This window comes from Chenggangzhangella methanolivorans (assembly GCF_042648545.1).
GTDB lineage: Bacteria > Pseudomonadota > Alphaproteobacteria > Rhizobiales > Methylopilaceae > Methylopila > Methylopila methanolivorans.
This window is the reverse complement of record NZ_JBHRXS010000009.1, coordinates 1-113,147: the sequence shown is the minus strand read 5'-3', so window position 1 is coordinate 113,147 and position 113,147 is coordinate 1. Positions and strand designations below refer to the sequence as shown.

The following is a 113,147-nucleotide window of genomic DNA, read 5'->3' as shown; positions in this document are numbered from 1 at the left end:
TCATGCCGAGGAGCCGTCCAGAAGACGGCGTCTCGAAGCACGCAGTTCGACGCGTTCAGCGCAATCAGGGACATGGCTCGGAGATCAGTACTGGCTCATCGGCACAGGCTTCGGCGTGCCGTCGGACTGCCAGAGCACGTCGAAGCCCTGCTTCTCGTTGACCGAGCCGATGAACACGCCGCGCGAGACGTAGTTGTTCTCGCCCGTCATGCCGATCTTGTAGCCCGAGGGGCAGTCGAAGCTCAGCCCGTCGAACGCCTTCCGGACCTCCGGCACGTCGAACGAGCCGGCCTTCTTGGCCGCCATCGCCCAGAGGTGCACGGCGTCGTAGGTCGAGACCATCGGGTCGATGGCGACGTCGGGCTTGAACGGAGCCTTGGTCTTGGCCACGTAGTCCGCCCAGCTTTTGAGGAACTTGACGTTGGCGTCGCCCTTGGCCTGCTGGAGATAGGCCCAGCAGTTGAGGTGGCCGACCATCTTGGCGGTGTCGAGGCCCTCGAGGTCGGCCTCCACCATGTCGAGGCCGAGAACGGGCACGTCCGAGGACGAGATGCCCTGGTTGGCGAATTCGCGCATGAAATCCGGGATCGACGAGCCGACCACGGTCAGCACCACGACGCACTTGCCGCCGGGCGCGTCCGCGAAGGCGCGGACCTGGTTGATCAGCGTCTGGAAGTTCGAGAAGCCGAAGGGGACGTACTCCTCCTTCCAGGCGCTCTCCTCGATGCCCTTGGACTTCCAGTAGCCCTTGAGCTGCTTGTTGATGGTGCGCGGCCAGACGTAGTCCGAGCCGATCATGAAGAAGCGCTTGGCCTCGACCCCGTCCGGGCTCATCAGGTAGTCGACGGCCGGCAGAACGGAGCTCGCGGGCGGCGAGTTCACATAGACGACGTTCTTGGAGTTCTCGTCGCCCTCGAAATGGAGCGGGTAGAACAGCAGTCCGTCGGCCTGCTCGACGACCGGGAGCACGGATTTGCGCGACACGCTCGTCCAGCAGCCGAACAATGCGGCGACCTTGGTCTCCGACAGCATCTGCCGGCCGATCTGGGCGTAGAGCGGCCAGTCGGAGGCAGGGTCCGACGTCACGATCTCGATCGTCGAGCCGTTGACGCCGCCCGCGGCGTTGATCTCGTCCGCCGCCATCTTGGCCACGAAATTCATTCGGCCTTCGAGGTTCGCCATCGTGCCCGAGGAGGAGAACAGGCAGCCGAGCTTCACCGGACCCGCCGCGCGCGCCGAGCGGATGAGCGGCGGGGCGGCGAGCGGAAGTGCCGCGCCGGCCGCAAGGCCAGCCGTCGTCATGAGGAAGCTTCTGCGGTCGAACTTGCTCATCGCCGTCACGCCTTCGCAAAGGATTTTTCGCCCCTGAAGCTGGAGGCCGAACGCCTTGAGCCGCAAGGCCAAATAAGCGCTCGGCGAGCGCCCGAATTGGGCGCCGGGACGCTGACGAGACCCCAGTGTCAAAAATGACAGAGCGGCGCTTCCCGCCGCCGTTTCCGGCGCGACGGTCGGTCCGGCGAAGAGCGTTGAAATCCTTGCTCCTGCGGGCGTCGGCGAGATGGCTGGGTCGCCTGACGAGAGAGTTGCCAGCGCGCGGCGAGAGGATCATTCTGCCTTGAGAATGTGCATGCCCGCTCGCACGGCATGACGTCCGCGAGGTAAACGAGATGGCCGCTTCGCGCCTGACCGACGAGGAGATCGCCGCGCTTCTCCGCGAGGTCTCGAACGGCGCCTCGATGGAGGCGGTCTGCGCCGCCGCGCATGTGTCGACGCGCACTTTCTATCGATGGAAACGGAAGTTCGACGGGCTGACGCCTTCCGGCGTCCGTCAGCTCAAGGCGCTGCGGCGGGAGAACGCCGAACTGCGCAGGCTGTTGGCTGAGCGGAGCGCCCGGCCGGCAGGAGCGCCGTCCATTCCCGACGCGGCCGAGCGCGGCGCGACCGGAACGCGGCTGCGCGAGATGCACGGCGTGAGCCTCGGCCGGTTCGCGACTGTCCGGATTTCCGGCGGCTGATCTCAGCCCTTGAAACGGCGAAGGCCGCGCCTCTCCGAAGAGAAGACGCGGCCCTCTTCCCGGCAGGGATCCCAGATTACTTCAGCTTGTTGAGCGAGGTGTCGAACGACAGGCTGACCAGGTAGCGGTCGCCGCAGGAGCCGCGGCTGCCGATGTGGGTGAAGCACTCGCTCTTCTTGAGGTTGCTGTCGCTGTAGCGGAAGTCGAGCGTCATCGCCTTGTAGGTCAGGCCGACGCCGGCGTCCCAGTAGTTGTAGTCGGGCGCGAAGTTCTTGCTGGTCCACATCCGCGAGAACGAGCCCGAGAGGTACGCGCCGAGCTCCGGCATGGTGTCGAGCGGCGCGAACTTGTACTTGGCGAAGCCGGTGGCGTGAGTGATCTCGGCGCCGAGATTGATGTAGTCGGTGCCGTAGTAGATGTTGCCGCCGAACGAGAAGTTCTCGGTGAGCGCGTAGCTCGCGATGCCGTAGACCTTGCCGTAGGCGAGGGTGCGGCTGCCCTTCACTTCGCTCAGGAAGTCGACCCAGACGTAGCCGGCGTCGAGGGTGAGCTTGTCGAAGGTGTGGCGAACGCCGCCATAGATGTCGACTTCGGCCGACGGATCCTGCGCGCCGCCGAAGTTGACGCTGGACGCCCAGACGCCGGCGTAGACCCAGTCGAAGGCCTGCACTTCGACATAGCCCTGGACCGCGGGGTCGCCCTTGGTCTGCGAGATGCCGCGAACGAGGTAGTCGGACGTGCCCTTGACGCCGAAGGCGACGTCGAGCGGAGCGGTGGTGACGTCGATGACCTCAGGCATGTCGGCCGCAGACGCCGCCGAGACGCCGAGCGACGCCGAGAGGAGGGCGGCCCCGACCGCCAGAGAAAGCTTAGACATATTCCTTAGTTCCCCGATGAAAGAAGTGTGACGACATTCACGCAAAATCTAGATGCATGCGCTAGATGCAAAGGGCGGCTCACTGACGAGTTTTCCGAAGCGTGTCTTCTGCGCCGCAGCATCTCATTGGCGAGAAAGAGAAAATCCGCTCGCGGCGCGTGCGTTCGAGCAATCAGGCGGTATGGGCGGCGCAGCGTTTGAACAAGTAGATGTTCGCCCCGCCGGCGACCGCGCCCGCATCCGGGACGCGCAGTTGTTGGGTGAAGTAGCGATGGACGATGCGCGCAGCCGATGGCGACAGGGTCGGCTTCCAGAGCCAGATGTCGCGATCAAGGTCGATCTTGTGCTCGTCGGTGAGAGCCGACTTCGCGTCGACCGCGCAGCCGATCCGCCACTCCTCGGCGTTCCCGCCGAATTCCTTGAAGTAGCTGAGGAACTCGAATTTCACCTGCTGCGGGCTGAACACCATCGGATCAGCCCGGCATCGGGGTGAGACGCGCGTGGACCGAGACGTCGGCGGTCCGCGATCGCCATTTCGAGACGGCGGCGGCGCCCGCGCGCTTTTCGTCCGAGGACATCTGACCGACGAGGCCTTCCAGCGCGTTCAGCGCGGTGCCGACGCCGTGCTGGGCCGCGAGCGACAGCCAGACATAGGCCTCGACCCGGTCCTTCTCGACGCCTGTTCCGTTGGCGTAGAGGAAGCCAAGGCGCGCCTGCGAGGGATAGTGTCCGGTCTCCGCCGCTCGGCGATACCAGTCGGCGGCGGCGCGCGGATCGGCGTCGGCGCCCTGGCCTTTCGAGAGCAGCGTCGCGAGATTGTACTGGGCGTACTGGTCGCCCTGTTCGGCGGCCCGCGTCAGCCATTTGATCGCCTCGACCTCGTCGCGCGCGACGCCCTGGCCCATGGCGAGCATGGCGCCGACATTGGTCTGGGCGAGCACGTTGCCGGCCTCGGCGCCCGAGAGGTAGAGCGCGAACGCCATCTGCAGCGAGGAGGCGACGCCCTGGCCGTGGGCGTACATCACGCCGAGCCAGGTCTTGGCCTCCGCGTCGCCGCGGTTGGCGAGCGTCTCGAACAGGGCGAAGGCCTCGTCGAAGTCGTCGCGGTTGTAGGCCGCGACGGCGTCAGCGAGCGGCGAGCCGTTCTCGACGGAAGCTTTGGCGGAGAGCATCTCGATCACCCCTTCGGGTTCTGGAACAGCGGCTGGTCGATGGGGCCGAGCGGGGCGCGGGCGACGCGGTCGGCGAGCGTCCTCTGCATCCAGGCGGCGAGGGGAGAAGTCTGGGCCGGCAGCGGTTGGCCAATCGTCTCGGGCCGGTGGCTCGTGCCGAAGCGCGACAGCGCGCGGTGCGCCTCGACGCCGTTCGCCGCGCGCTCCTCGATCTCGGCGCGCCAGCGGTCCATCGAGGCCTCGGGGGCCGCGCCGTAGACCGAGAGGCGGCAGAGCGTCTGGCCGATGGCAGTTTGCTGCAGGACCGCGACCGCGGTCTCGGTCTCGGTCGAGATCAGGACGAGGTTCGGGAACAGCCAGGCGACCGTCGCGCCCTGGCCGTCGGCGAGCGTCGTCGTCGACACCGTCCACCCGCCGCGGCGGTCCTCGCCGATCGGCTCGCCCTCGGCGAGCGCGGTTCCGAGGAGCTTCCAGTTCGCGGGATATTCGAGCCAGAGCTCGCTCGAGCGCTCGGCCTTGTGGTTGCCGAAGGCGCCCATGGTCCGCCCGAGGAGGCGCAGGCTCTGCTCTGGCCAGTCGGGCGCGACGTCGAGATTGACGAAGATCAACGGGCCCCAGCTCTTCGCCTGCGCGCTCAGCAGGCGTTCGGGGCGCAGGCCCAGATACTGGTGCATCTCGGGCGTGCCGTCGCCGAGCTCGGTCGCCGGGATCGCGCGGCGGTCCCGGCTGTAGCCGCAGGAGGTGAAGGAGCACTTGGTCTTCGCGCCGGTCTGGCATTGCAGCGGAATGGCGCGGCAGCCGCCGTGCTGGGCCTTGTTGAAGCGCGCCGCGAGGCCGTCGTCCGTGCGCTGAACATGGACGCCATGGACGCCGACGGTGAAGGGCAGGAGGTCGCCGACGTTCGGGATCGCCTCATGCGAACCGACGCAGATCCAGTCGCGCGTCCAGACCGCCTCGTCCTCGAGGTGGGTGAAGGCGAGCGAGCGGACCGCCGCCGGCGGCAGCATGAGGGCCTTGCCGCCGTCGCCGATCGCGTCGGCGTAGAAGGCGGGTCCGGCGAGGTCATGGCCTTCGTCGAAGAATCCGAGGTCCGGGCGGTGCGACATCGGCCGTGCCTTTCGATCGGGGAGGGGGCCGGCGCCCGCGGGGGCGATCCGCGGGCGCCGGAGTTGGCGCGTCAGGAGGACGTCTGCGCCAAGGCCGGGGACTCGTAGTCCGCGCGGCCGCGATGCTTGATCGCGTCGGCCGGGGGCGGAGGCAGCGGGCCGTCCTGCATGAAGTGGTTCAGCACGTTGCCGACCAGCTTCGAGATGTTGTTGTCGCCGTTGTTCCAGGGCAGCGAGCCGCAGAACGCGATCGACGAGAACGAGAAGGCGCCGCCGCCGCAGGGGGTCTCGTGGAACGCGATGTCGCCGCGGACGCGGGGATGCGTCGTGCCGTCGAGGCCCTGCTGGTTGAAGCCGAAATCCTCCATGACGAGCAGGTAGGCTTCGGTGTGGCGGCCGGCCGAGGTGGCCACAGCGAGCGTGTGCGGGGGCGAGCCCAGCATGGTGTCGACGATGTCGAGCTCGAGGCCGGCGGCGCCGCCGCCCACGAGGCCGAAATTGCCGAGCGGCTCGTCATAGGTGATGCCCTCGAACGCGAAGGCGACGCGGGGGTCGAGCGAGTCCGGGGTTCGGCTGAAGTAGGTCGAGATGTCGAAGCCTTCGTTCGTCATGCCGACGCCGGCGACCGAGTAGAGCTGTCGGCCGCGGAAGCGCCACATGCCGCCGAGTTCGCCCGTGCCCTGGTGGTAGTATTCGCCCGGATCCGCGCGCCAGGTGCGGATGCCGCTCTCGCAGCGCCGCATCTCGGTGACGACGCCGCGGCCCTTGCTCTCGTAGGCCGGATGGTAGGAGTGGACCCAGTACCAGCCGTCGGCGCCCATATACATGATGCGGCCGCCGCGCTGGGTGTAGTTGTGCAGCGCGTCGAGCTGGGTGCCGGAGTTGTGCTCCGGGTGCGAGCCCGTGATGACGACGTTGTAGCCCTCGAGACGGGCGACGCCGTCATAGGTGACGTCCTCGTCCGTGATGACATCGTACTGGTAGCCCATCTGCTCCAGCCAGTAGATCAGGTGGAGGTCGGCCGGGTACTGCCAGGGCGCCTGGGCGAGGAAGTGGTCGTATTTCGGCCGGATCGACAGGATCGGGCGAAGACGCGACGACAGGCAGATGCCGGAACCGTCAGTGTGCGTGTCGTAGATCGAGCCGCCATACTCGCGGTGCTCGGCCAGGAACATGTTCTGGTGCTGCATGATCGGCACGCGATAGACGAAGAGCTCCGCGCCGCCGGCGTTACAGGCCACATGCTCGTTGGCGTAGGCCATGTAGCTGATCGTCGGGATCATCACGGCGATCTTGGACTGCTCTTCGCCGATCTTGGGAACGACCCAGAACGGGATGTAGTCTTCGTCGCCTTCCGACGTGGTGAGCTTCAGCGCGTAGGAGGTCGAGCGGCAGCCTGCCGGGACGGTCCATTCGCAGTCCGAAGTCCAGCGCGCGTCGTCGACGTCGTCGTCGTGGAAGTGGATCGCGCCGTATTCCTTCTTGGCGTGCTTCCAGTCGAAGTTCTGGCCCGCCCAGTTGTAGCCGGTGAGCGCGCGGGTCGGGCAGTTCACCAGTTGCGCGTCGAAGCGATACGGGCCGTTGTCCTTGCCCACGATGGTGTCGATGCCGTCCCAAAAGTCCCAGGCGCCGACGATGACTTCGGAGAGCGCGCCGGTCGGGCCGGAGTTGCGGCGCTCGGTGAGGCCGGGCTGCGCGCCGAGCTTCATCTGCTCGATCTCGAGGCGCGACAGCGCCTTCTTCGACAGGCGCGGGCTGTCGATCTTGCCGTTGTACTTGCCGGTGAACCACACGCCTTCAGGGAGCGAGGACTTGCCGAGCGCGCTGTCGTCGATCTTGTCGACATAAGCCGCGATCGCGAGCGGGGCTGGAGTAGGAAGCGGCTTGGCGGAGATCTTGGCGACGACGGGCTCGATCACCGGATCGAGCGCATAGACGATCTGCGGCTCGTGATAGAGCGTCGCCTCGCCGGTCGCGGCGTCGTAGCTCGCTGCGACGAAATGCCAGGCGTGGTCGCGGATCGGCACGCCGGTCGTGACCTTCTCGCCGTTGATGCGCAGTTCCAGGAAACCCTCTTCATTGATGAAGAGGCCGTAGCCCTTGTCTCCGGACCACTTGGTCACGAGACCCTGCGCGCCGTGCTTCCAGTAGCGCGGATGGGTCTTGGGCGTCGTCGGCCAGATGTAGCACTGGAGCGTGAAGCTCTCGACGTTCAGCTGCGGCTTGTCTTCGACGAAACCGTAGGAGCCGCCGTGGATGATCTGCTTCTTGCCCTTGTAGGTTCCGTTGACCTCGGCATCGACCGCCTTCTCGATGAATCCGGGGCCGCGCGGGTTGGTGTCGCCATGGATCATATGGACGACTTCGGCGGTGAAGTCGGTCGGGCCGTCGCAATTGACGTAGAACTTGATCTTGTCGCCGGGGTGCACGCCGAATTTGTCGGCGTATCCGGTCAGGCGCATCGCGCTCATCGGATGGGTCTCCAGGAGTCCTGAGTGTTCGGGCAAGCGCCGGACGTTCGGGCGCCCAAGGGGCGTCCGCCGATCAGTCCGGCGTCGGGCGGCCGCTAAGGCCGCCCGGTCACTGTCGGGAAGGTTCGGTCAGGTGACCGGCCAGTTGTCGTCCTTGCGCTTCCAGCCTTCGTGGAAGTGCTCGGGCATGCCGGCGGTCTCGGGCAGTTCGTCCAGGCGCATCAGGAAGATGTCGTGCTGGATCTCCTGCTCGCAGGTGTAGACCTTGTCGTTGACGAACTCCGGCGGCACGCCGCGGATGCCCGACAGGCGGCCGATGCGCCATTCGGCGTCGACCTTGGTGCAGATCACGATGAGCTTGCCCTTGGGGCTCTCGCCGCGCATGCGCAGGAGCACGCGCTTGAGGTCCGGGTTCTCATGCACGCCGCCGGTCACCACGGTGGTGTCGCCGGGCGTCTCGCACTTCAGCACCGAGAAGCCCGCGACTCCCTTCATGGAGTCGACGCACTCCTTGTGCTCCTTGATCATCGCCTCGCGCTCGGGCGTGCCTTTCTTCGGAATCGGGATCATGAGCCTGCCTCTCTGAAGCAACGTCGCCTTGTCGAAGGCGCGAAAAAGCCTCGACCGCAAGCAATGCGGCCGTCAAAGTCCAGAAAAGGCAGAGCCTTTTCTTTATTTTGGTGAGTTCAAATCTAGCTCACACCTAGGCGTAACGTCAATGGTGCGAAAGAATTTTTCTAGACGATCAATCTAGACGTTTTTAGATCGTCATGTGGCGTTCGACGAGCTCGTCGGTCATGTCTTCGATCGGTCCTCGCGCGACGACGCGGCCGTTGTCCACCATGATGAAGGAGTCGCCGAGCTTGCGCGCGACCTTGATGTGCTGCTCGGTCAGGATCAGCGAAATGCCGAGCTCCTTGTTGAGCATCTTCAGGATCTCGCCGATCTCGTGCACGATGTTGGGCTGGATGCCCTCCGTCGGCTCGTCGAGCAGCAGGATCTGAGGCCCGACCGCGAGCGCCCGCGCGATGGCGAGCTGCTGCTTCTGGCCGCCCGAGAGAAGGCCCGCGCGACGGTCGAGGTTCTCCTTCAGGTATGGGAAGATCCGCAGGCACAGCTCCGGGATCTCCGGGGCCTTGTCGGCGCGCGCGAATGTGCCCAGCAGAATGTTCTCGCGCACCGTGAAGTCCGAGAGGATGCCGCGCCCTTGTGGCACGTAGCCGAGGCCGTAGGTCGCGCGCTGGTAAGGGGCCTTGCCGGTGAGTTCCGTCCCGTTGATGCGGATCGCGCCCGTGGACTTGTCGGTCAGCCCCATGATGGTGCGCATGAGCGTCGTCTTGCCGACGCCGTTGCGGCCGAGCACGCAGAGGCACTCGCCCTTCTGCATCTCGAAGCTGAAGTCCTTCAGGATGCGCGTCGCGCCGTAATAGGACGTGACGTTGTCGAAGTTGAGCAGCGTGCTCATGCCGCCTCCTTCTCGCCGAGATAGACGTCGCGCACGCGCGCGTCGGCTTCGATCTCCGAGATCGTGCCTGTGGCCAGCAGCGAGCCCATGTGCATCACCGTGACCACGTCCGCGATCTCGCGCACGAAGCCCATGTCGTGCTCGACCACGATCAGCGTCGCGGTCTTGCGCAGGTCCTTGAAGATCCGTGCGGTCTTCTCGATCTCGCCCTCGGTCATGCCGGCGATGGGCTCGTCCATGAGGAGGAGCCGTGGCTCCTGCATCAGCACCATGGAGATCTCGAGCCACTGGGTCTCGCCGTGGCTGAGGATGCCGGCGCGCTCGTTGAGGCGCCCCGAGAGACCGCCAAGCGTGGCGATCTCGTCGAGCTTCTCCTTCAGCCCCGCCTTGCGGAACTTGAACAGGTTCCAGAACGGGTTGGTCTGCCGGCTGTAGGCGACCTCGAGGTTCTGGCGCACCGTCAGGTCACGCAGCACCGCCGGCACCTGGAACTTCCGGCCGATGCCGGCGCGCGCGATGACGTGCTCATGCTTGGCCGTGATGTCCTCGCCGGCGAAGATCACCTTGCCGGAGGTCGGCTTGATGCGTCCGGTGACGAGGTCCATCGTCGTGGTCTTGCCGGCGCCGTTCGGGCCGACGAGGCAGCAGAGCGTCCCTTCGACGACCTCCATCGAGAAGTCGTTGATCACCTTTGTGGCGTCGAAGCTCTTCGAGAGATTGTGGATTTCGAGAAGTCCGGGCATCTCGCGCTTACTCCGCCGGCACTGGTTTGGCGTCGCCGTTCGGCTCGGCTGAGGTCTTCGGCTTGGAAGCCAGCAGTCCGAGCGCGGATTCGAGCAGGCTCGCGAGCCCGTTCGGCAGGAAGCGCACCACGATGATGAAGAAGCCGCCGAGGATCAGCAGCCAGGTGGCGAGGAAGGTGTCGCCGAGATAGCTCTGCGCGCCCATGATCAGGAAGGCGCCGCACATTGAGCCGAGCAGCGACAGCCTGCCGCCGATCGCGGCCCAGATGACCATCGAAAGGCTGAAACTGACGTCCATCTGCGCCGGCGAGACATACTGCACCAGCATCACGAGGCAGCAGCCGGCAAACGCCGCGATCATGCCGGAGACCGTGTAGATCATGGTCTCGTAGCCTGCGACCGAGTAACCGAGGAAGCGCACGCGCTCGGCGTCGTCGCGGATCGCCTGGGTGACGAGGCCGAACGAGCTCTGCGTGATGAGCTTGGCGACCACCGTCGCGACCACGAGAATGCCGAGCACCGTCAGATAGGCGGTCGACGAATAGGGATCGATCTCCACGCCCGCGATCTGGAGGGCCGACGGCGGGGTGATGCCGTTGACGCCGCCCGTATAGGGCTGGCGGTCGAGGATGATGGTGTAGAAGGCCGAAAGCATCGCGAGCGTCATGATCGCGAAGAACGGCCCCGAGACGCGCGCGCGGAACATGATGCCGCCGAAGATTGCGCAGAACAGCGTCGGCACGGCGATCGCGAGGAACAACCCGGCGGCGGTGTTCGAGAACGGCTCCCAGAACCAGGGCAGCGCATCCAGGCTGTTGTTCAGCATGAAGGGCGGGATCGGGTTCGATTCCGACTGGCTCTGCATCTGCATGGTCATGGCCATGCCGTAGGCGCCGAGGCCGAAGGCGATGCCCTGGCCGAGGTTCAGGATGCCTCCGAAGCCCCAGCAGAGGCTGATGGAGAGCGCCAGCATGCCGTAGACGCCATAGGTGGCGAGCTGGTTCAGCAGGAAGGCGTCGTCGACGAAGCTCGGGATCAGCGCGAGGCCGATGAAGAACGCCGCGTAGACGAGCCACTGGGCGGTCTTGTTGTGATAGAGGTTGCCCATTGTGTTCACCGGTTCCTGTTCTTGAGGTCCGGACGCGTCATCGACGCGCCCCCGCCTGGGCGAACAGGCCCTGCGGCCTAAAGCGCAGGAACACCACGATCAGCACGAAGATCAGGAAGCGCGCGAAAGTGTCGTTGCTGAAGAAGGCGAACACCGACTGAAGCTGGCCGGTGACGCCGCTCGCCACCACGGTGCCCGCGAGCGAGCCGCCGCCCGTCACCACCATGAGGAAGGCCTGCACCACGTAGCTCGCGCCCATGGTCGGCAGCACAATGGCCAGCACCCCGAAGAGCGAGCCGGCGACGCCCGCGAGCCCTGCGCCGAGCGCGAAGGTCATCATGTAGATCCGGCTCGAATTGATGCCGAAGGAGGCGGCCATCTCCTTGTTCTGCATCACGGCGCGGACCTGGACGCCGAAACGGGTCTTATAGAACAGCAGCCAGATCCCGAGCACGCAGAGCGCCGTCACCAGAAGGATCACGACGCGGAAGGTCGAGACCGACGCGAAGCCGAGCGAAATGTTGCTCGAGAACAGCGCGGGCGCCGCGAGATATTTGGGGTCGCTGCCGAAGATCAGCCGCACGCCCTGCATCAGCACGAGCGAGACCCCGTAGGTCGCGAGCAATGTGTCGAGTGGTCGATTGTACAGGTACTGGATCAGCCCTCGCTCCAGCACCAGCCCGACCGCCGCGACGATCACGAAGGACGCGGGAATGCAGAGCAGGTAGGGCAGGCCGAAATAGTACTGCAGCATGTAGGACGAGTAGGCGCCCAGCATGATGAACTCGCCATGGGCCATGTTGATCACCCCGGCGGCGCCGTAGATGATCGTGAGTCCGAGCGCCGCGATCAGCCAGATGCTGGCGATGCTGACCCCGAGAATGAGGGCGTTGAGCAGCGAGCCTATGTCCATCGTGCCGATCCGTATTCTGGTAAGCGTGGCGTCGGGCGCTAAGGGCGCGCGTCTTGCCGCAATGCAACAAAGGCGCCCCGCGGAGATGCGCTCTCCGCGGGATCGCCATGCGTCAGGTCAGATGACGTTCGTGCGGAGCTTGCCGTCCGGGCCCTTGAGGCCCGTGGCGGTGCAGGTTCCGGCGTCCGGATAGATCGAGTACGGATCCGGCTTCACGTGCTCGGCCGCGGCCTTGACGATCTTGAACGTGCCGTCGGCCTGGCACTGGCCGATCTTCGGCTTCAGCCAGGTGTTGAAGTTGTTCTCGTCGATCCATACGAGGCCTTCCGGCGAGATGTTGTCTTCAACCCGGATGCCGCCCGAATTGTCGCGGATGGCCCGCGGCGTGACGTTCTCGAAGCCGACGGCGGCGGCGGCCTTCTCGAAGCCCGCCTTGAAGACGTAGGCCGTGAGATACGTCTCCTCCATGTTGTAATGGGTCGTGCCGTTCTTGCCGTATTTCGACTTCAGGAAGTTCTCGACGAACTTCTGGTTGGTCGGGTTGTCGAGCGTCTGGAAGTACGGGGCCGAGAGGAAGTGGCCGGCGCCGAACTCCGCGCCCATGGCGCGTGTCTCGATCTCGCCCGTGGTGAGCGAGGCGATCGGCATCGAGTCGACCTTGAAGCCTTCCTGCTTGAACTGCTTGTGGAAGGCGATGTCGGAGGCGCCGACGACGGTCGAGAAGATGAAGTCCGGCTTGGCGTCGCGGATCTTGCCGAGGACGGGTCCGAACTCCGACGAGCCGAGCGGGATGTACTCCTCGCCGACGAGCTCGCCGCCGGCCTTCTCGAGCCAGATCTTGGCGTTCTTGTTGGACTCCTTCGGCCACACGTAGTTGGAGCCGACGAAGAAGACCTTCTTGCCGAACTTCTCCACCATGAAGGGGATGAGGTCCTGCGAGTGCTGGTTGGCGAGCGGGCCGGTGCAGATGGTGTTCTGCGTGCACTCCGCGCCTTCGTAGCAGGTCGGGTAGTAGAGCAGATGGTTGCGCTGCATGACCGTCGGCAGGATCGCCTTGCGGCTTGCCGAAGTGTAGCAGCCGAAGAGCGCCGTGACCTTTTCGCGGAGGATGAGCTCCTTGGTCTTCTCGGAGTAGACGCCGAAGTCAGACTTCGCGTCGACGATCACCGGCTCGACCGGCACGCCGCCGACGCCGCCGTTCTTGTTGATCTCGTCGAAGGCGTATTGAAGGACGAGGGTCGAGTCCTCTTCCGGCACCGCGAGCGCGCCGGTGAGCGAGAACAGCAGGCCGACCTTGATCGGCTCGCCCTTCTTGAGCGGCGCCGCATAGGCCTTGTCGGACGTCATGATGTTCGGCATGGCGACGGCGGCCGCCGATGCGGCGGCGGCGGTCGTAAGCAATCTGCGGCGCGTGAAGTCCATAGTCCGGGATCTCCTGAAGGCAGCGAAAAAGGGCCCGCCCAGACCCGCGATCTGGCCGAGAATTCATTGGCGCCCTTGCCGTTATGTCTAGATGCTATGACGAGGCCTGAAATCGCGTCAACGGCTTTCCGCACGGTGACGGAAGTTTCTTCATGGGCGCGCGCTGCGGCGCATCAATGATGTGCAGAAGCCGAAGGATTGAGCTGGAATAGCCTGATGGGTGAGCAATCTTGCGCGTCGTTCCAGTGGTTTGCCGGTTCCGCCCGGTCTGGCGGGCGGCGCCTTGCGCATGGCGCCCGCGCGTCGGCGGAGGGGCTGTCAGGACTATCGAATGAGCCCGAATTGTGTTCTAGATGTTTTTATTAGGCGGCTTACTCGCCCCAGGATTGTTCTGGATTGCGAGTGGAGACGCTTTCAACATGTAGGCTTTGGAGGTTATGGCTTGCCTCTAACGGATCGAAGCGTCCGATTCCGGCGCGTCATGCGTTCAAGCAAAGAAGCTGCCTAGGCTCAGATGAAGATTTTGATCGCCGACGACCATTGGGTCGTGCGTGAGTCTCTCAAGCAGGTGATGCGTCGCCTGCAGCAGACGCTAGACGTTTTCGAAGCCGAGACCTTCGCCGAGGCCGAGGGCATCCTCGCGCAGCATCCGGACATCGACCTGATGCTCGTCGACCTGGTGATGCCCGGTTTCGAGGAGTTCGACGGCCTCCGGCGCCTGCGGGCCGCGTTCCCCGACACGCCCGTCGTGGTGATCTCCGTTCATGAAGACGTGGATCACGTGATGCGCTCTCTCGAGCAGGGCGTGATCGGCTACATCCCGAAATCCTCGGGCGGCTCCGAAATCGAACGCGCGCTTGAACGCGTGCTCGAGGGGGAAGTGTCGTTTCCGCGCCGGATCATCGAGCGGTCCAGCGCCGCCGCGGCGACTCGGGTTCCGGCCTCCGTCGCGCCGCGATCCGTCCCGTCGGCCGCCGCGTCCACGCAGCCGGAACGCGACACCGACAATCTCACCGCGCGCGAACGAGACGTGCTGTCGCTTCTCGGGCAGGGGTTCTCGGTCAAGCGGATCGCGTCCGAACTCGATCTCAGCAGCCAGACCGTCCGGGTTCACCTCGGCAACGTCATGAAGAAGCTGAACATGAGGGACCGGTCCGAGGCGGTTCATTACGCGATCAGCAATTACGAGGCGCTCGCCGAACGTGGCTGACCATTCGGGCTCTGGTCCGCAGGTTCTCGACGCGACCGTTCTGGCGGGGCTCGACGCGTTGCCCGCGGGCGTCGCGATCTGGGCGCCCGATCGTACGCTCGCCTACGGCAACGCCGTGCTTCGCCAGAGCCTCGACGCGCCGCCCGCGCTTGGCGAAGCTTTTGAAGACTTCGTGCTGCGCCTCGCGCAGTCCCGCGAACTCGGCCTGATCGATCCCGACGCCTGGGTCGCCGGAGAGATCGCTGATTTCGGCAAGGAGAAGACGTCCGATTACGTGCTCGCCGCCGGCTCCGTGATGAACGTCACGCAGAAGCCGACGCGCGACGGCGGCATGACGGTCTCCTATTCGGACGTGACCTCGATCAAGCGCAACGAACAGGCGCTGCGCGAGGCCAAGGAAGCGGCTGAAGCGACCGACGAGGCGAAGTCGCGGTTTTTGCGCGCCGCCAATCACGACCTCCGCCAGCCTTTGGCGTCGCTGAAAATCCTGATCTACAGCTGCATGCGCGAGGAGGCGTCCGAGACCCGCGCCGAGATGCTGCACGCGATGAGCGTCGCGGCGCTCATCATGGAGGATCTGCTCGGCGCCCTGCTGCAGATCGGCCAGCTCGACGCCGGCCGCATCCAGCCGCGGGTGACGAGCTTCCAGCTCTCCCAGATCTTCGAGCGGCTCGCGATCCAGTTTCGCCACCAGGCGGAGGAGAAGGGCCTGAAGCTGCGCTTCGTCACCCCGCGCGGGACGGTCGCGACCGACCGGGCGCTGCTGGAGCGCATCCTGTCGAACTTCGTCGCCAACGCCATCCGCTTCACCGAAGTCGGGACCGTGCTGGTCGGCTGTCGCAAGGAGGGCCGGATGCTGCGGATCGAGGTGGTGGACACCGGCCGCGGCGTGAAGGACGAGGATCTGGAGCGGGTCTTCGAGGAGTTTTATCGCGCGGCGGAAGAGCGGCGGGGTCAGAAGAGCGGCTTGGGTCTCGGGCTCAACATCGTCAAGCGCCTCGCGGAACTGCTCGAACATCCCGTGCGGCTGCGCTCGCGGCCGGGCTTCGGCTCGATCTTCTCCGTCACGGTCCCGCGCGGAAACGTCTGGCACAGCGAGGGCGGCGAGGTCGAAATCAGCGAGACCGTCGCGGGCGAGTTCGTCGGCACGCCGGTGCTGCTCGTCGAGGACGACGACATCCTGCGGCGGAGCATGACGCAACTCCTGCAGCGCTGGGGCATCACGGTGCACGCCGCGGCCGACGAGGCGGAGGCGTTGCGCCTCGCCGACGAGGGCGTCTCGGTTAAGCTGATCGTCGCCGACTTCAACCTTAAGAGCCGCACCGGCGTCGAGGTTGTCCGGGGGTTGCGCGAGGTTTTCGGCGCGGCGACGCCCGCGATGATCGTGACTGCGGACGCCGAGCCTCGTGTGCTCGATGACATCAGGGGGGCGGGCCTTCCGGTGCTGATCAAGCCCGTGAGCCCGCCGCGGCTGCGCGTCCTCATGCACAACCTGCTGTTCGAGCCCGGCCTCGTGGCCGGCCCGCGTTGAGGGACGTCGACTTGCCCGCCGAGTTTCCGCCCGTCCCGATCGGGAGCATGATCCCGCTCACCGGTCCCTCCGCGGCGGACGGCGCCGAGTTCCGGAAGGGCATGATCCTCGCGGTGGAGGAGCTGAACGCCCGCGGCGGGCTGCTCGGGCGTCGCTTCGAGCCGATCTTCGCCGACACCTGCCGCCAGACTGCCGAGGAAGTGGTGGCGGCGGCCCGCTGGCTGATCGAGAAGCACAAGGTCCACGCCATCGTCAACGGCTACAACATCGGGCCGCAAAACTCCGAATACGAGCCGATCGCCGACGCCGGGATCATCTACGTCCACGCCAACACGCTGCTGCAGCACCACGACACGATCATGAGCGATCCCGAGCGCTATTTCGGGATCTTCATGGCCGACCCCGCCGACTACTGGTACGGGCCGGGCTTCATCAAGTTCATCTCGTGGCTGCGCGACACCGGCCAATGGACGCCGAGCTCCGACCGGCTCGCCATCGTGTCGGGCTCGAAGCCCTACTCGATCGTCATCGCCAACGCGATGGCGGCCTCGGCGGCCGACTATGGCTGGCGGGTCTGCTTCGGGCCGCGGATCGTGCAGACGCCGACGACCCAGTGGCGCGAGGTGCTGGAGGAGGCGCGCGCCGCCAACCCCGCTGTGCTCGCCAACACCCATTTCTATGCAGGCGACCTCGCGCACTTCCAGCGCCAGTTCGTCGAGAAGCCGCTCGACTGCATCGTTTATCTCCAATACGGCGCGACCCACCGCTCGTTCTCCGACATCGCCCAGGAGGCGGCGACGGGCGTCATCGTCTCCTCGGTCGTCGGCCTGCTGCGGGACGAGATGGGGAAGCGTTTCGAGGCGCGCTACAACGCCCGCTTCGGCGAGGGCTCGACCGCGACGATCGGCTGCCAGTCCTACTCCAACATGCATCACTACGCGGTCGCGGCCGCGATGGCGGGCGGCTCCGGCGCGCCGGGCGACTTCGAGCAGAACCGGAAGGTCGCCTACGCGCTGAAGGGCATGATCTACCGCAGCGTCCAGGGCACGATCCGCTACCATCCGGACTGGCAGGCGGTGGTGCCCTATCCGGTCGTGACCCACGACCCGTCGCTCGGCATGCCGCACATTTTCTACCAGATCCACGATCACCGAAAACCGCTCTCGATGATCGCGCCCGAACCCTACAACACAGACCGGTTCATCCTGCCGCCCTGGATGAGCGGCAAGAGCGCGGCGAAGCCCGCGCCCAGCAATCCGCGGGGGCTGACGAACCTCTGACAGTCGCATTTGTCTTGTCCCGGACTTGATCCAAGACCCAGACGCGCCGACGGACCCAGGCTGTTCTCACCGCTTGCCGCGTCGTTCGGAAAGCTCAGCGGTTCTGGGACCCGGATCAAGTCCGGGACAAGGGCGCTTGCTGCCGACGCGAAGACGGGCGTTAATGGCCTCCGCGGCCCGAAGGCCGCCTTTCCCGCCGACAGGACCGTCGCGGGCTCCGGCAAGGACGCCGGCCGAGGGTGAGCCACGCTCGCCCCGCCGCCTCCGTTCATCCCATGCCGGGAGCCCAAAAAGTGTCCGAAAACCTTTCAGCCCAGATCATCCACGACGAGCCGTTCTTCCGCGCGGTCGCGGACGAGATCGAGATCTTCGCCGCGGCTTACGCCGGTCGGCTGCCGGTGATGCTCAAAGGCCCCACGGGATGCGGCAAGACGCGCTTCGTCGAGCACATGGCGTGGCGGCTGAAGCGCCCGCTGGTCACCGTCGCGGCCCATGAGGATCTCGCGGCGGCTGATCTCGCCGGCCGCTTCCTGCTCGCGCCGGAAGGGACCGTCTGGCACGACGGTCCGCTCACCGCCGCGGTGCGCATGGGCGCGATCTGCTATCTCGACGAGATCGTCGAGGCGCGGCAGGACACCACCGTCGTGATCCATCCGCTCACCGACGCGCGCCGCTCGCTGCCGCTCGACAAGAAGGGCGAGCTGGTCGAGGCCCATCCCGACTTCCAGCTGACGATCTCGTACAATCCCGGCTACCAGAGCGCGGTGAAGGACTTGAAGGAGTCTACCAAGCAGCGTTTCGTCGCGATCGAGTTTTCCTACCCCGAGCCCTCCATCGAGGCCGAGATCGTGATGCGCGAGGCGGGCGTCGAGGCGCCCATCGCGAGCGGGCTCGTCGACGTCGCGCTGCGCTCGCGGAACCTGCGCGGGCAGGGGCTCGCCGAGGGCGCCTCCACCCGCATGCTGATCCACGCGGCGAAGCTCTTGCGCGGCGGCGCGCCGCTCTCGGCGGCGCTCCGCTCCGCCATCCTGCTGCCGATCACCGACGAACCGGATCTCCGCGAGGCGCTCGGAGCCGCGATCGCTGCAAGCCTTCCGAACGGCCTCTCGCTGCAATGAGCCTTGCTGTCCTCGAAGCCGCAGCGCCGGCGGGGGAGAGCCGCAAGGCGCTGGCGCGGCTGCTGTCGAGCCGTGCCGATGTCGGCGAGATTTTCGCCGCGACGCTGAAGCGGCTCGATGGGCGCTGGGAGGCGCGCGACGTCGAGCTCTGGGCCGCCGGCGCGCTGGCGCTGGTCCACGCCAATGCGGGGGGGCGCTGCCTTGGCGCGTTCTTCCGCCTGACGCAGGCGCGGCTTCCCGATCAGGACGCTATAGCGCTCGCCGCCGACGCGCGCGGAGCCGCAGAGGTCGCGCGCCATGCGGGTTCGGCCGCCGCTCTCGCGAGCCTCGAGGCGACGCCCGCCGCGATGCTGCGGCTCGCCTCCGCACGAGACCGCGCGCATTGGTGGGCGGGCCTTATAAGGCTCGCGCGAGAAGCGTCGGACTGCGTCTCGCTGCTCGCGGCCAACATCCCAACCGTGCTGGCCGCCTGCGACGGCGAGGCGTTCGAAAGCTTCGTGGCCGCCGGCCTGAAGGCGGCCGGGCCGGACCGGAAGAAGCGCGCCGCCTTCTTCTCGCTGGCCGATCCTGCGGCTCGCCGTCTGCTGGAGCGGGCCGGCGGAAGGCCTGGCTTCGACGATGTCGAGCGGCGACTGAAGCTTTATGGCCGAGCTCTGTGGGGAACGACGCCGCGGCTCGCGGCGCTCGAGGGCGTCGGCCATGCGCCGGCGCCGCAGCGCGTGTCGATCGCCGGCGGGCTGATCCGCCTGCCCCATGTCTTCCGCGGCGTCGCTGCCACCCGAACGGAGCCGCTCTACCGAGCGGCGCTCGCCCATGCTCAGGCGCATCTCGCCTTCGGGACCCGCCAGTCGCCCAAGCGGCTGCGGCCGCTGCAGATCGCCATGATCTGCGTGATCGAGGACGCGCGCGTCGAGGCGCTCGCCACGCGCCGCTTCCCGGGCCTGCGCGCGCTCTGGACGCCCTGGCATGAGGCGGCGCCCGGCGACGCGATGACGGCCGCAGGGCTGATGGCGCGCCTGTCGCGGGCGCTGCTCGACCCCGCTTACGAAGACGACGACGGCTTCGTTGAGAAGGGGCGAAGGCTTTTCGCGGAGGCGGACGGGCGCCTCGACGACCAGACCCTGTCCCGCGCGATCGGCGGGCTGCTCGGCCACGACATGGGCCAGATGCGGCTGCGCTTCGACCCGAAGGCCTATGTGGTCGAGCCGCTCTATCGCGACGACAACCTGCATCTCTGGGACGCCGATGATCCGTCGGACGAAATGTCCGACGAGATCGAGCAGGCGGTCGACGCCGCACGGCCGACGCCGCAGGCCGCCGACGACGGCCGCGAGAGCGACAAGGCGCCGAAGGAGCAGGCCGGCCGCGCCCGCGAAGTCCCGGCCGACGAGCGCGGTTCGGTGATCGCGGCCTATCCCGAATGGGACCGCGCGGCTGGCGCCGAACGTCCCGCCTGGACGACAGTGCGCGACACGCCCGCACCGCTTGGAGACGCGGCGGCGCTGGAAGCCGCGCTCGAGCGGCTCGGCGGCTTTTCCGATCGCGTCGCTCGGTTGGTGCGCGGCGCGCGCGTCGGAAAGGCCGCGCGGCTGAAGCGCCAGCCGGACGGGTTCGACCTCGACCTCGACGCCGCGGTCGACGCCGCGATCGCGCTCCGCATCGGCGACCTGCCGGACGAGCGCATCCATCGCGCGTCTGGAAAACGGGCGCGGGACGTCGCGACCGTGGTGCTGGTCGACGTCTCGGAATCCACGCGCGACCGCGTCGGCGCCTCGTCGGTGCTGGAGATCGAGAAGCTCGCGGTCGCGGCGCTCGGGCGCGCGATGGAGACGACCGGCGACGCTTTCGCCGTGCGCGCCTTCGCCTCCTGCGGCCGCGACGACGTCCGTCTCATCCGCCTCAAGGATTTTGGAGAGCGTTTCGACCGCGAGACCATGGCGCGCCTTGCGGGGCTGACGCCCGGCCTTTCCACCCGCCTCGGCGCGGCGTTGCGTCATGTGGGGGCGGAGCTGGAGGTGGTGCGCTCGCATCGCAAGCTCGTCATCGCGCTGACCGACGGCGAGCCGTCGGACATCGACGTTTCAGACCCGCTCGACCTCGCCGAAGACGCCCGTCGCGCGACGCTGTCGCTGCGCCGACGCGGCGTGGACGTCTTCGGGGTGACGCTCGGGGCGGCGCAATCGAGCGCGGTGTTCGGACGGGCGAACACGATCCCCGCGCGGCGGCTGGAGGAGCTGCCGGCGCGGCTGTCGGAACTCTATTTCCGGCTGGCGCGGCTGTGAGGGAGTGCGTGCTTCGAGACGCCGTCTCCGACGGCTCCTCAGCATGAGGACCGTTGGTGGGGCGTAAAACTAAAACCGACCTCATGCTGAGGAGCGGTCCGGAGGACCGCGTCTCGAAGCACGCAGTTCCTCTCCGCCATCGTCCTCCGGCTTGACCGGAGGACCCACGGTCGTCGTCGGGCTTTACGCTGGAGGTGGATCCTCGGGTCAAGACCGAGGATGACGGCGGAGGTTCACTTCCTCCGCCGCGCTGGACAAAATCCCAGCATCGCCTCGACGCCGAGCGAAAACAGCGCCTCGACGCCGAGCGTGATCCGCCCGCCATTCGCCGCGATCATTCGCACCCCGAGCCCCGCGCTGTTCGGCAGCGGGCTCGCGCCGGCCCGACAACCGACAGCATCAAGCGCGGCATCTATGGCGGCGGGGTCGGGAAGCCTCTCCTTCGGGCCGAGCAGCATCGCGGAGCCATAGGCGCCGGCTCCCGGGCCGAGCAGCGACCGCGCGCCCATGAGCTCGGAGCCCCGCACCGCCGCGCGGTCGCGCACCAGCGTCCGGCCGTTCGGTCCGCGCACCACCGTTTCGGCCGAGAGGCTCGCGAACGGCCGGTCCTCGCCCGCAAAATCGTGCCACGCGACGCCGTCGGCGATGATCGCGAGCGCGCCCTCGGCGAGGCGCACCTCGGTCGTTGTCGAAAGCTCGGCGCCGGGAAACATCACCAGCGGATCGAGCGTCAGCGCCGCGAAGGCGCCTGCGCCGACCTCGACGCGCGTGGTCTGGCGGGCGGGCAGGGCGCCGGTGTCGTGCACGACCGTCGCGGCCTGGCTGGTGACATGCGCGCTCGCGCCGGCTTTGACGGTCAGCGACAGGTCGAGCCGGTCGGCGCGGTAAACGCCGCCAGACGCCGACTGGAGATAGAGCGTCGCGAGCTCCGGCCGTTCCCGGTCCAGAGCGAAGGGTTTCGTCACGTGGAACGGATAGGGCGTCGTCTGCGCGACGAGCGCCGATCGCCCGCCGCCGCGCGCAAAGACGAGCCGCGCGCTGCGATGGCGCCCGGCCGCGGTCTCGCCGATCGCGTAGGTTTCCGGCTTCATTCGCTGAACAGCACGGCGCGCGCGATCATGTCCGCGACCGCCTCGACGCCCTCGCCCGAGCGCGCATTGGTGGCGATGACCGCCTTGCCGTTCCGCACCGCGTTCGCGTCTTCCAGCATTTTCGGCAGGTTCACCCCGACATGCGGCGCAAGGTCGGTCTTGTTGACCACCAGCAGGTCGCTCTTGAGGACGCCAGGGCCCTTCTTGCGCGGAATGTCGTCGCCGCCCGCGACGTCGATGACGAAGATCCACCAGTCGACGAGATCGAGCGAGAAGGTCGAGGCGAGGTTGTCGCCGCCGGACTCGAACACGATCAGCTCGAGCCCCGGAAACGCCGCCTCGAGGTCGTCGCCCGCCGCCATGTTGAGCGTCGGGTCCTCGCGGATCACTGTATGCGGGCAGGCGCCTGCCTCGACCGCTAGCACGCGTTCGGGCTCGATCAGGCCAGAGCGGCGCAGGCGCTCGGCGTCTTCCTTGGTGACGAGGTCGTTGGTGACGACCGCGAGGTTCACGCCCCGTCCTTTCAGCACGGGTATCAGCGCCTCGATCAGCGCCGTTTTACCCGAGCCGACCGGCCCGCCGATGCCGATGCGCGCGGCGGAGGTTTTTGACGCAGTCCCCCTGTCGTTAGAGGCGGCGGGCGCCTGTGTCTTCCCCTCCCCCTTGTGGGGAGGGGTGAGGGGTGGGGGTGACGCCGGATGAGGTTCGAAGATAGCCGCAGCTCTACGTTCGGCGGCGGCGTTTTGTTCTGAACCACCCCCACCCTTACCCTCCCCACAAGGGGGAGGGGGCGAGAGCGTCGAGGCGTGTTCCGCCTTGGTCTCTAGCATTGCGCTCACCTCAGCATGTAGCGCTGCGCGAGCGGCAGCTCGGTCGCCGGCTCGCAGGTGGCGAGCTCGCCGTCGACGAAGACGTCGAAGGTCTGCGGGTCGACGCGGATGTTCGGCAAAGCGTCGTTGTGCAGCATGTCGGACTTTTTCAGCCCCCGCGTGCCGCGCGCCGGCAGCAGCAGCTTGGAGATCCCGAGCTCCTCACGCAGGCCCCGCTCGATCGCGAGCGGATGCACGAAGCAGGCGGAGAGCGCCGGCGCCGCCTTGCCGAAGGCGCCCCATTGCGGGCGCAGCAGCAGCGGCTCGCAAGTCATCAGCGAGGCGGCGCTGTCGCCCATGGTTCCCCAGGCGATGAAGCCGCTTTTGATGACGAGCTCCGGCTTGATGCCGAAGAAGGCCGGCCGCCAGATGATGATGTCGGCCATCTTGCCGTCTTCGAGCGAGCCGATGTGGTCCGCGATGCCGAAGGTCTTTGCCGCGTTGATGGTGTATTTCGCGATGTAGCGCTTGATGCGCTCGTTGTCGCCGAAGCCGGGCTTCTCCTCCGGCAGCAGCCCGCGTTGGTCCTTCATCTTGGAAGCGAGCTGCCAGGTCCGGCAGATCACCTCGTGGATGCGGCCCATGCCTTGGCTGTCGGAGCCAAGCATCGAGATTGCGCCGATGTCGTGGAGGATGTCCTCGGCCGCGATGGTCTGCGCGCGGATGCGGCTCTCCGCGAAGGCCACGTCCTCCGGGATCGCCGGATTGAGGTGGTGGCAGGTCATCGTCATGTCGAGATGTTCGTCGAACGTGTTGACCGTGTAGGGGTTGGTCGGGTTCGTCGAAGAGGGCAGGCAATGCGCGACGCCCGCCACCGTGATGATGTCGGGCGCGTGGCCGCCGCCCGCGCCTTCGGTGTGGTACATATGGATCGTCCGGCCCGCGATCGCGGCCAACGTGTCCTCCATGAAGCCGCTTTCGTTCAGCGTATCGGTGTGCAGCTGCACCTGATAGTCGAGCTCGTCCGCCGAGCGGAGGCACGCGTCGATGGTCGCGGGCATCGCGCCCCAGTCCTCGTGGATCTTTAGGCCGAGACACCCGGTCTCGAGCTGCTCCTTGAGGCAGCCCGGAATGTGGCTGTTGCCGCGGCCCAGGAACCCGAAGTTCATCGGCCAGGCTTCCGAGGCCTGCAGCATCTTGCCTGTGTTGAACGGCCCGCCGGAATCGATGCCGACCGTGATCGGCCCAAGCGAGCCGCCGAGCATGGTGGTGAGGCCGGACGCGAGCGCGTGCTCGACGAGGCCTGCGCTATCAAAGTGCACATGCACGTCGATGCCGCCTGCGGTCGCGATCAGGCCTTCGCAGTCGCGCACAGTGGTGCCGGCGCCGACGATGAGGCGCGGATCGACCTTGTCCATGACGGCGGGATTCCCCGCTTTGCCGACGCCCACGATCTTGCCGTCCTTGATGCCGAGATCGCCTTTGACGATCCCGAGCACCGCGTCGATCACGGTGACGTTGCAGAGCAGGAAGTCGAGCGCGCCCTCGGCGTTGGTGATGCCGGCGGCGAGGCCCAGGCCGTCGCGCAGCGTCTTGCCGCCGCCATGGAGGCATTCGTCTCCATAGGCCGCGTAATCCTTCTCCACCACGGCGACGAGCGATGTGTCGCCGAGCCTCAGGCCGTCCCCGACGGTCGGGCCGTACATGGCGGCGTAGTCCTTGCGGACGATCTTGACCATGGTTTTCGTCCTCAAGCCCCGCGGAAGCCGGCGGTTCGCGCCTTTTCGAGCGCTTCGCGCTTCACGTCCTCGCTCGTGGTGTCGCCGCCGAGCCCGTTCAGGCCGCCCACGAACCGGTTTCCGCCGAAGGTCGTCAGGGTGACCTCCTTGGTCTGACCGGGCTCGAAGCGCACCGCCGTGCCGGCAGGAATGTCGAGCCGCATGCCGAAGGCCGCCGCGCGGTCGAACTCCATGGCGCGGTTCACCTCGAAGAAGTGGAAGTGCGAGCCGATCTGGATCGGGCGGTCGCCGGAATTGGTCGCCGAGAGGGTGACGCGGGGGCGTCCCTCGTTGAGCTCGATCTCGCCGTCGAGCGCGAGCGTCTCGCCGGGCTGGACGGGATCAGCCGCCGAGCCTTCGGCGGGGCGGATCGGCTCGTGGACGGTGACGAGCTTGGTGCCGTCCGGAAACACGCATTCGACCTGAAGGATGTGCAGCATCGCGGGGACGCCCGGCATCACGTCGGCGCTCGTCAGAACGGTCGCGCCGAAGCCGATGAGGTCGGCCACCGTGCGGCCGTCGCGGGCGCCTTCCAGGATCTCGTCGGTGATGATCGCGACGGCCTCGGGGTAGTTCATCTTCAGCCCGCGGGCGCGCCGTTTCCGGGCGAGTTCGGCCGCGGTGAAGATGGTGAGGCGTTCGAGTTCGGTCGGGGTCAGCAGCATCTTTGGGTCTCGACCTTGTCAGTTCGAGAAGAGGCGGAGGTCGCCGCGGGCGTGACGCGCCGCGGCGATGTCGAGAAGGGGCGCGAAGCTTTCTATTTCGTCCGGCGGTTCGCTCCCGGCGAGTTCGGCGATCACCGGCAGCAGGCGGCGCACCGCGGTCTGCGCCGCGACCGCGCCGACGAGTCCGAGCCGGACCGCGGCGGTCGTGAAGCCCGAGACCGCCATGTAGCCCGACGCCCGCACCGCGCCATCGCGATCGAGCCCCGCGCCGCGCCAGACCAGCCCTTGCGTGACCGCGAGATGCCCGGGCGTGTCGCCCTTGCGCACCCGCGCCTGGAACGCCGCCGCGCCCGGCGTCTCGATCCGCACATGGGCGGCGAGCAGGCTCGCGCCGTTGCGGCGGGAGCCTGAGCGGAAAGGTTCGGAGAGCGTCGCGGCCTCGACCTCGTGGTCGATCTCGCAGACGGCGTCGAGGTTTTCGGCGTCGTCGAAGCTTTTCAGCAGCGCCACGCGATCGGCCGTCGCCCAGCGGCGGCGGAGCGCGCCCTCGATCACGGCTTCGAGCCGGCCAGCGTCCATGCCGCCTTCGAGCGCCGCGAGGCCCTCGAGTCCGTTCGAGAAGGCGAACGCCCCGCTCGGGAACGCCGTGTCGGCCTGCCAGATCGCGAGCAGTTCGCCGATCACGCCGCGGCCTGCTCGGTCACCAGCGCGCTGCGGATGCGGCGGCCCCCAAAGATGTTGTCGAGCCGGGCGTAATAGGCGTCGGCCGGGCCTTCGAGCGCGACGAGCAGACACTCACCCTCGAAGCGCACGCGCCAGTGCAGGTTGCCCGCGTGGTAACCGAGCTCGACGGCTTCCGCGATCGAACTCGGCTGAAGGCGCAGCCATCGCTCGACCTCGGCCCGCACCACGATGGCGCGGGTGTCGTCAATGAACAGCACCGCGCCGTCGAACAGTTTTTGGTCGCGCGGCAGCGCGATGGCGAGGTCCTCGCCCTTCGGGGTCGTCACGCGCAGGCGGCGCCGATCCATGTCCGCGCGCGCGATGAACACCTCGTCCACGGCCTGGGCGTGCTCGAGATGGTGCAAGCGATGGTGAAGCTCATGGTCGGCGCGGTCGCCGACGACGCTGTCGATGTGCAGCATTGGCGTATTCCGGAACTGGCGCGGCGGCGGATACTACGCCGCCGCCGCGCGAAAGAAAGTTCAGCGATGGGCGGTCGCGGGGGTCGGCAGGCCCTCGATCGGGCACTCATCCGTGCCGACCGTCGGGCGCGTCATCGCCTCGACCATCTCGCGCGTTCCCTCCGGGTCCGCGATCCAGCGCTTGTAGAAGTCGTAGGGGCACTCGGCCGCGCCCTTGTCGCCGTCGCCGGAGTTGATCATGCCCGTATAGCCGCGGTGGACGAGCTTGAAGAGGTGGTTGTTCGACTGGCTGCTCTTGCGGAAGTCGCGGATGAGCGACACCGAGAGCTGGGCGTAGTTGACCCCGTTCTCCTCCGTGCCGCATTCGCCGAGCGTGCGGCCGTCGAAGCCGACGATCGAGGAATGGCCGAAGTAGCTGTAGACGCCGTCGAAGCCGGTCGCGTTCGCCACCGCCACATAGGTGTTGTTGGCCCAGGCCATGGCTTTCGCCATCACCACCTGCTGCTCCTTGGCCGGATACATGTAGCCCTGGCAGCGCACGATGAGCTCTGCGCCACGCATCGCGCAGTCGCGCCAGATCTCCGGATAGTTGCCGTCGTCGCAGATGATCAGGCTGATCTTGAGGCCCTTCGGCCCTTCCGACACGTAGGTGCAGTCGCCCGGATACCAGCCCTCGATCGGCACCCAGGGCATGATCTTGCGGTACTTCTGAACGATCTCGCCCTTGTCGTTCATGAGAATGAGCGTGTTGTACGGCGCCTTGTTCGGGTGCTCCTCATGGCGCTCGCCGGTGAGCGAGAATACGCCCCAGCACTTCGCCTTGCGGCAGGCGTCGGCGAAGATCTCGGTCTCCTCGCCCGGGATCGCCGAGGCCGTGTCGTACATCTCCTTGGAGTCGTACATGATCCCGTGGGTCGAATATTCGGGGAAGATCACGAGATCCATTCCGGGGAGGCCCGCCTTCATGCCCACCACCATGTCGGCGATCGCCTTGGCGTTCTGCAGCACTTCTGCCTTGGTGTGCAGCCGGGGCATCTTGTAGTTCACGACCGCCACGCCGACGGTGTCCTTGCTCGATCCGATATCGCCGTGAAGCATGTCCGGTGTCTCCTCAGTCGCCGGGCGTGCGGAGCCCCGGCCACGACGCGCCTGCGCCGCGGGCGATCGCCGCCAGCAGATGTGATGTCCAATTGCGCAAAGTCCTCGCACAGACGTCGCGCGATCGACAGGGCGCAGATCAACGTCTCCGCAAGCGATGTGAAGTCGCTCGAGGCCGAAAAACAAAAAAGCCCGTCAGTTCCTCAAGTGAGGATCTGGCGGGCTACATAGCCTGTACCGGGCCGACAGCTCTGTGGACCGGAAAAACCGCCTCACCGCAGCGTCGCGGTCAGTCGATGCGTCCAGCTAAGCACCATTGGATTTGAAGTTCAAGAGCTCGTTGGCGTTGATGATCGCCGAAGCGAGCTCCTCCATCGGCACGCGCTTGGCCATCGCCTGCTTGCGGATCGACTGGAACGCCTCGTCCTCGGTGATGCCCTGGCTCTCCATCAGGATCGTCTTGGCCTTCTGGATCTGCTGGATGCCGGTGAGCTTGCGTTCAAGCTTGCGCAGCCGCTTGCCTTGTTCGCGACGCTCGAACCAGAGCGAGCGCGCGAGCGCGATCTGGGTCAGCAGGCCGAACGGTTTTATGGGCCGCTCAACGACAGCGAGCGCGCCGCTTTCAAGCACGAGCGCGAGCGTCGCCGGGTTCTCGTAGCCGACGATGGCGATAAGCGTGGGTGAGGCGTCGCTGCGGGTTTTCAGCAGGCGCTGAAGCGCGTCGCGGTCCTCCTGCTCGATCGCGAGCAGCACCACGTCGGCGGCGGCCGGGAAGCTGTCAGGGATCGGCCACACGGTCTCGACGAAGCAGCCGATGCGCTTCAGGTGTTCGACGAGCTCGCGCCCCTCCGTGTCGTTCGGATGGATCGCGTGAACCCGAAGACCCCGGATGTCGCGAAGGATCTGGATCGCCATGACCCGGGCCGCCTTCAGCGCCCGCCCGAGGCCGGGGCCTCGACGAAATCGGCCGACCAGTCGTCGATGCGCTGGTCGACGCAATAGGGGTCGGGCTTCACCCGCACGCCCGGGTTCCAGACGATCTGGAACTCGCCGTTCGCGTCGACCCGCGCGACCCGCGGCCAGAGATAGGCGTGGTGGTTGTCGGGATCGATCCGGACGCGTCCCTGCGGCGCGTCGAACTCGACCTCCTTGATCTCCTCAAGCACGCGGCGGGGATCGTCCGTGCCGGCGCGCGCCAGCGCCGCCGCCGCGATGTGGGTCTGGAGGTAAGCGGCCTCCGCGGCCGAGGGGATCGGGGCCGCCTGTCCGTACTTGGCGCGATAGGCGGCCGTGAACCTTCTGGCTGCAGGCGTCTGGAGCGTCGAGAAGAAGGTCGCGGCCGAGATGTGCCCCTCGGCGACGCCGGCGCCCATGTTGGCGACGTCGACCTCGGATGTGGTGAGGCTCGCGATCGGCATGTTCTGGGAAGAGAGGCCGGCCTCCGCATAGGCCTCGTAAAAACTCGCCGTCGAGCGGCCGACGATGGTCGAGAAGATGAAGTCCGGCTCGTGTTTCCGGATGCGCTTGATCAGCCGGCCGATCTCCGGGCTCGAGGCGTCGGCCTCGAGCGGGAGATAGATCTCGTCCACCACCTTGCCGCGCGACTGGACGACGAAGTCGCTCATCACGCGGTTGGTTTCGTAAGGATAGATGTAGTTCGAACCGACGATCAGCACGCGCTGGCCGTGTCGCGCCAGCATGTATTTGGCGAGCTGGAACGCGTTCTGGTTCACGACTGCGCCGGTGTAGATCACCTCACGCGAAAACTCGAAGCCTTCATAGAAGGTCGGATAGAACAACAGGCCTCGCTGGCCGTCGATGACCGGCAGCACGGCCTTGCGGCAGCTCGACATGTAGCAGCCGAGCAGCAGCTTCACGCCGTCCTGCCCGATGAGGCGCTCGGCCTCCTGCCGGAAGCGCTTCGGATCCGAGGCGCCGTCGCGCACGAGTGGCTCGACCGCGCGGCCGAGCACGCCGCCGGCCGCGTTGATCTCCTCGATCGCGAGCAGCGTGGCGTTGAGCTGCGCGGTCTCGATGTCGGCCGTGACCCCGGTCTTCGAAAACAGAACGCCGATACGCCAAGGCCCGCCCGACACGTCTTAAACTCCACGAAAACGTTCAATCGCCCGGCATCATTGGACCGCGCGCGCCCTTGCGAACAAGGACAAATCGTCAGGAGACGAGCTCGACCCGCGCGTCGACCGAGGCGACGCCCGGCGTCTTCAGCACCGCGAAGGCCCCGAGGCAGGGGTAGAGGCCGGGGCCGAACTCCGGCAGCTCGATCCGGTTGAGTTCGACGAGCTTGGTGAGCGCGCCCGGCGCCTGCGGCAGCTCGCCATGGGCCAGCATCGGCACCGAGCAGCGCGGCGTCGCCCCGATGAAGGACAGCACGGCGTTTGGCCCGATCTTCAGCTCAATGCCAGCCCAGCCGTTCTCGGCGAAAGGTTCGAGGCCCGGAATGTCGATGACGATGTTGGCCCGGTAGCGCTCGACCAGGATGCTGTCGTCGCCGATCGCGTCGCGCACATGGTCGAGGCTCGAGCGCAGGATGACGTGGTAGGGCGCGTAATCGAAGAAGCCGCCGTCGGGGGAGGCCTGCGCCAGAACGAGATGCGTCGAGCCGGCCTCGCCGCCTTCGCCGCGCTCCAGCACCTCCTCGGGGATGGCGCGGTCGAGCGAGTCGGTCGGCGCCGCCTGCGTCGACATTCTGACCGCCCGGCCGAGGAAGGCGCTCAGCTTCTCGTCGATCCCGGCCTCGGCGACGCCGATGGTCTCGCCGTCCGGAAACCGGATCGCGATCGTGTCCCCGGAGCCTTCGGCGACCGACAGCTCAAGCATCTTGCGCCAGAGCTGGGGCCGCTTGGCGCTCGCCACCTTGCCGCTCTCGACGTCGATGATCGCGAACGCCCGGTCGAGCTCGATGCCGACCGAGGTCAACGAGGCCGACCGGACCTGCTCGCCGAGGACCGACTTCACCGGATATCGCCACAGGGCGGAGACGGAACCGACGCTCATTGGATGCTCCAGAAGGAAAATGTGGGGCGGTCAGCCCATATGCCTGACCGCGACCGCCGTGGCGCCGGCGCGGTTCTCGACCCCGAGCTTCACGTAGATCTGCTCGAGATGCTTGTTCACGGTCCGCGGGCTCATGCCGAGGATGTCGGCGATGTCGCGGTTTGATTTTCCGCGCGCGATCCAGAGCAGCACCTCGGATTCGCGCGCCGTGACCCCGAGCTTTTCGCGGAAGACCGCGGCATGGTCGGCGCCGCTCTCCTCAGTGACGCGCAGCAGGATCTCGTCGCGGTCCGCGCGGCCGACGAAGGCGATCGACAGCGCGCCGCCGACGGCTTCGAGCTTCAGAGGGGCGAGGTCCGAGCGTCCGTCCTGCCGGGCCGAGAGCCAGCGCGAGAGCGCGGCGGGGAGCTTTTGGTCGCCGTCCTCTGCCGCCTCGGCGAGCGCGAGCAGGCGGTTGGCCTGCGGGGTCGACCAGACGATGCGGCCGGCGCCGTTCACCGCGAAGAGGTAGCGCCCCGTGGTGTCGAGCGCCGCGCGGGCGCTGCGCGACTTGCGCGCGTTGCCGATGTGGACGCGGATGCGGGCGATGAGCTCGTCGAGCACGATCGGTTTCGTCACATAGTCGACGCCGCCGGCCTCCAGCCCCTCGACGATCCGGTCGGTCTCCTTGAGTCCGGTCATGAAGATGATCGGCACGTCGGCGAGTTCGGGCAGGCGTTTCAGGCGCCGGCAGGTCTCGAAGCCGTCGAGGCCGGGCATCACCGCGTCGAGCAGCACGAGGTCGGGCGCGGCGTGGCGCACGGCCGCGATCGCGCTTTCGCCGTCGATCGCGACGAGCACGAGCATGTCGGCGCTTTCGAGCGCCGCGGTCAGCATCGCGAGCGTTTCGGGGCTGTCGTCCACCACCAGGACGACGCTGCGGCCGCCGCCTTCAGACATCGCCGCGCTCCCGCGTCGTCTCAGGCTCGAGCATCTTCATATAGCCGCGCAGATCGAAGGCGCGGATCTTTTCGCGCGCGGCGGTGACGAAGGGGCCGGCGCCGAGATCTGCGGTTTCGAGCTCGATAAGCTTGGCCTCTATGCCCGCGATGTAGCCCATTTCGCCGAGCCGGGTCAGCTCCTCGACATGGCGGGCGGAGGGCCGCGGCGGCGGCGCGTCGAGGACGGGGAGAGGGGCTAAGGAAGGGGCCTCGGTCTCGGTCACGAAGGTCAGTCGCAGCAGGCGCTCCACATGGCCGAGCAGCGCCTGCAGGTCGATCGGCTTCGGCATCGCGGCGTCGTGGTCCGGCGCGCGCCCCTCCTGTCCCGATGATTCGCCAATGTTCGCCGACATCATGATGATGCGGATGTCGGGCGCGGCCTCGCGAAGCTCGCGGGCGATCTCCCAGCCGGATTTTCCCGGCATCGAGACGTCGAGCAGCACGAGGTCCGGCATGCGGTGCGACGTGATGTGCAGCGCCGCCGCGCCGTCGTTCGCGGAGAGCATCGTGAAGCCGATCGGCTCCAGCGTCTCGCGCATGAGATTGCGCTGGTCGCCGTCGTCGTCGACCACGAGCACGAGCCGCCGCCGCCCGAGATAGCCGACGACGCGCTCGGTCGCGACGACCGGCGGGCGGGCGTTCGCGGCGTGCGGCAGCATCAGCTTGACCTTGAAGGCGCTGCCGCGCCCGGCCTCCGTTTCGAGCGAGATTTCGCCGCCCATCACCTCGACCAGCAGCTTGGTGATGGTGAGGCCGAGCCCCATGCCGGGCTGGAGGTTGGCGAGCGCCGCGCCGCCGCGTTCGAAGGGCTCGAAGATGCGGTCGCGGTCCTCCGGCCGGACGCCGTGACCGGTGTCGAGAATCTCGAAAGTCGCCACCTGGCTGCGATAGGTCACGCGCAGCGTCACCTTGCCGGCGTCGGTGAACTTCACGGCGTTCGACAGCAGGTTGATCAACACCTGCCGCAGCCGCTTGCCGTCGCCGCGCACCACCGGCGGCAGCGCGCCGTCGCCCTCGAAGGCGAAATCGACGCCCTTGGCCGTGGCCTGAAGACGGAACATGTCGGCGAGCTGGGCGAGAAATTCGCGAGTCCAGATGTCCTCGCGCGAGAGCTTCAGCCGGCCCGCCTCCACCTTCGCGATGTCCAGCAGCCCGTCGAGCAGGCCCGCAAGGTGCTCGGCGCTGCGGCGGATGACGCGCACGCCCGTCTGGGCTTTCGGAGACAGGCCGGATTCCGCGTCAAGCAGTTGCGCGTAGCCGAGCACGGCGTTGAGCGGCGTGCGGAGCTCGTGGTTGATGCCGACCACATAGCGGCTTTTAGCGAGATTGGCGGCCTCGGCCACTTCCTTGGCGCGCTGGAGCGCGGCGTCGGTCTTCTTGTGCGCCTCGATCTCGCGCATCAGCGCGGAGGTCTGGCGCGAGGATTCCTCCTGCGCGATCTCGCGGCTTTCATGCGCGAGAACGAACAACCAGGCTGCGACGCCCGCGATGATGGCGAGGATCAGGAACACCGCCCAGAGCGTGCCTGCGACGGCCGCGGCCTCCTCGGGTGCCGTCTTGGCCGCGATGAAGTGCACGAGCAGCAGGACGAGGCTCAGGATCCCGAGTAGGGTCGCGAACACGCCCGAGAAATGCGCGGTGCGGGTGTTCAGCCGCGCGATCCAGCGTTGCGGCATCAGCGCTGTGATGACGTCGACGACCTGGGCCTGGTAGCGCGCATGCGGCTTGCAGCCGTCGCGGCAGCGCGCGTCGATCGAGCAGCAGAGCGAGCAGATCGCGCCCGAATAGACCGGGCAGTGCGCCATGTCCTCGGGCTCGAAGGCGTTCTCGCAGACCTTGCAGGTGAGAGACGGGCGCAGTCGCCATTCGGCGCGGGGCTTGCGCGCGAGATAATATTTCCCCCCGGTCGCGATCGCGATCAGCGGCGCCGCGACCATGGCGACGAGCAGCGCCACGAAGGGCGCGAGCGCCTGAGGGTAGGGGCCGAAGGCGCCGGCGTAGGAGACCATGGCGACCGCGGTCGCCACCACCATGGCCCCGACGCCCACGGGGTTGATGTCGTAGAGATGGGCGCGCTTGAACTCGATGCGCTTGGGGCTCAAGCCCAGCGGCTTGTTGATGGTGAGGTCCGCCACCAGCGCGCCGAGCCAGGCGACCGCCACGATCGAATAGAGCCCGAGCGTGTGCTCAAGCGTCTTGTAGATGCCGGCCTCCATGAGAAGGACGGCGATGCCGACGTTGAAGAACAGCCACACGATCCGGCCGGGATGGGCGTGGGTGAGCCGCGAGAAGAAGTTCGACCAGGCGATCGAGCCCGCATAGGCGTTGGTGACGTTGATCTTGAGCTGTGACACCACCACGAAAGCTGCCGTCAACCCGAGCGCGACCGCCGGCCACGAGGTCACGTAGCCGAAGGCGATGAGGTACATCTGGGTCGGCTCGCCGGCGTGGCTTGCGGGCACGCCGTGGCGGAGCGCGAGGATGGCGAGGAACGATCCGATCAGCATCTTGACCGCGCCGGGGATGATCCAGCCTGGCCCCGCCGCGAGCAGCGCCGACCACCAGGCGGCGCGGCCGCTCACCTTGCGCTCGGGCATGAAGCGCAGGATGTCGACCTGCTCGCCGATCTGCGCGACGAGCGCGAACACGACCGCGCCCGCGGCGCCCGCGCCGAGCAGGTTCAGCGTTCCGCCATGCGGGTTCGCTCCTTCGTAGCCGATCCATTGCGCGAAGCTCGCATCGCCCTTGGCGGCGATGAAGATCAGCGGGGTGAGGTGCAGGATGATCCAGAGCGGCTGGGTCCAGACCTGGAACCGGCTGATCCAGGCGATGCCATGGGTGACGATCGGGATCACCACCACGGCCGACACGATGTAGCCGATCGCGAGCGGCAGCCCGAAGCAGAGCTCGAGCGCGAGCGCCATGATGGCGGCCTCGATCGCGAAGAAGATGAAGGTGAAGGAGGCGTAGATCAGCGACGTGATGGTCGAGCCGATATAGCCGAAGCCGGCGCCGCGGGTCAGCAGGTCGATGTCGAGCCCGTCGCGGGCCGCGTAATAGGCGATCGGGAGGCCAGTGAGGAAAATGAGCGCCGAGACCACGACGATCGCCGCAAGCGCGTTCTCGAAGCCGTAGCTCAGCGTGATTGCGCCGCCGATCGCCTCGAGCGCGAGAAACGACACCGCGCCGAGCGCCGTGTTGCCGACCCGGACCGCCGACCAGCGCCGCGCCTTCTTGGCGGTGAAGCGCAGCGCATAGTCCTCGAGCGTCTCGTTCGCGACGAACTGATTGTAGCGACGGCGAACGGGGACGATGCGGAGCCGATCAGTCAAGATCTGCCGCTCCTGAACGCAAAATCGCCACGCCCTGCCTTAACGCAGTGCAAAAAACCGCCTCCCAGACAATCTCGCCTTTGTGGAGCAAGACTCTTGCCGCGCCGGAGGTTGAGCCGCGATCTCCCATTCGCGCCAATGGTTTCGCGCGCGAGACGCGACCCTAAGCAGGGCGTCCGGCGGTCCATATACGTCAACCAACGTATATGCTGCGACGCAAAAATCGCGCGAGCCTGACGATCGATAGCCAGTCGCGGGGACTGGCCGACGGAGGGTTTGATGGCGGAACATGACGAGGCTGGCCATTCGCGGCTGCGCCGACAGATTCTCATGGGCATGGCGGCCGCGCCGCTGGCCGGCCTGCTGCCGAAGACCGCCTTCGCCCAGGCGCCCGCCACCTCGGCGGTGAACACGACCGGGCTCGCGGTCACCGACACCGAGGTGACGGTCGGCATCCTGCATTCGGCGACCGGCACGATGGCGATCTCGGAGACGGGCTCGATCCAGGCCGAGAAGCTCGCGATCGAGCAGATCAACGCCATGGGCGGCGTGCTCGGCCGCAAGATCAAGTTCATCCAGGAAGACGGCGCGTCCGACTGGCCGACCTTCGCCGAGAAGGCCAAGAAGCTGCTCGTGCAGGACAAGGTCGCGGCCATCATGGGCTGCTGGACCTCGGCCTCGCGCAAGGCGGTGCTGCCGGTCATCGAGCAGTACAACGGCATGCTCTACTACCCGACCTTCTACGAAGGCCTCGAGCAGTCGAAGAACGTCATCTACACCGGCCAGGAAGCCACCCAGCAGATCCTCGAGTCGCTGAACTGGGTCGTGAAGGAGAAGGGCGCCAAGACCTTCTACTTCATCGGTTCGGACTACATCTGGCCGCGCACGTCGAACAAGATCGCGCGCAAGCACATCGAAAACTTCATGAAGGGAACGAAGGTCGTCGGCGAGGAGTACTTCCCGCTCGGCCACACCCAGTTCAACTCCGTGATCAACAAGCTGAAGCTGACCAAGCCCGACGTGATCTTCACGGACGTGGTCGGCGGCTCGAACGTGGCGTTCTACAAGCAGCTCAAGGCCGCCGGCATCAATCTCGACAAGCAGATCCTGATGACGATCTCGGTCACCGAGGACGAGATCGACGGCATCGGCGGCGAGAACATCGCGGGCGCCTACTCCTGCATGAAGTACTTCCAGTCGCTCGACAATCCGAACAACAAGGAATTCGTCGCGGCGTTCAAGAAGATGTGGGGCGAGAAGACCGTCATCGGCGACGTGACCCAGGCCGCCTATCTCGGCCCCTGGCTCTGGAAAATGACCGTCGAGAAGGCGGGCTCCTTCGACGTCGACAAGATCGCCGCCGCCTCCGACGGCATCGAGTTCACCAAGGCGCCGGAAGGCTACGTCAAGATTCACGCGAACCATCACCTCTGGTCGAAGACCCGCGTGGGCCTCGCCCAGAAGGACGGCCAGTTCAAGGTGGTCTACGAGAGCCCGGACCTCATCGAGCCGAACCCCTTCCCCAAGGGCTACCAGTGATGTGACCGCCGGGGCCGGACGCCGAGAAGCGTTCCGGCCCCGCGAGCTTTCTGCCGGGATCGTCTTCCGGGCATGGCGCAGCGATCGGCGCCTCGTTTGCAAGACGATCCTGAATCGGCCTTGGCCGTCCGGGACGACGGCGTTTTCGCGGGGACACGCACATGTTCGGAGAATATTCGCTCGGCGATCTCGGATCGATCTTCGCGATGCAGGGCTTCGCGGGATTGATCCTTTTCTCCGTCTATCTGCTGATGGCGCTCGGCCTCGCGATCATCTTCGGCCAGATGGGCGTGATCAACATGGCCCATGGCGAGTTCATGATCCTCGGCGCCTACGTCACCTGGCTGACGTCGGTGTTCTTCACCGAGCACCTGCCCTCGCTGTTTCCCATCTACTTCTTCGTGGCGATGGCCTTGGCGTTCTGCGCGTCAGGAGCCTTGGGGATGCTGGTCGAATGGGCGCTGATCAAGCGCCTCTACAAGCGCCCGCTCGACACGCTGCTCGCGACCTGGGGCCTCAGCCTCATTCTTCAGCAGGTCTACCGCTCGGTCTTCGGCCCGCGCGAAGTGGGCGTCACGCTGCCCGACTGGATGATGGGCTCCCTGCCCGTCACCGACGTGGTCGAGGTCCAGATCAACGGCCTGTTCGTGATGGGTCTGACGCTGCTGATCACCGTCGCGGTGTTCTTCATGATCTTCCGCTCGCGCTTCGGCCAGCAGATCCGGGCCGTGGTGCTCAACCGCCAGATGGCGGGCGCGGTCGGCATCGACACCGAAAAGGTCGATCGCCTCACCTTCGGCCTCGGCTGCGGCATCGCCGGCGTCGCGGGCTCGGCCTTCACGATGATCGGCTCCACCGGCCCGACCGCCGGCCAGCTCTACATCGTCGACACCTTCCTGATCGTCGTCTTCGGCGGCGCCGCGAGCCTCTTCGGCACCATCGCCTCGGCCTTCTCGATCTCGCAGACCCAGTCGACGCTGGAGTTCTTCCTCTCCGGCTCGATGGCCAAGGTCATCACCCTGCTCACCGTCGTCGGCATCCTGATGCTGCGGCCGCAGGGCCTGTTCACCCTCAAGGTCCGTCGCTGAGGAGCCGCGCAGATGAAAACCGCTCCCTCCTACATGGACCGCAAGGATCTTCTGGCGCTCGCCGTCGTCGCGGCCCTGCTGCTGGTCGTCTTCCCGCTGGCGCTTGACGGCTTCCGCCTCAATCTCGTCGGCAAGTATCTCACCTACGCCTTCGTCGCCGTCGGCCTCGTGATGTGCTGGGGCTATGGCGGCATTCTCTCGCTCGGCCAGGGCCTGTTCTTCGGCCTCGGCGGCTACGGCATGGCGATGTACCTCAAGCTCGAGGCGTCGTCGGTCGAGAACACCAAGATCCAGTCGACGCCCGGCATCCCGGACTTCATGGACTGGAACCAGCTCACCTCGCTGCCCTGGTTCTGGGAGCCGTTCCACTACTTCATCCCGACGCTCTTCCTGATCGTCCTCGTGCCGGTCGCCTTCGCGCTGCTGATTGGCTCGGCGATGTTTAAGCGCCGCGTCTCTGGCGTCTATTTCGCGATCATCACCCAGGCGCTCGCGGCCATCGCCACGATTCTGATCATCGGCCAGCAGGGCTACACCGGCGGCGTCAACGGCATCACCGACCTGCGCACGCTGATGGGCTGGGACATCCGCACCGACAGCGCGAAGTTCGTCCTCTACTTCGTCAACGCCGTGCTGCTGATCGGCGTCGTTTGCTGCGCGATGTTCGTGCGGGATTCCAAGCTCGGCCGCATCCTGGTCGCGATGCGCGAAAAGGAGGACCGTGTCCGCTTCTCCGGCTATTCGGTCGCGAACTTCCAGATCTTCGTGTTCTGCCTCGGCGCCGCCTTCGCGGCGATCGGCGGCGCGATGTTCACCTTGCAGGTCGGCTTCATGTCGCCGTCGCTCGTCGGCATCGTGCCCTCGATCGAGATGGTGATCTTTTGCGCGGTCGGCGGTCGGCTCTCCATCTTCGGCGCGATCTACGGGACGCTTCTGGTCAACTACGCCAAGACCAGCTTGTCGGAGAGCTTCCCTGAGCTCTGGCTGCTTGGCCTCGGCGGCCTGTTCATCGCGGTCGTCCTGTTCTTCCCGAACGGCCTCGCGGGCATCTGGCGCGACTACGTCCAGCCCTCGATCGACCGGGTGTTCAAGCTGCGGTCGAAGGACCCGACCGATCCCGGTCATGACGTCGCCAAGGCCGCGGCCGCGGCCGCCGAGTGAGGAGCTGACCCATGACCCCGATCGGCACGCCCGCAAAAGAATTCCTGCTCTCGGTCGAAGGCCTCACCGTCTCGTTCGACGGCTTCAAGGCGGTCAACGACCTTTCGTTCTACGTCGACGAGAACGAGATTCGCGTGATCATCGGCCCGAACGGGGCCGGCAAGACCACGGTGCTCGACCTCATCTGCGGCAAGACCAAGTCGACCGCCGGCTCCATCCGCTTCCGCGAGAAGGAGCTCACCAAGATGAGCGAGAGCCAGATCGTGCTCGCGGGCGTCGGCCGCAAGTTCCAGACGCCCTCAATCTATGACGACCTGACGATCTTCGAGAACCTCGAGATCTCCTACCCGAAGGGCCGCTCTGTCTGGGGGGCGCTCACCTTCAAGCGCGACCAGGCGGTGCGTGACCGGGTCGAGGAGGTGGCCGAGCTCATCTTCCTCAAGGACCGGCTGCACGACAACGCCGCCTTCCTCTCCCACGGCCAGAAGCAGTGGCTCGAGATCGGCATGCTGCTGATCCAGGACCCCGAGCTCCTGATGCTCGACGAGCCGGTCGCCGGCATGAGCGTCTCCGAGCGCATCAAGACGGCGGAACTGCTCAACACCATCATCAAGAACCGCTCGGTGCTCGTCATCGAGCACGACATGAAGTTCGTCGAGGACATCGCCCACAAGGTGACGGTTCTCCATCAGGGCAAGATCCTCTCGGAGGGCTCGATGGAGAAGGTGCAGTCCGACCCGAAGGTCATCGAAGTCTATCTCGGGCACTGAGGAGCGGACGATGCTGGACGTCGAAAACCTGCACGTCGCCTACGGCCAGAGCGAAGTCCTTCACGGGATGAGCTTCGGCGTCGCGACCAACGAGATCGTGGCCATCATGGGCCGCAACGGCATGGGCAAGACCACGCTCATGAAGACCATGATGGGCATCCTGCCCACCACCGCAGGCGCGATCCGTCTCGGCGGAGAGGAGATCAGCGCGCTGAAGAGCCACCAGCGCGTCAAGAAGGGCGTCGCCTACGTGCCGCAGGGCCGCATGGTGTTCTCCACCATGACGGTGAAGGAGAACATCGAGACCGGACTTTCGGCCTCGGGCGACCGCACCGTGCCCTCCGACATCTACGAGCTCTTCCCCGTCCTGCTCGAGATGAAGGGCCGGCGCGCCGGCAACCTCTCGGGCGGCCAGCAGCAGCAGCTCGCGATCGCCCGGGCGCTCGCGACCAAGCCCAAGGTGCTGCTGCTCGACGAGCCGACCGAAGGCATCCAGCCCTCGATCATCCGCGAGATGGCGCGCACGCTGCGCCGCATCCGTGACGAGCGCGGACTTTCCATTATCGTGTCCGAACAGGTGCTCAGCTTCGCGCTCGACGTCGCCGACCGCATCCTCGTCGTCGAGAACGGCGAGATCGTCCATGACGAGCCGCGGGCGGCCGTCGATGAAGCAAAGGTCTCTAGGTACTTGTCCGTCTAAGTCTCTGTCCGTCTGAGCACCTGTCCGTCAAACGGAGGGCTAAGAATGACCGACTACGAAACCTTCGAACTCGGCGACATCGTCCTGTCCGGCGACGCGACGCTTCGCGCAGCCAAGCTCGCCTACAAGACCTACGGGACGCTGAACGCCGCCAAAGACAACGTCATCGTCTATCCCACCTGGTATTCGGCGAACCACGCCGACAACGAGTGGATGATCGGCGAGGGCATGGGGCTCGACCCCACGAAGTACTTCATCATCATCCCCAACATGCTCGGCAACAGCGTCTCGTCCTCGCCGAGCAACACGCCCGAGCCCTACGACCGCGCGCGCTTCCCGCGGATCACCGTCTACGACCAGGTCGTGCTGCAGCACCGGCTGGTGACCGAGAAGTTCGGGATCGAGAAAATCAAGCTCGTCTGCGGCTGGTCGATGGGCGCCGCGCAGTCGTTCCAGTGGGGCGCAAGCTTCCCCGACATGGTCGAGCGCATCCTGCCCTTCATGGGCGCGGCCAAATGCTCGCGGCACAATTTCGTCTTCCTCGAAGGGGTCAAGGCGGCGCTGACCGCGGACGCGGCTTTCAAGGAAGGCTTTTACGACGAGCCGCCCCGCAAGGGTCTTCGCGCCGCGGCCCGCGTCTACGCCGGCTGGGGCTTCTCGCAGACCTTCTACCGCAAGTTCCTAGACCTCCAGATCCCGGAGCGCCCGTTCGGCGGCCGCGCGCCGGACGTGCCGTGGAACTACTCCTCGCTCGAGGATTTCCTCGTCTATTTCTGGGAAGGCTTCTTCCTGCCGAAGGACGCCAACGACCTCCTGTCGCTGATCTGGACCTGGCAGAACGCCGACATCTCGGGCGACCCGAAATACGGCGGCGACTTCAAGAAGGCGCTCGCCGGCATCAAGGCCAAGGCGATCGTCATGCCCGGCTCCACCGACCTCTATTTCCCGCCGGAAGACAGCGAGATCGAGGTCGCGCACATGCCCAATGCGGAGCTGCGCGTCTGCGTCAGCGACTGGGGCCATTTCGCAGGCGATCCGCGCGGCACCAGCCCCGACATCGCCTTCGTGGACGCGGCGATCAAGGACCTGCTCGCCAGCTGATTTCTCAAACGGGAGGACGAAAAACGTGACTGAGACGCTGATCAAGGTCGACCTGTCGCAGTCGGCCTACGACAACGACATGGTGCACAACCGCTGGCACCCCGACATTCCGATCGTGGCCTGGACCAAGCCCGGCGACGACTTCATCATCGAGACCTATGACTGGACCGGCGGGTTCATCAAGAACAACGACGATCCGTCCGACGTCCGCGACATCGACCTCACCATCGTGCACTTCCTGTCGGGCCCGATCGGCGTCGAGGGCGCGGAGCCCGGCGACCTGCTGGTGGTCGACATCCTCGACATCGGCGCCAAGGCCGAGAGCAACTGGGGCTTCAACGGCTTCTTCTCGAAGAACAACGGCGGCGGCTTCCTCACAGAGCACTTCCCCCACGCCCAGAAGTCGATCTGGGACTTCGAGGGCATGTTCACCAAATCCCGCCACATCCCGGGCGTGCGCTTCCCGGGCCTCATCCATCCGGGCCTGATCGGCTGCCTGCCCGATCCCAAGCTGCTCAAGACCTGGAACGACCGCGAGATCCCCTTCGTCGAGAAGCACGCCGACCGCGTGCCGCCGGTGGGCACCGTGCCGTTCGCGCCGACTGCCCATATGGGCCGGCTCAAGGGCGAGGGCCGCGACAAGGCCGCGTCCGAGGCCGCCCGCACCGTCCCGCCGCGCGAGCACGGCGGCAACTGCGACATCAAGGATCTGTCGCGCGGCTCCAAGATCTACTTCCCCGTCTATGTCGACGGCGGGGGTCTCTCGATGGGCGACCTGCACTTCAGCCAAGGCGACGGCGAGATCACCTTCTGCGGCGCGATCGAGATGGCCGGCTGGCTGCATCTCAAGGTCGACGTCATCAAGGACGGCATGTCGAAATACGGGATCAAGAACCCGATCTTCAAGCCGTCGGTCATCACCCCGAAGTATGACGACTACCTGATCTTCGAGGGCATCTCGGTCGACGAGGCCGGCGAGCAGCACTACCTCGACGTCCATGTCGCCTATCGTCAGGCCTGCCTCAACGCGATCGAATACCTGAAGAAGTTCGGCTATTCGGGCGCGCAGGCCTATTCGATCCTCGGCACCGCGCCGGTGCAGGGCCACATCTCGGGCGTCGTCGACATCCCGAACGCCTGCGCGACGCTGTGGCTTCCGACCAAGATCTTCGACTTCGACATCAATCCGAACGCGGCCGGTCCGACCAAGTTTCTGGACGGCTCGATCGACATGCCGATCGCGTACGATCTCTGACACGAGAAGCGTCATCCCGGCCTTGGCGTCAGCCAAGAGCCGGGATCGTCCTCCGAAGAGGGCGCGTTCGACTGAGAATGATCCCGGATCGTCGGCCCCGCCGCCGTCCAGGATGACGGCCTGGCGCCAGCGAGGGTTTGAGCATGCCCGTCTACGATTACGCCTGCGACGACTGTGGAACCTTCACGGCGCTGCGGCCGATGTCGGCCTTCGACCAGCCCTGCGGATGCCCGGACTGCGGAGCGCAAGCGCCGCGCGTGATGCTGGTCGCGCCCGCGCTCGCCACCATGAATTCGGCCCGCCGGATCGCCGCCGCGACCAATGAACGGTCGTCGAACGAGCCGAAAAGCTCGAAGTCGCATGCGCCTGGTTGCGGGTGCTGCTCAAGCCGTGGGCTGAAGCAGCCCTCTTCGGCAGCGAAGAGTTTCCCCAAGGCGCGCCCCTGGATGATCAGCCACTAAAAACCGGGCTCATCCGCCTCATTTCGAGTCTGCAGGCCGCCCGAAAAATGGGCTCGGCGACCATCTTTTGCGCCCATTCAAAAAGCTGTTGCAAAAAGTCCATAGTTCTATTTTGCGTTGCGGTAACAATCTGAGATCTCTTGTAAATTCACGATGAGTCTGGCCAGTTTCAATCGCCTTATCTCATCGGGGAACGCCATCATGAACGCTCTTTTCAAGGCCGCAGGCGCCGCCGTCGTCGCGGCCGCCATCGGCTCCTTCGCGCCGACCGCCGCCTCGGCCGCCGACATGCCGGAAATCATCGACGCCACCACCACGCCGTTCGACATCGCGTTCGGCGTGAAGGGCACCAGCGAGTGGGTGCTGCGCGGCATCTCGCAGACCAAGGGCGAGCCCGCCGTGCAGGGCTACGCCGAGCTTCAGGCCTATGGCCTGCTTTACGCGGGCATCTGGGCCTCGAACGTCAACTTCGGCGGCGCGTCCGATCCCGCGACTGAAATCGATTACTATGGCGGCGTCCGCTACAGCTTCGGCCAGCTCTCGCTCGACGCCGGCTACGTCTGGGTTGACTTCAACGGCGGCGTGAAGGGCGTGCGCCAGCTCGACTACGGCAAGGTCTACGGCATCGCGAAGTTCGCCGTGACCGAGGACTTCGAGATCGGCGGCAACGTCTATTACGGCGGCGACTTCATCAATCTCGGCGCCGAGATCGTCCACGCCACCGCCTTCGCCAAGTACAAGCTTCCCTTCGAGCCGATGCCGGGCGTCGGCAGCTACATCTCGGGCTCGTTCTCGAAGCAGTGGACCAGCAAGAACTTCTCGCCGGACTACCTCTACTGGGACGCCGGTGTGGGCGTGACCTATAAGGCGATGACGCTCGATTTCCGCTATCACGACAGCGACCTGTCGCGTCGTGAGTGCTTCGTCAGCATCGGCCAGTTCAACTCGTGCGGCGACCGCTACGTGGTCAGCCTCTCGTTCGACACCGCGCTCAGCAAGTTGAAGTGACGCCTAGGCCGCCGCGCCCGCTCTGGCGCGGCGGCCGCTTTTCGTCGGCAAGCGAAGTCTCAGGCCTCACGGACGTCGCTCAGACGGCCGCCGCCCTGGCCGGCGGCGCGCAGACGGTGAGCCACCACGTCTCGAGCGCCTCGCGGCTCGGATCGACGTAAGCGGCGAGACCTCCTGAATAGCGCGCCCAAGCTTCTGCGAACTGGGGAGCGACCGCGGTGACGATCGGGACGTCGCGCGCAGCCGCTGCGGCGAAGGCGTCCACGAGGCCGCCGCGCTCAGATTCGAGCTTTCCGAACTTGGCGAGCACAGCCACGTCGCAGCCACGCTCGATGGCGTCGAGCGCGTCCTGGCAGGAGTCCGACACGCCCACGGCGTCGAGCTGGCAGGCGAGCGACCCCGATCCGAGATCCTGTCCGATGATCCGCCGCCGGCCGCTCGTCAGGTCCCGCAGCGCGCGGCCGGAGCAGCCCTGGCCCGGCGCCCCGCTGAACTCCTCGACGCAGCCCGCGACCCGGATCCCTTCGACCGCGCGGGCGCGCGCGAACTCCGCCAGCCTCACCTGAACGACGAAGCCGGCCGCTCCCTGCAGCGCGACGATGCGAACGGCCAAGATCCTGGTTGCCGCGTTGTGTCGGACCGGCGCGCCGGTCGAACGACGATGAGGAACCATAGATCGCATCGGCGGTCGAGATAAGCCGCCCGCGCCCTCAGCCGGGCGGGTGGGGGATCGCGGAGATCAGCTCGCGGGTGTAGTCGGCCTTCGGGGCCTCGAGCACGTCTTGCGACGAGCCCTGCTCGACGATCGCGCCCTGCCGCATGACGATCACCCGGTCGCAGAGCAGGCGCACGACGTGGAGGTCGTGGCTGACGAACAGGTAGCTCATGCCGAGCTTGGCCTTGAGGTCGTCGAGCAGGTTGAGCACCACCGCCTGCACCGAGACGTCGAGCGCGGCCGTCGGCTCGTCGAGGATGACGAGCTCCGGGTCGAGCGCGATGGCGCGGGCGATGCCGACGCGGGCCTTCTGGCCGCCGGACATCTGGTGCGGGAAGCGGTCCAGCAGGTCGAGCGGCAACCCGACCAGGTTCGCCAGCTGCTCGCAGCGCGCGCGGACGGCGCCTGCGCCCTTGAGCGCCCCCATCCGCATCAGCGGATCGGCGATGGCGCGGGACGCGGTGAAGCGCGGGTTGAGGCTGTCGGTCGGATCCTGGAACACCATCTGGATGCGCCTGCGATGGGGCGAGGAGGCGAAGCTCTTCGCCTGGATCGCGCCGATGTCGTCGCCGCCGAGCGTGATGTTTCCCGACGTCGGGTCGAGCAGCCGCATCACCATCATCGAGGTGGTTGACTTGCCGCAGCCGCTTTCGCCGACGAGCCCGAGACTCTCCCCGCGCCGGATCTCGAAAGAGATCCCGTCGACCGCCCGGAACGGCTTTTCGGGTTCTTGCGCGGCTCCCCGGCCAAACATCTGCGCCCCGGACTTCGTCACGCCCTGCCGCGGATACTCCTTCACGAGGTTCTGGACCTTGAGCAGCACCTCGCCCGAAACAGCGGCGGGCGGGTTCGGCGCGGCGGCGACTTCGGCCGGCAGCAGGCCGCGCAGCGTCGAGCCTGGGCGCGGCGTCGCGCACATGAGCTTCTGGGTGTAGTCGTGCTTGGGCGCGGCGAAGACGTCGCGCGCGGCGGCGGTCTCCACCACCTCGCCCTTCTTCATCACCACGACCTTGTCGCAATAGGCGGCCGCCAGGCCGAGGTCGTGGGTAATCAGGATCGTGGACATTCCGCGGGCGCGGGTGAGCTCGGTGACGAGGTCCATCACCGCCTTCTGAGTGGTGACGTCGAGGCCGGTCGTCGGCTCGTCGGCGATCAGCAGCTGCGGCCGGCAGGCGAGCGCGAGCGCGATCACGATGCGCTGGCACATGCCGCCCGAGAGCTCGAACGGATAGGCGTGGTAGCGCTCCTCCGGCCGCGCGATCTTAACCTGTTCCAGCATCTCGATCGCCTTGGCGCGGGCGTCCATGGAGCCCGCCTGCGCATGGCGGCGCAGCACGTCCTCGATCTGTCGGCCGACCTTGCGGATCGGGTTCAAGGCCATCCGCGGGTTCTGGAAGATCATCGAGATCTCCCGGCCGCGGATGTCGGTCATCTGGGCTTCGGTCGCGCCTTTGAGGTCGAGGCCGGAAAAGGCCACCGACCCGCCCGCGATGCGCCCCGCGCGGTCGAGGATGCGCATGACCGCATAGGAGGTCACGGACTTGCCCGAACCGGACTCGCCCACGATGCCGACGGTCTCGCCTTTGGCGACCTCGAGGTCGACGGTCTTCACCGCCTGAACCGTTCCCCGACGGGTCGCGAACTCGACCGTGAGAGCCTTTACATCGAGCAGAGCAGTCATCGTGTGCGCCCTCCGGAAAGTGGCTGGGACAAACGGACTGCGTGCTTCGAGACGGCGCTCCGCGCCTCCTCAGCATGAGGAGGGTGTTTGGCTCCCCAACCTCCACGATCCTCATGCTGAGGAACGGCCCGAAGGGACGCGTCTCGAAGCACGCAGGACATCTCGCGCGACCCTCCCATCATGTCCTCCGCTGGGGGTCGATGATGTCGCGCAGGCCGTCGCCGAGCAGGTTGAAGCAGAACACCGAGATCATCAGAGCAAGGCCCGGAAACAGCGCGATCCACCACTCGCCCGAGATGATGTAGCCGGCGCCCTCCGCCACCATGATTCCCCATTCGGGCGTCGGCGGCTTCACCCCGAGCCCGATGAAGGAGAGGCCCGCGGCGTTGAGGATCGCGTAGCCCATGGTGAGCGACATCTGCACCGCCATGATGGGCATGATGTTGGGCAGGATTTGGCAGAGCAGGATGCGCATCTCGGAATTGCCGGTGAGGCGCGCCGCCTGCACGAAGCCTGCGTCGCGGCGCACGTTCGCCTCGGCGCGGGCGATCCGCTGGTAGAGCGGGAAGTTCACGATCGCGGTCGCGATGACGATGTTGGTCACCGTGTTGCCGAGCGCCGCCACGATGCCCATGGCCAGCACGAACAGCGGGAACGCCATGATGGTGTCGCTCACGCGGCTGATCAGCCGGTCGGTCCAGCCGCCGTAGAAGCCCGCGCAGATCCCCGCGAAGCCGCCGAGCGCGAAGACCAGCGCGACCGAGGAGACCGCGATGACGAGATCGAGCCTAGTCGCTACCAGCACGCGGCTGAAGATGTCGCGGCCGACCTGGTCGGTGCCGAACCAGTGCGCGGCCGAGGGCGGCTGCAGCGCCGCGGCCGTGTCGGAGGCGAGCGGGTCATAGGGCGCGAGCGCCGGACCGAGGATCGCCGCGAGCAGGATCACGGCGAACAGCGCGAAGGCGAAGCCCGTGACCGGGTTTTCGGTCACGACGTAGCGGGCGTGGCCGAGCGTGGCTGAAAGCCCAGTCGCCGGCCGGGCCGGCGCTTCGGAGACCGCGGGAGACGGCGTCGCGGATGCGTCGATGGCGCTCATGCTTCAAGCCTCACGCGTGGGTCGATGACGCCGTAGGCGAGGTCGATCATCAGGTTGAGGGCGACGTAGAGCAGCGCCATGGCGAGCACGAAGCCCTGCACCGGCGCATAGTCGGACTGGATCAGGGCCTCGACCGCGAAGGAGCCGATGCCGGGCCAGGCGAACACCTTCTCGACCAGCACGTTGGCGCCGAGCAAGAAGGAAAAGACCATGCCGAGGGTGGTGACCACCGGCAACATCGCGTTGCGGAAGGCGTAGCGCAGAATGACGGTGCGGGAGTTGAGCCCGCTCGCCCGCGCGGTGCGGATGAATTCCGACGACAGCACCGACAACATCGAGGCGCGCGTCATGCGGGCGATCGGCGCGAGCGCGAACAGCGCCATGGTGGAGGCCGGCAGGATCAGCTGCGCGACGGTGGCGCGGAACGTGTCGAAGTCGCCCGCCAGCAGACTGTCGATCAGGAAAAAGCCTGTGACGTGGGGCGGGGCGACCGAATAGAGGTCGAGCCGGCCGACCGGGGCCGGGGCCCAGCCGAGCCTGTAGTAGAAGATGCAGACGAACAGCACGCCGGTGAAGAACACCGGCAGCGAGACGCCCGCGGTCGTCACCACGCGGCAGAGGTGGTCGATCCACGACCCCTCCTTCACGGCCGCCAGGATGCCGAGCGGAACCGCGATCAGAATCGAGAGCGCGAGCGCCGACAGCGTCAATTCGGCGGAGGCCGGCAGGCGCGAGGCGATCTCCTTCAGCACCGGCTGGCCGGTCGAAAGCGCGTTTCCAAGGTCGCCGCGGGCGAGGTCGCCGAGATAGCGCAGGAACTGCTGCGGCAGCGACTGGTCGAGCCCGAGCGATTTCCGGATCTGCTCGATCGAGGCGGCGTCGGCGGTGGGGCCGGCGAAGTACGCCGCCGGGTCGCCCGGCAGCACGCGGGTCAGCAGGAAGGTCACGACCACGACGCCGATCAGCGTCGGAACGATCGTCACCAGTCGTTTGAGCGTCGCGCGCAGCATGGGCGGCTCCCTCGGCTTCAAGCGCTGCGGATCTTCATGATCCGCGCGGGCATGCGGATGCGTTCGGGCGAGACGGCCCGTGGCTCATCGTCTGTGCGGATGCATTTCGGGCGCCGCGCGTCGAACCCGCCGGCGCCTCAGGCGCGAGGGGTCAGGTCACGACCTTGCCCATCGTCCGGTAGTCGAGCTGGCGATGGAACCAGTAGGCGTAGCCGCCGACCGATTTCTGCATCGCGACGTTGAGATAGGGCTGGAACAGCGGGATCCGCGGAACCTCCTCATAGGCGATCGCGATCATTGTCTTGATCGCCGCCTCATAGGTGGCCGCGTCGCCCGAGGCCGCCGCCGCGCGGGCGGCGTCGACCTCCTTGTCGAGCGCAGGGTTCTTGTACGCCATCGTGTTGAAGACGGCGTTCTGGCCGTGATAGGCCCAGAAGAAGAAGTATTCGGGATAATCGAGCCAGCCCGAGAAGAAGTTGATCATGAAGGGCATCGACTTCTTGGCCATCTGGCCGCGCCAGTTCGCGCCCGGGATCTTCTCGATCGAGGCTTTGATCCCGATCTGGCCGAGGCTCTCCTGCATCAGCACGGCGATCGGCTCGCCGATCGCGCCCTGGCTGACGTCGAAGGAAAGCGCGGTCGAAAACCCGTCCGCGAATCCGGCCTCGGCGAGCAGACCCTTGGCCTTCTCGACGTCGGTCCGGTAGGCGGTCGGGCGCGGCCAGACGAGGTCGTCGGGCGTGTTGGACGCCGCCCCGAACATCGGGTTGGCCTCGCCATACATCACCACGTCCATGATCTTCTGATACGGGACCACCCAGGCGATGGCCTGCCGGACCTTCAGATTGTCGAAGGGCGGCTTGGTCACGTTCATCTCGAGCGACCACATGCCGTTCGAGATCGGGTTCGAGGCGACCTTCACCAGCCCCTCGCGCTTCATCTCGGCGAAGTCCTTGGCGGGCAGGTCGAAAGAGACGTCGCAGTCGCTGCGCTCCACCAGCGCGCGCCGATTGCCGGAAGACGGGATCGTGCGCCAGATCACGCGCTTGAGCTGCGGCAACGGCCCGGACTTCCACGCGTCGAAGCGCTCGTAGACGACCTCGGTTCCCGGCGTCCATCGCGCGACCCGATAGGCGCCACCGCCCGCCGGGTTGTTCTTGGTGTAGGCGAGGCCCCAGGGGTCCTTCTCGGTCGCGTGCTTCTTCACCAGCGCCGAGTTGAACACCGCCGGCACGATCACCGCGAGATCCGGGATGGTCAGGGCGTCGGGCCGCGCGAAGGCGACGCGGAACGTGTGGTCGTCAACCACGGAGAACTGCTCGGGCTTCAGCAGGCTTCCGGCCGCCATCTGGACGGTCGGGAAACCGCCGACGCTGACCGCTCGGTCGAACGACCATTTGACGTCTGCGGCGGTGACGGGCGTCCCGTCATGGAATGTCGCGTCCTTGCGCAGGAAGAAGGTGACGCCCTTGGCGTCGGCCTCCCAGCGCTCGGCGAGCTCCGGCGCGATGACGTCCTTGTCATAGCCGCGCGAACCGTCGGGCAGCGTCTTGATCCCGTAGGTGACGAGCCGGTCGTAGCAGTTCCAGGCCGCCTCATATCCGGCGCGGTTCGTTCCGACGCCGTGGATGTCGAGATTGTTCGGCCCATTTTCCGAGATCAGCGCGAGCGTTTCGTCGCGCGACAGCGCATGAGCGAGGCGCGGCGCGGCCGTCGCGAGAAGGCCGCCGGCGGTCAGGGTCGAGGCGGCGCTGAGGAAATCGCGTCTGTTCATCGACCGGGCGCTCCCCTTCAAGAACAAGCATGACCTGCGCCCAGATATTGCATGCAATTGTCATTTTCTGCATGCACAAATGACGGTCATGCCTGTTCAATAAGCGGCGCCGGTTCGCTGTCTTACTGTGCAGCCGCAGACGGCCGCAGCGCCTACGTCACTGGTCCGGCGCGCGCAGGCGGTATCCCACGCCCGTTTCTGTCAGAATGTAATGCGGTCGCTCGGGATCGGCCTCGATCTTCTGGCGGAGCTGGGCGACATGGACGCGCAGGTTCTGCACCTCGACCGACACGCCCCAGACCTGCCGGATCAGGTGGTCGTGCGTCAGCGCCCGCCCCGCGTTCTGCACGAACACGCGCAGGATCTCGTATTCGCGCGGCGTGAGCTTCACCTCGCGGTCGCCGAGCTTCACGATCCGGCGGACGAGATCGACCGAGAGCTCGCCCAGCGTGAACACCGCGCGCTCTCCCTGGATCTGCAGCCGATGCCGGAGCGCCACCCGGATGCGCGCCATGAGTTCGGCCGCGCCGAACGGCTTCGTCACATAGTCGTCGGCGCCGAGCTCGAGCGCCTCCACGATGCCAGTCTCGTCGGTGCGGCTCGACAGGATGACCACGGGGGTCAGGTCGCCGGCCGCGCGCCAGTCCCTCAGGAGATCCTGGCCGGAGACGTCGGGCAGGCCAAGGTCGAGGATGACGAGGTCGGGCGACGGCTTGCGCGCCATCCTTCGCCGCGCCTCCGCGCCGTTCGGCGCCTCCTCGACGTCGAAGCCCTGCGCGCCGAGACCGGTCCGCAGGAGCTTGCGGATGGGCGGCTCGTCGTCGACGACGAGGATCCGGATCGGGGCCGAGGTCATTGCAGAGCTCCGACCGGGGCCGCGCCCGGCAGCGAGATGGTGAAGGCCGCGCCGCGCCGGTCCTGGCGGTTCCCCGCCGTGATGGTCCCGCCCATGGCCTCGACGAAGCCGCGGCAGATCGCAAGGCCGAGCCCGGTGCCCGCGCGCACCCGGTCGCCCTTGGTCACCCGGTAGAACTTGTCGAACACGCGTTCGAGGTCGTCCTGAGGAATGCCCGGACCTTCGTCCAGCACCTCGACCACCACCCTGTCGCCACGCCCGCGCGTCGCCCGGATCGCGACGGCTGCGCCGTCGGCGTATTTCGCGGCGTTGTCGAGCAGGTTGAACAGCGCATGGTCGAACAGCACGGCGTCGACCTTCGCCATCGGCAGATCCGGTTGGATGTCGACCATGACGCTCCGCTCGCTCAGAAGCTTGCCAGCGCGCTTCAAAGCGGCGCCGACGAGGTCGCTCACGTCGTGCGGCCCGATGTTCGGCTCGAGCGCGCCGGATTCGAGCCGCGTCATGTCGAGCAGGTTCGCGATGAAGCGGTTCAGCCGGTCGGATTCCTGACGGATCGTCTCCAGAAGGTCGTCGGTCGCCGCCTCGTCCAGCAGCGACCGGAAGTCTTTCAGCGTCGAGCTCGCGCCCATGATGGCGGCGAGCGGCGTCCTGAGATCATGCGAGATCGAGGTCAGCAGCGCCTGGCGAAGCCGGTCGGTCTCGGCGGCGCGCTCGGCGACCGCGATGTCGGCCACGAGGGTCACGCGCTCGATCGCGATCGCGGCCTGGTCGGCGAGAGCGTCCATCAGGCGCTTCTGATCGGGGTTTAGCAGCGCGCCCGGCGCGTCGCCGTCGAGCCCCGCCACGCCGACGGCTCCGCGTGCGGTCCTGAGCGGCAGGAACAGGCGCTTTGCCCCCGGCAGCGTGTCGGCGCCGCGGCCCGCCGGCGTGTTGTTCTCAAAGGTCCATTTGGCGGCGGCGAGGTCGGCGGCGTCCAGTATGTCCTCGGGCGGATAGCTCGCGCCGATCTCCAGCCTTTCGCCGGATGCGTCCGGCAGCAGCAGCACGACGCGCAGATTGAGCATCGAGGCGATCTGGTAGGCGGTCGCCCACAGCGCGTCGTCGAGCGTGGTGACGCCCGCAAGCTTGCGGCTGAAGCTGTAGAGGGCCTCGGTCGAGCGCGCGCGGCGGCGCGCGGCCGAGGCCTGCCGGTTCACGAGGGCGGCGAGGTTCGAGACAACGAGCGCCACCAGCGTGAACAGAACGAGCGCCGACACGTTGGTCGGGTTGGCGACCGTGAGGGTGTAGGTCGGCGGCAGGAAGAAGAAGTTGTAGGCGAGAGAACCAGCGACCACCGCCGCAAGCGAGGGCCAGACGCCGAACCGCACGGCGACCACGACGATCGCGGTCAGGAACAGCAGGTCGACCGTCTCGACCCCGACCCAGGGCTCGAGCGCGAGCCCGAGCCCGAGCGCGACCGCCGTGGCGAGCAGCGCTGCGCCGAGCGAGGCGGCGGAGACCGGTTCCGAGCGCGTCGTTCTCAAGCCCTTTGAATCGGTTTTCGGCATCGCGCCCGCGGCGACGACGTGGATGCTGACGCCCTCCGAGCGCTCGATGAGCTCGGCGGCGGTCGAGCCCTGCAGCAGCCGCGTCCAGCGAGGCCGCGGCAACTTTCCGACGATGATCTGCGTGACGTTGCGCTCGCGCGCGAGGCTCAGAATGTCGTCGACGATCTCGCGCCGAAGCGCAGGCAGGATGACGGCCTCGCCCCCCAGCCGCTCGGCGAGCCTCAGCGCCTGGGCGACGCCGTCCTTGCTCTCCTCGGAGACGCGGCCCCCACCGGGCGCCTCGACATGGACGGCGAGCCACGGCGCGGCCAGGCGATCGGCCATGCGCTTGGCGGCGCGCACGAGGTTGGCGGCCTGGGCGCTGTCCTCGACGCAGACCATCACGCGCTCCCCTGCCGCCCAGGGCCCCGCGATCGCGTTCGCCCGCATGTGGGTGACGAGCTGGGCGTCGACACGCTGCGCCGTCCTGCGCAGCGCAAGCTCCCGAAGAGCGGTGAGATTGCCCTGGCTGAAGTAATGCGCGGTCGCCCGTTCCGCGGTTTTGGGAAGGTAGATCTTGCCGTCGTTCAGCCGCGCGATGAGGTCGCCGGGCGTGATGTCGATCAGCTCGATGTCGTCGGCGCGGTCGAGGATCGAATCCGGCACCGTCTCGCGCACCCGAATCCGGGTGATCTGCGCCACGATGTCGTTGAGGCTCTCGACATGCTGGATGTTGAGCGTGGTCCAGACGTCGATCCCTTCGTTCAGGAGCTCCTCGACGTCCGACCAGCGCTTGGCGTGGCGCGAGCCTTCCGCGTTGGTGTGCGCGAGTTCGTCGACGAGCGCGAGCTCCGGCCGGCGCGCGATGAGGGCGTCGAGGTCCATCTCGTCGAATGCGCGCCCGCCCTTGGCTGAAGGTCGGCGGGGCAGGATCTCGAGGCCCTTGAGCAGCGTCTCTGTTTCGGCGCGCCCGTGGGTCTCGACCACGCCGACCACGACGTCGCGTCCGGCCGCCTCGGCGGCGCGGGCCTCGGAAAGCATCTCGAAGGTTTTGCCGACGCCGGGCGCGGCGCCGAGGAAAATCTTGAGGCGGCCCGGCGTCTCGCGACGGGCCGTCTCAAGAAGGGCGTCCGGAGACGGCCGCCGGTCCTCTCCGTGTTCTGACGTCATGCCTTGCTCGGGTCGTCTGCGTGCTTCGAGACGCCGTCCTGTGGACGGCTCCTTAGCATGAAGAACGTCTCGGCTTAGGCCTCTTCTGCGCGTCCGGCATTTTCAACACCCCTCATGCTGAGGAGCCCGCCATCGGCGGGCGCCTCGAAGCACGCAATTCGCCGCTCTCAGATCGTCACTGCGAGCCGACCTTGTCCAGCGCGAGGTTGAGCGCGAGCACATTCACCCGCGGCTCGCCCAGCAGTCCGAACGTCCGCGGCTCGACGCTCCGCTCCACGAGCGCCTTCACCTGATCGGCGGGCACGCCGCGGGCCTTGGCGACGCGCTCGACCTGGAACAGCGCCGCCTCGGGGGAGAGATGCGGGTCGAGTCCGGACGCCGAGGCGGTCACGAGGTCCATCGGCACGGGGCTCGACGGGTTCTGAGCCTTGCGGGCCTCGACGTCCGCCGACACGCGCTCGATCAGCGCCTTCGAGGTCGGCCCGTAGTTCGAGCCGCCGGAATTCGCCGCGTTGTACGGGACCGAGATCGACTTCGACGGATCGGCCGGGTCCGGGCCGACGGTCGCGGAGGGCCGGCTCTGGAAGTAGCGGTCGGTGGTGAAGCTCTGGCCCATGATCGAGGACCCGATCACCTTGCCGTCCTGTTCGACGAGGCTTCCCAGCGCCTGCCTCGGGAACGCGACCTGCGCGATCCCGGTCATTGCGAACGGATAGGCGACGCCGGTGAGGAGGGTGAAGGCGCCGAGCAGGACGAGCGCGGGGCGAAGATGGTTCAGCATGGTCAGCGCTCCTTCACGCAAGGCCGATGGTCGTGATGACGACGTCGATGAGTTTGATGCCGACGAAGGGCGCGACGAGGCCGCCGAGTCCGTAGACCAGCAGGTTCCGTCGCAGCAGCGGGCCGGCCCCGATGGCGCGGTACTTCACGCCCTTCAGCGCGAGCGGGATCAGCGCCACGATGATGAGCGCGTTGAACACGATCGCCGACAGGATCGCGCTCTGGGGCGTTTCGAGCCCCATGACGTTGAGCGCGCCGAGCTGCGGATAGACCGTGACGAACAGCGCCGGGATGATGGCGAAATACTTCGCGACGTCGTTGGCGATCGAGAAGGTGGTGAGCGAGCCGCGGGTCATCAGCAGCTGCTTGCCGATCTCCACGATCTCGATGAGCTTGGTCGGGTCGCTGTCGAGGTCCACCATGTTGCCGGCCTCGCGGGCCGCGACCGTGCCGGTGTTCATCGCGACGCCGACGTCGGCCTGGGCGAGCGCGGGCGCGTCGTTCGTCCCGTCGCCGCACATCGCCACCAGCTTGCCCTTGGCCTGCTCGTCGCGGATGAGCTTGAGCTTGTCCTCCGGCGTCGCCTCGGCGAGGAAGTCGTCGACCCCGGCCTCCGCGGCGATGGCCGCCGCGGTCATCGGGTTGTCGCCCGTGATCATGACGGTGCGGATGCCCATGCGGCGAAGCTCTGCGAAGCGCTCGCGGATGCCGCCCTTGACGATGTCCTTGAGGTGGATAACGCCGAGCAGCCGCCCGTCGCGCGCGACCGCGAGCGGCGTGCCGCCGGCCTTGGCGACGCGCTCCGCGATGTCGCGGATCTCCTGTTCGGCCTTCGTGTCGACGTTCACGCTGAAGGCGCGCGCGACGTTGGAGCCGTATTCGGCCATGGAGGCCGGCTCAGCCACATATTTCAGCACCGCGTCGACCGCGCCCTTGCGCACGGACGAGATGTCCATGTCGACGCCCGACATGCGGGTCTGGGCCGTGAACGGCACGAAGGTCGCCTTCAGCGAAGCCATGTCGCGCTCGCGTATGCCGTATTTCTCCTTCGCCAGCACCACGATCGAGCGGCCTTCCGGCGTCTCGTCGGCGAGCGACGCGATCTGCGCCGCGTCGGCGAGTTCCTGCTCGGTGACGCCCGAGATCGGGATCATCTCGGCGGCCTGGCGGTTGCCGAGCGTGATGGTGCCGGTCTTGTCGAGCAGCAGCGTGTCGACGTCGCCAGCTGCCTCGACCGCGCGGCCGGACATCGCCAGCACGTTGAAGCGCACCAGCCGGTCCATGCCCGCGATGCCGATCGCCGACAGCAGCGCCCCGATCGTGGTCGGGATCAGCGTCACGAACAGCGCCACCAGCACGATCACGCCGATCTCTCCGCCCGCGTAAGCCACGAAGCTCGGGATCGACGCGACGGCGAAGATGAAGATCAGCGTCATGCCCGCGAGCAGGATCGTCAGCGCGATCTCGTTCGGCGTCTTCTGGCGCTGCGCGCCCTCGACGAGCGAGATCATGCGGTCGAGGAATGTGGAGCCGGCGGCCGCCGTCACCCGCACGCGGATCATGTCGGACAGAACCTGCGTGCCGCCTGTGACCGCCGAGCGGTCGCCGCCGCTCTCGCGGATGACGGGGGCGGACTCGCCGGTGATCGCGGCCTCGTTGATCGAGGCCATGCCCTCGATCACCTCGCCGTCCGCCGGGATGATCTCGCCCGCCTCGACCACGACGACGTCGCCCACTTTGAGGCTGACGCCGGGGACACGCCTCACCTGACCGTCGGCCGCGACGAGATAGGCCTCGGTCTCGCTGCGGGTGCGGCGAAGGCTGTCGGCCTGCGCCTTGCCGCGCCCCTCCGCGACGGCCTCGGCGAAGTTCGCGAAGATCAACGTGAACCAGAGCCAGAGGATGATCTGGAACGAGAAGCCGAGATCGGCGCCGCCGGTCGCGACGTCGCGGACGAAGATGATCGTGGTGAGAAGCGCCACCACCCAGACGGCGAACATCACCGGGTTCTTGATGAGGGCGCGCGGGTCTAGTTTTTTGAAAGAGGCCGAGATCGCGGGCCCGACGATCCCGGGCGCGAACAGGCTTGAGGTTGCGTTTCTGGACATCTTGGTTGCTCTGGCCCGGTCAGCGCCAGGCGGGTAAGGAAAACTTCGGCTGTGGGAGCGAACTGCGTGCTTCGAGACGCCGCCCTCGGGGGCGGCTCCTCGAGCCATGAGGGAGGTTTTGCTCTCCCAACCCTCCAACGGTCCTCATGCTGAGGAGCCCGCCGCCTTCCGGCGGGCGTCTCGAAGCACGCAGCACCGTCTGGTTCCGTGTCATCGCGGCCTGCCTCAGAAGGTCTGGCCGGCGAGCATGGCGAGGTGTTCGACGATGGGTCCGAGCGCGAGCGCCGGGAAGAACGTGAGGCCGCCGACGATCAGCACGACGCCGACCAGCAGGCCGACGAACAAGCCGCCATGGGTCGGGAAGGTGCCGGCGGAGGCGGGCGCGGCCTTCTTGGCCACGAGCGCGCCGGCGATCGCCATCACGGGGATGATCATGAGGTAGCGGCCGACCAGCATCGAGACGCCGCCGGTGACGTTGTACCAGGGCGTGTTGCCCGTGAAGCCGCCGAACGCCGAGCCGTTGTTCCCGACGGACGACGAGTAGAGATACATGATCTCCGAGAAGCCGTGGGGACCGGCGTCCTGCACGCTCGAGACGCCGAAGGGCGCGACCGTCGCGATCGACATGAAGCCAAGGATGAAGAGCGGCAGCACCAGAATGCCGAGCAGCGCGAACTTCACCTCGCGCGCCTCGATCTTCTTGCCGAGATATTCGGGCGTGCGGCCGACCATCAGCCCCGCTACGAACACCGCGACGATCACATAGAGCAGCATGCCGTAGAGGCCCGAGCCCGCGCCGCCGAAGATGACTTCGGAGAGCTGCATCAGCACGAGCGCCATCATGCCGCCGAGCGGCGTCAGGCTGTCATGCATCGCGTTGACGGAGCCGTTGGAAGCGGCCGTGGTCGCGACCGACCAGAGGCTGGAATTGGTCACGCCGAAGCGCACCTCCTTGCCCTCCATCGAGCCGCCCGAGAGGCCGAGCGCGTGGAGCAGCGGATTGCCGGAGCCTTCCGCCCAATAGGAAACGGCGACGCAAGCCAAAAACACGACCGACATGGCGGCGTAGATCGCCCAGCCCTGCCGCTCGTCCTTCACCATCCGCCCGAACGTGACGCAGAGCGCCGCCGGGATCAGCAGGATCGACAGGACCTGGATGAAGTTCGAGAGCGGCGTCGGGTTCTCGTACGGAACGGCCGAATTCGCGTTCCAGAACCCGCCGCCATTGGTGCCGAGCTGCTTGATGGCGATCTGCGAGGCCGCCGGGCCTTGAGAGAGCGTCTGCTTCGCGCCTTCGAGCGTCGTGGCGTCGACATACGCGCCCATGTTCTGCGGCACGCCCTGCCAGACGAGGAACAGTCCGACGAGGATCGAGAGCGGCATGAGCACGTAGAGGGTCGTGCGGGTCAGATCGACCCAGAAATTGCCGACCGTCTTCGCAGAGGCCCGCGAAAACCCGCGGATGATGGCGAGCAGCAGCGCCACGCCCGTCGCGGCCGAGACGAAGTTCTGAGTGGTGAGGCCCACCATCTGGCTGAAGTAGCTCAGCGTGCTTTCGCCGCCGTAGTTCTGCCAGTTGGTGTTGGAGACGAAGGAGATCGCCGTGTTGAAGGCGAGCTCCGGCCCCATGGCGGACATGCCCTGCGGATTGAGCGGCAGCACATCCTGAAGCCGCAGGATCGCGTAGAGCAGGACGAAGCCCGCGGCGTTGAACACGAGCATGGCGACCGCATAGGCGATCCAGCTCTGCTCGGTTGTCTCGTCGACGCCCGCGAGGCGGTAGAAGCCGCGCTCGACCGGGCCGAGCATGGGGGTAAGAAAGGTGCGTTCGCCTTCGAACACGCGCGCCATGAAGCGCCCGAGCAGAGCCGCGAGCGCGGTCAGGATCGCGAAATAGATCGCGATCTGCAGCCAGCCGTTGATGGTCATGATTTTGGTCCGTCAGAACCGCTCGGGGCGGATCAGCGCGAAGGTGAGATAGCCGAGGAGGCCGGCCGTCACGATCGCCGCCAGCGCGAAGTCGAAGGTCATGGGGAGCGCCCTCACAACCGGTCGCAGGCGAAGCAATAGCCGGCGGTCAGGGCGAAGAAGCCCCCCGCCAGTCCAAGCATGACAAGATCAAGCATCGTACGTCTCGCGCTTATGGTTGCGCGCAACGTCTCGCCGATCGGCGACGACTGTGCGCGTACGACCGCACAGATGTCATCAACGCCATAAGCGTTCGAGACGGGAGGCGAGGGTGTTTTATAAAGATCGTATAAAGCTTTGCTGGACCGGCCGGCGGAGCCCGTCTGCGGAGACGGCTCAGGCGGTCACGGCGTGCCGGGCCGCGGGCGACGTCTCGCCGAGATCGATGATCCGGTCGGACGCCCGGATGGTCTCGGGGCGGTGGGCGATGACGATGCGGGTCGTGCGCGTCTCCGCGATCGCTGCGTTGACCGCGGCTTCACGCGCGACGTCGAGATGGCTCGTGGCCTCGTCCATCAGCAACAGGCCTGGCTCGCGATAGAGCGCGCGGGCGATCAGCACGCGCTGCTTCTGGCCGCCCGAAAGCACCGCGCCCATGTCGCCTGTGAGCGTGCCGTAGCCCATCGGCATAGCGGCGATCTCGTCATGCACCGCGGCGAGCTTGGCCGAGCGCTCGATCCGGCGCGCGTCGGGCTCGGCGGCGAAGAACGAGATGTTGTCGGCGATCGAGCCGGCGAAGAGCTGGTCGTCCTGCATCACCACGCCCATCAGCGAGCGGTGGCGGTCCGGCCCGAAGGCGCCGAGCGGCTCGCCGTCGATCAGGATCTGGCCGTCGGTCGGCTCCAGAAGGCCGGCGAGCAGCTTCATCAGCGTGGTCTTGCCGCAGCCCGAGGGGCCAACGATCGCGACCCACTCGCCGGCCTCGACGCGCAGGTTGAGGTTCTTCAGCACCCAGGCGTCGTTCGGCCCGTAGCGGAACGAGAGGTTCCTGGCCTCGATCGAACGCGGCCGGCCGCGCTCCTGCGGTTCGACGACGGCGCGGTCGCGCTTTTCGGGCGTCGTCAGCGCGATGTCGGCGAGGCGCTCGGCGTGGAGGCGCAGCATGCGCAGGTCGACCAGCCGGTCGGTCAGGTCGCTGACGCGGCGCACGAACATGTCCTTGTAGGAGATGAAGGCGACCAGCAGGCCGACGGTGAACGCGCCTTCCAGCACCTGCAGGGCGCCGAGCCAGACGACGAGGAGCGCGAGCCCGCCGATCAGGAACATGTTGGCGGTGCGGAACAGAAGCTCGAGCTTCTGCTCGGTGAGGCGCCGGTTCATGGTCTCGACCAACAGGTTGAGCCAATGCGCGCGGCGGTCGTCATAGCCGTTGAAGAGCTTGATGGCCGAGACGCCCCGCATGGTCTCGAGGAAATGACCGTCGCGGCGGGCGGACCAGATGATCGCCTCGGAGGCCGCCTGCCGGAGCGGAGCGTAGAGCGCGATGCGGAGCGCGACGTAGAGCGCGGCGCCGGCGAGCGCGACGAGCGTCAGGCCCGGCGCGAAGATCAGCATCAGGGTCAGCGTCACGGCGCACATCAGTCCGTCGAGCACGCCCACGACGAGCTCGGTGGTGATCGCCTGCAGGATGGTCTCCTGCGAGCCGAAGCGGGACATGACGTCTGCGACGTAGCGCGTCTCGAACCAACTCGGCGGCAGGTTGATGAGGTGGGAGAACAGGTTGGCGCGCGCCTGAACCTTGAGCTGCGCGCCGAGCGCGATCACCGTCCAGCCGCGCATCGCCGAGACCGCCGTCTGGACGACGAGCAGCAGTCCGAAGCCGAGCACGAGCGTCGTCAGCAGGTCGCGGTCGGCCGTCACCAGCGCATGGTCGATGACCCAGACCATGAACAGCGGCGCGATTAGCGCGAGGATCTCCAACCCGAGCGCGAGCACGAGCAACAGGCCGAGGGAGCGCTTCACCCCGTGGAGCCGCCCGAGCAGCGAGCGGATCTTGATCCGCGGCGGCGGCGCGCTGGTCTCGAAGCCGCCGGTGGGCGAGAGCTCGAGCGCGACTCCGCTGAAACGCCGCGAGGCTTCCGCGATCGGGATCCGCCGGCGTCCGACCGCGGGATCGTGGATGACGATCTCGTTGCGGCCGACGCTTTTGAGCACGACGAAATGGTTGAGGTCCCAGTGCAGCACGCAGGGCAGGCGCAGCAGCGAAAGCTCGTTCATCTCGAGCCGCACCGGGCGCGAGGCGAGGCCGATCTCGTCGGCGATGCGCACCAGCTCCTTGAAGCTCGCGCCGGTGAGCGAAAGGCCGAAGCGGCGCTTCAGCTCGGTCGGGCCGACCCGGTAGCCGAACCAGCTCGCCACCATGGCGATCGACACCAGCCCGCATTCGGCGGCTTCGGTCTGGAGCACGACGGGGAGGCGGCGGCCGAAGCCGAGGTTCAGGCGTTCGACGAGGCTCATGACGGCGTCCTCCCGGTGAGGGCGTAGAGGGGATCGAGCATCCATTCGAAGAGGCGGCGGCGCTCGATTTCGATGTCGGCCTCGAGCCGCATGCCGGCCTGGAGCGGGATCGGCCTGCCATAGGCGGTCACGTCCTGGCGGTCGGGCGCGACCTCGATGCGGTAGACCGGCTCGTCGGCTCCGATCAGCCCGGTGAGGCCTGCGAGCTGCGGCGGGAGCTCCGCGGGGCTGACGGCCGAGCGCGAGACGCCCGTGACGACGCCGCGATAGAGGCCGAACTTCTGGTAGGGGAACGGCTGGTAGCGAAGGAGCACGGTCTGGCCCTCGCGCACGAAGCCGATGGCGCGGCTCGACGCGAAGAGCTCGGCGACGAGCTTCGAGCCTTCCGGCACGATCGAGAGCAGCGGGGCCTCCGCCCCGACGCCGCCGCCGAGCGCGCCGCGCACCGCCGTCACCACGCCGTCCTGCGGCGCGGTGATCACCGCCTCGCGGCGGCCTTCCGCCTCGGCGAGCTCCTGCGAAAGAGCCGAGACCTGGCGGACGATCTCGCCGAGCTTCGCGTCGCGGGCGAGCGGGGCCTCGCGGGCTTGGGCCTCGGCGGTCAACCGCTCGCGCTCGTTCTCCAGCCGCTCGCGTTCGAGGCTCTGGAGATCGGCGGCGATCCGCAGGCGGTCGCGCTCGGCCTCCTGAACGGCGGGCTCGGTCGAAAATCCCTTCGAGCGGAGCCCGGCGATCCGGTCGCGCGCGTCGTCGGCGATCGCCATGCGCGAGCGCTGGAGCGCGATCTCGTCCGAGAGCCGCTCGCCCTCTCGAACGAGAACCGGGATGCGTTCGCCGAGCGCCCGCTCCTGCAAGGCGTGGAGCCGGTCCTGCCGGTCGCGCTCGAGCTTGAGGCTCTCCCGGCGGCTCTGGAGCTCGGCCACGGCGGCCGCATGCGTGCGGCCGATGGCGGCGCTTTCGAGTTCGGTCGAGATCAACGCCAGCGGATCGCCGCGGCGCACTGCGTCGCCTTCGCGGACATGCAGCTTCACGATGCGGCCGGCCTGCGGCGCGAAAACGCGGGCCATGCCGGAGTCCGGCGCGAGCCAGCCGGCGACGCGCGACTTCTGGGTGTGGCCGCCGAAGGTCAGCAGCGCGATCACGCCAGCGCCCGCGAACGCCGCGAACGCCGCGAACAGGACCGCGGAGATCCCCGGCGCGACCAGCACGGAGCCGAGCCACTGGGAGCGCTGCTCCTCGACCGCCTCGGCGCGGAAGAGATCCGCCGATGTCTCCCTCTCCCCGGAAGGGGGAGGCGGCGGAGGGGCTGCGGCCATCTCCGGAGCCATGGCGAGATTGGCGGCGCGCGCGGCCATCACTCGACCGCCTGAAGCTCGCGCACCTTGAGCGCCACCTCGATCATCCGCGTGACCTTGCGGACGTGAAGCACCTTGGCGATGCGCGGATCGAAATAGTCCTTCAGCAGCGGCGGGCGCGCGGCGCGGCAGTAGAACTCCGGCGCGCCCACGACCGTCTCGCAGGCGACGAGGCGAAGCTCGTCGCGGCGCGTCACGGTCTGGATCGCGCAGACCGCATGGGTGACGCCGAGCGAGCGCAGCGCATAGGCGCGGTGATAGCCGTTCTGCAGGATCAGCCGCCCGTCGGCCTCCACCGCGTGCAGGAAGTTCGAACCGTATCCGATCGCGACGCCGACGAGCGCCATCACCGGATCGGCGACCGCGAGATCGCGCGCCTCCACAGGGGCCAGCAGCGAGGGTTCATGGGCGCGGAAGTCGGTCGACTCGGAAGAGAACAGCCAGCGCCCGTCGTCGAGGCGGCGCATGTCGACCGGCGCCTCGGCGCGGTCGACGTTCTGGCAGAACCGGAAGAGCGCCTCGGGCGTCGGAGTCGGTCCGAGGCCGCGCGCCAGCCCTTCGGCGAAATCGAGCGAGACCGACAGCTGGCTCACCACGAGCCTGTCGAGCTCGACGAGCGCGAGCCTGACGGGGAGCTCCGCGAAGGCCTGCGCGAACCGCGGCTCGGCGAAGAGGCGCTCGGCGAGCGGCGCGCAGGACGGATCGATCTCCCGGATCTCGATCTCGTCCGCGGCGCCGGCCTCGGCGGTCTCGAGATCGTAGTAATGGTCGTTGGCCGCCCTCCATTCGTCCACGAGCGCCCGGACGTCGGCCTTGTGGCCGTCGACGGCCTTCTCGCGCACGAAGTCGAGATAGTCCTGAAGCTGCGGCTGCCCGAGCAGGCGCACGCGGCGGCGCAGCGCGACGTGAGGCTCGGCGAGAATGGGCTTCGCGTAGGTCATCGGATCGGCTCGGGAGTGGGAAGACGGGAAGGGCGGGGCTGGAAGGCGCCGCCGCCGCGGTCCGCGCCCCTTGAGGGCGGGAACAGAGCGCGGATCGCCGCGGCGGCGGCGGTCGCAGGGCGGGAGCTAGCCTCGGCGCTTCGCCTCAGCCGGCCCCGCCCCGCAACGGCCGTCAGTCGCGGGTGTCGCGGCTCTTGCGGCTCTTCTTGCTGCGGCTGCGGCGGCTCTTCTTGCTCTTGCGCGAGCGGTCACGGCCGCCGTCGTCGCTCCGACGGCCCTTGCCGCCGGCGCCGTAGACATGACCGAGTTCTTCAACGGTGAGGTCACGCATCTCTGTTTTCCTTCTTCTCTGTCAGGGCTCCGGCGTTGGCCTGATCGGCTTTCCGCCGCCCTGGTTGAAGAACGAGACGCGTCGGGGGTTTATTCCCGGGCCTTCCAAAAAACGTCGCAGACGATCGCTTTCCTTTTAGTTCTGCGGAGCTTGCGGCGCCTCAAATGAAAACGGCCCCGCTGTTTTGCGGGGCCGCGATCGCTTTCGGACAAGGTCAGGCCGCGTTTACAGACGCGCGCACTGATCCTCCTTGTTCCCGTCGACGTTGTTCTTGCCGCCGATCGGGGCGGGGCTGTTTTCCTTGCACTGCAGGTTTCCATCGATCCGGTTGCGCTTGATTTTGAGCTCGCCGGAGTTCTGGAACGCCTGCACGTTGCCGCGAACGTCGTTGCGGGTGATCTTCATGCCGCCGTTGAGCGTCTCGAACTGGATGTCGCCGTCGACCCGCGTGTCGGAGACCACGGCGCCGCCGCCCTGCTTGATCTGGATCGAACCGCCGACGCGGCTGTCGTCCTCGACCGTGACCTTGCGGTGGTTCTCGGCCTGGACGTTGCCGACGACGTTCACGTCCTCGGCGACCAGCGTCGCGCCCGAATTGACCACGATGTTGCCCTTCACCTTCGTGCCGGTGAGCGTGCACTTGGCGTTCTGCGGCACGACGAGGTTGTCGACCGTGACCGAGCCGATGGCGCCGCGGCAGACGCGCTCCTCGGCGAGCGCGGGGGCGGCGACCAGCATGGCGAAGCCGGCCGCGAGCGAGAGGCGGAGAGAGGATGACCGCTGCATGGGTTCGTTCCTTCGTTGACGGCGGCCGGTTCGGGCGTCGTCTCCCCCCGGCCTGAGGGTTCGAGGCGCGCTTTCGCGCCGGGAGCCGCTGCTTAACGAAGACGCGAGCGGATCTATTCCGCGAGATACGAGTCCGTGATCATCGATTTCGTGATTTTGACTCCATCGAATATCAATACTGCGAGATGTAAAGCTTATTGACAGCCGCTGACGGCGTCTTGACAGAAATTTATGCTTTCGACGGCGATGGTCGTCTGTCTGAATTTCTTATGTATGACTTATGCGGATTATGCGGCGATCCGCCCGCGGGCGTCGAGTCCGCGCCCGAGCGCGAACAGCCGCACTGCCTGTTCGGTCGCGTCGCGCACCAGACGGCGGGCGTCCGCCACCGCCTCGTCGAGCGAGCAGGGCCGCGTCAGGATCGAAAAATACGCGTCGACGCCGACCGAGAGGGTGGAGGCCGCGCCCTGTCCGACCGTGCCCGCGAGCGCGATCACCGGCAGCTTCCATGACTTCGCCCGGCGGGCGATCTCGGCCGGCGCCTTGCCGTACGGGGTCTGGCCGTCGAGGCTTCCTTCGGCGGTGATGACGAGATCGGCCTTGGCGAGATTCCGATCGAGATCGATATAGCGCATCACGACGTCCCAGCGCGGATGCAGCGTCGCGCCGATCAGCGCGTGGAGCCCGGCCCCGAGCCCTCCGGAAGCGCCCGAACCCGCCATGCCGTCGAACTCGACGCCGACGTCGCGCCGCACGACCGCGGCGAACGTCTCGAGGCCGGACGAGAGCGCCTCGGCCTGGGTCGGCGTCGCTCCCTTCTGGGGACCGAAGACTCGCGCGACGCCGCGATCGCCGAGCAGCACATTGTGCCAGTTCACCGCGACGTCGATGTCGACGCCCGCGAGCCGCGGGTCGCGGCCCGACAGATCGACGCGCGCGAGCGCGCCGAGCGCGCCGCCGCCGCGGCCGATCTCCCGGCCGTCCGCGTCCAGCAGCCTGACGCCGAGCGCCTGCGCCATGCCGGCGCCGGCGTCATTGACGCCGCTGTCGCCGCAGCCGATCAGGATCTTGTTCGCCCCGCGATCAAGCGCCGCGCGGATCAGTTCGCCGACGCCGTAGCTCGTGGTCGCGGTCGGGTCGCGCATGTCGCGCGGCACCAGCCGCAGACCGGCCGCGGCCGCTATCTCGATCACCGCGACGCGCTTTCCCGCGCCGCCCATGAAGCCCACGAAGGCGTCGACCGGGCGGCCGACCGGGCCTGTGACCACCACCGGCTCCATGGTCCCGCGGGTCAGCGCAACCAGCGTCTTGGTGAACCCTTCGCCGCCGTCGACCATCGGCGCGCGGAGGATTCTGGCGCTCGGAGCCGCGGAGGCGACGCCGCCCGCCATGGCCTCGATGACCTCGGAGACACCGAGGCTTTCCTTGAAGCCGGACGGGGCGAGCAGCACGCGAATGGGCCGGATCGACATGGGAAGGCTCCTTGGTCAGCGGGTCGGGGGTGGGTCAGTCGGCGAGGTCGAGGCCGAGAAGCGGCCAGACGACGCCTGCGAAGAGGGCGATGAGGATGAGCTGAAGGGGCAGGAGAACCGCGCCGAGGCGCAGGAGATCCGCCGAGCCGAAGGTTCCGCCCGGCAGCTGGCCGAAGAGGGCGACGGGCTTGGCGCTCACCATCAGCAGCTGGCAGAAGCCGGTGGCGGCCACGAGCGTCAGCATGGCGGCGAGCGTCGAGACGCCCGCGGCCTCCGCCGCCACCAGCGCCGGCGGCAGCAGGACGGCGACGCGGGCCGTGCGGCTGTGGATCACGAGGTGGGAGAGCAGGCCCGCCAGGGCTATGGCGAGCAGCCAGGCGAGCGGCGGCAGGCCAAGGCTCTGGAGCGGGTCGAGCGCGGCCTTTGCGGCGGCCTTCACGAGGCCGGATTCGTCGAGCCCTTCGGCGATCACGACGGTGGCGGCCATGAAGAGGATGAGCGGCCACTCGACGCCTTTGACCGCCGCCTTGAAGTCGACGCCGCCGAGGCCGGGCGCGGTGACGGCGCAGGCGCCGATCAGCGCGACGACCGTCTCGTCAGTCCCGTGCAGCGGCTTGGTCAGCCAGCCGAGGAGAACCGCGCCGAGGATCGCGAGCACGGGGCCGGCGCGACGGTCCGGGACGGTCTCGGCGACAACCGGCGCGGTGAAGGCCGCGGACCGCTCTTGCCGAGGCACGAAGCGGCGCAGCACGGCCTCGGCCGAGAGGAAGCTCGAGGCGGCGGCGAAGGGCAGGCCGTAGAGCGCCCAGCTCAGGAAGCCGATCTCCCCGTCGCCGATTTCGTCGAGGATCTGCGCCGCGAGCGCGTGCGCGCCGGCCCCGGTGAGCGAGGCGAAGGCCGAGAGCAGGATCACGGTCGGAAACAGCAGCGCGAGCGCGCGGCGGGCCTCGGGGCCGCGGGCTTCGGCGATCCGCTCGTAGATCGGGACCATCAGGGCCGCGCGACCCGAGGTGGAGGGCGCGACGAAGGCGCTCGCCAGCATTACGGCGGTAAGAGCGTGGAACGCGCCCCGCGTCGTGCGGGCGCGGGAGAGCGCCAGGCTCGCGAGGCGGTCGGTCAGGCCCGTGGCGCGGGCGGCTGCGGCGAGCACGAAGGCCGCGAGCATGAGCCAGACGATCTCGTCGCCGAGCGCCTCGAACATCTCGTCGGGCTCGTCGAGCACGAGAAGCGCCATGGCGAGCGCGGCGGCGAGCGCCACGAAGGCGTCGTCGAGCTTGGTCAGCGTCCAGCCGATGAGCGCCAGCAGGAAGATCTGGAGCGCGCGGCGGGCCTCGGCGTCGAGGCCGGAGGCGACGATCTCGACAAGGGCGACGGCGACGAGGGAGGCCGCGAGCGCAGGCTTCGCGCGGAGCCCCGCAAGGGCCTTCGCAAAAGCTCCGCCGTCCCTGTCCTCTCCGAAAACGATCGCCGGCATCGGCTCCTCCCATCGGGTTCGGGAGGAAGAACGGACGCGGGCGGAAGGTTATTCCCGGAGAGCGATCAGGTATTTCCTGATGGGCGACAGAACCGCCGTCGTCATCCCCCGGTTCATCCGGGGGATCCACGCCAAATGTTTGACCGCCGCGCATCGGACCGGCGGATGCCCCGGATGAACCGGGGCATGACGAACAGGTTCGCGGCGACGCTCCCATCCCGGCCTTGAGCCGGGACCCAGAACCGATGCGAATTGGAAGTTCGGCGACAAGCCGGGGAGCGATGTGGTCGACTGTCTCGGTTTTGGGTCCCGGCTCAAGGCCGGGACAGGAGCGCGCCGCCCGCCTTCACCGCCCCGCGCTGAGCGCGGCGGTCGTCGGGCAGCCCTTGGCGCTCGTCAGCGCGCCCCAGCCGTAGATCGGGTCGCGGCCCGGCGCGCCGCGGTCCTCGACATGGCCGGCGAGCGCCTCCACCACCTCCTCGATCGGCGTCTCGCCGCCGCGGGCGCGGATCGCCGACAGCGCGGCGGCGACGAGCGGCGCGGCGTAGGAGGTGCCGGAACGCGTCTTGCCCGGGTTCAGCGCGGCGTCCGGAAGTTCAAGCCGCACGCCCGGCGCCGCGAAGGCGACGTGCTCGCCGCGGCCGGCGCGCGAATAGGGCTGGCCCTTGGCGTCGATCGCCGTCACGGCGATCGCCCAGGGGTAGGCGGAGGGAAACCGGGGCTTGGACTTCGGCCCTTCATTGCCGACCGCCGCCACCATCAGCACGCCGTTCTCCGCGGCCTTCTTGCCGGCGCGGTCGAGGAGCTCGTTGGCCGGGCCCGCGAGGCTCAGATTGACGACTCCGACCTTGCGCTGGACCAGCATGTCGATCGCGGTCACGAGGTCGAACACGTCCGCCTTGTCAGCGCCGCCGGCGCGGTGGAAGGCGTCGACCGCCACGATGCGCGCGTCGGGCGAGGGTTCGCCGTCGCCTGCGAGCAGGATCGCGACCTCGGTGCCGTGCGCGGGCGAAGACGGCTCGCGGCCGTCGCCGCGCGACACCAGCGTCTCGATGGCGCGGCCCTCGAGCGCGCGGTGGCCGGAGTCGACCCGGGTGTCGATCATGCCGACGAGGCCGCGCGCGCCGCAGGCCGCCACCGCCCACTCGTCGCGGCGATAGGGAAAGCAGGTTCCGGGCGCGCAGCCCTCGCGGGCGTTCGGCCGATAGATCGCGTTGACGTCGACTGTCGCGCCGCTTGCGAGCTCGGCGATCCGGGCGCGGGCCCGGGCGTCGGAGAGGTTGCGCGGCGGGGCGAGGCGGACGGTCGCCTCGGGCAGGATCTGCAGCCGTCGCTCGGCCAGCACCCGGAAGCCCGCGGCGCGGATGCGCTCGAGCGCCGCGGCGTCGACGCCGGAGGCCACGATTTCGGGCCGTATGCGAGGCCGCGGGGCCGGCCGCGCGGCGCGGCGCTCGCGGGGCGCGGGCCGGTAGCGGGGAGCAGGCTCATAATCATCGTCATCGTCATAGGAAAAGCGCGGGACGAAGCGCCCGCCGCGGTCGTCGTCGTCATCATCGTCGTCGTCGTCCGCAAGGGCGGGCGAGGCGAGGAACGTCGGCGCCCCGTGGTCGAGCGCGGCCTCGAAGGCGGTCCAGGGAACGAGGGCGATCAGCCCGAGGGCTGCGAGGCGAAACCGCGGGATCATGGGCCGGGACCTTTCGCGTGTCGGGCGATGCGCCGGAAACGTTCGGGGCCCTCAACCTATTCCGCGTGGGCGGGGAAGCCCGGTCGCAATTTCGTGACCCCCTCGTCCGGAGTTCACGGAATAGACCGGCCGATCGATGCGTTTTCCGCGACATGAGGACGTTTGATGCCATCGTCGCCCTTCGCCGAGGAGCTGGTCGCGCTTCTGCCGCGCCTGCGACGCTTCGCGCGTTCGTTGTGCGGCGACGCGACGCTCGCCGACGACCTGGTGCAGCTCGCCTGCGAGCGGGCTCTGAAGGCGCAAGACACGTTCGAGGAGGGCACGCGGCTCGACGCCTGGGCCTTCCGCATCCTGCGGAACGTCTGGCTGGACGGGATCCGCAAGAAGAAGAGCGAGGGCGTCTCCGAGCCTGTCGAGGACGCCGTCGAGCTTTCGGGAGAGGACGGACGGCGCGTCGCCCACGCTTCGCTCGCCGCTTCCGCGGTGTTCGAGGCGATGGCCCGGCTCGCGCCGGACCACAGGGAGGTCCTGACGCTCGTCTGCGTCGAGGACATGAGCTACCGCGAGGCCGCCGAGAAGCTCGGCGCGCCGATCGGAACGGTGATGAGCCGTCTTAGCCGGGCCCGGAGGGCGCTCGGCGAGGCGCTCGGGCTTGCGGACGGCGAGAGTCCGCTCGAAGGAGCAGAGGCTGGCGGGTCATGATGACCGGCGATACGAGGACCGGCGACATGAACGGACACGAGATTTCCGACGAGCGGCTTGCAGCCCTCGCCGACGGCGAACTGCCGGAGGCCGAGGCCGCGAGCTTGCGCGCGCGCATCGTCGAGGATGTCGACCTCGCCGAACGCTATGCGCTGTTCGTCGAGACCCGCGAGCTGCTCGCGCCGGAGCCGTCGGCCGAGGCGGACGAGGGCCTCGACCGTCTCGCCGCCGCGCTTCGCGGCGCGAGCGCGGCCGAGCAGCCTGCGGCGCCTCGGCGCTTCGGCGTGATCGAGGGCGGAGGAGCCTCTCAGCCTGCGGCCGCGCCTGCGAGCGCGCCCGCCGCGCGGCCTGCGCCGCGCTTCCGTGTCGCCGCGCCCGCGCTCGCCGCCTGCCTTGCGCTCGCGGTCGGCGGCGCGCTCGGCTTTTCGGTCGGGCGCAGCGGGACGACGACCGGGACGGCGGGCGGGATCGCAGCGATCTCGGGCGCGCCCGCGGCAGACGTCGCGCTCGCCTCGGCGCTGGAGAAAACGCCGAGCGGTGAACGGCTCGCCTGGACCGACGACGGCGCGAAGCTCAAGGGCGCGGTCTCGGTCGTCTCCACGCATCGTCTCGGCGACGGGCGTCTCTGCCGCGAATACGAGATCAGCGTCGAGGGCCGCGACGGGGCGGTCGTCGGGCTCGGCTGCCGCGCTCCGGCCGGCGGCTGGACGACCGAGGCGCTGGCGCGCAGCGCCGGCGGGTCGGACTACGCGACCGCATCGGGCGCGAGCGTCATAGAAGGCGCGATCGAGCGCCTCGGCGGCGAGGGCGCTCTGCCGCAGGACGATGAAAAGGGCCTCATCGCCGGAGGCTGGAAGAGCGGTTCGTAGCGATGCGCGAGCGCGGCCTCGGCTATTCCGCTGCGGCCGCGCCGGGCTGCGCGGCGCGCTCGCCTCCCAGAAGGCGGCCGAGCCGGTCCAGATAGAGATAGACCACTGGGGTCGTGAACAGGGTCAGGATCTGGCTCACGAACAGGCCGCCCACCATGGCGTAGCCGAGCGGCTGGCGAATCTCGTAGCCGACCGCGTGGCCGAGCATCAGCGGCGCGCCGCCGAGCATCGCCGCCATGGTGGTCATCAGGATCGGCCGGAAGCGCAGCATGCAGGCCTTGCGGATCGCCTCATGCGGGGCGAGCCCCTCGTCGCGCTGCGCGGCGAGCGCGAAGTCCACCATCATGATCCCGTTCTTCTTCACGATGCCGATCAGCAGCACGATGCCGATGAGCGCGATCAGCGAGAACTCGAAGCCGGCGAGATGCAGCACCCCGAGCGCGCCGACGCCGGCCGAGGGCAGCGTCGAGAGGATCGTCAGCGGGTGGACGAAGCTCTCGTAGAGAATGCCGAGGATGATGTAGACCGCGACCAGCGCCGCCAGGATCAGCAGCGGCACGGTCGAGATCGAGGCCTGGAACGCCTGCGCGGTGCCGGCGAAGGAGCCGACGAGCGAGGCCGGCGCGCCCAGCCGTCGCATCGCGCTCTCGATCGCGGCCGTGGCCTCGCCGAGCGACTTTCCCTGCGCGAGGTTGAAGCTGATGGTGACCGCCGGAAAGAGCCCCTGGTGGTTGATGGTGAGCGGCGCGGTCTCGTCTCGCGACCATGAGGCGAGCGCCGAGATCGGCACCTGCTCGCCATTCGCCGGCGAGCGGACGTAGAGCCGCCGCAAAGTCTCGACGTCGCCGCGCTCGGCTTGCGGCGCCTCGAGGATGATCTTGTAGGTGTTGAGCTGGGTGACGAACTGCGCCACCTGCCGCTGGCCGAAGGCGTCGTAGAGCGTGTCCTGGATCGCCTGGGGCTGGATGCCGTAGCGCGAGGCCTGGTCGCGGTCGATCTTGAGCGTCAGCGTGGCGCCGGAATCCTGGCTGTCGGTCGCGACGTCGCGGAGTTCGGGAAGCCCCCGCAGCGCCTCGAGCGCCCGCGGCGCGAATTCGTCGAGCGTCTCGAGGTTCGCGTCCTGCAGGACGTATTGGTACTGCGTGCGCGTGCGACGTCCGCCGAGCCGCACGTCCTGCGCCGATTGCAGCAGCAGCGTCGCGCCCGGCACCTCGGCGAGCTTCGGACGCAGCCGCGCGATCACCTCGTCGGCGGTCACGTCGCGGTCGGCGTGGGGTTTGAGCTGGATGAAGCCGCGGCCGGCGTTGGGCGCCTGTGCGCCGCCGCCCGCGCCCACGAGACTCGCCACCGTCTCGACCGCGGGATCGGCCAGCACGATCTTGTCGAGCTCCCGCTGGAGCCGCGCGAGCTCTCCTGAAGAAACGTCCTGCGCGGCTTCGCTCGAGCCGGTGATGAGGCCGGTGTCCTGCTGCGGGAAGAACCCCTTGGGCAGCGTCACGAACAGCCAGCCGGCCGTCCCGATCGTTGCGAAGAAGACGAGCAGCGTCAGGAACTGGTGGCGAAGCACGACGTCGAGCGCGCGGCCGTATCCCTTCAACGTGGCGTCGAAGCCGCGCTCGACGACGCGATAGAACAGCCCGTGGCGGCGCCCGTGCTCGTCCTTGAGGTGACGGGCCGCGAGCATCGGGGTGAGCGTCAGCGACACGACCGCCGAGACCGCGATGGTGATCGCGACCGTCATGGCGAATTCGCGGAACAGCCTTCCGATCAGCCCGCCCATCAGCAGCAGCGGGATGAAGGCTGCGACCAGCGACACCGAGATCGAGACGATCGTGAAGCCGATCTCGCCCGCGCCTTTCAGCGCCGCTGGAAACGGCTTCATGCCGTCCTCGATGTGGCGGGCGATGTTCTCGATCACCACGATCGCGTCGTCGACCACGAAGCCGACCGCGATCACGAGCGCCATCAGCGACAGATTGTTCAGCGAATAGCCGAAGCCGTACATCACCGCGCAGGCGCCGAGCAGCGAGATCGGCACGGTGATGGCCGAGATCGCGGTCGCGGCGGCGGACCGCAGGAAGACGAAGATCACCAGCACCACGAGGACGATGGCCTCGATAAGCACCTTCTGCACCTCGGCCAGAGAGGCGCGGATGGTCGATGTCCGGTCGCTCATGATCGCGACCTTGAGCGAGGGCGGCAGCGAGGCGGTGAGCCGCGGCAGCTCCGCCTTCACCGCGTCGACCGTCTCGACGACGTTCGCGCCCGGCTGCTTGCGGATCACGAGGAAGAGCCCGCGCTGGCCGTTGACCCAGGCGGCCTGGAACTGGTCCTCGGGGCCCGTCACCGCCTGGCCGACGTCCCGCACCCGGATCGGCGCGCCGCCGCGATAGGCGAGCACCACGTCGTTCCAGCGCGCGGCCTGCGTGAGCTGGCCGTCGGAATAGATCGTGAACTGGCGCCGCTGGCCGTCGATCACGCCGTTCGGGCTGTCGGTCGAGACGGTGGCCATGACGCCGCGGATCTCTTCCAGCGTCAGGCCCTTGGCGGCGATCTTGGCGGGGTCGATCTGCACGCGGATGGCGGGCTTCTGCTCGCCCGCGATCGTCACCTGGCCCACGCCCTTGATCTGGCTGATCTGCTGGGCGAGCCGGCTGTCGGCGATGTCGTTGGCTTCGACCAGCGGCATTTCCTCGGAGGTGATCGACAACAGCAAGATCGGCGCGTCCGCCGGGTTGGTTTTGCGATAGCTCGGCGGGGAGGGGAGGTTGGGCGGAAGGTCGCCGGCAGCGGCGTTGATCGCCGCCTGCACGTCCTGGGCGGCTGCGTCGATGTTACGGTCGAGGTCAAACTCGGCGGTGATCGTGGTCGCGCCGATCGCGCTCACCGAGGTGAGCTCGTTGAGACCCGGGATCTGCGCGAACTGCCGCTCCAGCGGCTGCGCGACCGAGGACGCCATCGTTTCAGGCGAGGCGCCCGGCAGGCTGGCGGTGATCTGGATCGTCGGAAAATCGATCTGAGGCAGCGGCGCCACCGGGAGGCGCAGGTATGCCGCAAGGCCAGCGATCAGGATCGCGGCCATCATCAGCCATGTGGCGACGGGCCGGCGGATGAAGGGGCCGGAGACGCCGCCGCTCGCGACGGGAGCCTCGGGGCCGCTCACGGCGCGCCGGTCTTCGGGGCGCCGTTGGCGGCCGCCGGCGCCTCGGCGCGCGGCGCTTCGGAGACGTCGAGCCGCGCGCCTTCCGCGACCCGCGAGGCCCCGGCGGCGACGACGCGCTCGCCCGTCACGAGCCCGCGCGTCACCACCGCGAGCCCGCCGGCCTGCAGCGACACGGTGATGGGCCGGCGCTCCGCCGAACCGTCGTCCTTCACCACGAAGGCGAAGGCGCCTTGCGGCCCGCGCTGAAGCGCGTCGTCGGGGATTGTGACGACGTTCTCGAGCGCGCCGACGCTCGCCGTCACGCTCACAGATTGCCCCGGCCAGAGGGCGCCGTCGGCGTTGGCGAAGGTGGCCTTGGCCTTGAAGGTGCCGGTCGTCTGGTCGATCTGACTGTTGAGCACGCTGAGCTCGCCGCGCCCGAGCTGACGTCCGTCCGGCGAGCTCGCGACGGCCTCGACGCGGCCGCGCCGCAGCGCCGCGGAGACGTCGGGAAAGTCGCGCTCGGGCAGGGTGAAGACGGCGGTGATCGGGTCGGTCTGCGACAGGGTGACGATGCCGGTGGCGTCCGACGAGCGCACCAGATTGCCCTTGTCGACGAGGCGAAAGCCCGCGCGGCCTCTCATCGGCGCCCGGATCGTGGTGTAGTCGAGCTCGATCTGCGCCGCCTCGACCGCGGCCCTGTCGGCCTCGATCAAAGCTTTCAGCCGCGCGACCTCGGCCGCCTGGCTGTCGACCTGCTGGCGCGAGGCGAAGTTCGACTGGGCGAGCTGCCTGGAGCGCGCGAGATCTCGTTCGGCGTTGGAGAACTGGGCCTCGTCCTGGGCCTGCTTGGCCTTGGCCTGATCGAGCGCCGCCTTGTAGGGCCGCGGGTCGATCTGGACGAGAAGGTCGCCCTCCTTCACCTCGCGGCCTTCCTCATAGGCGAGCTCGACCACTTCGCCGTCGACGCGGCTGCGGACCGTGACGACGTTGAGCGGCTGGATCACGCCGAGGCCCGAGAGAACGAGCGGAACGTCGGCGCGCCGCGCCTCCACGGCCGTGACCGGAATGGCGGGCTTCGGCCGGGGCGCGGGCGCGGCGCCGCCGGCGTCGCGCTGAAAATGCCAGACGCCGACGCCCGCAGCGGCCGCGATCGCGACGGAGACGAGGGCAATTCCAAGACGCGCCATGAACTGAGCTCCAGAGCCAAGTCATACCACACGGCGTGCGCAAGAGGACCATTTCAGGGCTTTGCGAACGCCGTCGTGATGCTTGGCGTTAACGACCGCTCGTTCGGCCGCGCCGCCCGCGACGACGGGGGCGATCGTTGCCCCTCGGCAACGCGGCTGCCCGAAAGCGACGGGCGACGGAAGGCGGCGACGGGGGCGGCCGGAGGGGCGTGGCGGTTCAGAATTTAGAGGGTTCGGGCTTGCATCCGCGCTCAAACGCGAGGCGCTGCGAACGCGTGCTTGGAATCGATATAATTCATTGGCGTTGCACGTGAATTTCTGGCCGATCTAATCGTCTCGAGCTTGGCGTCAGGCCAGGCCTCCCGAGACGCGCCCGAATATGAGCTTCGATCGCCGGACTGAGATCGACGACGTTCGTTCCGAAGGCCAGACCACGCCTTCGAAGCCGCGCGGCCCTGCGCGGCCTCGCCCTGCGCCGGATGGGCGTGGGCGTCGATGAGGTGGGATCTTTCGTCGCTGTTCCGGCGCCACTCGAAGGAGATCGTCCGGTCGCTGCGCCGACGCGGCTTCGACGCGGAAGCCGCCGCGGACCTCACCCAGGACGCTTTCCTGAAGGTTCTGGCCTCTCCGCCCGCCGCCGCGACCGGAACCGACAATCCGCGCGCCTATCTGTTCGAGGTCTCGCGCACGCTCGGCCTCAATCATCGCCGGCGCGAGGCGCTGCTTCCGGTCGCCGATCTCGGCGAGGAAGCGCTCGCCCAGATCGCCGATCCGTTCCCCTGCGCCGAGACGGCCGTCTATTCCCGGCAATGCCTCCAGCAGATGGCCGAGGCGCTCGGCGAGCTGCCCGAAAAGACGCGCAGGGCTTTCGAGCTCCACCACCTTGAGGGCCGCACGATCGCCGAGGTCGCCGACGAGCTCGGCCTGTCGAACAGCCGGACCTGGGAGCTGATCCACCGCGCCTATCGGCATCTTCTGCTGCGCGTGGACGCCTTCTGACGTTTTTGGGCTATAGGGAGAAAATTCGCGCTCCTCGTTTGTACCAACAGGGCGGAGGGCTTCGCGGCCCGACAAGTCGGCCCCTGGAAGGTCATGGATGGACGAGGCGCAGGACAACGAACGGCTGGTCGACGAAGCCATCGACCTTGTCATTCGTCTCCAGAGCGACCCCGACAATCCCGTTCCGGCCGAGATGGCGCGCGCCTGGCGCTCCCGCAGCCCGCTTCATGAAAAGGTCTGGGCCCGCGTCGCCCGCATCCACGGGGCCTCGGGCCAGGTTCTGACGAGCGAGCGCGACGCGGCGCGGCGCGCACGGGGCGCCAGGACGAGGCGGAGCGTCATGGTCGGCGGCGTCGCGGCGCTCGCCGCCCTTGGAGCCGGTTCGGTCGTCGCGCCGCGGCTCCTCCTTGGCGCGCGCGCCGACCACATGACCGCGACCGGCGAGATCCGCCGGATCGAGCTGCCCGACGGCAGCGTGGCGACGCTCGGACCCGACAGCGCGATCGGGCTGGAGTTCAGCGCGCAGGTTCGCCGCGTCGAACTGCTCGCCGGCATGTCGTATTTCGACGTGGCGAAGGACGCCGGGCGGCCCTTCGTCGTGCAGAGCGGCGAGGTGACCGCGACCGCTCTCGGCACGGCTTTCGATCTGTCGAGCGACGCAGGCGTCGTGACCGTGGGCGTCGGCCACGGCCTGGTGGAGGCGCGCGCGCCGGCGGCCTCGCTGTCGAGCGGACGGCGGCTCGGGCCCGGCGACAGCCTGTCGTTCGACGCGTCTTCGGGGGCGGTCGACCTGCACCAGATGGCGGAAGGCCAGATCGCGGCGTGGCGGGACCGCACGATCGTGGCCGAGCGGGAGACGATTTCGGCGCTCGTCGCCCGGATCGGCCGCTGGGTTCCGGGCCGGATCGTGATCGCCGATCCGTTCGTCGGGTCGCAGCGGGTCAGCGGGATCTACGACCTGCAGGATCCGATCCGCGCGCTGCAGGCCGTCGTGCATCCAGCGGGCGCGCAGGTGCGCGAAATCTCCCCTTTGCTGACGGTCGTTTCGCCCCTCTGAAAAAACTTTCGCCCGGGGGCGAATATTCCGGGCCGCCGATTGTAACAGCCTCAGGAGGAGCGCGGCGCCCGGGGGCTGGCGCGGATCCTCCGACTGTTCGATCAGGCGGAGCGGCTCGACGATGGCGCGGGGGACGGGGGAGACGAGGGCGCTCGCGGCGGGCCGGCGCAGGCTGGCGGCCGCGCTTCTGTGCGCGACGGCGATCGGGATCGCGTCGGGCGCCGGGACCGGGCCGGCCGCGGCCCAGTCCGCGCGGACGCCGTTCGACATTCCGGCCGGCCCGTTGAGCCAGGCCCTGACCATCTACGGGCGTCAGGCGGGCCTCCAGGTCACCTATCTGGCCTCGATCGCAACAGGCAAGACGTCCGGCGGCTTCTCGGGCTCGGCGACGAGCGGCGAGGCGCTGGGGCGGATCCTCGCCGGCTCCGGGCTCGCCTATTCGTTCACGAACTCGACCACGATCGCGATCGTCGCGCAGGAGGCGACCGTCGACGGCGCCGCGGCGGAGGACGGTGCGACGCCGCTCCAGGCCATCGCGGTCCAGGGCGTCAATCCGAACTCCACGCTCGGCGCCCCTCCACCTCCTTACGCCGGCGGGCAGGTGGCGACCGGCGGCCCAGCTCGGCATGCTGGGCGACCGCAGCGTGATGGACACGCCCTTCAGCCAGACGAACTACACAAACAAGACGATCCGCGACCAGCAGGCGCGCACCGTCAACGAGGTGCTGTCGAACGACCCCTCGATCATCACCACCGCGACGGGGGGGCGCAACGACGCCGAGTTCATCCGCGGCTTCCAGAACATCTCGACGACCGGCACGCGCAGCCTGAACGGGCTTGCGGGCATGGCTCCGATCGAGTTTCCGTCGGCCGACTACATCGACCGGGTCGAAGTGCTCAAAGGGCCGAGCGCGCTCCTCAACGGCATGGCGGCGGCGGGCTCCGGCGCGATCGGCGGGACCGTCAACCTCACCACGAAGCGGGCCTTCGACGAGCCGCTGACGGAGCTCACGACCCGCTACCTCTCGGACTCGATGTTCGGCGTTCATGCCGATGTCGGACGCCGCTTCGGGCCGGACGGCGCGTTCGGCGTGCGGATCAACGGCAGCGTCGACGGCGGCGACACGCCGGTCGACCGCCAGGAGGCCCACCACAGGGCCGCGGCCATCAATCTCGACTATCGCGGCGAGCGCGTCCGCGCTGCGATCGACATCGCCCACCAGAGCCAGCGGGACAGCCCGCGCGCGAATTTCGCCAGCGTCCGGTCCGTGCTGACCGACTTCAGCTTCAAGGTTCCGGACGCGCCCGACGGCGACAAGAGCCTGTTTCCGGACTGGGACAAGGGCCGTTCGGAGAACACGCTCGGCATGGCGCGCGTCGAGGTCGACGTCGCCGAGAACATCACGGCCTACGCCGCCATCGGCGGCCAGACATCCAAGAAGCGCTTCGTCGTCGGCGGTCCGGCGACGTTCCGCAGCGACGGGACGTATTCGCTGACGCCCTACTGGCAGAAGTCCGACTACGACGTGCTGTCGATGCAGGGCGGGGTCAGGGCGACGGCCACCACCGGACCGATCGAGCACCAGCTCAACCTCAGCCTGTCGCGCGCCGAATTCGAGGAGAAGAGCGCGTTTTCGTCCAGCGCGCCCTTCATCGCGGGCACGATCGACGACCCCGTCTTCCCGGACGGCAAGCCGACGCTGACCGATCCCGGAAAGCCCAAGACGGTGAACGAGACGACGGTGCAGAGCATCGGCGTCGCCGACACGCTGTCGTTCCTCGACGATCGGATCCTGTTCACCGCGGGCCTGCGCTACCAGGAGGTCAAGGTCGACACCTGGAACGCCTCGACCCGCGTCCAGGCCCCGGGATATGACAGCGACGCCTGGAGCCCGGCGGTCCGCCCTGGTGGTGAAGCCCTGGGAGAACGTCTCGATCTACGCCAGCTACATCCAGGGCCTGCAGGCTGGCCAGACCATCAACGAAGCGACTTACGCCAATCCCGGCGTCCTGCCGCCGTTCGTCAGCAAGCAGTACGAAGCCGGCGTGAAGGTCGATTGGGGCATGGTGACCACGACCTTCGCGGCGTTCCAGATCACCCAGCCGAACACCACCATCACCCCGGCGGCCCGGCCGGGCGACCTGCCGACGCTCGACCTCGACGGCGAGCAGCGCAACCGCGGCGTCGAGATCAACGCCTATGGCGAGATCGTCGAAGGCGTGCGCCTGCTCGGCGGCGTCACCTTCCTCGACGCGGTGCAGACCAAGACGACCGGCGGAGCGCTCGACGGCGAGCGGGCCTACGGCGCGCCGAAGGTGCGCCTAGTGATCGGCGGCGAGTGGGACACGCCGTTCGTCGACGGACTGACGCTGACCGGGCGCGTCACCCACACGAGCGACCAGGTGGTGGTGAATTCGCGCCCAGACCTGAAGATCCCGTCCTGGACCACGGTCGATCTGGGCGCGCGCTACGTGCTCCTGTCGCCCGTCGACGACAAGCCGATCACGCTGCGCTTCAACGTCGACAACGTGTTCGACAAAAACTACTGGAAGGGCGGATTCTCCAATGGATTCCTGTCGTTGAGCGATCCGCGGACCTATCGGCTGTCGACGACGTTCACGTTCTGATGCAGGACGGACGGCGACGCACCCGCCCGGGGATGTGGGCGGGCCGGACGCTCCGGCCCGCATTGCTGTTCGCGCTGGCTTTCGGCGCGATCGCTGTCGCCGCATCGAACGCGCGCGCCCAAACCGTCGTGACGGACGTCGCCGGACGGCAGGTCGAGATCGCGGGTCCCGCAAAACGGATCATCGTCGAGGCGCCGGGCTATTATCCGGCGCTTGCGCTGCTCAGTCGCGACGCGGCCGATCTCGTCGTCGGCGTCGGGGCCACCGAGAGCCGGGGCCAGTTCGAGGCGGAGCAGGACCTCGCCGGAAAGCCCCGCCTCGGCACGATGTCGTTCGGCACGTTCGCGGTCGAGACGGCGCTCGCGCTGAAGCCCGACCTTCTGATCGCCACGCTCGCCGGCCCCGGACAGCAGGACGCGGTGGAGCGCGCCTTCGCGGCCGCGGGCGTGCCGGTGCTCTATGTCGATTTCTTCGTCGACCCGGCCAGGAACACGATCCCGAGCATCGAGCTCGTCGGCGCCGCGATCGGGGCGGAGAAACAGGCCGCCGCGTTCGCCGACTTCCATCGCCGCCGCATCGCGACCATCGTCGAGCGGCTCGCGGCGGAAAAGCCCGCGCGCCCAAAGCTCATGATCTACAGGCGATCGGCCGACGGAACCTGTTGCTGGTCCTTCGCCAAGGGCTTCATGTCGCCGTTCTTCGACATGCTGCGCGTCCGGAACATCGCCGAGGACAAGCTGCCCGGCATGGTCGGCCAGCTCAGCCTCGAGGCCGTGATCGAGAGCGACCCGGATATTTTCGTGGCGACCGACTGGTCGTTCTGGGCCGAATCCCTGTTCGGGCCGGAGCGGACCCGCGAACAGACGCTTGCGCGGCTCGAAGCGACGACCCGTCAGCCCGGCCTCGACGGTCTCGCGGCCGTCCGCGAGCGCCGCGTGCACGCGATCGACACCACGCTGATGCGCTCGCCGCTCAACGTTCTGGCGGTCGAGCTCTTCGCCAAGTGGAGACACCCGACCCTGTTCGCCGACATCGACCCGCAGAAGAGCCTCGACGAGATCAACGGCCGCTTCCTCGCGAGGCCGCTCAAAGGATCGTTCTGGGCGAGCCTCGACGCCCCGTCCGAGACGTCTTCCGGGACCGCCCCGTGAGCCCCGACGCCGCCCAGCTTGACGACCGCGCCGGCAGACGCGAGGCCGTGCTCGCGGCCTACGAGCGGCGGACCTTGCGCCGCGTCGTCATCGTGGCCGTGCTCGCCGCCGTGCTCTTCGTCTCGTTCCTGTTCGATCTCGCGACCGGCCCGTCCAGCCTCGGGATCGCCGAGACGATCCAGGCGATCCTGAGGCCTGGCGAGGCGAGCCGCAGCACCCTCGCCATCGTCTGGAACGTGCGGATCCAGCCCGCCGTCATGGCGGTGCTGGTCGGGATCGCGCTGTCGCTCGCGGGCGCGGAGATGCAGACCATCCTCAACAATCCGCTGGCGAGCCCCTTCACGCTCGGCGTCTCGTCGGCGGCCTCGCTCGGCGCGGCGCTCGCCATCATCCTCGGCGTCGGCCTGCCGGGCGTGCCGGCGAGCTGGATCGTCACCGGCAACGCCTTCCTGTTCGCCTTCGGCTCGGTCCTGCTGCTGCAGAGCCTCACCCGCATCCGCGGCGGCGGGCCGGACAGCCTCGTGATGTTCGGCATTGCGCTGGTCTTCACCTTCAACGCGTTGGTGGGCCTCCTCCAGTTCGTCGCCTCGGCCCAGGCGGTCCAGCAGCTCGTGTTCTGGGGCATGGGAAGCCTCGGCCGCGCCAACTGGGAGTCGATCACGATCCTGGCCCTCGTGATCCTCGTCACCGCGCCGTTCTCGGTCGGCGCGTCGTGGAAGCTCACCGCGCTGCGGCTTGGCGAGGACCGCGCCCGAAGCTTCGGCGTCGACGTCGCCCGGCTGCGGTTCTTCTCGCTGCTGCGCGTCAGCCTTCTGGCCGCGACCGCGGTCGCCTTCGTGGGAACCATCGGTTTCATCGGGCTCGTCGGTCCGCACATCGCGCGCCTGCTCATCGGCGAGGACCATCGCTTCTTCCTGCCCGCGAGCGCGCTAACGGGCGCGGCCGTGATGTCGCTCGCCGACCTCGCCAGCAAGGCGATCATGCCGGGCGTCATCATCCCGATCGGCATCGTGACCTCGCTCGTCGGCCTGCCCGTCTTCTTCGCGCTGATCTTCCGGCGGCGGGAGCGGCTGTGACCGACGGCGCGCGATCGCTCAAGGTCTCGGGGCTGAGCGCCGGCTATCGCAACCGCCCGGTGCTCAAGGACCTGACGTTCGCCCCGCTCGAGCCCGGCAAGGTGACGGCGCTCGTCGGCCCGAACGCGGCCGGCAAGTCCACGCTGCTGCGCAGCCTCGCGGGCCTCGTGCCGGCGTCCGGCTCCATCCGGCTCGGCGATCTCGACCTCTCCGCGCTCTCGCTCGCCGAACGCGCCGGCCATGTCGCCTTCATGCCCCAGACGCTGCCGCAGAACGCCGAGCTTTCGGTGCTCGAAGGCGTGATCGGCGCGCTCAAGGCCTCGCCGCTCGCCGACCTCGACGGAAGCAGCCCCGAGACCCGCCGCCGCGCCGTCGAGGTGCTCGATCGCCTCGACATCCTCGACCTCGCGATGGAGGGGATCGGGCGGCTGTCGGGCGGCCAGCGGCAGCTTGCGAGCCTCGCCCAGGCGATCGCGCGCGCGCCGCACCTTCTCCTGCTCGACGAGCCCACCAGCGCGCTCGACCTGCGCCACCAGCTCGACGTGATGACGATCGTGCGCGCGCTCGCGCGGGAGGGCCGGATCGTGGTGGTCGTGCTGCACGACCTGACGCTCGCGGCGTCCTGGGCCGACCATCTCGTCGTGCTGGACCGGGGCGCGGTGGCGGCCGAGGGTTCGCCCGATCAGGCCTTGTCGCCGGCGGTGCTTTCGGCTGTCTACCGGGTTGAGGCGCGCGTCGAGCGCTGCTCGCGCGGTCGTCTCCATGTCATGGTGGACGCGCCTGCTGTCTCCGCCGCGTCAGGCGTCCCGGATCGAGATGGCTGATCTGTCGGTTCGGTTCTCGTCGATCCGCTCCACAGGTTTAGACTGATCGTTAAATATTGAAGCAAAAGAGAAATTCGTCATGGATCAGCGCCGCGCCATCGTCGTCACCCCGTCGGGCAGCCGGATGCTGCAGCAATTGTGCAAGCACTGGAGCCACAAGTTCGAGGTCGCGTTCACGCCCGCCCATGGCGAGATCTCCCTGCCGATGGGCCGCTGCGAGATGGACGCGACGGACGACAGCCTGACGGTCGTGGTCTCCGCCGTCGATCCGGGCGATGCGCCCCGTCTCCAGAAGGTGGTGGAGGAGCATCTTCGCCGCTTCGCTTTCCGTGAAGATCTGACGTTCGACTGGACGGATGCGCAAGGCGTCCCGGTGGCGCCCGAGCCGCCCGAAGACCAGCCTCACGGGTGAAGCGCGGGGGGTGCGACCGCCGCCGGACGCCGGTCCGGCGACGGTCACGTCGATCGCGCTGAGGCCGGGGCCTGCGGCCTCGCGCGCGAGGGTCTTCGCGCAGCCAGCTGAAAGCCTTCGCCGCGGACCGACTTGATCTCGACGCCGGCTTCGATGTCCGAGAGCTTGCGCCGGGCGTAGCCGACATAGACGTCGACGAGATTGCCCGACACGCCAGGCGGCGCGCCCCAGGCGTCGCGCAGCACGTCCTCCCGCCGGACCACGCCGCCGGCGGCGCGTCCGAGCGTGACGAGCAGGTCAGCCTCACGCTTGGTCAGCCGGCAGACCCGGTCGCCGCTTCTCAGTTCGAGCGAGGCCAGGTCGATGACGGCGGGCGAGGGGGGCAGCAGCGGAACCGCGGCGCCCCGGGCGGCGCGGCGCTGGAGGGCGCGCAGCTTGGCGACGAACTCGCGGAAATGGAACGGCCGCGACAGACAGTCGTCCGCGCCGGCCTCGTAGGCGGCGATCCGCGCATCGACGTCGTCGTGGTCGCAGACGACCATCTGGGGCGTGGAGGGGCGGCGGATCCTGAGTTCGGAGATCACCGAGAGCGCGTCCGCCGACATCGTCCCGACGAGCACGAGGACGGCTTGCGCCACGGGCGCGGTTTCGAACTCGGCCGTCAGGCTCGCGGAGAAGCCTTCCTGCGCGAGCGCGTCCGCAAGAAATCCGGACGTGCTGCCCTCGAGCGCGATGATTGTGACTGTCATTGCGCCCATAAGAAGCTCTGGTCGCTCAAGCTGCAATATAAATAAGTATAGTGGCCCGTAATCTCTCGTTTTATTTTATGATCGTAATAATAATCGGATTCGCAGCGCCGCCGCTGATCATGTCATGTCGCCGGTCCTGGCTGCGGCGACGCGAGTTATCCGGCTTCCGAGGCCGGGCTTCGGTCGGCCCGGCCTCGGGACGTCGGGGAAAGGCTATTTCGCGTCCTTGCACCAAGACGCCGACGCCTCCCGGCAGCGCGCCGTATAGCTGGTCGTCAGCTTCTGCGCGGCCTTCCACTCGTCTTCGTCGACGCCGTTGTTGCTGTCTTCGTCCATGGCGGCGAAGTTCGGCGCATATTCGATCTTCAGCGCGCCGACGTTCTTCTGGTATTCGATACGGTCGATCACGCCGTTGCCGTTGGTGTCGAGTTTGTCGAAAGCGGGCCAGTCGGCCGCGACCGCGACCGCGCCGGAGAGCGTCACCAGCGCCGCGGCGGCGAGCAGCGTTTTTCTCATTGCGTTCCCTCACATGTTTTGCTTCTAAGCCGCCTCTGCCGGGCGACGGTCATGCCGCATCAGATGCGGCGACCTATCGCACGCTCGGTGCGACGTTTTCGCAATGGGAAAACTGCCCAACTGTTTTGGGATTATTGGAAGAGTTGCTTCGGCGCGTTGATATGGGGTGCCCGTTCTTAAGGTAATTTTATTCTACGACTTCGCTGTAGCCACGAAGTCAGTTCATCCCAGCCGCGGAAGCGACGCGGGTCGGGAAGAGCTTCTTGGCGCAGACGTTGGGCGCCGCGAAAGACGTCGCGTCCGCGACCTGCAACTGCCCCTCGGAGCGGTCGCCGATCGGATCGAACGACAGCGCGCCGTCGACGGTTGCGCGGAAGATCGTGTCGGTCGGGAAATGCATGTAGGGGCCGTCGGCCACCGCGCGCGCAAAGGTGCCGGAGCTTTCCGGATAACCGTAGGCCGCCATCAGGTCCTCGGTGCGGTAGACGCCGTGTTCGAGCGTCATCGCGAGAAACCGCTGCCGTTGGCGCGACGGCCCGGGGCTCCGGATCTGGCGCAGCTCCGACGGCGGCCGCAGCGCGACGTCGGCCGCGCGCTTGCCGCCGTAGCGGGCGATCACGGCGCGCTGCTCGGGCAGGTCCGCGCCCTTGAGCTCGACGTTGAGCCCGCCGCTGACGCTGAGGCCGCCTGGCGCGTCCGTGAGCACGACGAAGCCCGGGCTCCAGATCGAGACGAGGCCCGGCGCGCTGGTGTAGGTCGTCCGCGCGCCGTCGCGGTCGAGCGAGCCGACCGCATAGACTCCTTCGCTCAGCGCGAGCGCGTTGACCGTCTGGTCTGGACCGGTGTTTCCAGCCGCGACGAACACCGGCACGCCGGCCTTGCGCAGCCGCGCCATCTCCCCGTCGATCTGCGCGTAGGGGTTTTGGGCGCCGTGGCTCTCGCTCAGCGCCTCGAGCACCTCGCGTTTGCGCGCCAGAACGTTCGACTGGTCGAACGGGCGGTCGACCCGCAGCCGCGCATTGACCTGCGCGAGGTCGACCGGCAGCACGATCGAGGAGACCACCGCTGCGGGCTTGGCGATCCGCCCGCTTTCGACGTCGCGGGCGAGACGGCCGAAGTCCGCCACGAGGCTGCGGACGTTGAACCTCGGATCGGTCTGGTACGCGATCGCGCCGGGATGGGAGGCCTCGGCGATCGCGGCCACAATGTCCCCGTGGAGAAGGCGTCGCGGCCGCTCGTCGCCCGGCTCGGGCGACGCTTCCTCGACATTGGCGGGCTTGAACACCCCGAACGTGTCGAGGACCACGAAGGGCGCGTTCGAGGCGCAGGCCTGGCGCGCCGCGGCCTCCGCCTCGGAGGTGGCGAAGCGGCTTGCGCCGAGCCGGCCGGTCTCGCGCGCTTCGCCGCTTATGAAGCCGCCGATCGCCGCAAGCCCGAGACCGGACGCGACAGCCAGACCCACGATCGTGCCACGCGACGATGGCGCCATGCCCGGACGCTCCCTTCGAAACAGGAGAGTAGAGCGATCCTGCGCGCGGCAAAGTTATTTTGCAACGCAAAATATATGAACTTCATAAGCAATTCTGCTCACGAGACAAAAATAAAATAATAATCTCAAGAATTGTGCTTGGCGCCGGTTACTGCGAAACCTGATGCATCACGGCGAGCCGCACGAGATCCTGCAGGCTTCCGGCGTTGAGCTTGTCCTTGAGGTTCGAGCAGGTGTTGGCGACGGTCTTGTAGCTGACGCCGAGCGAGTCCGCGATCTGGGCGTAGGACCGGCCCTCGCCGAGCAGCGACAGGGTCTGGAGCTCGCGTGAGGTGAGCTCCGCCTGCTCTGCGCGCCCGCGCGAGCCGAGCAGCGCGACCTGCACGGCCATGTCGTGGGCGATGTAGGGCTGGTTGCGCCGGACCCGCTCGACCGCCTCGAGCAGCGTCTTCGGGCCGGTGTCCTTGGCGAGAAACCCCGTCGCGCCGGCCTTCAGCGCCCGCCAGGCGATGACCGGGTCGCTGTGCATCGAGAACACCAGGATGGGGGTCCGGTCGTCGTTGAGGCGCAGCCGCCGGATCAGCGACAGGCCGGCGAGCCCCGCGCCGCGGATCGCGAGGTCGACGATCACGAGGCTCGGCCGCGCGCGCCGATACAGCCGGAAGCCTTCCAGCGGCGCGGCCGCCTCGAGCACGTCCTCGAAGCCGGCGTCGAGCAGGACGCGCCGGCAGCCTTCCAGCACGATCGGGTGGTCGTCTATGACGAGAGCCGTGGCCATGGCGTTCGGTCCTTACTGGGGCGCAGCCGCGAGCCGCCGGGCGGAGGAGTGCGTGAGCGGCACCACGACGTCGAGCGCGGCGCCTTCCGAGACGTTGTGGAGATGAAAGCTGCCGCCGAGCGCGCGCAGGCGTTCGCCGAGTCCGATGAGGCCAAAGCCTGCGGGCGCGGGCTCGGTGACGCCGCCGCCGTCGTCGACCACCCGGACGAGCACGACGTCGGCGCCGGTGAAGTCCTTTCCCTGCTCGATCGTCACCGCGACGCGCGCGCAGGCGGCGTGGCGGATGGCGTTGGTCACGCCTTCCTGCACCGCGCGATAGACGGTGAGATCGACGGCCTCCCCGTAACTGCGGGCGAGCCTGCGGGCCACAAGCTCGAATCGACGTTCCGGGTGATGGCGGGTGAAATCGGCGATCAGGCCCGCCACGACGTCGGTGAGGGGAGCGGCGCCCAGCGCCATCGGCCGAAGCCGAACGAGCAGCCGCCGGTTCATGTCCGACAGACGCTCGGCGAGGTCGGTCATGGAAGCGAGGCGCTCCATCGCCGCGGGGCTCGGCTGCGGGGCGTTGGCGGCGAGCTCGCGCTCGAGCGAGGAGAGGTTCGAACGCAGCCCGAACAGGCAAGGTCCGAGCTCGTCGTGAAGCTCCTTGGCGATCTGGCGACGCTCGTCGTCCTGCAGCGTCACCATCCGCCAGGACATGCGACCGTTGGTGGCGCGCTCGGCCGCCAACGTCTGGCCGAGCGCGTTGAAGCGCTCGACGATCGAGGCGAGCTCGCGGCTCTTGGGCGTCTCCAGCCGGCGGTCGAGCCGGCCGACCCGCAAATCCGTCATGCCGTCCGCGAGCTTGGCCAGCGGCGCGAGCACCCGCCCGAGCAGCACCGCGAACACGCCGAGCGCAAGGCCGTTCAGGACGACGAACAGGACCGCGAGCGAGAACAGGTCGTCCCACACTTCGGCGATCTCGTCGGAGGCGTCGCCGTAGACGACCGCAGATCCCGCGGCTTCGCCCCGGATCAGCACGGGGATCGAGACCGAAGAGGGCGCGGGCTCGATGAGCCGCGAAAACCAGCCCGGCAGGTCGTCGCCGTCCGACCCGTCACGCAGCGCGTGGAGATCGCGCGAGGCGATCTGGCGGCCCTCTCCGTCCTTCACGACGATCTGCGCGTGGCGGACCGCCGGCAGCATGGTCTGGAGATCGGCGATGGTGCGCAGCCGGCCGACGTCGCGCTCGAGGCGCGTGACCGTCTCGCGAACGAGCCGGCTCGCGGTGTCGAGCGAGGAGGAGATCTCGGTGCGGGTGGCCTCGCGCGCGTTCAGCACGGTGACGACCGCGGCCGCGCCCGCGCAGGCGAGGTTGACGCCGGCGAGCAGCACGAGGATCCGCGTCCTGAGCGAGACGCCCGCGACGAGCCCGGTGCGCGCGAGCGCTCGCTCGAACGGATGGCGCAGGTCGCCCGCCGTCACCGCGGTCACCGCTCGTCGGCCCCGGTCGCCTGCGGCAGCGGCTGGCGGCGCAGGGCGTCCAGAGCCGCCACGCGCGAACCGCTTGCGGCGCGGGCGTTGACGTAGTGCTGGCAGGTCTCGCCGAACCCGGCCCGTTCGCCGAGCTGGCCGATGGCGACGAGGCCGTCGATCACGTCGCGCGCGGTTTCCGTGACCCCGCGCTCCGCCAGCATCGCCTCCACCTGAACGGCGCGGTTGGCGATCATCCGCGGGCCTTCGGAGAACCGCGCGTCCGCTTCCTGCAGGAGGGCGCGGAACGAGGCGGCGGCCGGATCGCCCGGGGCGACGTCGCGTCCGGCTTCGCGGCTTGCGAGCCAGACCGCGGGCGAGACGTCGTCCTTGATGTCGAGCCATCTCCGGCCCGCGATCGAGAAGGCTTCGGTCTTCGGCGCGGACGACGCCTGCCTGTCCGGCGTGGGCGCTGGCTCGTCGCAGGCGCCCAGAAGCGCGGCCGCGAAAACCACCGGCCACAGCCTATTAATAAGCGAATATTGTGTCGTTTGATTGCTGACCGGCATTTTCTGCGACTTTATATTTATGATGGGGCGAACTTCATGTCTCTCACCTTGCAGCAAACGCGCGCTCCGGCAAGCGCGCCGACCTTGACCCCTGCATCCCCGCCAGCTTGTTAGCATTCTGTGTTTGTTATCTTTTTCTTAGAATGACATTGGTCCTCACCTTACTGCCGGCTCCCGGCGCCCGCCATGCCAAAAGTTCCCGACTGCTTTTTCCACTTTGGATCAAGACAGCATCCGGTCGATTGTGAACAGTTGAGGCACTGCGAAACGCAATAAGCCCGCACGGCGTAAAGAAAAACTTCGCGACCTGATCGCCTCGGGTCCGCGCGTCGCAGAGCGCCCTACAGTCCGCCCTGACGGACCGGCGCCGCAGAAGAAGACTGGGAAACGCAAGGGGTTTCAGATGACAAAACTTCGAACGTCCGTCTCGGCGTTCACGCTGACGGCCGCTGCGGCGATCGGCGTGGCGGGAAGCATTCTCCCCGCCTTCGCGAACGACAAGCTCGTCGAGCTGTCGAACAGCGAAGAAAACTGGCCGATGACCGGCAAGACCTACAAAGCTCAGAACTACTCCAAGGCGACGCAGATCAACGCCGAGAACGTCAAGGGTCTTCGTCCGGCCTGGGCGTTTTCCACCGGCGTGCTTCACGGCCATGAGGGCACGCCGCTCGTCATCGGCGACAAGATGTACGTGCACGGGGCGTTCCCGAACCCGACCTTCGCGCTCGACCTCAACGAGCCGGGCAAGATCCTTTGGCAGCACAAGCCCAAGCAGGCTCCGACCGCCCGCGCGGTCGCGTGCTGCGACGTCGTCAACCGCGGCCTCGCCTACTGGCCGGGCGACGGCAAGACCGGCGCGCGCATCCTGAAGACCCAGCTCGACGGCCACATCGTGGCGCTCGACGCCGACACCGGCGCCGAGGTCTGGAAGATGGAGAACTCCGACATCAAGGTCGGCTCCACCCTTACGATCGCGCCCTACGTCATCAAGGACACGGTGCTGGTCGGCTCCTCGGGCGCAGAGCTCGGCGTGCGCGGCTACGTCACCGCCTACGACGTGAAGACCGGCGCCCAGAAGTGGCGCGCCTACGCCACCGGCCCGGACGACGAGGTCAAGCTCGCCAAGGACTTCAACTCGAAGAACCCGCATTACGGCCAGTTCGGCCTCGGCACGAACAAGACCTGGGAAGGCGACGCCTGGAAGATCGGCGGCGGCACCAACTGGGGCTGGTACGCCTATGACCCGGACACCAACCTCTTCTACTACGGCTCGGGCAACCCGGCCCCGTGGAACGAGACCATGCGTCCGGGCGACAACAAGTGGACGATGACCATCTGGGGTCGCGACATCGACACCGGCGAGGCCAAATTCGGCTACCAGAAGACGCCGCATGACGAATGGGACTACGCCGGCGTCAACGTCATGATGCTCTCGGAGCAGAAGGACAAGACCGGCAAGCTGCGCAAGCTCCTGACCCACCCGGACCGCAACGGCATCGTCTACACGCTCGACCGCGAGGACGGCACGCTCATCTCGGCCGACAAGCTCGACGACACCGTCAACTGGGTGAAGCAGGTCGACCTCAAGACCGGCGTCCCGGTCCGCGATCCGGAGTTCGCGACCCGCATGGACCACAAGGCGACGGAAATCTGCCCGTCGGCGATGGGCTACCACAATCAGGGCCACGACTCGTACGATCCCGAGAAGCAGCGCTTCTACATGGGCATCAACCACATCTGCATGGACTGGGAGCCCTTCATGCTCCCGTACCGCGCCGGTCAGTTCTTCGTCGGCGCGACCCTGTGGATGTACCCTGGCCCGAAGGGCGACCGCCAGAACTACGAGGGTCTCGGTCAGATCAAGTCGTATGACGCGATCAACAACAAGTACGACTGGGAGAAGATGGAGCGGTTCTCGGTGTGGGGCGGCACGCTCGCGACCGCCGGCAACATCGTGTTCTACGGAACGCTCGATGGCTTCATCAAGGCTCGCGACACCCGCACCGGCGATCTGCTCTGGAAGTACCGCCTGCCGTCCGGCGTGATCGGTCACCCGATGACCTACACCCACAAGGGCGTGCAGTACGTCGCGATCTACTACGGCGTGGGCGGCTGGCCGGGCGTGGGCCTGGTGTTCGACCTGAACGATCCGACGGCCGGTCTCGGCGCGGTGGGCGCGTTCAAGAACCTCGCCAACTACACCCAGATGGGCGGCGGCGTGCAGGTCTTCTCGCTCAATGGCAAGAACCCCTACGACGACGTCAATGTCGGCGAGTGGACGGGCAAGCAGGGCGGCTGACGCTCTGACCGCCTGACCTCAAACCAGCATGAGCTCCCGCCGGACCGCGCTCCGGCCCGGCGGGAGCCGCTTCCCCAAAGCATCAGCAATTCAAGGGTTCGCGCCCGAACAAGGACGGCCCGCCGGCGGACGCCGGACGAGAAGCCGCAGACGGCGCACAGGGAGACGACGTCCGATGATCCGCATTTCGACCGCGCGGCGCGCGCTGACTGGAGCCGCGCTCCTCGCCGCTCCGTTCGCAGCCTCCCAGAGCGCCTCCGCCGCCGAGCCGCTCAAGGTCTGCGCCTCCAAGATCGAGGCGCCGTACTCCACCGAAAAGGGCGACGGGCTCGAGAACAGGATCGCGAACGTCGTGGCCAAGGCCATGGGCCGCGAGATCGAGTTCGTCTGGTTCGACCGCGCCGCGATCTATCTGGTGCGCGACGGCCTCGACAAGAATCTCTGCGACGTCGTGTTCGGCGTCGACAGCGACGACGAGCGCGTGCTCGCCACCAAGCCGATCTACCGCACCGGCTATGTCTACGTGACCAAGTCCGAAGGCGGCCCGGAGCTCGGCTCGAACTGGAAGGGTCTGGAGAAGACCGACGCGACCCGCTTCGCGGTCCGCTTCTCCACGCCCGCGGAACTGATCCTCAAGGAGGCCGGCAAATACGAGGACAACGTGTCCTACGGCCTGTCGCTCGTGAACTTCCAGGACAAGCGGAACAAATACACCCAGGTCGAGGCCGGCAAGCTCGTCAGCGAGGTCGTCAACGGCGACGCCGACGCCGCGATCGCCTTCGCGCCCGACGTCGCCCGCTACGTCAAGGGCGCCTCGACCCCGCTCAAGATGACCATGATCGAAGACGACTTCGCCCGTTCCGACGGGCTGAAGATCCCGCTGCATTTCGATCAGTCGATCGGCGTCCGGAAGGACGACGAGAAGCTTCGCGCAGAACTCGACGCCGCGATCGCCAAGGCCAAGCCCGAGATCGACCGAGCTCTGAGCGATGAAGGCGTGCCCGTGCTGCCGCCCAACGCCTGAAACGGCGTCGGCGCAGCATCCCACACAGCTATCGATGTGAGTTCTTATGCTTGATCGTCTCTCTCTTTCCGCAGCAGCCGTCTGTCTGCTGTTCGCGCTCGGCGCCCCTGCGGCGCAGGCGGACATTTCGCTCAACAACACCGTCACGGGCGAGCCGCTGAACCTCGACGACGCGCCCGCCGACGGCAAGGACGTCGCCGCGTTCAAGGAGTTCATGCAGACCGGCAAGAACCCCTATCTCGGCAAGCCCGATTGCCTGGCCAAAGGCGAGGAGCTGTTCAGCGGGGCCTGCTCGGGCTGCCACGGACATCTCGCGGAAGGCAAGATCGGCCCCGGCCTCAACGACGACTACTGGACCTATCCGCAGAACACGACCGACAAGGGCATGTTCGAGACAGTCTTCGGCGGCGCGAGCGGCCAGATGGGTCCGATGTACAACTCGGTCAACGTCGACGAGATGCTGCTCGTGATGGCCTGGGTCCGCCATCTCTACGTCGGCTCTCCGGACAAGGCCGAATGGCTGGACGAGGGAGCGCGCAAGACGCTCGCGAAATACGACGGCAAGCCGGCTCCCAAGCCCGGCGCCGACGCGCCCGCCGAATGCAAGATGGGCGGCTGAGGATCTGCGCCGGGGGGCCGGCGCGGGACTGGCGCGGCTCACGTCCGCGTCCAGACGACTGCAGGACGACCAGAAGTCTGAAAGAACGAGGAAACGCACTCATGACCACCACGTCTCGCATCGCCGGCCTCGTGGCCGCAGCCGCTCTCACGGCCGCTTTCGCGTCCGCTCCCGCGCTCGCCTATGACGGCACCAACTGCAAGGAGCCCGGCGTCTGCTGGGAGCCCAAGCCCGGCTATCCGGAGAAGTCGAAGATCACCGGCTCGAAGTACGACCCGAAGCATGACCCCAAGCAGGTCGCCAAGCAGTCGGAGTCGATCAAGCAGATGGAAGAGCGTAACGCCAAGCGCGCCGAGAACTTCGCCAAGACCGGCAAGTTCGTCTACGACGTCTCGAAGATCTCGAATTGAGATGAGCGTCCCGTCCGAAAAACATGTCGGCGGGTCGCATCCTGATCCCAGGCGGTCCGCGAAACCATGCGGACCGCGCCCTCTCGTCGCCGGGGCGGGTGTCTTCCGACCGCCCCAAGGGATGGCGACGCGCACCTGACGGCCGCCGTCGTCCGAGCCCTCGCCACAAGCTGGCGGGACGGCGCGGCGGCCGCCTTTTCCAAGAAGAAAAAGGGCGAGGTCCAATGACCCCCACCTCGATCGCCGAGCGTCGGTCCGCCGGCGACGGCGCCCCGGACATTTCGCTCGACGACTGGCGCGCCAAGGCGCTCGCTTTCGAGGCCGAGGTCTCGCGCGCGGTGATCGGTCAGCCGCATGTGGTGCGTCTGCTCACCATCGCGCTGTTCGCCCGCGGCCATGTGCTGCTCGAAGGCGACGTCGGCGTCGGCAAGACCACGATCCTGCGCGCGGTGGCGCATGCTCTCGGCGGGCCGTTCGAACGGATCGAGGGCACGGTCGACCTGATGCCGACCGACATGCTCTACGCCGCCTATATCGATGACGCCGGCAAGCCGCGCGTCGATCCGGGCCCGGCGCTTCGCCATGGCGAAGACCTCGCGGTCTTCTTCTTCAACGAGATCAACCGCGCTCGTCCGCAGGTGCACTCGCTTCTGCTGCGCCTGATGGCCGAGCGAAGCGTGACGGCCTTCGGCAAGGACTGGAGCTTTCCCCATCTCGTCGTCTTCGCCGACCGCAACCGCGTCGAGAAGGAAGAGACGTTCGAACTGCCGGCCGCCGCCCGCGACCGCTTCCTGATGGAGATCGGGGTCGAGACCCCGCACGACGCCGACATCAGGCGCGAGCTCGTCTTCGATCCGCGCTTTCACGACGTCGACCGTCTCATCGGCGGGCTGAAGAGGGCGGTGCTCGACCATCGCGGCCTGAACGAAGCGGGCCGCGCCATCCAGACGTCGGTCTCCACGAGCCTGACGCTCGAGCATTACGTGCTCGCCCTCTGGGACGCGCTGCGCGCCCCGGCGCGCGCCGGGATCGTGATCGACGGCGTCGACATGGACCGCCTGATCCTCGCCGGCGGCTCTCCGCGCGGCGTCGGCGCGCTCGTTCGGGCTGCGCGCGTGCGCGCCTGGCTCGAGGGGCGCGACATGGTGCTGCCCGAGGACGTGCGCGCCGTGTTCGCGCCGGTGATGGCGCACCGCATCTTCCTCGATCCGATCTACGAGCCCCGCCGCGAGCGCATCGTGCGGGCGCTCTGCGGCCAGACGTTCGACAAGGTGCCGGCCCCGTGACGCGGACGGCCGGCGGCGGCGAACGCGCCGATCTGCCTTACCGTCTGTTCGGCCGGGCGCGCGGGGTCGCGCCGGGGATCCACCGGGCGCTCGGCGCCGGGCTCAACGGCGCGTTCCTTCGCCATGGCTCCCTGCTCGACGCGCCCGACGCGCGCCGCATCGACGTGCGCGCCTCGATCACCGATCCGTTCGGCGGCGTAAAGGTCCGCCGCTTCGAGAACCGCGCCCGCATCGACGTCTTCGTGGCGTTGGATCTCTCTGGCTCGATGGCGTTCGGCCGAGCCGAGAACGAGGACCCGGTCGCGGATTTCTGCGCTGCGGTCGCCCATGCGGCGCTGCGCAGCCAGGACCGCTTCGGCATGATCGCGGCCGGTCCTCGCCCGCGCGCAGACCTTGCGCTGCGCGCGACCCGCCGGGCCGGACTGCCGGACGAGATCTGGCGGAAGGTCGCGCAGGACGCCGGCGAGGGCAGGGGCGTCGCCGGCCTTCTCGACATGCTCGACGAGCTTCCCCAGCGCCGTTCGCTCGTCTTCGTGGTCTCGGACTTCTTGCTGCCGGAGCCGGATATCGAGGAACTGCTCGGCCGGCTCTGGCGCCACGACGTCGCGCCGATCGTCGTCCGCTCGAGCGCGATCGAGACGCGGCTGCCGCGCTTCGGCCTCGTGGAGACGCGCGATCTGGAGACCGGACGCCGCCGCACGGTGCTGATGCGCCGTTCGCTGCGCGAGGCCTGGCTCGCCCACGCCCGCGAGCGCCGCGCCTCGCTCGACCGGCTGTTCCGGCGCCACGGCCGGCCGGCCTTCGACCTCGTCGACCGGTTCGATCCCGACGCCTTCGCCGACCACCTCCTGTCGGGGGGCGTGTGATGCGGTTCGGCGAAAGAGCTGCGCGCTTCGAGACGCGCCCCTGCGGCCCGCTCCCCGGCGTGAGGAGCATGATCGCAAAGAAGCCTTGTCCTCATTTCGGAGACTTCGCCGATCCTCATGCTGGGGAGGCCGCCGCAGCAGGGCATTTCGAAGCGCGCAGCGTCGTCGCCGCTGCGGCGCTTGCGGTCGCTTTCGCGCTTCCGGCCCCCGCCGCCGCCCAGATTCTTGACCGATCGATGACCGCGCCCCAACCCTTCGGCGTGCTGCTCGGCGACGTCTTCACGCTGAAGACCCGGGTCGACGTCGCGCCGCCGTTCAGGCTCGATCCCTCGGCGCTGCCGAAGCCGGGGCCGGTGACCTACTGGCTCGATCTGCGTTCGGTCTCGTCGACCGAGCGCAAGGGTCCGAACGGCGCGACGCGCTACGAGATCTCGGCCGAATACCAGACCTTCTACGCCCCGCTCGAGGCGATCGAGCAGACCACGCCGCCCATGAAGCTGGTCGTGGTCGACGACGCCGGCAAGCGCGTCGAAGCGGACGGCGCGAGCTGGAGCTTCATCACCTCGCCGCTGCGCCCGATCGCGGCGACCGCGGGCGGCGGCTCGGCCTATGGCCTCAGGCCCGACGCCGCGCCGCGCCTTCCCTCGCTGCGTTCGGCTGAGATCAAGGTCGCGGCGGCCGGCGTCGCCGCGCTGCTCGCGCTCGCCTGGCTCGCCTTCGCGCGCGCCTGGCCGCCCTTCCACAAGCGCCCGGCGCGGCCCTTCGCGGCCGCCGTCCGAAGCGTGGCGCGGGCGGCGAGAGGCGGCGAGGAGGGGTGGCGCTCCGCCGCGCTCGCCCTCCACCGCGCCTTCGACGCGGCGGCGGGCAGGCGGCTCCTGGGCGAAGACCTCGCGGCCTTCCTCGCCGACCGCCCGTCGTTTCAGCAGCAAGATGCTGGAATCAGAAGATTTTTCGACGCCTCGCGGATCGCCTTCTTCGGGCGCGGCAGGCCGGGCGCCGACATGCCGGCGAGCGAACTCGTGGCGCTGTCGCGCTCGCTCGCCGCCGCGGAACGCGCCACGTGAGCGCGCTTGGCTTCGACCACCTCTGGCCGCTCCTCCTGCTCGCCTTGGGGGCTCTGCCGTTCCTGGCCTCGCCGCTGCGGCTGTCGCCGGCGCCCTCCGACGACGTCGTGCCGCCCGACCCGCTGTCGGCGGCGATCGGCGTCGGGCTGTCGGTCCTCGGCGCGCTGGCGCTCATCGCTCTGGTTCTTGGCCTCGCGGGGCTTCACCGGCGCGACCAGGTGGTCGAGCGCCGGGGGACAGGCGCCAACATCGTGCTGCTGCTCGACCGCTCCTCCAGCATGGATTCGACCTTCGCCAACCGCTCTCCGGACGGCAAGGAGGAGTCGAAATCCGTCGCCGCCCGGCGCCTCCTCACCGACTTCGCCGCCCGCCGCCCCGCCGATCGCGTGGCGGTGGCGGCGTTCTCGACCTCGCCGATGCCCATCGTCCCGATGACCGACCGCCACGAGGCGGTGCGGGCCGCCATCGCCGCGATCGACCGGCCGGGCCTCGCCCACACCGACGTCGGCCGCGGATTGGCGCTCGCCTTCTCGATGTTCGACGACGCGTCGTCCGAGAGCTCCAGGGCTTTGGTGCTGGTTTCGGACGGGGCGGCGGTGATCGACCGGCGGGTCCAGGACGCGCTGCGCGACGCCGCCGCCCGCGATCCGGTGCGGCTCTACTGGCTGTTTCTGCGCACACAAGGGTCCAAGGGGATCTACGACAAACCGCCGCCCGGCGAGCCCGACGTCCCGCAGACCTATCCCGAGCGTCACCTCGACATCTTCTTCAAATCGCTCGGTCTGCCCTACCGCGCCTTCGAGGCGCGCGGGGCGGCGGAGGTTTCGGCGGCCATCAAGGAGATCGACCAGCTCGAACAGCGGCCCACGACCTATTTCGAGACCGTCCCGCGGCAGGACCTCGACTGGCTCTGCTACTGGGTCGCGGCGCTTGCGAGCGCTCTCCTTCTTGGGGCGAAGCTGCTCGAGCGCCGCCTCGACGAACCGGCCGCCGGCCGCGACCTGAGGAGCGCGTCATGAGGCTTGGCGCGTTGAAAAGCCTGGCGCCCATGGTAGCGGTTTGCGCGGCGGCGGCGTGGCTTTCCGCCGCCATCTGGACGCTCCAGGGCGAGCGCGCCGAACGCGCCGTCTTCATCGCGCTCGCGTCGAAACGCGACGTCGCCCCGCCCGACGACGCGAGCGCCGAACTCGTCTTCGCCCGCGCCCATTTTCTGCTCGTTCGCGACCGGATCGACGAGGCCCAGTCGCTCGTCGGGCGCATCGTCGGGCAGGGCGACCGGCACGTCACGGCGCGCTTCTACTACGACGTCGGCAACGCCCGCGCGCGCCGGGCCGTCGGCGCGGTGGAGGCCAGCCAGATCGACAAGGCGATCCCGGAGGTGCGCCTCGCCAAGGACGCGTTCCGCGCGTCGCTGCGCGCCGATCCGGGCCTCTGGGACGCCCGCTACAACCTCGACGTCGTCATGCGGCTCGTGCGCGACTTCCCCGAATTCGAGGGGCTGGAGGAGGAGACCAAGGCCCAGCCGAAGAAGCTCTGGACGGATCTCCCCGGCCGCCCGCGGGGGCTGCCGTGAGGCGGCCGGACTGGCGCACGCTCGCGATCGGCGGGGCGCTCGTGATGAGCGCAATCGCGGCGCTGCAGCCGGAGATCCGCGCCGAGCGCGCGACCTATGACGTCGTCGGCTTCGTCGACATCACCGGCTCGATGAACGCGCGCGACTATGGCGGCCAGGGAGCTCCGCAGAGCCGGCTCGACGCGGTCAGGCAGCGCCTGCCGGCGGCGATCGGCCGGCTGCCCTGCGGCTCGCGCTTCGGCCTCGGCGTGTTCAGCGAGCGGCGCGTCTTCCTGCTGTTCGAGCCCATGGACGTCTGCCGCGATTTCGCGGCGATCGAGGGCGCGATCCGCGGGCTCGACTGGCGCATGGCCTGGGAGGGCGACAGCCGCATCTCAGACGGCCTCCAGCGCGCCATCGACATGACGAAGCCCATCGGCGCGGACCTGATCTTCCTGACCGACGGCCATGAGGCGCCGCCGCCGCGCACCGACATGGAGCAGCGTTTCGAGATCGAGAAGGACAAGGTGAGGGGGCTTCTCGTCGGCGTCGGCGGAACCCAGCCGGTCCCGATCCCGAAATATGACGACTTCGGACGCGAGTCCGGCTTCTTCTCGATGTCGGACGTGCCGCAGGCCTCCCGGCTCGGGCCGCCGCCGGAATACGCCGAGGGCCAGGAGCTTCCGGCCGGCTACAACGCCCGCAACGCGCCCTTCGGCGAGATGCCCGAGGGCGACGAGCACCTGACCTCCGTGAAGGAGGATCACTTGCGCCAGATCGGGGCCGCAACCGGCCTCGGCTATGCGCGCCTCGGCGATCCGGAGGCGCTCGCGGAGGCCATCGAGGCGAACGCGAAACCCCGCCCGATCGAGGTTCCGGTCGACCTGTCCTCCCTCCCGGCGTTCGCCGCGCTTCTGGCGCTGGCGGCTCTCTACGGAGCGCCGCTCGCCGCGAGCCTTCGCGGTCGCGCGCTTTTCCCCCGCCTCCGGCGCGCAAGCGCCGCGAGCCCAAGTTCCCGGCGCGACGGCGCCGTCAGCCCAAGCCTTCGGCGCGAAAGCGCCGCCAGCCAAGGAGTCGCCTGATGCGTTCCATCATCCTCGCCGCCGCCTTCGCGCTCGCCGCGCCCGCAACCGCCTTCGCCCACGGCCCGACGCCGCAGAAAGTCGAGGAGAAGGTCGAGATCAAGGCCGAGCCCGCCAAGGTCTGGGCGCTGGTCAAGGACTTCGGCGGGATCAAGGCCTGGCACCCGGACGTCGAGAAGGTCGAGGCCAAGGGGACCGACCGCACCCTCACGGTGAAGGGCGGAGCCGTGCTGGAGGAGGGGCAGGACGAGAGCGACGACGCCTCCATGACGCTCGGCTACCGGCTCTCCAACGAGGGCGTCGACGCCTTTCCGGTGAGCTCCTATTCGGCGACGATCGTGGTCAAGGCCGCGGGCGGCGGGTCCGAAGTCACCTGGCAGGGCCGCGGCTACCGGCTCGACACCTCCAACGAGCCGCCGGAGGGCAAGGACGACGCCTCGGCCGTCAAGGCGCTGTCGGACTTCTTCAAGGCGGGTCTCGAGGGCCTGAAGAAGAAGGCGGAGGGGCAGGGGTGAGGCTCCGCGCGCTCTTCTGCGCGGCGGCGGTCGCAGCCTCCTCCGCGGCTGTCGCCGAGGAGGCCGTGATCGCGGTCGTCGGGCAGACCGGAGGCGTGGTGCGCCTGCTGCCGGTCGCCGGCGGGACCGCGACCTATGTGGACGTCGGCGACCTGCCGGCGGGCGTCGCGGCCGGGCCCGACGGGCGCACGCTCTACGTCACCGATCCCGACCATGGCCGCGTCACCGTGGTGGATGCGCTCACGCGGCGCATCACCGCCCGTTTCCCGGTGAAGGGCCAGCCCTTCGGGGCGGCGGCGACCGACGAGTTCGTCTACCTCACCGACTGGACCCGCGGCGTGCTGATCAAGCTCGACGCGCTGACGGGAGCGCCGACCGGCGAGACCAAGGTCGGCAAGTCGCCCGCAGGCGTCGTGCTCGACAAGGCGGGCGAGCGGGCATTCGTCGCCCTGCGCGAGGACGACGCGGTCGCGGTGGTCGATCTCACGGGCAAGTCGGAGCTCAAGACCGTCAAGGTCGGCAAGGCTCCGTTCGCGCTCGCTCTGTCGCCAGACGGCGCGCGCCTCTACGTCGCCAACGTCCAGAGCGGAGACCTTTCGGTGGTCGACGTCGCGCAGGGCGCGGAGCTGAAGCGCGTCGCCGTCGGCAAGATGCCCTACGGCGTCGCCGTGACGCCCGACGGCGGGCGGATCGCGGTCACGCTGCAGCATGACGGCGCGCTCGCGGTGGTGGACGCCACGACCCTCGAGGTCGCGGGCCGGGTGAAGACCGGGGCCTATCCGGAGGGCGTGTCGCTGACGCCCGACGGCAAGACCGCCGCGGTCGCCAACTGGATGGACGACACCGTCTCGCTCGTCGATCTCGAGACCATCAAGGTCGCCAGGACCATGTCGGCGGAAGGCGGCCCACGGAACCTGGTGGTCGTCGCCGAATGAGTTTCGCCCAACCGGCCGTCGGAAGCGGCCGGACTTAAACAAAACCAACGGGAGAATCCCCAATGCGTCTCATGAAACGTCTCGTTCTCGCAGGCCTTGCCCTGCCGTTCGCCGGCGCGGCCCATGCGCAGCAGGCGCTCGACCTGCCGCAGATCGACGTGACCAAGGTGGTGGCCGAGATCGGGCCCGGCTGGGTCAAGAAGCAGACCGGCGAGGAGGGCGTCACCTTCGTGTGCGAGAGCGACGCCTGCGGCGGCCGCGGCGTGGTCGGCGTCGGCCAAGCCAAGCCCTCGCCCGACTATGTGAAGCTGGTGGTGGCCGAGCCCGACAAGGCGCTGCAGAGCTTCAAATACGGCACCGAGGAGTCGCTGAAGGCGACCGGTTGCGCGTTCAAGTCCTTCGACGTCCGGCGGCTCAGCGATCACCGCGTGCAGTATGAGGGCCTCGGCTTCTGCCCCGAGGGCGCGACCGCGGCCATGACCACGATCTTCGACTCGCAGCGGCTCGGCATGATGTCGGTGCAGATCCTGACGAAGTCCGAGGCCGGCGCGGTGAAGCTGCGCGACGATTCCGTGGAGAAGATCGTGGCCGCGCTCGACGCGCCGGCTGCCGACGCTCAGCCGGCGGCGCGCTGACCCGACGCGGGCTGGCCCGAGCCGGGCTGGCCCGGAAAGGGCGTGGCGGCCTGCCGGCATTTGCCCGGCAGGTTCTGGTAGTAGACGCTTTTCAGACTCGCCTCGCGCCAGACGCCGTCCGACCGGGCGGCGTCGAACTCGCGGAGTTCGATCGCGATCTCCTGCTCGGCGACGCCCGCGGGGCCGGGATCCGGGACGGTCACCTGGGCTTCGAGGAGCGTCGGGTCGCCGGCGCCGCCGAGCCGCCACTCCGGCCGCTTGTCCACCAGCGCGTTGTAGTCGGTCCGGTCGCCGTCGGCCTTGGCGACATAGAGCTGGCGGTAGAGCGCGGGATCGTCCGGCGCCTTCTCCAGCAGGAAGGCGACGAACGGCCGGCTCTCGACGAAGACGTAGAACTGGCACTGCAGCGTGAGGACGGTCGGCCGTGGCGGCGGCTGTTCGGCGACGGGTTTCGGGTTGTCGCCGCGCAGATACAGGGCGAGACCAGCCCCTGCCGCCAGAATAAATAATAAAGAAACCGTCAGATATTTCGAAGATCGAAGCATGGGATGAATCTATTCAGAACCGCCCCATGCGGTAAATATTTTATTCGACTGTTCGTACGAAGAATTTTCACTGCGAGGCGAGGCGTCGCTCGGGGCGCCTCGCCGGTCTCGCGGCTTCGCTCACTCGGCCGGCAGCTCGGCCTTTTTGTCGTCGCCGCGGGTGCGCCAGAGCGACACCGCGACGCCGCCGGCGATGAGCGTGAGCGTGACGCCGAGCGAGATCGCCGGGTCGACCTTGCCGAAGAAATGCGCCCAGAAGATCTTGGCGCCGATGAACACCAGCACGAGCGCGAGCGCGTATTTGAGATAGGCGAAGCGCTGCGCCATCGCGGCGAGCGCGAAGTAGAGCGCGCGCAGGCCGAGCACCGCCATGATGTTGGCGGTGAACACGATGTAGGTGTCGGTGGTGATGGCGAAGATCGCCGGCACCGAGTCCACCGCGAAGACCAGGTCCGCGATGTTGATCACCACGAGCGCGAGGAACAGCGGAGTGGTCCAGAGCACGAGCTTGCCCGTGGTCGGATGCGGCTGGCGCACGAAGAAGCGCTCGCCGTGGAGCTCGGGCGTCACGCGCATGCGCTTGGACAGCCAGGCCACCGCCTTGTTCTGCGAGAGGTCGGTCTCCTCGTCGCCCGCGAACAGCATCTTCACGCCCGTGACGGCGAGGAAGGCGCCGAACACCAGCATGATCCAGCCGTAGTCCTGGACGAGCTTGGCGCCGACGCCGATCATCAGGCCGCGGAGCACGAGCACCGCCAGAATGCCCCAGACCAGCGCGCGGTACTGGTACTTCGGCGGGATCGAGAAATAGCCGAAGATCAGCGCGATGACGAAGACGTTGTCGATCGAGAGCGCCTTCTCGATGGCGTAGCCGGTGAAGTAATTCATGCCGGCTTCCGGCCCCATCGAGGACCAGACCCAGCCGCCGAACGCGACCGCGACCGCGATGTAGAAGGCGGAGAGCTTCAGGCTTTCGGCGACGCCGAGCTCCTTGCCCTTGCGGTTCAGCACGCCGAGGTCGAAGGCGAGCAGAACGCCCACGAGCGCGAGGAAGCTCAGCCACAGCCAGGCCGGCTTGCCGACGAATTCAACGAACAGAAATTCCGGGATCATGCGCCGTCGAGGTCCTCTGGTCGCAAGGACGACGACGAGCGCCGACGCGGACGCTGCGCCACCGCCCTCAAAGGGTGGGTGGGCAGTCCGACATCACGCGCCTCCGCTTGGGGAAAGCACGCCAGAGGGGCCCGGACCAATCTGACTGCGTCGACATGGGCCGCGGCGGGCCGCAAGGCAAGGGACGACGGCCGGCCTGACGCAACCGTGATGCCGGGCGGCGCCCTCCACACGAAATCCGGCGATATTTCCGTCACTTCGCCGGGCTATGCGAGACGCGGCCGCTCCCGGCTCCTCTCGCACGGACAGACCCCTCATGCTCAGCGCGCTTCTCTCCAGCCTCCTCCAGACGTTCGTCGTCGATCCGGCGACGGCGGAGGTCGAGGCGGCCCTGCGCAGAGCCAAGGCGCCGGTCGAGGTCATCGCGCAGGTCGAGACCTGCGTCCGGAACGGCGTTCCCGCACTCGTGAAGCAGGTGGGCGACAGCCCCGCGCATGGGTTTTCGCTCGCGCTCGACGTCTGGCTCGAGCGGCTGAAGGCCGAGGACGTGATCGTCAAGGCCGCGCCGTCCTGCGCGCCCGTGGTGGCGGCGGCCCGGCCCTATCTGCGCGGGGAGGAGGAGGCCCCCGCCTCGTCCCGGATTTAACGGACCGTTCACTCTCTCGACCGGAGGATGGCGGCTTGCGGCGAGGCGTCCGTTCCGACTTGACTTCGCGTCCCGAACTCCCTGATGCATTGCGGCATGATCGATCGGTCTGAAGCGAAATCCTCGTTGCTCGGGCGACTCTTCGCCCGGCTGACGATCGCTTTGTGCCTGACGTTCTTCGGCTACGCCGGCGCGGTCGAGAAGGGCCATGCGGCCCATGTTGGCCCCGGTTCGGCGATCGCGCTCGCGATCACCGGCGAGGCCGGCGACCAGCACGCCGGCGACGTCGACGCCTCGGGCGATCGCATCGATCACGGCTGCCACGGCTGCGCGGCGATGCCCCAGCCGACGCCGCACGGCGCGGCCGCCCTCGTCGCCTTCGGCGAACGGCTGAACTGGTTCTCGGCGCCGTCCGAGCACGGCCGCGAGCCCCTGATCGACCTTCCTCCTCCCCGAGCCTGACCTGACGACGCCCTAGCCGGCGCGCGTCCTAGCGCGCGCCTCCGCTCGTCTTCTCATCAGGTCAGGTCATGTTTCTCAGAACCCGCGCGCTTGCGCTGGGGGCGGCGATCGCGCTGCTTCCGGCGCCGGCGACGCATGCCGCCAATCAACCTCCAAACAAGTCTGCGCGGACGCTAACCCTGTCGCAGGCGCTCTCGCGCGCCGTCGCCGCCAGTCCGGCGCTCGCCGCCGCCGATCGCGAGATCGGCGCGTCGGGCGGCCGCAACATCCAGGCGGGGCTGTTTCCCAACCCCGAGCTTTCGGCCGAGATCGACGGCGCGTTCGGCTCCAATGCCCGACGCAATCTCGGTGCGGCCGAAACCACGCTGCAGATCAGCCAGCTGTTCGAGCTGGGCGGCAAGCGGCAGGCCCGGATGGCGGCCGCCGCCGCCGAAACGGACCTTGCGCGCTGGGACCGGGCCGCGACCCGGCTGCAGGTGCTCGCCGAAACGGCGGAAGCCTTCGCGAGAACGCTCGGCGCGCAGGCCCGCGTCGCCGAGCTCGAGTCCCAGGTCGACGATCTCGACCGGCTGACGCCTCTGCTCGAACGCCGGGTCGAGGCCGGGGCCTCGTCGCGCGCCGAGATCGCCCGCGGCCGGGTCGCGACCGAGACGACGCGGGTCGAGCTCGCGAAAGCCAAGGCCTCGTTCCACGCGGCGCGGCGCGAGCTGTCGACGCTCATCGGCGACAAGGCCGCGTCCTTCGGCTCCGTCGGCGGCGACCTCACGCGCATCGGTGTCCCGCCGTCCTTCGAAAGCCTGATGTCGCGCGCGCTCCAGACGCCGCAGCTCACGCGCTTCACGGCCTTGAAGGCGCAACGCCGCGCGCTGCTCGCGGCGGCGGAGGCGAGGGCGGTTCCCGACGTCACCGCGGGCGTCGGCTGGCGGCACTATCGCGAGGACAAGTCCAACGCCGTGATGGCCTCGCTCAGCGTGCCGCTCACCGTGTTCGACCGGAACCAGGGCGGCGTGGTCGAGGCGGGCGAGACGCTCGCCAAGGCCGAGGCTGAGCGGGCGACCGCGCAGCGCTCGCTCACCGTGATGGTGGGCGCGGCCTATGAGGCGCTGCGCGGCTCCTACGACGAGGCCCGCCTCACCCGCGCCAACGTGCTGCCTGTCGCCCGCGAGGCCTATGACGAGGTCCGCGCGGGCTATGCGGAAGGCCGCTACTCGCTGCTCGAACTGCTGGAGGCCCGGGCCGCGCTCTCGGACGCCTCCCTCAAGGAGATCGACGCGCTCGTCTCCTTCCACGCAACCCTCGCCAGTCTCGAAGGCCTGACGGGATACGCCCTCGTTCTGTCCCGGAGAGACAAATGACCATGTTCAAGACCGCCTGCGCCGCAGGCGCGATCCTGCTCGCCTCGGCTTCGGCCGCCTTCGCCGGCCACGCCACGGCCCGCGTCGTCCCCGTGCCGGGAACCGGCGGGGCCTTCGTCTATGACGGCCGCACCCCGCCGACCTGCGACGCCCGCGACACGAGGCTTCGCCACTTCGCCGGCGACGGCCATCCGGACGCCCATGCCGACCACGCCCATCTCGGCCATGGCCACAAATGGGCCGGCCGCAACCACAAGGGCCAGAAGACCAAGCCGCCCTGCTATGCGCGCCGCGTCTCCGAGCAGACCAACGCCCTGATGGGAGACCGCTCATGAGCCGCTCCCTCGCACGCGACGCCGCCGTCCTGATCGTCGGCGGCCTCATCGGGGCCGGCGGGCTCTACGCGGCCCAGGTCGGGCCCTCAGAGGTCGGAACGCGAGCGCTCGCGCTCTACTCCGGCCTGATGGGCGGCGACGGCCACGCGCACGCCGAAGGACCGAAAACGGTCGCAGCCGCGGACGGCCACAGGCAAGGCGACGGTCACGCGCATGAAAAAGACGACGGCCACGCCAAGGATGACGGGCATGGCCATGGGTCCGGCAAGGACGACGGCCATGGGCATGGCGAAGACGACGGCCACGGCCACGATAAGCCGAAGCCCAAGGCCGACGCCGGCGCGCCGGCTCAGGTCGCGGCGGCGGACGATCACAAGGAGGGTGATGGTCACGCCCATGGAAAGGACGACCACGCCAAGGATAACGGGCATGGCCATGGGCCAGCCAAAGACGACGGCCACGGCCATGGCGCCGAGGACGACCACGGCCACGATAAGCCTAAGCCCGAGCCCAAGGCGGAGACTGGCGCAGGAGTGAAGGTCGCGGCGGTCGACGCCAAGGACGACGGCCATGGGCACGGCGCCGAAAAGCAAGACGACGGGCACGGCCATGGCGCGGAGCTGCCGGAGGGCGTGGTCGAGCTCGGCGAGGCCCAGGCGAAGGCGGCCGGCATCGGGCTTCGAGAAGCCGCAGGCGCGACGCTGCGCGAGGAGCTTCAGCTCAACGGGATCGTGCAGGCGAACCAGGAGGCGGTGGTGCAAGTCACCCCGCGCTTTCCGGGGATCGTGCGGACGCTTTCCAAGCGCCTCGGCGACGAGGTGAAGAAGGGCGAGCCGCTCGCGGTGATCGAGAGCAACCAGAGCCTCACCACCTACGAGCTCAAGGCCCCGATGGCGGGCGTGATCACCGAGCGGCAGGCCTCGCTCGGCGAATATGTCTCCGAACAGAAGCCGGCCTTCGTGGTGACGGACCTTTCGACGCTCTGGGTCGATTTCTCGGTCTATCGCCGCGACCTCGCCAAGGTGAAGGTCGGCGAGACGGTGCTGATCGATCCCGAGGACGGCGCCGATCCGATCGCGGCGAAGATCTCCTACCTCTCGCCGATCGGGGCCGCCGACACGCAGAGCGCGGTGGCGCGCGCCGTCATCGCCAATGACGGCCGCTTCCGACCGGGCCTGTTCGCGACCGGCGCGGTGGCGACCGCCGAGCAGCCGGTTCCATTGGCGGTGTCGCTCGACGCGGTTCAGTCGCTCGAGGGCCGCGACGTCGTGTTTGTGCGCGAGGGCGACCGTTTTGCGGCGCGCGACGTGACGCTCGGACGCCGCGACGGGCGCGTGGTCGAGGTCGTCACGGGCCTCAAGGCCGGCGAGGCCTACGCCTCGAAGAACAGCTTCGTGGTCAAGGCCGAGCTCGCCAAGGGGAGCGCGAGCCATGAGCATTGAGGGCCTTTTCCGAGACGCAACGCTGCCGGCCCCTCCCCCTTGTGGGGAGGGTAAGGGTGGGGGTGGCTCCGAACGCCGCGCCACGTTGCGCGTCGAGCGCCAGCGCCGTCTTCGCTCGATCCTGAACCACCCCCGACCCCTCCCTATCGCAAGTCGGATGCTTCCGACTTGCGCAGTCAGGATGGCCAACTCCGCCAGTACGGAGTTGGCGCGGGGGAGGGGGGAAGAGCGCGCTCTCTCGAACTGGAGCGCCCGGCCATGATCGAGCGCATCCTCGCCTTTTCCATCGCGCAGCGGTGGCTGGTGGTCTTCGCCTGCCTCGCCGTCGCGGGGGTTGGCGCATGGAACTTCCTGCGCCTGCCGATCGACGCGGTGCCGGACATCACCAACGTCCAGGTGCAGGTCAACTCCACAGCGCCCGGATTCTCGCCGCTCGAGGTCGAGCAGCGCATCACCTTTCCGCTCGAAACCAGCATGGGCGGGCTGCCGGACCTCGACTACACCCGCTCGCTCTCGCGCTACGGCCTCTCCCAGGTCACCGTCGTGTTCAAGGACGGGACCGACATCTATTTCGCCCGCCAGCTCGTGAACGAGCGGCTGCAGCAGGCGAAAGACCAGCTGCCGCCCGGGACCGAGACCGCCATGGGCCCGATCTCGACCGGGCTCGGCGAGATCTACAACTACGTGGTGGACGCCAAGGCCGGCGCGAAGAAGCCGGACGGGACCGACTACTCCCCGACGGACCTGCGCACGATCCAGGACTGGATCATCACGCCGCAGCTCCGCACCGTGCCGGGCGTCGTCGAGGTCAACACGATTGGCGGCTACGAGCGGCAATTGCATGTGCTGCCGAACCCCGCGCGGCTGATGGCCTATGGGCTCACCTTCCGCGACGTGATGACGGCGCTCGCGACCAACAACGCCAATGTCGGCGCAGGCTATATCGAGCGGAACGGCGAGCAGTATCTCGTCCGCACGCCCGGACAGGCGCTCTCGGCCGAGGATGTCGGCGGCATCGTCATCAACGCGCATGCGGGCGTTCCGGTGCGGGTGTCGGACGTGGCGGAAGTCCGCGACGGGCGGGAGCTGCGCAACGGCGCGGCGACGCTCAACGGCCATGAGGTCGTGCTCGGCACCGCGATGCTGCTGATCGGCGAGAACAGCCGCACCGTCGCCGAGCGCGTCGCGAACAAGCTCGGCGAGGTGCAGAAATCGCTGCCCGAGGGCGTCGAGGCGCGTCCCGTCTACGACCGCTCGACGCTGGTCGAGGCCACCATCGCGACGGTGGAGAAGAACCTCGTCGAGGGCGCGCTGTTCGTCATCGCGGTGCTGTTCCTGCTGCTCGGCAACATCCGCGCGGCGATCGTGACGGCGCTCGTGATCCCGCTCGCGATGCTCTTCACCGTGACGGGCATGGTCGAGAACAAGGTCTCGGCGAACCTGATGAGCCTCGGCGCCATCGACTTCGGCATCATCATCGACGGCGCGGTCATCATCGTCGAGAATTGCCTGCGCCTGCTCGCCCACGAGCAGGAACGCCGCGGGCGGCTGCTCAGCATGCAGGAGCGGTTCGAGACCATTCTCGCCGGCGCGAGCGAGGTCATCCGGCCGAGCCTCTTCGGCACCATGATCATCGCGGTGGTCTACCTGCCGGTGCTCACGCTGACAGGCGTGGAAGGCAAGATGTTCACGCCGATGGCCGTGACGGTGCTGATGGCGCTGCTCGGGGCCTCGATCTTCTCCATGACGTTCGTTCCGGCCGCGATCGCGATCTTCGTGACGGGGCGCGTCAAGGAGAAGGAGAACTGGTTCATGCGCGGCGCCCGCGTGACCTACGCGCCGCTTCTCGGGCTCATGATCCGGCTCCGCTGGATCGTGGCCCCGGCGGCCGCCGCGCTCGTCGTCGTCACCGGCGTCGCGGCGTCGCGGATGGGCGGCGAGTTCATCCCGAGCCTCGACGAGGGCGACGCGGCCGTGCAGGCGCTGCGCGTGCCGGGCACGAGCCTCACCCAGTCGCTGGAGATGCAGACGGCTTTGGAGAAGCGCCTCTTGCAGCTTCCCGAAGTGAAGGAGGTGTTCGCCCGCACGGGCGTCGCCGAGGTCGCGACCGACGCCATGCCGCCCTCGATCTCGGACGGCTACGTGATGCTGAAGCCCCGGTCGGAATGGCCCAATCCGGCCAAGACCAAGGCCGAACTGATGCTGGACGTGGAGAAGGCCGCGGAAGAAATCCCGGGGTCGAACTACGAGCTCTCGCAGCCGATCCAGCTCCGCTTCAACGAGCTGATCTCTGGCGTGCGCTCCGACGTCGGGGTGAAGATCTTCGGCGACGACCTCGATACGCTGCTGAAGGTCGCGGGCGAGGTGCAGACCGCGCTCGCACAGGTCCCTGGAGCCGCGGACGTGAAGACCGAGCAGGTCACCGGCCTTCCGATCCTGACCGTGAAGCTCAACCGGGCGGCGCTCTCCCGCTACGGGGTCAGCGTCGGCGACGTGCAGGAGATCGTCGAGATCGCGGTCGGCGGCAAGGAAGCCGGCCAGATCTTCGACGGCGACCGCCGCTTCGACATCGTGGTGCGGCTGCCCGAAAAGCTGCGCACCGACATCGAGGCGCTGAAGACCATCCCCGTGCCGCTGCCGACCCCGGACGGCGCCGAGCCGCAGGCCAGTCCTGCGGTTCTCGGGGCGCCTGCGGTCCGCACCCGCTACGTGCCGCTGTCGAGCCTCGCCTCGCTTGAGGTCGCGCCGGGGCCGAACCAGATCAGCCGCGAGAACGGCAAGCGCCGCATCGTGGTCTCGGCGAATGTCCGCGACCGCGACCTCGGCTCCTTCGTGGGCGACGCCCAGAAGGCGATCGCAGAGCAGGTCAAGCTGCCCTCCGGCTACTGGATCGGCTGGGGCGGGCAGTTCGAGCAGCTCGTCTCCGCGACCCAGCGGCTCACGATCGTCACCCCGATCGCGCTCGGGCTGATCTTCGTGCTGCTGTTCATGAGCCTGGGATCCTTCAAGGACGCCGCGCTGGTGTTCTCGGGCGTTCCGCTCGCGCTCACCGGCGGCGTGGCGGCGCTTCTGATCCGCGACATTCCGCTGTCGATCTCGGCCGGCATCGGCTTCATCGCGCTCTCGGGCGTCGCGGTGCTCAACGGGCTCGTGATCATCGCCTTCATCCAGAAGCTGCGCGAGCAGGGTAAGGATCTGGTCGAGGCGGTGAAGGAAGGGGCGCTGACGAGGCTTCGTCCGGTGCTCATGACCGCGATGGTGGCCTCGCTCGGCTTCGTGCCGATGGCGATCGCGACCGGTCCCGGCGCGGAGGTGCAGCGGCCGCTCGCAACGGTGGTGATCGGCGGGATCGTGTCGTCCACGATCCTGACGCTGCTCGTCCTGCCGGCGCTCTACGCGCTGTTCACGCGCCGGCGGAGGCCTGATCCGGCGCCTGCGCCGGACGCCGTTCCGGAGGGCGCGGCATGAGGGGCGCGGCCGCGCTGCTCCTCGGGGCTCTCGCGCTGGGGACCTCGTCCCCGGCGCGCGCGCTCGATGGGGACGTCATGCGCAACATTCTCTCGCCCGTCTTCCTCGCGCAGAACCTCGCGGCGGTCTGCGAGAAGCTCGATCCCGACTTCGCGCGGGAGACAGGAGGTAGGGACGGCGACGCCCATCAGGTCATCGCCCACGTCAAGGACCACATCCTCGCCGTCATGACGCGCGAGGAGGCGGCGCCGATCGTCGCGAGCGCGGCCGGCGCGGCGCGGGCGGTCGGCCTCGGCATGATCCGGCCGCTCTCAGGCGGTTCGGCCGAGGAGCAGGCGGGCCGTCTGAAGGCGCTCTGCGAGCAGACCGCGAAGCCGCTGGTCAGGGGCGTCGTCGACGCTCACGACCAGCGGCACGACTTCTTCGAACAGATGATCCGGGACGCGCGCCAGGCCCGCGGCTGAGGGTCGGGCGGCGTGGGAAGATCGCCTTGCGCAGACTATAGTTGAATGAAGATCGTGACTCGCTGCTTATGATAAAAATATATTATGAAATAAAGCAATCTTATATTTTGCTCATGGCGCCTAAGGACGATCCGTTCTTGAAATAACTCTCATGAATGGTCGAATGTTTGCTTCTAGGCTTGCTCCCAAGCGGTCGGCGAAACGGACCAGACCGCGGGGAGGAACGAATGAGCACATTCGGAAGAGCGGGCCCCCGGGGGCTGCTGATGGCGGGCGCGTCGGCGCTCCTGCTGGCGGGCGTCGCGCCCGCGCTTGCGGAACTGCCGGACCAGCGTCCGGTCACCTGGGAGGACATCCTCAACGACCAGAAGACCAATGACGACGTTCTGATGTACGGCCTCGGCGTCAAGGCCCAGCGCTACTCGACGCTCGACCAGATCAACGCCGACAATGTCGGCACGATGAAGCCCAAATGGACCTTCTCGTTCGGCGACGAGAAGCAGCGCGGCCAGGAAGGCCAGGCGCTGGTGCGCGACGGCGTGATCTACATCACGGCGTCCTACAGCCGCATCTTCGCGCTCGACGCTAAGACCGGCAAGAAGATCTGGTCCTACTCGCACCGCCTGCCCGACGACATCCGACCCTGCTGCGACGTGGTGAGCCGCGGCTCGGCGATCTACGGCGACAAGATCTATTTCGGCACGCTCGACGCCTCGATGGTCGCGCTCGACCGCAAGACTGGCAAGGTCGTCTGGTCGAAGAAGTTTGACGACCATCAGGCTGGCTACGCCTTCACCGGCGCGCCCGTCATCATCAAGGACGCCAAGACCGGAAAGGTGCTGCTCGTCCACGGCAATTCCGGCGACGAGTTCGGCGCGCTCTACGCCCGCGACCCGGAGACCGGCGAGGAGATCTGGAAGCGTCCCTTCGTCGAGGGCCATGTCGGGCGCCTCAACGGCAAGGAGTCGACCCCGACGGGCGATCCCAAGGCGCCGTCCTGGCCCGACAGCAAGGAGACCAAGACCGGCAAGGCCGAGGCCTGGAGCCATGGCGGCGGCGCCCCGTGGCAGAGCCCGATCTATGACGAGAAGACCAACACCATCATCGTCGGCACCGGCAACCCGGCGCCGTGGAACCACCACTACCGCACCGGCCCGAAGGGCGACTGGCAGAACTACGACAGCCTCTACACCTCGGGTCAGGCCTATATCGAGCCTTCGACCGGCGAGCCGGTCGGCTTCTACCAGCACACCCCGAACGACGCCTGGGACTATTCGGGCAACAATGAGATCATCCTGTTCGATCTCGAGAAGGACGGGAAAACGGTCCGCGCCGGCGCGCACGCCGACCGCAACGGCTTCTTCTTCCTGACCGACACCGACAAGCTCTCGGCTCGCGACGGCAAGATCTCGAAGCAGGCGGAAGGCTTCATCGCCGCCTATCCGTTCGTCCGCGACATCACCTGGGCGAAGGGCTTCGACGAGAAGACCGGTCGTCCGATCGAGGTCGAGGGGCAGCGGCCCCCGGCGCCCGAGAAGGGCGAGGCCAAGGGCAAGCCCATCAAGGTCACGCCGAACTTCCTCGGCGGCAAGAACTGGAACCCGATGTCCTACAGCGCCGACACCGGCCTGTTCTACATCCCGTCGAACGACTGGCAGGAAGACTACTGGACCGAGAACGTCACCTACAAGAAGGGCGCGGCCTATCTCGGCCAGGGCTTCCGCATCCAGCGCAAGTTCGACACCCATGTCGGCGCGCTGCGGGCGCTCGACCCGAAGACCGGCAAGATCGTCTGGGAGCATCTCGAGCCCATGCCGCTCTGGTCCGGCACGATGACCACCAAGGGCGGGCTGGTGTTCTTCGGCACCTCGGACGGCTACTTCAAGGCCGCCGACGCCAAGACCGGCAAGGAGCTCTGGAAGTTCCAGACCGGCTCCGGCGTGGTCTCGGTCCCGGTGACGTTCGAGCTCGACGGCAAGCAGTATGTGGCGATCGCCTCGGGCTACGGCGGTGCGGTGCCGCTGTGGGGCGGCGACATGGCCGACCAGACCAAGCTCGTCAGCCAGGGCGGCTCGTTCTGGGTGTTCGAAGTGCCTGAGCGCACCGCGCAGAAGTAAGGCTGCCGGGCGGTCCGGGATCTCCCCCCGGGCCGCCCGCTCTGGCCGGCGGCGCCCCACTGACCCCGATGCCGGCGCCGCCGGTCCTTTCTCCGCGCATCGCTTTGGAAAAAGAGACCGAGATGTCCATCAAGACCGCCTCGCGCGCTCCGCGCCGGGTTCTGCGGACGCTCGCCGCGACGGCGCTTCTCGCCGCAGGCGCCGGAGCCGCGACCGGCCAGACCGTGATCCAGAACGTGGAGCCGCGCCCCGACCCCTGGATCGTCAACGGCTGCGCGATTGGTCTGCCCCCTGAGAAGTGGTCCTCCCTGATGTATGGCTTTTGGCCATGTGGAGGACTGAACGATGCCGAGGAAGGCACGCACCTGAAGAGATCGTCGCGAAGCTGCGGCAGGTCGAGGTTCTGACCGCGCA

Annotated in this window: 102 protein-coding genes and 1 pseudogene; 47 read left to right on the top strand and 56 right to left on the bottom strand. The window is 68.1% G+C overall.

Annotation, left to right across the window (positions count from 1 at the left end; all coding sequences use genetic code 11):
* Positions 1–84: 84 nt before the first annotated feature.
* Positions 85–1,332, bottom strand: a complete 1,248-nt coding sequence (locus tag ACFOWB_RS19490; protein ID WP_378148874.1) for a transporter substrate-binding protein — start codon at positions 1,330–1,332, stop codon at positions 85–87.
* Between the two features lie 335 nt (positions 1,333–1,667).
* On the opposite strand from ACFOWB_RS19490, the gene ACFOWB_RS19485 reads away from it, so the two are divergent.
* Positions 1,668–2,015: a transposase gene (locus ACFOWB_RS19485; protein ID WP_261401997.1), complete on the top strand. Its 348-nt coding sequence runs from the start codon at positions 1,668–1,670 to the stop codon at positions 2,013–2,015.
* Positions 2,016–2,091: 76 nt separating this feature from the next.
* On the opposite strand, the gene ACFOWB_RS19480 is transcribed toward ACFOWB_RS19485, so the two are convergent.
* The 11 genes from ACFOWB_RS19480 to ACFOWB_RS19430 all read right to left on the bottom strand — a co-directional run bounded on the left by ACFOWB_RS19480 (position 2,092) and on the right by ACFOWB_RS19430 (position 13,292).
* Complete coding sequence (locus tag ACFOWB_RS19480; RefSeq protein WP_261401998.1) at positions 2,092–2,892, bottom strand: TorF family putative porin; 801 nt, start codon at positions 2,890–2,892, stop codon at positions 2,092–2,094.
* 172 nt (positions 2,893–3,064) lie between these two features.
* Positions 3,065–3,361 carry a hypothetical protein gene (locus ACFOWB_RS19475; RefSeq protein ID WP_261401999.1) on the bottom strand — a complete coding sequence of 99 codons (297 nt, stop codon included), beginning with the start codon at positions 3,359–3,361 and terminating at the stop codon, positions 3,065–3,067.
* 4 nt (positions 3,362–3,365) lie between these two features.
* Positions 3,366–4,064, bottom strand: coding sequence for a tetratricopeptide repeat protein (locus ACFOWB_RS19470; protein ID WP_261402000.1), 699 nt, complete (start codon positions 4,062–4,064; stop codon positions 3,366–3,368).
* Positions 4,065–4,069: 5 nt separating this feature from the next.
* Entirely contained in the window at positions 4,070–5,170 is a 1,101-nt protein-coding gene (locus tag ACFOWB_RS19465; RefSeq protein ID WP_261402001.1) for a ring-hydroxylating oxygenase subunit alpha, read from the bottom strand.
* 71 nt (positions 5,171–5,241) lie between these two features.
* A complete protein-coding gene (locus ACFOWB_RS19460) occupies positions 5,242–7,641 on the bottom strand; it encodes a LamG domain-containing protein (protein WP_261402002.1) in 2,400 nt (799 codons plus the stop codon).
* A gap of 129 nt (positions 7,642–7,770) precedes the next feature.
* On the bottom strand, positions 7,771–8,211 hold the full coding sequence (locus ACFOWB_RS19455) for a N,N-dimethylformamidase, small subunit (protein ID WP_261402003.1): 441 nt from the start codon (positions 8,209–8,211) through the stop codon (positions 7,771–7,773).
* A gap of 190 nt (positions 8,212–8,401) precedes the next feature.
* Positions 8,402–9,106, bottom strand: coding sequence for an urea ABC transporter ATP-binding subunit UrtE (gene urtE / locus ACFOWB_RS19450; RefSeq protein WP_261402004.1), 705 nt, complete (start codon positions 9,104–9,106; stop codon positions 8,402–8,404).
* Entirely contained in the window at positions 9,103–9,849 is a 747-nt protein-coding gene (gene urtD / locus ACFOWB_RS19445; RefSeq protein WP_261402005.1) for an urea ABC transporter ATP-binding protein UrtD, read from the bottom strand. Before urtD (ACFOWB_RS19445) ends, urtE (ACFOWB_RS19450) begins: the two co-directional genes overlap by 4 nt.
* 7 nt (positions 9,850–9,856) lie before the next feature.
* A complete protein-coding gene (gene urtC, locus ACFOWB_RS19440; RefSeq protein ID WP_261402006.1) occupies positions 9,857–10,957 on the bottom strand; it encodes an urea ABC transporter permease subunit UrtC in 1,101 nt (366 codons plus the stop codon).
* Positions 10,958–10,994: 37 nt separating this feature from the next.
* Complete coding sequence (gene urtB, locus ACFOWB_RS19435; RefSeq protein ID WP_261402007.1) at positions 10,995–11,870, bottom strand: urea ABC transporter permease subunit UrtB; 876 nt, start codon at positions 11,868–11,870, stop codon at positions 10,995–10,997.
* A gap of 117 nt (positions 11,871–11,987) precedes the next feature.
* Positions 11,988–13,292, bottom strand: coding sequence for a transporter substrate-binding domain-containing protein (locus ACFOWB_RS19430; protein WP_261402008.1), 1,305 nt, complete (start codon positions 13,290–13,292; stop codon positions 11,988–11,990).
* 514 nt (positions 13,293–13,806) lie between these two features.
* On the opposite strand from ACFOWB_RS19430, the gene ACFOWB_RS19425 reads away from it, so the two are divergent.
* The 5 genes from ACFOWB_RS19425 (at position 13,807) to ACFOWB_RS19405 (ending at position 20,713) form a co-directional block, all read left to right on the top strand.
* Positions 13,807–14,502, top strand: a complete 696-nt coding sequence (locus ACFOWB_RS19425; protein WP_261402009.1) for a LuxR C-terminal-related transcriptional regulator — start codon at positions 13,807–13,809, stop codon at positions 14,500–14,502.
* Positions 14,495–16,033 carry a hybrid sensor histidine kinase/response regulator gene (locus tag ACFOWB_RS19420; protein ID WP_378148873.1) on the top strand — a complete coding sequence of 513 codons (1,539 nt, stop codon included), beginning with the start codon at positions 14,495–14,497 and terminating at the stop codon, positions 16,031–16,033. The genes ACFOWB_RS19425 and ACFOWB_RS19420 overlap by 8 nt, the downstream gene beginning before the upstream one ends.
* Positions 16,030–17,313 (top strand): ABC transporter substrate-binding protein, encoded by a 1,284-nt coding sequence (locus tag ACFOWB_RS19415; RefSeq protein WP_378148872.1) that lies wholly within the window; start codon positions 16,030–16,032, stop codon positions 17,311–17,313. The genes ACFOWB_RS19420 and ACFOWB_RS19415 overlap by 4 nt, the downstream gene beginning before the upstream one ends.
* Before the next feature lie 275 nt (positions 17,314–17,588).
* Positions 17,589–18,431, top strand: a complete 843-nt coding sequence (locus tag ACFOWB_RS19410; protein WP_378148904.1) for a CbbQ/NirQ/NorQ/GpvN family protein — start codon at positions 17,589–17,591, stop codon at positions 18,429–18,431.
* On the top strand, positions 18,428–20,713 hold the full coding sequence (locus ACFOWB_RS19405; protein ID WP_378148871.1) for a nitric oxide reductase activation protein NorD: 2,286 nt from the start codon (positions 18,428–18,430) through the stop codon (positions 20,711–20,713). The genes ACFOWB_RS19410 and ACFOWB_RS19405 overlap by 4 nt, the downstream gene beginning before the upstream one ends.
* Positions 20,714–20,946: 233 nt before the next feature.
* Here the strand turns inward: ACFOWB_RS19405 and ACFOWB_RS19400 are convergent, their stop codons facing one another.
* The 12 genes from ACFOWB_RS19400 to ACFOWB_RS19345 all read right to left on the bottom strand — a co-directional run bounded on the left by ACFOWB_RS19400 (position 20,947) and on the right by ACFOWB_RS19345 (position 34,626).
* Positions 20,947–21,804: an urease accessory protein UreD gene (locus ACFOWB_RS19400; RefSeq protein ID WP_378148870.1), complete on the bottom strand. Its 858-nt coding sequence runs from the start codon at positions 21,802–21,804 to the stop codon at positions 20,947–20,949.
* Positions 21,801–22,394 (bottom strand): urease accessory protein UreG, encoded by a 594-nt coding sequence (ureG, locus tag ACFOWB_RS19395; protein WP_261405798.1) that lies wholly within the window; start codon positions 22,392–22,394, stop codon positions 21,801–21,803. Before ureG ends, ACFOWB_RS19400 begins: the two co-directional genes overlap by 4 nt.
* Before the next feature lie 245 nt (positions 22,395–22,639).
* The gene (ureC, locus tag ACFOWB_RS19390; protein WP_261402015.1) at positions 22,640–24,352 is read right to left on the bottom strand and encodes an urease subunit alpha; all 1,713 of its coding nucleotides are present in this window, start codon (positions 24,350–24,352) and stop codon (positions 22,640–22,642) included.
* An 11-nt stretch (positions 24,353–24,363) separates the two neighbouring features.
* Positions 24,364–25,056: an urease subunit gamma gene (locus ACFOWB_RS19385; protein WP_261402016.1), complete on the bottom strand. Its 693-nt coding sequence runs from the start codon at positions 25,054–25,056 to the stop codon at positions 24,364–24,366.
* Between the two features lie 18 nt (positions 25,057–25,074).
* Complete coding sequence (locus ACFOWB_RS19380) at positions 25,075–25,740, bottom strand: urease accessory protein UreF (RefSeq protein WP_378148869.1); 666 nt, start codon at positions 25,738–25,740, stop codon at positions 25,075–25,077.
* Positions 25,737–26,201 (bottom strand): urease accessory protein UreE, encoded by a 465-nt coding sequence (ureE, locus tag ACFOWB_RS19375; RefSeq protein WP_261402017.1) that lies wholly within the window; start codon positions 26,199–26,201, stop codon positions 25,737–25,739. Before ureE ends, ACFOWB_RS19380 begins: the two co-directional genes overlap by 4 nt.
* Before the next feature lie 60 nt (positions 26,202–26,261).
* Positions 26,262–27,299, bottom strand: a complete 1,038-nt coding sequence (locus tag ACFOWB_RS19370) for an aliphatic amidase (protein WP_378148868.1) — start codon at positions 27,297–27,299, stop codon at positions 26,262–26,264.
* 306 nt (positions 27,300–27,605) lie between these two features.
* Positions 27,606–28,214 carry an ANTAR domain-containing response regulator gene (locus ACFOWB_RS19365; RefSeq protein ID WP_261402018.1) on the bottom strand — a complete coding sequence of 203 codons (609 nt, stop codon included), beginning with the start codon at positions 28,212–28,214 and terminating at the stop codon, positions 27,606–27,608.
* A 14-nt stretch (positions 28,215–28,228) separates the two neighbouring features.
* A complete protein-coding gene (locus ACFOWB_RS19360; RefSeq protein ID WP_261402019.1) occupies positions 28,229–29,395 on the bottom strand; it encodes a transporter substrate-binding domain-containing protein in 1,167 nt (388 codons plus the stop codon).
* A gap of 76 nt (positions 29,396–29,471) precedes the next feature.
* On the bottom strand, positions 29,472–30,314 hold the full coding sequence (locus ACFOWB_RS19355; RefSeq protein ID WP_378148867.1) for an MOSC domain-containing protein: 843 nt from the start codon (positions 30,312–30,314) through the stop codon (positions 29,472–29,474).
* A gap of 30 nt (positions 30,315–30,344) precedes the next feature.
* Positions 30,345–31,253 carry a response regulator transcription factor gene (locus ACFOWB_RS19350; protein ID WP_378148866.1) on the bottom strand — a complete coding sequence of 303 codons (909 nt, stop codon included), beginning with the start codon at positions 31,251–31,253 and terminating at the stop codon, positions 30,345–30,347.
* Positions 31,246–34,626 carry a hybrid sensor histidine kinase/response regulator gene (locus ACFOWB_RS19345; RefSeq protein WP_378148865.1) on the bottom strand — a complete coding sequence of 1,127 codons (3,381 nt, stop codon included), beginning with the start codon at positions 34,624–34,626 and terminating at the stop codon, positions 31,246–31,248. The genes ACFOWB_RS19350 and ACFOWB_RS19345 overlap by 8 nt, the downstream gene beginning before the upstream one ends.
* Before the next feature lie 279 nt (positions 34,627–34,905).
* On the opposite strand from ACFOWB_RS19345, the gene urtA reads away from it, so the two are divergent.
* The 9 genes from urtA (at position 34,906) to ACFOWB_RS19300 (ending at position 43,709) form a co-directional block, all read left to right on the top strand.
* The gene (gene urtA / locus ACFOWB_RS19340; RefSeq protein ID WP_261402022.1) at positions 34,906–36,165 is read left to right on the top strand and encodes an urea ABC transporter substrate-binding protein; all 1,260 of its coding nucleotides are present in this window, start codon (positions 34,906–34,908) and stop codon (positions 36,163–36,165) included.
* Positions 36,166–36,326: 161 nt separating this feature from the next.
* The gene (gene urtB, locus ACFOWB_RS19335; protein ID WP_261402023.1) at positions 36,327–37,253 is read left to right on the top strand and encodes an urea ABC transporter permease subunit UrtB; all 927 of its coding nucleotides are present in this window, start codon (positions 36,327–36,329) and stop codon (positions 37,251–37,253) included.
* A 33-nt stretch (positions 37,254–37,286) separates the two neighbouring features.
* Positions 37,287–38,414: an urea ABC transporter permease subunit UrtC gene (gene urtC / locus ACFOWB_RS19330; RefSeq protein ID WP_378148903.1), complete on the top strand. Its 1,128-nt coding sequence runs from the start codon at positions 37,287–37,289 to the stop codon at positions 38,412–38,414.
* A gap of 11 nt (positions 38,415–38,425) precedes the next feature.
* Complete coding sequence (gene urtD / locus ACFOWB_RS19325) at positions 38,426–39,184, top strand: urea ABC transporter ATP-binding protein UrtD (RefSeq protein ID WP_378148864.1); 759 nt, start codon at positions 38,426–38,428, stop codon at positions 39,182–39,184.
* A 10-nt stretch (positions 39,185–39,194) separates the two neighbouring features.
* A complete protein-coding gene (gene urtE, locus ACFOWB_RS19320; RefSeq protein ID WP_378148863.1) occupies positions 39,195–39,884 on the top strand; it encodes an urea ABC transporter ATP-binding subunit UrtE in 690 nt (229 codons plus the stop codon).
* Between the two features lie 45 nt (positions 39,885–39,929).
* The gene (locus ACFOWB_RS19315; protein WP_261402025.1) at positions 39,930–40,985 is read left to right on the top strand and encodes an alpha/beta fold hydrolase; all 1,056 of its coding nucleotides are present in this window, start codon (positions 39,930–39,932) and stop codon (positions 40,983–40,985) included.
* 25 nt (positions 40,986–41,010) lie between these two features.
* Positions 41,011–42,240 carry a formamidase gene (fmdA, locus tag ACFOWB_RS19310; protein WP_261402026.1) on the top strand — a complete coding sequence of 410 codons (1,230 nt, stop codon included), beginning with the start codon at positions 41,011–41,013 and terminating at the stop codon, positions 42,238–42,240.
* 143 nt (positions 42,241–42,383) lie between these two features.
* Positions 42,384–42,701 carry an FmdB family zinc ribbon protein gene (locus ACFOWB_RS19305; protein ID WP_261402027.1) on the top strand — a complete coding sequence of 106 codons (318 nt, stop codon included), beginning with the start codon at positions 42,384–42,386 and terminating at the stop codon, positions 42,699–42,701.
* A 201-nt stretch (positions 42,702–42,902) separates the two neighbouring features.
* Entirely contained in the window at positions 42,903–43,709 is an 807-nt protein-coding gene (locus tag ACFOWB_RS19300; RefSeq protein WP_261402028.1) for a TorF family putative porin, read from the top strand.
* A 79-nt stretch (positions 43,710–43,788) separates the two neighbouring features.
* On the opposite strand, the gene ACFOWB_RS19295 is transcribed toward ACFOWB_RS19300, so the two are convergent.
* From ACFOWB_RS19295 to ACFOWB_RS19205, 19 genes are all read right to left on the bottom strand, one after another.
* The gene (locus tag ACFOWB_RS19295; RefSeq protein WP_261402029.1) at positions 43,789–44,322 is read right to left on the bottom strand and encodes a DUF2478 domain-containing protein; all 534 of its coding nucleotides are present in this window, start codon (positions 44,320–44,322) and stop codon (positions 43,789–43,791) included.
* Between the two features lie 97 nt (positions 44,323–44,419).
* On the bottom strand, positions 44,420–46,105 hold the full coding sequence (locus tag ACFOWB_RS19290; protein WP_261402030.1) for a dipeptide ABC transporter ATP-binding protein: 1,686 nt from the start codon (positions 46,103–46,105) through the stop codon (positions 44,420–44,422).
* A 178-nt stretch (positions 46,106–46,283) separates the two neighbouring features.
* Positions 46,284–47,201 (bottom strand): ABC transporter permease, encoded by a 918-nt coding sequence (locus ACFOWB_RS19285; RefSeq protein WP_261402031.1) that lies wholly within the window; start codon positions 47,199–47,201, stop codon positions 46,284–46,286.
* Positions 47,198–48,211: an ABC transporter permease gene (locus ACFOWB_RS19280; RefSeq protein ID WP_261402032.1), complete on the bottom strand. Its 1,014-nt coding sequence runs from the start codon at positions 48,209–48,211 to the stop codon at positions 47,198–47,200. The genes ACFOWB_RS19285 and ACFOWB_RS19280 overlap by 4 nt, the downstream gene beginning before the upstream one ends.
* Before the next feature lie 151 nt (positions 48,212–48,362).
* On the bottom strand, positions 48,363–49,985 hold the full coding sequence (locus ACFOWB_RS19275) for an ABC transporter substrate-binding protein (RefSeq protein ID WP_261402033.1): 1,623 nt from the start codon (positions 49,983–49,985) through the stop codon (positions 48,363–48,365).
* A gap of 157 nt (positions 49,986–50,142) precedes the next feature.
* Entirely contained in the window at positions 50,143–50,841 is a 699-nt protein-coding gene (locus ACFOWB_RS19270; protein ID WP_378148862.1) for a response regulator transcription factor, read from the bottom strand.
* Positions 50,838–53,540, bottom strand: coding sequence for a DUF4118 domain-containing protein (locus ACFOWB_RS19265; RefSeq protein ID WP_378148861.1), 2,703 nt, complete (start codon positions 53,538–53,540; stop codon positions 50,838–50,840). Before ACFOWB_RS19265 ends, ACFOWB_RS19270 begins: the two co-directional genes overlap by 4 nt.
* Before the next feature lie 175 nt (positions 53,541–53,715).
* Positions 53,716–54,321, bottom strand: coding sequence for a K(+)-transporting ATPase subunit C (locus ACFOWB_RS19260; protein WP_261402034.1), 606 nt, complete (start codon positions 54,319–54,321; stop codon positions 53,716–53,718).
* Positions 54,322–54,334: 13 nt separating this feature from the next.
* Positions 54,335–56,428, bottom strand: coding sequence for a potassium-transporting ATPase subunit KdpB (gene kdpB, locus ACFOWB_RS19255; protein ID WP_378148860.1), 2,094 nt, complete (start codon positions 56,426–56,428; stop codon positions 54,335–54,337).
* A 225-nt stretch (positions 56,429–56,653) separates the two neighbouring features.
* Positions 56,654–58,357: a potassium-transporting ATPase subunit KdpA gene (gene kdpA / locus ACFOWB_RS19250; protein WP_261402035.1), complete on the bottom strand. Its 1,704-nt coding sequence runs from the start codon at positions 58,355–58,357 to the stop codon at positions 56,654–56,656.
* 12 nt (positions 58,358–58,369) lie between these two features.
* On the bottom strand, positions 58,370–58,459 hold the full coding sequence (locus ACFOWB_RS19245) for a K(+)-transporting ATPase subunit F (protein WP_261402036.1): 90 nt from the start codon (positions 58,457–58,459) through the stop codon (positions 58,370–58,372).
* A 273-nt stretch (positions 58,460–58,732) separates the two neighbouring features.
* Entirely contained in the window at positions 58,733–60,853 is a 2,121-nt protein-coding gene (locus ACFOWB_RS19240; protein WP_378148859.1) for a peptidase domain-containing ABC transporter, read from the bottom strand.
* Positions 60,850–62,208, bottom strand: coding sequence for an HlyD family secretion protein (locus tag ACFOWB_RS19235; RefSeq protein WP_378148858.1), 1,359 nt, complete (start codon positions 62,206–62,208; stop codon positions 60,850–60,852). Before ACFOWB_RS19235 ends, ACFOWB_RS19240 begins: the two co-directional genes overlap by 4 nt.
* Positions 62,208–63,149, bottom strand: coding sequence for a hypothetical protein (locus ACFOWB_RS19230; protein WP_261402039.1), 942 nt, complete (start codon positions 63,147–63,149; stop codon positions 62,208–62,210). The genes ACFOWB_RS19235 and ACFOWB_RS19230 overlap by 1 nt, the downstream gene beginning before the upstream one ends.
* 172 nt (positions 63,150–63,321) lie before the next feature.
* Positions 63,322–63,480, bottom strand: a complete 159-nt coding sequence (locus ACFOWB_RS19225) for a hypothetical protein (protein WP_261402040.1) — start codon at positions 63,478–63,480, stop codon at positions 63,322–63,324.
* Positions 63,481–63,705: 225 nt separating this feature from the next.
* A complete protein-coding gene (locus ACFOWB_RS19220; RefSeq protein ID WP_261402041.1) occupies positions 63,706–64,266 on the bottom strand; it encodes a hypothetical protein in 561 nt (186 codons plus the stop codon).
* Positions 64,267–64,553: 287 nt separating this feature from the next.
* Positions 64,554–65,738, bottom strand: a complete 1,185-nt coding sequence (locus ACFOWB_RS19215; protein WP_378148857.1) for a glycerate kinase family protein — start codon at positions 65,736–65,738, stop codon at positions 64,554–64,556.
* 34 nt (positions 65,739–65,772) lie between these two features.
* Positions 65,773–67,212 (bottom strand): SLC13 family permease, encoded by a 1,440-nt coding sequence (locus ACFOWB_RS19210; RefSeq protein WP_261402044.1) that lies wholly within the window; start codon positions 67,210–67,212, stop codon positions 65,773–65,775.
* A 346-nt stretch (positions 67,213–67,558) separates the two neighbouring features.
* On the bottom strand, positions 67,559–68,896 hold the full coding sequence (locus ACFOWB_RS19205; protein WP_378148856.1) for a S8 family serine peptidase: 1,338 nt from the start codon (positions 68,894–68,896) through the stop codon (positions 67,559–67,561).
* Positions 68,897–69,061: 165 nt separating this feature from the next.
* Between ACFOWB_RS19205 and ACFOWB_RS19200 the strand changes: the two genes are divergently transcribed.
* Both ACFOWB_RS19200 and ACFOWB_RS19195 read left to right on the top strand, forming a co-directional pair.
* Positions 69,062–69,598, top strand: a complete 537-nt coding sequence (locus ACFOWB_RS19200; RefSeq protein WP_261402047.1) for an RNA polymerase sigma factor — start codon at positions 69,062–69,064, stop codon at positions 69,596–69,598.
* A gap of 26 nt (positions 69,599–69,624) precedes the next feature.
* On the top strand, positions 69,625–70,467 hold the full coding sequence (locus ACFOWB_RS19195; RefSeq protein WP_378148855.1) for a hypothetical protein: 843 nt from the start codon (positions 69,625–69,627) through the stop codon (positions 70,465–70,467).
* 22 nt (positions 70,468–70,489) lie between these two features.
* On the opposite strand, the gene ACFOWB_RS19190 is transcribed toward ACFOWB_RS19195, so the two are convergent.
* Together ACFOWB_RS19190 and ACFOWB_RS19185 are read right to left on the bottom strand one after the other, a co-directional pair.
* Entirely contained in the window at positions 70,490–73,630 is a 3,141-nt protein-coding gene (locus tag ACFOWB_RS19190) for a multidrug efflux RND transporter permease subunit (RefSeq protein WP_378148854.1), read from the bottom strand.
* The gene (locus ACFOWB_RS19185) at positions 73,627–74,799 is read right to left on the bottom strand and encodes an efflux RND transporter periplasmic adaptor subunit (protein WP_378148853.1); all 1,173 of its coding nucleotides are present in this window, start codon (positions 74,797–74,799) and stop codon (positions 73,627–73,629) included. The genes ACFOWB_RS19190 and ACFOWB_RS19185 overlap by 4 nt, the downstream gene beginning before the upstream one ends.
* A 495-nt stretch (positions 74,800–75,294) precedes the next feature.
* On the opposite strand from ACFOWB_RS19185, the gene ACFOWB_RS19180 reads away from it, so the two are divergent.
* Together ACFOWB_RS19180 and ACFOWB_RS19175 are read left to right on the top strand one after the other, a co-directional pair.
* Positions 75,295–75,798, top strand: a complete 504-nt coding sequence (locus tag ACFOWB_RS19180) for an RNA polymerase sigma factor (protein WP_261402050.1) — start codon at positions 75,295–75,297, stop codon at positions 75,796–75,798.
* 97 nt (positions 75,799–75,895) lie between these two features.
* Positions 75,896–76,855 carry a FecR family protein gene (locus tag ACFOWB_RS19175; RefSeq protein WP_378148852.1) on the top strand — a complete coding sequence of 320 codons (960 nt, stop codon included), beginning with the start codon at positions 75,896–75,898 and terminating at the stop codon, positions 76,853–76,855.
* Positions 76,856–77,290: 435 nt separating this feature from the next.
* Here ACFOWB_RS19175 and ACFOWB_RS19170 read toward each other — a convergent pair whose 3' ends face one another.
* The gene (locus ACFOWB_RS19170) at positions 77,291–77,419 is read right to left on the bottom strand and encodes a hypothetical protein (RefSeq protein ID WP_378148851.1); all 129 of its coding nucleotides are present in this window, start codon (positions 77,417–77,419) and stop codon (positions 77,291–77,293) included.
* A 62-nt stretch (positions 77,420–77,481) separates the two neighbouring features.
* Between ACFOWB_RS19170 and ACFOWB_RS19165 the strand changes: the two are divergent.
* A pseudogene (locus ACFOWB_RS19165) lies at positions 77,482–77,736 on the top strand (TonB-dependent receptor plug domain-containing protein); the annotation flags it as partial.
* Positions 77,737–78,032: 296 nt separating this feature from the next.
* Here the strand turns inward: ACFOWB_RS19165 and ACFOWB_RS19160 are convergent.
* Both ACFOWB_RS19160 and ACFOWB_RS19155 read right to left on the bottom strand, forming a co-directional pair.
* Positions 78,033–78,257, bottom strand: coding sequence for a hypothetical protein (locus ACFOWB_RS19160; protein WP_261402053.1), 225 nt, complete (start codon positions 78,255–78,257; stop codon positions 78,033–78,035).
* A 117-nt stretch (positions 78,258–78,374) separates the two neighbouring features.
* Positions 78,375–78,623, bottom strand: coding sequence for a hypothetical protein (locus ACFOWB_RS19155; protein WP_261402054.1), 249 nt, complete (start codon positions 78,621–78,623; stop codon positions 78,375–78,377).
* 104 nt (positions 78,624–78,727) lie between these two features.
* On the opposite strand from ACFOWB_RS19155, the gene ACFOWB_RS19150 reads away from it, so the two are divergent.
* The 5 genes from ACFOWB_RS19150 (at position 78,728) to ACFOWB_RS19130 (ending at position 82,946) form a co-directional block, all read left to right on the top strand.
* On the top strand, positions 78,728–79,483 hold the full coding sequence (locus tag ACFOWB_RS19150) for a TonB-dependent receptor (protein WP_378148850.1): 756 nt from the start codon (positions 78,728–78,730) through the stop codon (positions 79,481–79,483).
* Positions 79,484–79,545: 62 nt separating this feature from the next.
* The gene (locus tag ACFOWB_RS19145) at positions 79,546–80,634 is read left to right on the top strand and encodes an ABC transporter substrate-binding protein (protein ID WP_378148902.1); all 1,089 of its coding nucleotides are present in this window, start codon (positions 79,546–79,548) and stop codon (positions 80,632–80,634) included.
* Entirely contained in the window at positions 80,631–81,710 is a 1,080-nt protein-coding gene (locus ACFOWB_RS19140; RefSeq protein ID WP_378148849.1) for a FecCD family ABC transporter permease, read from the top strand. The genes ACFOWB_RS19145 and ACFOWB_RS19140 overlap by 4 nt, the downstream gene beginning before the upstream one ends.
* Positions 81,707–82,534: an ABC transporter ATP-binding protein gene (locus ACFOWB_RS19135; RefSeq protein WP_378148848.1), complete on the top strand. Its 828-nt coding sequence runs from the start codon at positions 81,707–81,709 to the stop codon at positions 82,532–82,534. Before ACFOWB_RS19140 ends, ACFOWB_RS19135 begins: the two co-directional genes overlap by 4 nt.
* Before the next feature lie 79 nt (positions 82,535–82,613).
* Entirely contained in the window at positions 82,614–82,946 is a 333-nt protein-coding gene (locus ACFOWB_RS19130) for a DUF2218 domain-containing protein (protein WP_261402057.1), read from the top strand.
* Between the two features lie 44 nt (positions 82,947–82,990).
* On the opposite strand, the gene ACFOWB_RS19125 is transcribed toward ACFOWB_RS19130, so the two are convergent.
* The 6 genes from ACFOWB_RS19125 to ACFOWB_RS19100 all read right to left on the bottom strand — a co-directional run bounded on the left by ACFOWB_RS19125 (position 82,991) and on the right by ACFOWB_RS19100 (position 88,445).
* Complete coding sequence (locus ACFOWB_RS19125) at positions 82,991–83,704, bottom strand: response regulator transcription factor (RefSeq protein WP_378148847.1); 714 nt, start codon at positions 83,702–83,704, stop codon at positions 82,991–82,993.
* A 204-nt stretch (positions 83,705–83,908) separates the two neighbouring features.
* On the bottom strand, positions 83,909–84,211 hold the full coding sequence (locus ACFOWB_RS19120; RefSeq protein WP_261402059.1) for a hypothetical protein: 303 nt from the start codon (positions 84,209–84,211) through the stop codon (positions 83,909–83,911).
* Positions 84,212–84,428: 217 nt separating this feature from the next.
* On the bottom strand, positions 84,429–85,700 hold the full coding sequence (locus ACFOWB_RS19115; protein WP_378148846.1) for a hypothetical protein: 1,272 nt from the start codon (positions 85,698–85,700) through the stop codon (positions 84,429–84,431).
* 148 nt (positions 85,701–85,848) lie between these two features.
* Positions 85,849–86,478: a response regulator transcription factor gene (locus ACFOWB_RS19110; RefSeq protein ID WP_378148845.1), complete on the bottom strand. Its 630-nt coding sequence runs from the start codon at positions 86,476–86,478 to the stop codon at positions 85,849–85,851.
* Positions 86,479–86,490: 12 nt separating this feature from the next.
* Positions 86,491–87,951, bottom strand: coding sequence for a histidine kinase (locus ACFOWB_RS19105; RefSeq protein WP_378148844.1), 1,461 nt, complete (start codon positions 87,949–87,951; stop codon positions 86,491–86,493).
* Positions 87,948–88,445 (bottom strand): hypothetical protein, encoded by a 498-nt coding sequence (locus ACFOWB_RS19100; protein WP_378148843.1) that lies wholly within the window; start codon positions 88,443–88,445, stop codon positions 87,948–87,950. The genes ACFOWB_RS19105 and ACFOWB_RS19100 overlap by 4 nt, the downstream gene beginning before the upstream one ends.
* A 457-nt stretch (positions 88,446–88,902) precedes the next feature.
* On the opposite strand from ACFOWB_RS19100, the gene ACFOWB_RS19095 reads away from it, so the two are divergent.
* The 13 genes from ACFOWB_RS19095 to ACFOWB_RS19035 all read left to right on the top strand — a co-directional run bounded on the left by ACFOWB_RS19095 (position 88,903) and on the right by ACFOWB_RS19035 (position 100,786).
* On the top strand, positions 88,903–90,798 hold the full coding sequence (locus ACFOWB_RS19095) for a methanol/ethanol family PQQ-dependent dehydrogenase (protein WP_261402064.1): 1,896 nt from the start codon (positions 88,903–88,905) through the stop codon (positions 90,796–90,798).
* A 175-nt stretch (positions 90,799–90,973) separates the two neighbouring features.
* On the top strand, positions 90,974–91,822 hold the full coding sequence (moxJ, locus tag ACFOWB_RS19090; protein ID WP_261402065.1) for a methanol oxidation system protein MoxJ: 849 nt from the start codon (positions 90,974–90,976) through the stop codon (positions 91,820–91,822).
* Positions 91,823–91,868: 46 nt separating this feature from the next.
* Entirely contained in the window at positions 91,869–92,441 is a 573-nt protein-coding gene (gene moxG / locus ACFOWB_RS19085; RefSeq protein ID WP_261402066.1) for a cytochrome c(L), periplasmic, read from the top strand.
* 101 nt (positions 92,442–92,542) lie between these two features.
* Entirely contained in the window at positions 92,543–92,851 is a 309-nt protein-coding gene (locus ACFOWB_RS19080; RefSeq protein WP_261402067.1) for a methanol dehydrogenase [cytochrome c] subunit, read from the top strand.
* A gap of 224 nt (positions 92,852–93,075) precedes the next feature.
* Positions 93,076–94,137 carry an AAA family ATPase gene (locus ACFOWB_RS19075; protein ID WP_261402068.1) on the top strand — a complete coding sequence of 354 codons (1,062 nt, stop codon included), beginning with the start codon at positions 93,076–93,078 and terminating at the stop codon, positions 94,135–94,137.
* Positions 94,134–95,003, top strand: coding sequence for a DUF58 domain-containing protein (locus ACFOWB_RS19070; RefSeq protein WP_261402069.1), 870 nt, complete (start codon positions 94,134–94,136; stop codon positions 95,001–95,003). The genes ACFOWB_RS19075 and ACFOWB_RS19070 overlap by 4 nt, the downstream gene beginning before the upstream one ends.
* A gap of 68 nt (positions 95,004–95,071) precedes the next feature.
* Positions 95,072–96,067, top strand: a complete 996-nt coding sequence (locus ACFOWB_RS19065; RefSeq protein WP_378148842.1) for a hypothetical protein — start codon at positions 95,072–95,074, stop codon at positions 96,065–96,067.
* Positions 96,064–97,086, top strand: a complete 1,023-nt coding sequence (locus tag ACFOWB_RS19060) for a vWA domain-containing protein (protein ID WP_261402071.1) — start codon at positions 96,064–96,066, stop codon at positions 97,084–97,086. The genes ACFOWB_RS19065 and ACFOWB_RS19060 overlap by 4 nt, the downstream gene beginning before the upstream one ends.
* A gap of 29 nt (positions 97,087–97,115) precedes the next feature.
* On the top strand, positions 97,116–97,640 hold the full coding sequence (locus ACFOWB_RS19055) for a hypothetical protein (protein WP_261402072.1): 525 nt from the start codon (positions 97,116–97,118) through the stop codon (positions 97,638–97,640).
* Complete coding sequence (locus ACFOWB_RS19050) at positions 97,637–98,701, top strand: vWA domain-containing protein (protein WP_261402073.1); 1,065 nt, start codon at positions 97,637–97,639, stop codon at positions 98,699–98,701. Before ACFOWB_RS19055 ends, ACFOWB_RS19050 begins: the two co-directional genes overlap by 4 nt.
* Positions 98,701–99,216, top strand: a complete 516-nt coding sequence (locus ACFOWB_RS19045) for an SRPBCC family protein (RefSeq protein WP_261402074.1) — start codon at positions 98,701–98,703, stop codon at positions 99,214–99,216. The genes ACFOWB_RS19050 and ACFOWB_RS19045 overlap by 1 nt, the downstream gene beginning before the upstream one ends.
* Positions 99,213–100,151: a YncE family protein gene (locus ACFOWB_RS19040; RefSeq protein ID WP_261402075.1), complete on the top strand. Its 939-nt coding sequence runs from the start codon at positions 99,213–99,215 to the stop codon at positions 100,149–100,151. The genes ACFOWB_RS19045 and ACFOWB_RS19040 overlap by 4 nt, the downstream gene beginning before the upstream one ends.
* A gap of 62 nt (positions 100,152–100,213) precedes the next feature.
* Positions 100,214–100,786 carry a hypothetical protein gene (locus ACFOWB_RS19035; protein WP_261402076.1) on the top strand — a complete coding sequence of 191 codons (573 nt, stop codon included), beginning with the start codon at positions 100,214–100,216 and terminating at the stop codon, positions 100,784–100,786.
* Here the strand turns inward: ACFOWB_RS19035 and ACFOWB_RS19030 are convergent.
* Complete coding sequence (locus tag ACFOWB_RS19030; protein ID WP_261402077.1) at positions 100,768–101,331, bottom strand: hypothetical protein; 564 nt, start codon at positions 101,329–101,331, stop codon at positions 100,768–100,770. The two genes, ACFOWB_RS19035 and ACFOWB_RS19030, sit on opposite strands and share 19 nt — an antisense overlap.
* A gap of 120 nt (positions 101,332–101,451) precedes the next feature.
* Positions 101,452–102,444, bottom strand: coding sequence for a TerC family protein (locus ACFOWB_RS19025; RefSeq protein WP_261402078.1), 993 nt, complete (start codon positions 102,442–102,444; stop codon positions 101,452–101,454).
* Between the two features lie 316 nt (positions 102,445–102,760).
* Between ACFOWB_RS19025 and ACFOWB_RS19020 the strand changes: the two genes are divergently transcribed.
* The 9 genes from ACFOWB_RS19020 to ACFOWB_RS18980 all read left to right on the top strand — a co-directional run bounded on the left by ACFOWB_RS19020 (position 102,761) and on the right by ACFOWB_RS18980 (position 113,140).
* A complete protein-coding gene (locus ACFOWB_RS19020; RefSeq protein WP_261402079.1) occupies positions 102,761–103,090 on the top strand; it encodes a hypothetical protein in 330 nt (109 codons plus the stop codon).
* A gap of 96 nt (positions 103,091–103,186) precedes the next feature.
* Positions 103,187–103,552 (top strand): hypothetical protein, encoded by a 366-nt coding sequence (locus tag ACFOWB_RS19015; RefSeq protein WP_261402080.1) that lies wholly within the window; start codon positions 103,187–103,189, stop codon positions 103,550–103,552.
* Between the two features lie 68 nt (positions 103,553–103,620).
* Positions 103,621–104,907 carry a TolC family protein gene (locus ACFOWB_RS19010; protein WP_261402081.1) on the top strand — a complete coding sequence of 429 codons (1,287 nt, stop codon included), beginning with the start codon at positions 103,621–103,623 and terminating at the stop codon, positions 104,905–104,907.
* A complete protein-coding gene (locus tag ACFOWB_RS19005; protein WP_261402082.1) occupies positions 104,904–105,242 on the top strand; it encodes a hypothetical protein in 339 nt (112 codons plus the stop codon). The genes ACFOWB_RS19010 and ACFOWB_RS19005 overlap by 4 nt, the downstream gene beginning before the upstream one ends.
* Before the next feature lie 533 nt (positions 105,243–105,775).
* On the top strand, positions 105,776–106,684 hold the full coding sequence (ihpB, locus tag ACFOWB_RS19000) for a divalent metal ion exporter adaptor subunit IhpB (protein ID WP_378148901.1): 909 nt from the start codon (positions 105,776–105,778) through the stop codon (positions 106,682–106,684).
* Between the two features lie 258 nt (positions 106,685–106,942).
* Positions 106,943–110,152, top strand: coding sequence for an efflux RND transporter permease subunit (locus tag ACFOWB_RS18995; protein WP_261402084.1), 3,210 nt, complete (start codon positions 106,943–106,945; stop codon positions 110,150–110,152).
* On the top strand, positions 110,149–110,616 hold the full coding sequence (locus ACFOWB_RS18990; protein ID WP_261402085.1) for a hypothetical protein: 468 nt from the start codon (positions 110,149–110,151) through the stop codon (positions 110,614–110,616). Before ACFOWB_RS18995 ends, ACFOWB_RS18990 begins: the two co-directional genes overlap by 4 nt.
* Before the next feature lie 227 nt (positions 110,617–110,843).
* Entirely contained in the window at positions 110,844–112,733 is a 1,890-nt protein-coding gene (locus ACFOWB_RS18985) for a methanol/ethanol family PQQ-dependent dehydrogenase (RefSeq protein ID WP_378148841.1), read from the top strand.
* A 122-nt stretch (positions 112,734–112,855) separates the two neighbouring features.
* Positions 112,856–113,140 (top strand): hypothetical protein, encoded by a 285-nt coding sequence (locus ACFOWB_RS18980; protein WP_261402086.1) that lies wholly within the window; start codon positions 112,856–112,858, stop codon positions 113,138–113,140.
* The last annotated feature ends 7 nt before the right edge of the window (positions 113,141–113,147 follow it).

Bases quoted from the DNA above. Each gene is read 5' to 3' on its own strand.
- ACFOWB_RS19490 (WP_378148874.1), bottom strand. From the start codon at position 1,332: ATGAGCAAGTTCGACCGCAGAAGCTTCCTCATGACGACGGCTGGCCTT.
- ACFOWB_RS19485 (WP_261401997.1), top strand. From the start codon at position 1,668: ATGGCCGCTTCGCGCCTGACCGACGAGGAGATCGCCGCGCTTCTCCGC.
- ACFOWB_RS19480 (WP_261401998.1), bottom strand. From the start codon at position 2,892: ATGTCTAAGCTTTCTCTGGCGGTCGGGGCCGCCCTCCTCTCGGCGTCG.
- ACFOWB_RS19475 (WP_261401999.1), bottom strand. From the start codon at position 3,361: ATGGTGTTCAGCCCGCAGCAGGTGAAATTCGAGTTCCTCAGCTACTTC.
- ACFOWB_RS19470 (WP_261402000.1), bottom strand. From the start codon at position 4,064: ATGCTCTCCGCCAAAGCTTCCGTCGAGAACGGCTCGCCGCTCGCTGAC.
- ACFOWB_RS19465 (WP_261402001.1), bottom strand. From the start codon at position 5,170: ATGTCGCACCGCCCGGACCTCGGATTCTTCGACGAAGGCCATGACCTC.
- ACFOWB_RS19460 (WP_261402002.1), bottom strand. From the start codon at position 7,641: ATGAGCGCGATGCGCCTGACCGGATACGCCGACAAATTCGGCGTGCAC.
- ACFOWB_RS19455 (WP_261402003.1), bottom strand. From the start codon at position 8,211: ATGATCCCGATTCCGAAGAAAGGCACGCCCGAGCGCGAGGCGATGATC.
- urtE (WP_261402004.1), bottom strand. From the start codon at position 9,106: ATGAGCACGCTGCTCAACTTCGACAACGTCACGTCCTATTACGGCGCG.
- urtD (WP_261402005.1), bottom strand. From the start codon at position 9,849: ATGCCCGGACTTCTCGAAATCCACAATCTCTCGAAGAGCTTCGACGCC.
- urtC (WP_261402006.1), bottom strand. From the start codon at position 10,957: ATGGGCAACCTCTATCACAACAAGACCGCCCAGTGGCTCGTCTACGCG.
- urtB (WP_261402007.1), bottom strand. From the start codon at position 11,870: ATGGACATAGGCTCGCTGCTCAACGCCCTCATTCTCGGGGTCAGCATC.
- ACFOWB_RS19430 (WP_261402008.1), bottom strand. From the start codon at position 13,292: ATGGACTTCACGCGCCGCAGATTGCTTACGACCGCCGCCGCCGCATCG.
- ACFOWB_RS19425 (WP_261402009.1), top strand. From the start codon at position 13,807: ATGAAGATTTTGATCGCCGACGACCATTGGGTCGTGCGTGAGTCTCTC.
- ACFOWB_RS19410 (WP_378148904.1), top strand. From the start codon at position 17,589: ATGCCGGGAGCCCAAAAAGTGTCCGAAAACCTTTCAGCCCAGATCATC.
- ACFOWB_RS19405 (WP_378148871.1), top strand. From the start codon at position 18,428: ATGAGCCTTGCTGTCCTCGAAGCCGCAGCGCCGGCGGGGGAGAGCCGC.
- ACFOWB_RS19400 (WP_378148870.1), bottom strand. From the start codon at position 21,804: ATGAAGCCGGAAACCTACGCGATCGGCGAGACCGCGGCCGGGCGCCAT.
- ureC (WP_261402015.1), bottom strand. From the start codon at position 24,352: ATGGTCAAGATCGTCCGCAAGGACTACGCCGCCATGTACGGCCCGACC.
- ACFOWB_RS19385 (WP_261402016.1), bottom strand. From the start codon at position 25,056: ATGCTGCTGACCCCGACCGAACTCGAACGCCTCACCATCTTCACCGCG.
- ureE (WP_261402017.1), bottom strand. From the start codon at position 26,201: ATGCTGCACATCGACAGCGTCGTCGGCGACCGCGCCGACCATGAGCTT.
- ACFOWB_RS19370 (WP_378148868.1), bottom strand. From the start codon at position 27,299: ATGCTTCACGGCGATATCGGATCGAGCAAGGACACCGTCGGCGTGGCG.
- ACFOWB_RS19365 (WP_261402018.1), bottom strand. From the start codon at position 28,214: ATGGCGATCCAGATCCTTCGCGACATCCGGGGTCTTCGGGTTCACGCG.
- ACFOWB_RS19355 (WP_378148867.1), bottom strand. From the start codon at position 30,314: ATGAGCGTCGGTTCCGTCTCCGCCCTGTGGCGATATCCGGTGAAGTCG.
- ACFOWB_RS19350 (WP_378148866.1), bottom strand. From the start codon at position 31,253: ATGTCTGAAGGCGGCGGCCGCAGCGTCGTCCTGGTGGTGGACGACAGC.
- urtA (WP_261402022.1), top strand. From the start codon at position 34,906: ATGGCGGAACATGACGAGGCTGGCCATTCGCGGCTGCGCCGACAGATT.
- urtB (WP_261402023.1), top strand. From the start codon at position 36,327: ATGTTCGGAGAATATTCGCTCGGCGATCTCGGATCGATCTTCGCGATG.
- urtC (WP_378148903.1), top strand. From the start codon at position 37,287: ATGGACCGCAAGGATCTTCTGGCGCTCGCCGTCGTCGCGGCCCTGCTG.
- urtD (WP_378148864.1), top strand. From the start codon at position 38,426: ATGACCCCGATCGGCACGCCCGCAAAAGAATTCCTGCTCTCGGTCGAA.
- urtE (WP_378148863.1), top strand. From the start codon at position 39,195: ATGCTGGACGTCGAAAACCTGCACGTCGCCTACGGCCAGAGCGAAGTC.
- ACFOWB_RS19315 (WP_261402025.1), top strand. From the start codon at position 39,930: ATGACCGACTACGAAACCTTCGAACTCGGCGACATCGTCCTGTCCGGC.
- ACFOWB_RS19305 (WP_261402027.1), top strand. From the start codon at position 42,384: ATGCCCGTCTACGATTACGCCTGCGACGACTGTGGAACCTTCACGGCG.
- ACFOWB_RS19300 (WP_261402028.1), top strand. From the start codon at position 42,903: ATGAACGCTCTTTTCAAGGCCGCAGGCGCCGCCGTCGTCGCGGCCGCC.
- ACFOWB_RS19290 (WP_261402030.1), bottom strand. From the start codon at position 46,105: ATGACTGCTCTGCTCGATGTAAAGGCTCTCACGGTCGAGTTCGCGACC.
- ACFOWB_RS19285 (WP_261402031.1), bottom strand. From the start codon at position 47,201: ATGAGCGCCATCGACGCATCCGCGACGCCGTCTCCCGCGGTCTCCGAA.
- ACFOWB_RS19280 (WP_261402032.1), bottom strand. From the start codon at position 48,211: ATGCTGCGCGCGACGCTCAAACGACTGGTGACGATCGTTCCGACGCTG.
- ACFOWB_RS19275 (WP_261402033.1), bottom strand. From the start codon at position 49,985: ATGAACAGACGCGATTTCCTCAGCGCCGCCTCGACCCTGACCGCCGGC.
- ACFOWB_RS19270 (WP_378148862.1), bottom strand. From the start codon at position 50,841: ATGACCTCGGCCCCGATCCGGATCCTCGTCGTCGACGACGAGCCGCCC.
- ACFOWB_RS19265 (WP_378148861.1), bottom strand. From the start codon at position 53,540: ATGACGTCAGAACACGGAGAGGACCGGCGGCCGTCTCCGGACGCCCTT.
- ACFOWB_RS19260 (WP_261402034.1), bottom strand. From the start codon at position 54,321: ATGCTGAACCATCTTCGCCCCGCGCTCGTCCTGCTCGGCGCCTTCACC.
- kdpB (WP_378148860.1), bottom strand. From the start codon at position 56,428: ATGTCCAGAAACGCAACCTCAAGCCTGTTCGCGCCCGGGATCGTCGGG.
- kdpA (WP_261402035.1), bottom strand. From the start codon at position 58,357: ATGACCATCAACGGCTGGCTGCAGATCGCGATCTATTTCGCGATCCTG.
- ACFOWB_RS19245 (WP_261402036.1), bottom strand. From the start codon at position 58,459: ATGACCTTCGACTTCGCGCTGGCGGCGATCGTGACGGCCGGCCTCCTC.
- ACFOWB_RS19240 (WP_378148859.1), bottom strand. From the start codon at position 60,853: ATGAGCCTCGTCGAACGCCTGAACCTCGGCTTCGGCCGCCGCCTCCCC.
- ACFOWB_RS19235 (WP_378148858.1), bottom strand. From the start codon at position 62,208: ATGGCCGCGCGCGCCGCCAATCTCGCCATGGCTCCGGAGATGGCCGCA.
- ACFOWB_RS19230 (WP_261402039.1), bottom strand. From the start codon at position 63,149: ATGACCTACGCGAAGCCCATTCTCGCCGAGCCTCACGTCGCGCTGCGC.
- ACFOWB_RS19225 (WP_261402040.1), bottom strand. From the start codon at position 63,480: ATGCGTGACCTCACCGTTGAAGAACTCGGTCATGTCTACGGCGCCGGC.
- ACFOWB_RS19220 (WP_261402041.1), bottom strand. From the start codon at position 64,266: ATGCAGCGGTCATCCTCTCTCCGCCTCTCGCTCGCGGCCGGCTTCGCC.
- ACFOWB_RS19215 (WP_378148857.1), bottom strand. From the start codon at position 65,738: ATGTCGATCCGGCCCATTCGCGTGCTGCTCGCCCCGTCCGGCTTCAAG.
- ACFOWB_RS19210 (WP_261402044.1), bottom strand. From the start codon at position 67,212: ATGCCGGCGATCGTTTTCGGAGAGGACAGGGACGGCGGAGCTTTTGCG.
- ACFOWB_RS19205 (WP_378148856.1), bottom strand. From the start codon at position 68,896: ATGATCCCGCGGTTTCGCCTCGCAGCCCTCGGGCTGATCGCCCTCGTT.
- ACFOWB_RS19200 (WP_261402047.1), top strand. From the start codon at position 69,062: ATGCCATCGTCGCCCTTCGCCGAGGAGCTGGTCGCGCTTCTGCCGCGC.
- ACFOWB_RS19195 (WP_378148855.1), top strand. From the start codon at position 69,625: ATGAACGGACACGAGATTTCCGACGAGCGGCTTGCAGCCCTCGCCGAC.
- ACFOWB_RS19185 (WP_378148853.1), bottom strand. From the start codon at position 74,799: ATGGCGCGTCTTGGAATTGCCCTCGTCTCCGTCGCGATCGCGGCCGCT.
- ACFOWB_RS19180 (WP_261402050.1), top strand. From the start codon at position 75,295: ATGAGGTGGGATCTTTCGTCGCTGTTCCGGCGCCACTCGAAGGAGATC.
- ACFOWB_RS19175 (WP_378148852.1), top strand. From the start codon at position 75,896: ATGGACGAGGCGCAGGACAACGAACGGCTGGTCGACGAAGCCATCGAC.
- ACFOWB_RS19160 (WP_261402053.1), bottom strand. From the start codon at position 78,257: ATGTTCTCGGCGACGTCGACCTCGACGCGCGCCATGCCGAGCGTGTTC.
- ACFOWB_RS19150 (WP_378148850.1), top strand. From the start codon at position 78,728: ATGACAGCGACGCCTGGAGCCCGGCGGTCCGCCCTGGTGGTGAAGCCC.
- ACFOWB_RS19130 (WP_261402057.1), top strand. From the start codon at position 82,614: ATGGATCAGCGCCGCGCCATCGTCGTCACCCCGTCGGGCAGCCGGATG.
- ACFOWB_RS19125 (WP_378148847.1), bottom strand. From the start codon at position 83,704: ATGGGCGCAATGACAGTCACAATCATCGCGCTCGAGGGCAGCACGTCC.
- ACFOWB_RS19120 (WP_261402059.1), bottom strand. From the start codon at position 84,211: ATGAGAAAAACGCTGCTCGCCGCCGCGGCGCTGGTGACGCTCTCCGGC.
- ACFOWB_RS19115 (WP_378148846.1), bottom strand. From the start codon at position 85,700: ATGGCGCCATCGTCGCGTGGCACGATCGTGGGTCTGGCTGTCGCGTCC.
- ACFOWB_RS19110 (WP_378148845.1), bottom strand. From the start codon at position 86,478: ATGGCCACGGCTCTCGTCATAGACGACCACCCGATCGTGCTGGAAGGC.
- ACFOWB_RS19095 (WP_261402064.1), top strand. From the start codon at position 88,903: ATGACAAAACTTCGAACGTCCGTCTCGGCGTTCACGCTGACGGCCGCT.
- moxJ (WP_261402065.1), top strand. From the start codon at position 90,974: ATGATCCGCATTTCGACCGCGCGGCGCGCGCTGACTGGAGCCGCGCTC.
- moxG (WP_261402066.1), top strand. From the start codon at position 91,869: ATGCTTGATCGTCTCTCTCTTTCCGCAGCAGCCGTCTGTCTGCTGTTC.
- ACFOWB_RS19080 (WP_261402067.1), top strand. From the start codon at position 92,543: ATGACCACCACGTCTCGCATCGCCGGCCTCGTGGCCGCAGCCGCTCTC.
- ACFOWB_RS19075 (WP_261402068.1), top strand. From the start codon at position 93,076: ATGACCCCCACCTCGATCGCCGAGCGTCGGTCCGCCGGCGACGGCGCC.
- ACFOWB_RS19065 (WP_378148842.1), top strand. From the start codon at position 95,072: ATGATCGCAAAGAAGCCTTGTCCTCATTTCGGAGACTTCGCCGATCCT.
- ACFOWB_RS19055 (WP_261402072.1), top strand. From the start codon at position 97,116: ATGGTAGCGGTTTGCGCGGCGGCGGCGTGGCTTTCCGCCGCCATCTGG.
- ACFOWB_RS19045 (WP_261402074.1), top strand. From the start codon at position 98,701: ATGCGTTCCATCATCCTCGCCGCCGCCTTCGCGCTCGCCGCGCCCGCA.
- ACFOWB_RS19035 (WP_261402076.1), top strand. From the start codon at position 100,214: ATGCGTCTCATGAAACGTCTCGTTCTCGCAGGCCTTGCCCTGCCGTTC.
- ACFOWB_RS19030 (WP_261402077.1), bottom strand. From the start codon at position 101,331: ATGCTTCGATCTTCGAAATATCTGACGGTTTCTTTATTATTTATTCTG.
- ACFOWB_RS19025 (WP_261402078.1), bottom strand. From the start codon at position 102,444: ATGATCCCGGAATTTCTGTTCGTTGAATTCGTCGGCAAGCCGGCCTGG.
- ACFOWB_RS19020 (WP_261402079.1), top strand. From the start codon at position 102,761: ATGCTCAGCGCGCTTCTCTCCAGCCTCCTCCAGACGTTCGTCGTCGAT.
- ACFOWB_RS19015 (WP_261402080.1), top strand. From the start codon at position 103,187: ATGATCGATCGGTCTGAAGCGAAATCCTCGTTGCTCGGGCGACTCTTC.
- ACFOWB_RS19010 (WP_261402081.1), top strand. From the start codon at position 103,621: ATGTTTCTCAGAACCCGCGCGCTTGCGCTGGGGGCGGCGATCGCGCTG.
- ACFOWB_RS19005 (WP_261402082.1), top strand. From the start codon at position 104,904: ATGACCATGTTCAAGACCGCCTGCGCCGCAGGCGCGATCCTGCTCGCC.
- ACFOWB_RS18995 (WP_261402084.1), top strand. From the start codon at position 106,943: ATGATCGAGCGCATCCTCGCCTTTTCCATCGCGCAGCGGTGGCTGGTG.
- ACFOWB_RS18990 (WP_261402085.1), top strand. From the start codon at position 110,149: ATGAGGGGCGCGGCCGCGCTGCTCCTCGGGGCTCTCGCGCTGGGGACC.
- ACFOWB_RS18985 (WP_378148841.1), top strand. From the start codon at position 110,844: ATGAGCACATTCGGAAGAGCGGGCCCCCGGGGGCTGCTGATGGCGGGC.
- ACFOWB_RS18980 (WP_261402086.1), top strand. From the start codon at position 112,856: ATGTCCATCAAGACCGCCTCGCGCGCTCCGCGCCGGGTTCTGCGGACG.